110 protein-coding genes, 1 tRNA gene and 2 pseudogenes (1 of these 113 cut by a window edge) are annotated in these 113,443 nt (G+C 60.9%); 42 read left to right on the top strand and 71 right to left on the bottom strand.

The annotated features are described in order from the left end of the window. Positions 1-191: the 3' portion of a ribonuclease HII gene (locus tag FHT79_RS23555; RefSeq protein WP_028756712.1), read on the top strand. Its footprint begins 499 nt before the window's first position; 191 of the gene's 690 nt are visible here — the last part of the coding sequence; the start codon falls outside the window, past its left edge; its stop codon occupies positions 189-191. Between the two features lie 156 nt (positions 192-347). Here the strand turns inward: FHT79_RS23555 and FHT79_RS23550 are convergent, their stop codons facing one another. The 11 genes from FHT79_RS23550 to FHT79_RS23500 form a co-directional block, all read right to left on the bottom strand. Next, positions 348-839 carry a F0F1 ATP synthase subunit B gene (locus FHT79_RS23550; protein WP_028756713.1) on the bottom strand — a complete coding sequence of 164 codons (492 nt, stop codon included), beginning with the start codon at positions 837-839 and terminating at the stop codon, positions 348-350. A 3-nt stretch (positions 840-842) separates the two neighbouring features. Further along, the gene (locus FHT79_RS23545) at positions 843-1,466 is read right to left on the bottom strand and encodes a F0F1 ATP synthase subunit B (RefSeq protein WP_028756714.1); all 624 of its coding nucleotides are present in this window, start codon (positions 1,464-1,466) and stop codon (positions 843-845) included. Between the two features lie 77 nt (positions 1,467-1,543). Continuing rightward, positions 1,544-1,771, bottom strand: a complete 228-nt coding sequence (locus tag FHT79_RS23540) for a F0F1 ATP synthase subunit C (protein ID WP_003545854.1) — start codon at positions 1,769-1,771, stop codon at positions 1,544-1,546. 67 nt (positions 1,772-1,838) lie between these two features. Continuing rightward, on the bottom strand, positions 1,839-2,591 hold the full coding sequence (locus tag FHT79_RS23535; RefSeq protein WP_018245007.1) for a F0F1 ATP synthase subunit A: 753 nt from the start codon (positions 2,589-2,591) through the stop codon (positions 1,839-1,841). Positions 2,592-2,653: 62 nt separating this feature from the next. Then, the gene (locus FHT79_RS23530; protein WP_028756715.1) at positions 2,654-2,992 is read right to left on the bottom strand and encodes an AtpZ/AtpI family protein; all 339 of its coding nucleotides are present in this window, start codon (positions 2,990-2,992) and stop codon (positions 2,654-2,656) included. Between the two features lie 271 nt (positions 2,993-3,263). Further along, a complete protein-coding gene (locus FHT79_RS23525; RefSeq protein ID WP_183904232.1) occupies positions 3,264-4,475 on the bottom strand; it encodes a cell wall hydrolase in 1,212 nt (403 codons plus the stop codon). A 238-nt stretch (positions 4,476-4,713) separates the two neighbouring features. Then, the gene (locus FHT79_RS23520) at positions 4,714-6,612 is read right to left on the bottom strand and encodes a potassium transporter Kup (RefSeq protein ID WP_047613836.1); all 1,899 of its coding nucleotides are present in this window, start codon (positions 6,610-6,612) and stop codon (positions 4,714-4,716) included. A gap of 18 nt (positions 6,613-6,630) precedes the next feature. Then, on the bottom strand, positions 6,631-7,608 hold the full coding sequence (locus tag FHT79_RS23515) for a magnesium transporter CorA family protein (RefSeq protein ID WP_028756718.1): 978 nt from the start codon (positions 7,606-7,608) through the stop codon (positions 6,631-6,633). 454 nt (positions 7,609-8,062) lie between these two features. Then, positions 8,063-9,223, bottom strand: a complete 1,161-nt coding sequence (locus FHT79_RS23510) for an Mrp/NBP35 family ATP-binding protein (RefSeq protein ID WP_183904231.1) — start codon at positions 9,221-9,223, stop codon at positions 8,063-8,065. 639 nt (positions 9,224-9,862) lie between these two features. Further along, positions 9,863-10,597, bottom strand: coding sequence for a LuxR family transcriptional regulator (locus FHT79_RS23505; protein WP_047613834.1), 735 nt, complete (start codon positions 10,595-10,597; stop codon positions 9,863-9,865). 261 nt (positions 10,598-10,858) lie between these two features. Beyond that, positions 10,859-11,656: an IclR family transcriptional regulator gene (locus tag FHT79_RS23500; protein WP_097595290.1), complete on the bottom strand. Its 798-nt coding sequence runs from the start codon at positions 11,654-11,656 to the stop codon at positions 10,859-10,861. A 120-nt stretch (positions 11,657-11,776) separates the two neighbouring features. On the opposite strand from FHT79_RS23500, the gene FHT79_RS23495 reads away from it, so the two are divergent. The 5 genes from FHT79_RS23495 to FHT79_RS23475 all read left to right on the top strand — a co-directional run bounded on the left by FHT79_RS23495 (position 11,777) and on the right by FHT79_RS23475 (position 15,838). Next, complete coding sequence (locus FHT79_RS23495) at positions 11,777-12,544, top strand: SDR family oxidoreductase (RefSeq protein ID WP_179867802.1); 768 nt, start codon at positions 11,777-11,779, stop codon at positions 12,542-12,544. Then, positions 12,544-13,458 carry a 2-dehydro-3-deoxygalactonokinase gene (locus tag FHT79_RS23490; protein WP_097542863.1) on the top strand — a complete coding sequence of 305 codons (915 nt, stop codon included), beginning with the start codon at positions 12,544-12,546 and terminating at the stop codon, positions 13,456-13,458. The genes FHT79_RS23495 and FHT79_RS23490 overlap by 1 nt, the downstream gene beginning before the upstream one ends. A 13-nt stretch (positions 13,459-13,471) precedes the next feature. Further along, positions 13,472-14,113 carry a 2-dehydro-3-deoxy-6-phosphogalactonate aldolase gene (locus tag FHT79_RS23485; RefSeq protein ID WP_028757735.1) on the top strand — a complete coding sequence of 214 codons (642 nt, stop codon included), beginning with the start codon at positions 13,472-13,474 and terminating at the stop codon, positions 14,111-14,113. Continuing rightward, positions 14,110-14,997 (top strand): SMP-30/gluconolactonase/LRE family protein, encoded by an 888-nt coding sequence (locus tag FHT79_RS23480; protein WP_097542864.1) that lies wholly within the window; start codon positions 14,110-14,112, stop codon positions 14,995-14,997. Before FHT79_RS23485 ends, FHT79_RS23480 begins: the two co-directional genes overlap by 4 nt. A gap of 223 nt (positions 14,998-15,220) precedes the next feature. Then, positions 15,221-15,838 carry a PRC-barrel domain-containing protein gene (locus FHT79_RS23475; RefSeq protein WP_063476423.1) on the top strand — a complete coding sequence of 206 codons (618 nt, stop codon included), beginning with the start codon at positions 15,221-15,223 and terminating at the stop codon, positions 15,836-15,838. A gap of 68 nt (positions 15,839-15,906) precedes the next feature. Here the strand turns inward: FHT79_RS23475 and FHT79_RS23470 are convergent, their stop codons facing one another. Together FHT79_RS23470 and FHT79_RS23465 are read right to left on the bottom strand one after the other, a co-directional pair. Continuing rightward, positions 15,907-17,271, bottom strand: coding sequence for an EAL domain-containing protein (locus FHT79_RS23470; protein WP_210304827.1), 1,365 nt, complete (start codon positions 17,269-17,271; stop codon positions 15,907-15,909). Positions 17,272-17,398: 127 nt separating this feature from the next. Further along, positions 17,399-19,120 (bottom strand): response regulator, encoded by a 1,722-nt coding sequence (locus tag FHT79_RS23465; protein ID WP_047613824.1) that lies wholly within the window; start codon positions 19,118-19,120, stop codon positions 17,399-17,401. A 290-nt stretch (positions 19,121-19,410) separates the two neighbouring features. Between FHT79_RS23465 and mutL the strand changes: the two genes are divergently transcribed. Beyond that, positions 19,411-21,213, top strand: coding sequence for a DNA mismatch repair endonuclease MutL (gene mutL / locus FHT79_RS23460; RefSeq protein WP_183904230.1), 1,803 nt, complete (start codon positions 19,411-19,413; stop codon positions 21,211-21,213). Positions 21,214-21,385: 172 nt separating this feature from the next. Then, complete coding sequence (locus FHT79_RS23455; protein WP_003545832.1) at positions 21,386-21,616, top strand: DUF2093 domain-containing protein; 231 nt, start codon at positions 21,386-21,388, stop codon at positions 21,614-21,616. A gap of 13 nt (positions 21,617-21,629) precedes the next feature. Here the strand turns inward: FHT79_RS23455 and lpxK are convergent, their stop codons facing one another. The 6 genes from lpxK to FHT79_RS23425 form a co-directional block, all read right to left on the bottom strand. Further along, positions 21,630-22,706 (bottom strand): tetraacyldisaccharide 4'-kinase, encoded by a 1,077-nt coding sequence (lpxK, locus tag FHT79_RS23450; protein WP_097542868.1) that lies wholly within the window; start codon positions 22,704-22,706, stop codon positions 21,630-21,632. Positions 22,707-22,887: 181 nt separating this feature from the next. Continuing rightward, complete coding sequence (locus tag FHT79_RS23445) at positions 22,888-23,610, bottom strand: HAD family hydrolase (protein WP_183904229.1); 723 nt, start codon at positions 23,608-23,610, stop codon at positions 22,888-22,890. A gap of 9 nt (positions 23,611-23,619) precedes the next feature. Further along, the gene (gene waaA, locus FHT79_RS23440; RefSeq protein WP_047613814.1) at positions 23,620-24,939 is read right to left on the bottom strand and encodes a lipid IV(A) 3-deoxy-D-manno-octulosonic acid transferase; all 1,320 of its coding nucleotides are present in this window, start codon (positions 24,937-24,939) and stop codon (positions 23,620-23,622) included. A gap of 236 nt (positions 24,940-25,175) precedes the next feature. Next, positions 25,176-25,424, bottom strand: coding sequence for a DUF4170 domain-containing protein (locus FHT79_RS23435; protein WP_047613812.1), 249 nt, complete (start codon positions 25,422-25,424; stop codon positions 25,176-25,178). Between the two features lie 62 nt (positions 25,425-25,486). Next, positions 25,487-26,296 carry a 3'(2'),5'-bisphosphate nucleotidase CysQ gene (locus tag FHT79_RS23430; RefSeq protein ID WP_183904228.1) on the bottom strand — a complete coding sequence of 270 codons (810 nt, stop codon included), beginning with the start codon at positions 26,294-26,296 and terminating at the stop codon, positions 25,487-25,489. Positions 26,297-26,372: 76 nt separating this feature from the next. Continuing rightward, entirely contained in the window at positions 26,373-27,719 is a 1,347-nt protein-coding gene (locus tag FHT79_RS23425) for a TldD/PmbA family protein (protein ID WP_183904227.1), read from the bottom strand. A 119-nt stretch (positions 27,720-27,838) separates the two neighbouring features. Between FHT79_RS23425 and FHT79_RS23420 the strand changes: the two genes are divergently transcribed. The 3 genes from FHT79_RS23420 to FHT79_RS23410 all read left to right on the top strand — a co-directional run bounded on the left by FHT79_RS23420 (position 27,839) and on the right by FHT79_RS23410 (position 30,628). After that, on the top strand, positions 27,839-29,653 hold the full coding sequence (locus FHT79_RS23420; RefSeq protein WP_097542870.1) for a monovalent cation:proton antiporter-2 (CPA2) family protein: 1,815 nt from the start codon (positions 27,839-27,841) through the stop codon (positions 29,651-29,653). A gap of 120 nt (positions 29,654-29,773) precedes the next feature. Then, positions 29,774-30,145 (top strand): VOC family protein, encoded by a 372-nt coding sequence (locus tag FHT79_RS23415; protein ID WP_097595298.1) that lies wholly within the window; start codon positions 29,774-29,776, stop codon positions 30,143-30,145. A 3-nt stretch (positions 30,146-30,148) separates the two neighbouring features. Beyond that, the gene (locus FHT79_RS23410) at positions 30,149-30,628 is read left to right on the top strand and encodes an EVE domain-containing protein (protein WP_047613804.1); all 480 of its coding nucleotides are present in this window, start codon (positions 30,149-30,151) and stop codon (positions 30,626-30,628) included. Here FHT79_RS23410 and FHT79_RS23405 read toward each other — a convergent pair. The 3 genes from FHT79_RS23405 to FHT79_RS23395 are packed head-to-tail and all read right to left on the bottom strand — an operon-like array spanning position 30,617 to position 34,092. Next, positions 30,617-31,498, bottom strand: a complete 882-nt coding sequence (locus FHT79_RS23405) for a patatin-like phospholipase family protein (RefSeq protein WP_047613802.1) — start codon at positions 31,496-31,498, stop codon at positions 30,617-30,619. The genes FHT79_RS23410 and FHT79_RS23405 overlap by 12 nt on opposite strands. 13 nt (positions 31,499-31,511) lie before the next feature. After that, on the bottom strand, positions 31,512-32,072 hold the full coding sequence (gene rsmD / locus FHT79_RS23400) for a 16S rRNA (guanine(966)-N(2))-methyltransferase RsmD (RefSeq protein WP_047613800.1): 561 nt from the start codon (positions 32,070-32,072) through the stop codon (positions 31,512-31,514). After that, positions 32,053-34,092 (bottom strand): pseudouridine synthase, encoded by a 2,040-nt coding sequence (locus tag FHT79_RS23395; RefSeq protein WP_183904226.1) that lies wholly within the window; start codon positions 34,090-34,092, stop codon positions 32,053-32,055. Before FHT79_RS23395 ends, rsmD begins: the two co-directional genes overlap by 20 nt. Positions 34,093-34,182: 90 nt before the next feature. Here FHT79_RS23395 and FHT79_RS23390 point away from each other — a divergent pair, with 90 nt between their 5' ends. Then, complete coding sequence (locus FHT79_RS23390; RefSeq protein ID WP_097595301.1) at positions 34,183-34,620, top strand: nucleoside deaminase; 438 nt, start codon at positions 34,183-34,185, stop codon at positions 34,618-34,620. 49 nt (positions 34,621-34,669) lie between these two features. Here the strand turns inward: FHT79_RS23390 and FHT79_RS23385 are convergent, their stop codons facing one another. Next, positions 34,670-35,299, bottom strand: coding sequence for a hypothetical protein (locus FHT79_RS23385; protein ID WP_183904225.1), 630 nt, complete (start codon positions 35,297-35,299; stop codon positions 34,670-34,672). A 129-nt stretch (positions 35,300-35,428) separates the two neighbouring features. Beyond that, positions 35,429-38,320: an isoleucine--tRNA ligase gene (gene ileS, locus FHT79_RS23380; RefSeq protein ID WP_183904224.1), complete on the bottom strand. Its 2,892-nt coding sequence runs from the start codon at positions 38,318-38,320 to the stop codon at positions 35,429-35,431. A gap of 249 nt (positions 38,321-38,569) precedes the next feature. Between ileS and FHT79_RS23375 the strand changes: the two genes are divergently transcribed. Both FHT79_RS23375 and FHT79_RS23370 read left to right on the top strand, forming a co-directional pair. Further along, complete coding sequence (locus FHT79_RS23375) at positions 38,570-39,025, top strand: antitoxin Xre/MbcA/ParS toxin-binding domain-containing protein (RefSeq protein WP_245433284.1); 456 nt, start codon at positions 38,570-38,572, stop codon at positions 39,023-39,025. A gap of 3 nt (positions 39,026-39,028) precedes the next feature. Then, complete coding sequence (locus tag FHT79_RS23370) at positions 39,029-39,463, top strand: RES family NAD+ phosphorylase (RefSeq protein WP_047615331.1); 435 nt, start codon at positions 39,029-39,031, stop codon at positions 39,461-39,463. On the opposite strand, the gene FHT79_RS23365 is transcribed toward FHT79_RS23370, so the two are convergent. Continuing rightward, on the bottom strand, positions 39,452-40,444 hold the full coding sequence (locus FHT79_RS23365; RefSeq protein WP_047615543.1) for a bifunctional riboflavin kinase/FAD synthetase: 993 nt from the start codon (positions 40,442-40,444) through the stop codon (positions 39,452-39,454). The genes FHT79_RS23370 and FHT79_RS23365 overlap by 12 nt on opposite strands. A 14-nt stretch (positions 40,445-40,458) precedes the next feature. Continuing rightward, the gene (locus FHT79_RS23360; protein WP_047615329.1) at positions 40,459-41,307 is read right to left on the bottom strand and encodes a TIGR01459 family HAD-type hydrolase; all 849 of its coding nucleotides are present in this window, start codon (positions 41,305-41,307) and stop codon (positions 40,459-40,461) included. Between FHT79_RS23360 and FHT79_RS23355 the strand changes: the two genes are divergently transcribed. From FHT79_RS23355 to FHT79_RS23340, 5 genes are all read left to right on the top strand, one after another. Further along, entirely contained in the window at positions 41,300-41,608 is a 309-nt protein-coding gene (locus FHT79_RS23355; protein ID WP_183904223.1) for a hypothetical protein, read from the top strand. The two genes, FHT79_RS23360 and FHT79_RS23355, sit on opposite strands and share 8 nt — an antisense overlap. A 95-nt stretch (positions 41,609-41,703) precedes the next feature. Continuing rightward, positions 41,704-42,000: a co-chaperone GroES gene (groES, locus tag FHT79_RS23350; protein WP_004675403.1), complete on the top strand. Its 297-nt coding sequence runs from the start codon at positions 41,704-41,706 to the stop codon at positions 41,998-42,000. Between the two features lie 72 nt (positions 42,001-42,072). Beyond that, a complete protein-coding gene (gene groL, locus FHT79_RS23345; protein WP_008529514.1) occupies positions 42,073-43,710 on the top strand; it encodes a chaperonin GroEL in 1,638 nt (545 codons plus the stop codon). Between the two features lie 530 nt (positions 43,711-44,240). Further along, a complete protein-coding gene (locus FHT79_RS32220) occupies positions 44,241-44,468 on the top strand; it encodes a hypothetical protein (protein ID WP_246714044.1) in 228 nt (75 codons plus the stop codon). Beyond that, on the top strand, positions 44,469-44,837 hold the full coding sequence (locus tag FHT79_RS23340; RefSeq protein WP_246714043.1) for a hypothetical protein: 369 nt from the start codon (positions 44,469-44,471) through the stop codon (positions 44,835-44,837). Between the two features lie 66 nt (positions 44,838-44,903). On the opposite strand, the gene FHT79_RS23335 is transcribed toward FHT79_RS23340, so the two are convergent. Next, positions 44,904-45,614, bottom strand: coding sequence for a glutathione binding-like protein (locus FHT79_RS23335; protein WP_047614411.1), 711 nt, complete (start codon positions 45,612-45,614; stop codon positions 44,904-44,906). A gap of 211 nt (positions 45,615-45,825) precedes the next feature. On the opposite strand from FHT79_RS23335, the gene FHT79_RS23330 reads away from it, so the two are divergent. Then, the gene (locus FHT79_RS23330) at positions 45,826-46,263 is read left to right on the top strand and encodes a DoxX family protein (RefSeq protein ID WP_047613788.1); all 438 of its coding nucleotides are present in this window, start codon (positions 45,826-45,828) and stop codon (positions 46,261-46,263) included. 81 nt (positions 46,264-46,344) lie between these two features. Here the strand turns inward: FHT79_RS23330 and hisG are convergent, their stop codons facing one another. Genes hisG through hisS form a run of 3 tightly spaced genes read right to left on the bottom strand, consistent with a single transcriptional unit; the run spans position 46,345 to position 49,727 of the window. After that, positions 46,345-47,040, bottom strand: coding sequence for an ATP phosphoribosyltransferase (gene hisG, locus FHT79_RS23325; protein WP_047613787.1), 696 nt, complete (start codon positions 47,038-47,040; stop codon positions 46,345-46,347). Further along, a complete protein-coding gene (locus tag FHT79_RS23320; RefSeq protein ID WP_047613786.1) occupies positions 47,037-48,158 on the bottom strand; it encodes an ATP phosphoribosyltransferase regulatory subunit in 1,122 nt (373 codons plus the stop codon). The genes hisG and FHT79_RS23320 overlap by 4 nt, the downstream gene beginning before the upstream one ends. A 45-nt stretch (positions 48,159-48,203) precedes the next feature. Beyond that, positions 48,204-49,727 (bottom strand): histidine--tRNA ligase, encoded by a 1,524-nt coding sequence (hisS, locus tag FHT79_RS23315; protein WP_183904222.1) that lies wholly within the window; start codon positions 49,725-49,727, stop codon positions 48,204-48,206. A 129-nt stretch (positions 49,728-49,856) separates the two neighbouring features. On the opposite strand from hisS, the gene FHT79_RS23310 reads away from it, so the two are divergent. The 3 genes from FHT79_RS23310 (at position 49,857) to FHT79_RS23300 (ending at position 51,476) form a co-directional block, all read left to right on the top strand. After that, positions 49,857-50,618: a hypothetical protein gene (locus FHT79_RS23310; protein ID WP_179867800.1), complete on the top strand. Its 762-nt coding sequence runs from the start codon at positions 49,857-49,859 to the stop codon at positions 50,616-50,618. Between the two features lie 57 nt (positions 50,619-50,675). Then, positions 50,676-51,041, top strand: a complete 366-nt coding sequence (locus tag FHT79_RS23305; protein WP_183904221.1) for a hypothetical protein — start codon at positions 50,676-50,678, stop codon at positions 51,039-51,041. Positions 51,042-51,116: 75 nt separating this feature from the next. Continuing rightward, a complete protein-coding gene (locus FHT79_RS23300) occupies positions 51,117-51,476 on the top strand; it encodes a DUF305 domain-containing protein (protein ID WP_047613783.1) in 360 nt (119 codons plus the stop codon). A gap of 65 nt (positions 51,477-51,541) precedes the next feature. Here FHT79_RS23300 and FHT79_RS23295 read toward each other — a convergent pair whose 3' ends face one another. Continuing rightward, positions 51,542-52,591: an aldo/keto reductase gene (locus tag FHT79_RS23295; RefSeq protein WP_097542932.1), complete on the bottom strand. Its 1,050-nt coding sequence runs from the start codon at positions 52,589-52,591 to the stop codon at positions 51,542-51,544. Between the two features lie 236 nt (positions 52,592-52,827). Here FHT79_RS23295 and FHT79_RS23290 point away from each other — a divergent pair, with 236 nt between their 5' ends. Further along, positions 52,828-53,532, top strand: a complete 705-nt coding sequence (locus FHT79_RS23290; protein WP_047613781.1) for an HAD family hydrolase — start codon at positions 52,828-52,830, stop codon at positions 53,530-53,532. 4 nt (positions 53,533-53,536) lie between these two features. On the opposite strand, the gene FHT79_RS23285 is transcribed toward FHT79_RS23290, so the two are convergent. Then, complete coding sequence (locus FHT79_RS23285) at positions 53,537-54,040, bottom strand: hypothetical protein (RefSeq protein WP_047615319.1); 504 nt, start codon at positions 54,038-54,040, stop codon at positions 53,537-53,539. Continuing rightward, on the bottom strand, positions 54,037-54,666 hold the full coding sequence (locus FHT79_RS23280) for a DNA-3-methyladenine glycosylase I (protein ID WP_183904220.1): 630 nt from the start codon (positions 54,664-54,666) through the stop codon (positions 54,037-54,039). Before FHT79_RS23280 ends, FHT79_RS23285 begins: the two co-directional genes overlap by 4 nt. 248 nt (positions 54,667-54,914) lie before the next feature. Between FHT79_RS23280 and FHT79_RS23275 the strand changes: the two genes are divergently transcribed. From FHT79_RS23275 to FHT79_RS23265, 3 genes are all read left to right on the top strand, one after another. Continuing rightward, positions 54,915-55,664, top strand: a complete 750-nt coding sequence (locus FHT79_RS23275) for a L,D-transpeptidase (RefSeq protein WP_183904219.1) — start codon at positions 54,915-54,917, stop codon at positions 55,662-55,664. A 136-nt stretch (positions 55,665-55,800) separates the two neighbouring features. Then, on the top strand, positions 55,801-56,493 hold the full coding sequence (locus tag FHT79_RS23270) for a L,D-transpeptidase (protein WP_047613777.1): 693 nt from the start codon (positions 55,801-55,803) through the stop codon (positions 56,491-56,493). A 123-nt stretch (positions 56,494-56,616) separates the two neighbouring features. Further along, complete coding sequence (locus FHT79_RS23265; protein ID WP_047613776.1) at positions 56,617-57,291, top strand: outer membrane beta-barrel protein; 675 nt, start codon at positions 56,617-56,619, stop codon at positions 57,289-57,291. A gap of 142 nt (positions 57,292-57,433) precedes the next feature. Here FHT79_RS23265 and FHT79_RS23260 read toward each other — a convergent pair whose 3' ends face one another. The 4 genes from FHT79_RS23260 to FHT79_RS23245 all read right to left on the bottom strand — a co-directional run bounded on the left by FHT79_RS23260 (position 57,434) and on the right by FHT79_RS23245 (position 61,981). After that, a complete protein-coding gene (locus FHT79_RS23260; RefSeq protein WP_047613775.1) occupies positions 57,434-57,874 on the bottom strand; it encodes a hypothetical protein in 441 nt (146 codons plus the stop codon). 107 nt (positions 57,875-57,981) lie between these two features. Beyond that, positions 57,982-59,292: a glycolate oxidase subunit GlcF gene (gene glcF, locus FHT79_RS23255; RefSeq protein WP_183904218.1), complete on the bottom strand. Its 1,311-nt coding sequence runs from the start codon at positions 59,290-59,292 to the stop codon at positions 57,982-57,984. A gap of 53 nt (positions 59,293-59,345) precedes the next feature. Next, complete coding sequence (gene glcE, locus FHT79_RS23250; RefSeq protein WP_183904217.1) at positions 59,346-60,545, bottom strand: glycolate oxidase subunit GlcE; 1,200 nt, start codon at positions 60,543-60,545, stop codon at positions 59,346-59,348. Beyond that, positions 60,542-61,981, bottom strand: coding sequence for an FAD-linked oxidase C-terminal domain-containing protein (locus FHT79_RS23245; protein ID WP_183904216.1), 1,440 nt, complete (start codon positions 61,979-61,981; stop codon positions 60,542-60,544). The genes glcE and FHT79_RS23245 overlap by 4 nt, the downstream gene beginning before the upstream one ends. Before the next feature lie 161 nt (positions 61,982-62,142). Between FHT79_RS23245 and FHT79_RS23240 the strand changes: the two genes are divergently transcribed. Next, positions 62,143-63,039: a LysR family transcriptional regulator gene (locus tag FHT79_RS23240; RefSeq protein ID WP_183904215.1), complete on the top strand. Its 897-nt coding sequence runs from the start codon at positions 62,143-62,145 to the stop codon at positions 63,037-63,039. 13 nt (positions 63,040-63,052) lie between these two features. Here FHT79_RS23240 and FHT79_RS23235 read toward each other — a convergent pair whose 3' ends face one another. Further along, on the bottom strand, positions 63,053-63,904 hold the full coding sequence (locus FHT79_RS23235) for a LysR family transcriptional regulator (RefSeq protein ID WP_097630504.1): 852 nt from the start codon (positions 63,902-63,904) through the stop codon (positions 63,053-63,055). 142 nt (positions 63,905-64,046) lie between these two features. Here FHT79_RS23235 and FHT79_RS23230 point away from each other — a divergent pair, with 142 nt between their 5' ends. Further along, entirely contained in the window at positions 64,047-65,042 is a 996-nt protein-coding gene (locus FHT79_RS23230; protein WP_047614409.1) for a zinc-dependent alcohol dehydrogenase family protein, read from the top strand. 14 nt (positions 65,043-65,056) lie between these two features. On the opposite strand, the gene FHT79_RS23225 is transcribed toward FHT79_RS23230, so the two are convergent. Together FHT79_RS23225 and FHT79_RS23220 are read right to left on the bottom strand one after the other, a co-directional pair. Continuing rightward, positions 65,057-66,214: an adenosylhomocysteinase gene (locus tag FHT79_RS23225; RefSeq protein WP_183904214.1), complete on the bottom strand. Its 1,158-nt coding sequence runs from the start codon at positions 66,212-66,214 to the stop codon at positions 65,057-65,059. A gap of 97 nt (positions 66,215-66,311) precedes the next feature. Continuing rightward, on the bottom strand, positions 66,312-67,190 hold the full coding sequence (locus FHT79_RS23220) for a LysR substrate-binding domain-containing protein (protein ID WP_097542886.1): 879 nt from the start codon (positions 67,188-67,190) through the stop codon (positions 66,312-66,314). A 264-nt stretch (positions 67,191-67,454) separates the two neighbouring features. Between FHT79_RS23220 and FHT79_RS23215 the strand changes: the two genes are divergently transcribed. The 4 genes from FHT79_RS23215 to FHT79_RS23200 all read left to right on the top strand — a co-directional run bounded on the left by FHT79_RS23215 (position 67,455) and on the right by FHT79_RS23200 (position 71,836). Continuing rightward, positions 67,455-68,003 (top strand): NUDIX hydrolase, encoded by a 549-nt coding sequence (locus FHT79_RS23215; RefSeq protein WP_047613768.1) that lies wholly within the window; start codon positions 67,455-67,457, stop codon positions 68,001-68,003. A 62-nt stretch (positions 68,004-68,065) separates the two neighbouring features. Then, entirely contained in the window at positions 68,066-69,562 is a 1,497-nt protein-coding gene (locus FHT79_RS23210; protein WP_183904213.1) for an inorganic phosphate transporter, read from the top strand. Between the two features lie 16 nt (positions 69,563-69,578). Next, positions 69,579-70,316, top strand: coding sequence for a 16S rRNA (uracil(1498)-N(3))-methyltransferase (locus tag FHT79_RS23205; protein WP_097542889.1), 738 nt, complete (start codon positions 69,579-69,581; stop codon positions 70,314-70,316). A gap of 146 nt (positions 70,317-70,462) precedes the next feature. Next, a complete protein-coding gene (locus tag FHT79_RS23200) occupies positions 70,463-71,836 on the top strand; it encodes a glutamate--cysteine ligase (RefSeq protein ID WP_168332580.1) in 1,374 nt (457 codons plus the stop codon). Between the two features lie 31 nt (positions 71,837-71,867). Here the strand turns inward: FHT79_RS23200 and FHT79_RS23195 are convergent, their stop codons facing one another. Then, complete coding sequence (locus FHT79_RS23195; protein WP_183904212.1) at positions 71,868-72,752, bottom strand: hypothetical protein; 885 nt, start codon at positions 72,750-72,752, stop codon at positions 71,868-71,870. 243 nt (positions 72,753-72,995) lie between these two features. Here FHT79_RS23195 and FHT79_RS23190 point away from each other — a divergent pair, with 243 nt between their 5' ends. After that, a complete protein-coding gene (locus FHT79_RS23190) occupies positions 72,996-73,847 on the top strand; it encodes a DUF937 domain-containing protein (RefSeq protein ID WP_183904211.1) in 852 nt (283 codons plus the stop codon). 90 nt (positions 73,848-73,937) lie between these two features. On the opposite strand, the gene FHT79_RS23185 is transcribed toward FHT79_RS23190, so the two are convergent. Continuing rightward, positions 73,938-74,237: a DUF1127 domain-containing protein gene (locus FHT79_RS23185; RefSeq protein WP_097542893.1), complete on the bottom strand. Its 300-nt coding sequence runs from the start codon at positions 74,235-74,237 to the stop codon at positions 73,938-73,940. Between the two features lie 255 nt (positions 74,238-74,492). On the opposite strand from FHT79_RS23185, the gene FHT79_RS23180 reads away from it, so the two are divergent. Next, entirely contained in the window at positions 74,493-75,449 is a 957-nt protein-coding gene (locus FHT79_RS23180; protein ID WP_003588350.1) for a LysR substrate-binding domain-containing protein, read from the top strand. Positions 75,450-75,455: 6 nt separating this feature from the next. Here the strand turns inward: FHT79_RS23180 and FHT79_RS23175 are convergent, their stop codons facing one another. The 3 genes from FHT79_RS23175 to FHT79_RS23165 all read right to left on the bottom strand — a co-directional run bounded on the left by FHT79_RS23175 (position 75,456) and on the right by FHT79_RS23165 (position 77,590). Then, on the bottom strand, positions 75,456-76,097 hold the full coding sequence (locus tag FHT79_RS23175; protein WP_097542933.1) for a TetR/AcrR family transcriptional regulator: 642 nt from the start codon (positions 76,095-76,097) through the stop codon (positions 75,456-75,458). 202 nt (positions 76,098-76,299) lie between these two features. Next, complete coding sequence (locus FHT79_RS23170; protein WP_097542894.1) at positions 76,300-76,716, bottom strand: MAPEG family protein; 417 nt, start codon at positions 76,714-76,716, stop codon at positions 76,300-76,302. Positions 76,717-76,834: 118 nt separating this feature from the next. Next, a complete protein-coding gene (locus FHT79_RS23165; protein WP_183904210.1) occupies positions 76,835-77,590 on the bottom strand; it encodes an SDR family oxidoreductase in 756 nt (251 codons plus the stop codon). Between the two features lie 92 nt (positions 77,591-77,682). Here FHT79_RS23165 and FHT79_RS23160 point away from each other — a divergent pair, with 92 nt between their 5' ends. Next, positions 77,683-78,600, top strand: a complete 918-nt coding sequence (locus FHT79_RS23160; protein ID WP_047615299.1) for a LysR family transcriptional regulator — start codon at positions 77,683-77,685, stop codon at positions 78,598-78,600. An 8-nt stretch (positions 78,601-78,608) separates the two neighbouring features. On the opposite strand, the gene FHT79_RS23155 is transcribed toward FHT79_RS23160, so the two are convergent. The 3 genes from FHT79_RS23155 to FHT79_RS23145 all read right to left on the bottom strand — a co-directional run bounded on the left by FHT79_RS23155 (position 78,609) and on the right by FHT79_RS23145 (position 81,921). After that, a complete protein-coding gene (locus FHT79_RS23155) occupies positions 78,609-79,163 on the bottom strand; it encodes a hypothetical protein (RefSeq protein ID WP_047615297.1) in 555 nt (184 codons plus the stop codon). Positions 79,164-79,165: 2 nt separating this feature from the next. Then, complete coding sequence (gene guaB / locus FHT79_RS23150) at positions 79,166-80,650, bottom strand: IMP dehydrogenase (protein WP_047613763.1); 1,485 nt, start codon at positions 80,648-80,650, stop codon at positions 79,166-79,168. A gap of 278 nt (positions 80,651-80,928) precedes the next feature. Then, a complete protein-coding gene (locus tag FHT79_RS23145; protein WP_028759081.1) occupies positions 80,929-81,921 on the bottom strand; it encodes an MBL fold metallo-hydrolase in 993 nt (330 codons plus the stop codon). A 251-nt stretch (positions 81,922-82,172) separates the two neighbouring features. Between FHT79_RS23145 and FHT79_RS23140 the strand changes: the two genes are divergently transcribed. Continuing rightward, positions 82,173-83,597 carry a DHA2 family efflux MFS transporter permease subunit gene (locus tag FHT79_RS23140; RefSeq protein WP_028759082.1) on the top strand — a complete coding sequence of 475 codons (1,425 nt, stop codon included), beginning with the start codon at positions 82,173-82,175 and terminating at the stop codon, positions 83,595-83,597. Between the two features lie 110 nt (positions 83,598-83,707). Here FHT79_RS23140 and FHT79_RS23135 read toward each other — a convergent pair whose 3' ends face one another. Genes FHT79_RS23135 through FHT79_RS23125 form a run of 3 tightly spaced genes read right to left on the bottom strand, consistent with a single transcriptional unit; the run spans position 83,708 to position 86,438 of the window. Beyond that, complete coding sequence (locus FHT79_RS23135) at positions 83,708-84,091, bottom strand: VOC family protein (RefSeq protein ID WP_028759083.1); 384 nt, start codon at positions 84,089-84,091, stop codon at positions 83,708-83,710. Positions 84,092-84,147: 56 nt separating this feature from the next. Next, a complete protein-coding gene (locus FHT79_RS23130; protein ID WP_132574215.1) occupies positions 84,148-84,867 on the bottom strand; it encodes an RlmE family RNA methyltransferase in 720 nt (239 codons plus the stop codon). A gap of 8 nt (positions 84,868-84,875) precedes the next feature. Further along, positions 84,876-86,438 carry a Ppx/GppA phosphatase family protein gene (locus tag FHT79_RS23125; RefSeq protein ID WP_183904209.1) on the bottom strand — a complete coding sequence of 521 codons (1,563 nt, stop codon included), beginning with the start codon at positions 86,436-86,438 and terminating at the stop codon, positions 84,876-84,878. A 244-nt stretch (positions 86,439-86,682) separates the two neighbouring features. Here FHT79_RS23125 and FHT79_RS23120 point away from each other — a divergent pair. The 3 genes from FHT79_RS23120 (at position 86,683) to pseC (ending at position 89,121) form a co-directional block, all read left to right on the top strand. Continuing rightward, positions 86,683-86,756, top strand: a tRNA-Gln gene (locus tag FHT79_RS23120). A 200-nt stretch (positions 86,757-86,956) separates the two neighbouring features. Further along, a complete protein-coding gene (pseB, locus tag FHT79_RS23115) occupies positions 86,957-87,955 on the top strand; it encodes a UDP-N-acetylglucosamine 4,6-dehydratase (inverting) (protein ID WP_183904208.1) in 999 nt (332 codons plus the stop codon). Next, on the top strand, positions 87,952-89,121 hold the full coding sequence (gene pseC / locus FHT79_RS23110; RefSeq protein ID WP_183904207.1) for a UDP-4-amino-4,6-dideoxy-N-acetyl-beta-L-altrosamine transaminase: 1,170 nt from the start codon (positions 87,952-87,954) through the stop codon (positions 89,119-89,121). Before pseB ends, pseC begins: the two co-directional genes overlap by 4 nt. Before the next feature lie 32 nt (positions 89,122-89,153). On the opposite strand, the gene pseG is transcribed toward pseC, so the two are convergent. The 8 genes from pseG to FHT79_RS23070 are packed head-to-tail and all read right to left on the bottom strand — an operon-like array spanning position 89,154 to position 98,849. Then, the gene (gene pseG, locus FHT79_RS23105; RefSeq protein ID WP_183904206.1) at positions 89,154-90,311 is read right to left on the bottom strand and encodes a UDP-2,4-diacetamido-2,4,6-trideoxy-beta-L-altropyranose hydrolase; all 1,158 of its coding nucleotides are present in this window, start codon (positions 90,309-90,311) and stop codon (positions 89,154-89,156) included. Between the two features lie 8 nt (positions 90,312-90,319). After that, positions 90,320-92,671 carry a hypothetical protein gene (locus FHT79_RS23100; RefSeq protein WP_183904205.1) on the bottom strand — a complete coding sequence of 784 codons (2,352 nt, stop codon included), beginning with the start codon at positions 92,669-92,671 and terminating at the stop codon, positions 90,320-90,322. After that, positions 92,668-93,090 (bottom strand): GtrA family protein, encoded by a 423-nt coding sequence (locus FHT79_RS23095; protein ID WP_245458324.1) that lies wholly within the window; start codon positions 93,088-93,090, stop codon positions 92,668-92,670. The genes FHT79_RS23100 and FHT79_RS23095 overlap by 4 nt, the downstream gene beginning before the upstream one ends. Continuing rightward, positions 93,087-94,367 carry an NAD(P)/FAD-dependent oxidoreductase gene (locus tag FHT79_RS23090; protein ID WP_183904204.1) on the bottom strand — a complete coding sequence of 427 codons (1,281 nt, stop codon included), beginning with the start codon at positions 94,365-94,367 and terminating at the stop codon, positions 93,087-93,089. The genes FHT79_RS23095 and FHT79_RS23090 overlap by 4 nt, the downstream gene beginning before the upstream one ends. A gap of 10 nt (positions 94,368-94,377) precedes the next feature. Beyond that, positions 94,378-95,310, bottom strand: a complete 933-nt coding sequence (locus FHT79_RS23085) for an NAD-dependent epimerase/dehydratase family protein (protein WP_183904203.1) — start codon at positions 95,308-95,310, stop codon at positions 94,378-94,380. Then, positions 95,310-96,047, bottom strand: a complete 738-nt coding sequence (locus FHT79_RS23080) for an SDR family NAD(P)-dependent oxidoreductase (RefSeq protein WP_210304387.1) — start codon at positions 96,045-96,047, stop codon at positions 95,310-95,312. The genes FHT79_RS23085 and FHT79_RS23080 overlap by 1 nt, the downstream gene beginning before the upstream one ends. A 10-nt stretch (positions 96,048-96,057) precedes the next feature. Next, positions 96,058-97,392 (bottom strand): FAD-binding oxidoreductase, encoded by a 1,335-nt coding sequence (locus FHT79_RS23075; RefSeq protein ID WP_183904201.1) that lies wholly within the window; start codon positions 97,390-97,392, stop codon positions 96,058-96,060. Further along, positions 97,389-98,849: a UbiA family prenyltransferase gene (locus FHT79_RS23070; protein WP_183904200.1), complete on the bottom strand. Its 1,461-nt coding sequence runs from the start codon at positions 98,847-98,849 to the stop codon at positions 97,389-97,391. Before FHT79_RS23070 ends, FHT79_RS23075 begins: the two co-directional genes overlap by 4 nt. Positions 98,850-98,965: 116 nt before the next feature. Between FHT79_RS23070 and FHT79_RS23065 the strand changes: the two are divergent. Continuing rightward, a pseudogene (locus tag FHT79_RS23065) lies at positions 98,966-99,273 on the top strand (IS5/IS1182 family transposase); the annotation flags it as partial. 26 nt (positions 99,274-99,299) lie between these two features. Here FHT79_RS23065 and FHT79_RS23060 read toward each other — a convergent pair. From FHT79_RS23060 to FHT79_RS23050, 3 genes are all read right to left on the bottom strand, one after another. Beyond that, on the bottom strand, positions 99,300-100,052 hold the full coding sequence (locus tag FHT79_RS23060) for an ABC transporter ATP-binding protein (RefSeq protein ID WP_047613705.1): 753 nt from the start codon (positions 100,050-100,052) through the stop codon (positions 99,300-99,302). 3 nt (positions 100,053-100,055) lie between these two features. Then, a complete protein-coding gene (locus FHT79_RS23055) occupies positions 100,056-100,877 on the bottom strand; it encodes an ABC transporter permease (protein ID WP_183904199.1) in 822 nt (273 codons plus the stop codon). Positions 100,878-100,960: 83 nt separating this feature from the next. Continuing rightward, positions 100,961-103,720 carry a glycosyltransferase gene (locus tag FHT79_RS23050; protein ID WP_183904198.1) on the bottom strand — a complete coding sequence of 920 codons (2,760 nt, stop codon included), beginning with the start codon at positions 103,718-103,720 and terminating at the stop codon, positions 100,961-100,963. A gap of 215 nt (positions 103,721-103,935) precedes the next feature. Here FHT79_RS23050 and FHT79_RS32215 point away from each other — a divergent pair. Beyond that, positions 103,936-104,106, top strand: a pseudogene (locus tag FHT79_RS32215) (IS3 family transposase); the annotation flags it as partial. A gap of 7 nt (positions 104,107-104,113) precedes the next feature. Here the strand turns inward: FHT79_RS32215 and FHT79_RS23045 are convergent. The 9 genes from FHT79_RS23045 to FHT79_RS23005 form a co-directional block, all read right to left on the bottom strand. Further along, the gene (locus FHT79_RS23045) at positions 104,114-105,484 is read right to left on the bottom strand and encodes a DUF4910 domain-containing protein (protein ID WP_210304385.1); all 1,371 of its coding nucleotides are present in this window, start codon (positions 105,482-105,484) and stop codon (positions 104,114-104,116) included. 62 nt (positions 105,485-105,546) lie between these two features. Then, complete coding sequence (locus tag FHT79_RS23040; RefSeq protein ID WP_183904197.1) at positions 105,547-107,112, bottom strand: hypothetical protein; 1,566 nt, start codon at positions 107,110-107,112, stop codon at positions 105,547-105,549. 270 nt (positions 107,113-107,382) lie between these two features. Further along, positions 107,383-108,075: a class I SAM-dependent methyltransferase gene (locus tag FHT79_RS23035; protein ID WP_183904196.1), complete on the bottom strand. Its 693-nt coding sequence runs from the start codon at positions 108,073-108,075 to the stop codon at positions 107,383-107,385. 79 nt (positions 108,076-108,154) lie between these two features. Further along, positions 108,155-108,940, bottom strand: coding sequence for an AAC(3) family N-acetyltransferase (locus FHT79_RS23030; protein ID WP_183904195.1), 786 nt, complete (start codon positions 108,938-108,940; stop codon positions 108,155-108,157). Further along, positions 108,937-109,194: a phosphopantetheine-binding protein gene (locus FHT79_RS23025; RefSeq protein WP_047613696.1), complete on the bottom strand. Its 258-nt coding sequence runs from the start codon at positions 109,192-109,194 to the stop codon at positions 108,937-108,939. Before FHT79_RS23025 ends, FHT79_RS23030 begins: the two co-directional genes overlap by 4 nt. A gap of 14 nt (positions 109,195-109,208) precedes the next feature. Next, entirely contained in the window at positions 109,209-109,847 is a 639-nt protein-coding gene (locus tag FHT79_RS23020; RefSeq protein ID WP_280952049.1) for a cyclase family protein, read from the bottom strand. Positions 109,848-109,861: 14 nt separating this feature from the next. Continuing rightward, positions 109,862-110,644, bottom strand: coding sequence for a hypothetical protein (locus FHT79_RS23015; protein WP_183904194.1), 783 nt, complete (start codon positions 110,642-110,644; stop codon positions 109,862-109,864). Position 110,645: 1 nt separating this feature from the next. After that, positions 110,646-112,073, bottom strand: coding sequence for a fatty acid--CoA ligase family protein (locus FHT79_RS23010; protein ID WP_183904193.1), 1,428 nt, complete (start codon positions 112,071-112,073; stop codon positions 110,646-110,648). Positions 112,074-112,080: 7 nt separating this feature from the next. After that, complete coding sequence (locus FHT79_RS23005) at positions 112,081-113,118, bottom strand: 4-hydroxy-2-oxovalerate aldolase (RefSeq protein WP_183904192.1); 1,038 nt, start codon at positions 113,116-113,118, stop codon at positions 112,081-112,083. Positions 113,119-113,443 lie beyond the last annotated feature (325 nt).

Raw genomic sequence — 113,443 nt, 5'->3', positions numbered from 1 at the left:
GCGACCGGATGATGGCACGGGCACATCATGTGTTTCCAGATTACGGCTTTGCCGCGCATGTGGGCTACGGCACCGCACAGCACCGCGCCGGCATCGAAAAACACGGCCCCTGCTCCCTGCACCGGATGAGCTTCCGGCCGTTGCGCAAGGTGGAGGATGGTCCCGAGATGGATCAGCTTATTTCCGAGTAAGAACGGAGAGGTCGCGGCATGGTCCCTTCGCCCCGTTTACGGGGGTCCGAAGGATGGGTCGAGACCAGCGGCTCGCCCCCCGCACGAGGCCGAGTCATCAACAAAAGAAAAGGCCGGGACATGCCCGGCCTTCGCTCTCAATCTTTTCGATACAGCTCAGTTGAGCCGCGTCTTGACCTGGCTCACGGCATTGCCGAAGAGCTCGGACTGAACCTTGGCATCGGCCTGCTTGGCAAGCACGGTTTCGGCGGCCGCGATTGCGAGATCGACGGCAGCGGAACGCACCGCCTTCATCGCCTCGGCCTCGGCCTGCTTGATCTTCTGCTCGGAAAGCGCCGTGCGGTTGGCGACGAATTCTTCCGTCTTCTTCTTCGCCTCAGTGGTCAGCATTTCGGCTTCGCGCTCAGCGGCGGCAACGATGTGGGCCGCCTCGGCTTCCGCTTCCTTGCGCTTGCGCTGGTATTCGGCGAGCAGGTGCTGGGCCTCTTCGCGCAGACGCTTGGCTTCGGCCAATTCGTTGCGGATCTGGTCGGCGCGGTCGTCGAGCGACCGTGCCATCATGCCCGGAACCTTCAGGTAAACGACCAGCGCCAGGAAGAGGACGAGGCCGACAAAGGCGAAGAAAGTCGCGTCAAAGGCAAATTCCATCGATCAAGCCTCCTTCTTGGCAGCTGCGACGGCAGCAGCGACATCGGCCTTGGCGACGGTGCCGCCGATCAGCTGATCGACCACGGCAGCCGCGGTTTCCTCGGCAATGGTGCCGACGTCGGCGAAGGCCTTGGCCTTGATCTCGCCAATACGAACTTCGGCAGCCTTGATCTTTTCCGACAGGCTCGCCTCGACAGCGCGGCGATCCTCTTCGGCTTTGGCCTTGGCGGCGTCGCGTGCGGCAGAGCCGATCGCGTTGGACTTGGCGCGCGCAGCGGCCAGTTCACCTTCATAGGTCCGGACGGCGGCGTCGGCTTCCGCCTTCAGGCGGCCTGCTTCTTCCAGATCCTGGGAAATGCGCGTGTGACGCTGATCGAGGATGGCCCCGATGCGCGGCGCGATGACCTTTTGCATGAGCAAATAGAAGACGCCGAACGTGATCACCAGCCAGAGCAGCTGGGATGCGAAGGTCGTCGAATCGAAAGGCGGGAAAGGGCCGCGGGCGTGTTCGCCTTCGGCAACACCAGTCTCGGTATGGACCTCGCCTGCGGCCGGAGCGGCATGCGCATCCGTACCCGTCGCTGCCGCCGGTGCTTCCTCAGCGTAAGCCGGGGTCACAAAAAACATGCTCACCTCCAGGTGGACTGCAAATGCAAAGGATCACGGCTTGCGGTCGCAGGCCGTGATCCATCTATTCGCCGATATCAGACGGCGAAGAGGAGGAGGAGAGCGACGAGCAGCGAGAAGATGCCCAGAGCTTCCGTAACGGCGAAGCCGAATACCAGACGGCCGAACTGGCTGTCAGCGGCAGACGGATTGCGCAGTGCGCCGGAGAGGTAGCTGCCGAAGATATTGCCGAGGCCGAGAGCCGTACCGGCCATACCAAAGCAAGCCAGGCCTGCACCGATGTACTTTGCTGCTTCCGCTTCCATGTTGAACTCCTTTGAAATGGTTGTTGCGGCGAATGACTGACGCCCTTTGACGTCGATGTCGTTATCCTTAGTGCCCGCCCGGATGGATTGCGTCGTTGAGGTACATGCAAGTCAGCACCGCAAAGACGTAGGCCTGGAGGAAGGCGACGAGGAACTCGAGACCGGTCAGGGCGACGGTCATGATGAGGGGAAGAACGGCTCCGCCGACACCGACAGCACCGAGGGCTCCAAGCGAGGCGACGAAGCCTGCGAACACCTTCAGCGTGATGTGACCGGCGAGCATGTTCGCAAAAAGACGAACAGAGAGTGAAATCGGACGGGACAGGAACGAAATGATTTCGATCGTGACAACAAGCGGCAGCAGAACGCCCGGCACGCCCGACGGCACGAAGACATTCAGGAAGTGGAAGCCGTGCTTATAGAAGCCGTAGACGAGAACCGTGCCGATAACCAGGAGCGCGAGCGCGAAGGTGACGATGATCTGGCTGGTGACCGTGAAGAAATACGGGAACATGCCGAGCAGGTTCGCCGTCAGGACGAAGGTGAAGAGCGAAAAGACCAGCGGGAAGAACTTCATTCCCTGCTTGCCCGCGCCTTCCTTCAGCATGTTGGCGATGAACTCATAGGACATTTCCGCGACCGACTGCGAACGACCCGGCACGATGGCGCGGTTCGAGGTCGCGAAATAGAGGAAGCCTACGGCAACGGCAGCAGAAGCGGCCATGAAGAGCGATGCATTGGTGAACGAAAAATCAATTCCGCCGATTTCGATCGGCACAATCTTCTGGATCAGGAACTGATGAGTCGGATCGTTAGACACCGCTTGTTCTCTCTCTTTGGCCCGCAGAACGCGGGGTCATTGCACTGGACCGGAACCGGTCCTTATTTCTTGTCGCCCTTGTCGTCCAGGGGATGGGCCACCACCCCCGCAGAACGCAGCACGTTCAGAACGCCGGCACAAAATCCGAGAAGCAGAAGAACAATCAAACCCCAAGGCGCCGTGCCAACAAAACGGTCGAGGAGATAGCCAAGCAGAGCACCGACGACGATTGCGGAAATGAACTCGCTGGAAAGCTTCATCGCCTGGGCATAACCTTTGCGGCTTACCTCGGCGCGGGCTTCCCTAGCCTCGTCTTCTCCCGTCTCGACGCCCTTGGTCGCGAGTTTCGCTCCCAATTGCGCACGGCGCTTTTCAAGACTTTCCTCGCGGTCGTCCGCCATGGATCTCTCCTCGTCTGCCCGTCGCCCGCACTCCCGCTACCCCGGTCATTCGGACCCCGGACACGAAGGTTGAGACCCTTCCGGCCCGTTCTGAAGTCGCGCGCAACATAGTTTTAGGGATTGGTATAGTCAAGGCGTAGACAGCTTCTGTCCAGCGAGAAAATAAATTCGTCAAATCAAATAGATAGGCCAATTTAAGGCCGATCGCTTAAATTCGATGGAAAGAATCCGCTTTAAAGCCCCGCAAATCGCCTTGCCCAGGCGATTTATCTCAGCTCCAGCCGCCTCCATAGGTGCGATAGAAGACGTGAAGACCGATGCGACCGACCTTTTCCATGGTCCTTGCCCATTTCGGCCTGACATAGACGGCATGGTAGTGCGTCGCCGAGCCCACCTGCGGCAGCCAGATCTTGCCTGCCGTCACCGCCATCGCCACATCGCGGGCGACTCGCCAATGATATTCCGAGTTCACCCTGTCCTTGATGGCGTCGCAGGCGAAGGAAAACTGGCAGCGGTTGCGCCAATCCTCGTTCTGATAGACGACGCCGCAGATGGTCTTGGGATAGGAAGGATTGCGGACGCGGTTGAGGATGACCTGGGCGACGGCCGCCTGGCCCTTCACCGATTCCCCCCGCGCCTCGAAATAGATGCCGGAGGCAAGGCATTGCTGTTCGCGGGCGGAAAAGACGCTCGGCGCCAGCACGCTTGCGGCCCAGGCATGATCGCGCGGGCCAATCTCCGGAACGAAGCGGCCGCTATCCTTCTCGGTCAGGATGGAATCGAACGGCGACTGGCGGGAATAGTCGGGTGCAGGCGGTGCATAGGCGGTGGCGAGCACATCGGCCTTGTTGCTGGTGACGAGGCTTGCGAGCATTGCCGGCACGCCATTGTCGGTCACGACAGGCTGCTTCTTATAGAAAGAAGTGGCGATCTCGATTTCCTTGCCCTGGATCTTCGGCTTGACGAAGGCAGACCTGTCCTTGAGGTCGAAGCTCGGGGTGAAGAGCATCCTGGTGCGCTCGAGAATGGAGCCGGCGGAAAAGTCCTTCGGCGGCTGCATCTTCTCGACGGCGACGACGCGGCCTTTCTTGGTGGAGCGGTTGACACGATCCTCGTCCGGCGTGTCCTCGTGGCCCTTATTTTCGGCGGTAAAGGCGACCTTGCGGCCATCGGGCAGCACCATGCCGGCACCGGCGGAAATCGAACCGGTCACCATCGGCTCGGCGAAAGCGAGTTCGGCCTGGTGGATGGAGCCGGCCGGCGAATTGGTCAGCACCATGCGCCAGTTCTCGCCTTGATGATCGAGGCCGGCCAGCATGGCGGCGAGATCGGCATGGGATGCGACGCTCGGAAAAATCAGCCAGCCGGCAAGACCGAAGATGACCGGAGACACCCAGTTCTCGGGAAAAAGACGCAGCTTGCTACGGGAAGGGCTCTTTCGACGCAACACGAACTCCGGGCATGGAACGCGGGAACATTCCAATAAAAATCCCGCATTAACCTTGACGTCCGGTTAACGGACCGTGCCGGAATGTGACTGTGAGCACGTTTGGATGTTCTAATGTGTTGGAAAAGTCCCCTCCCCACAGGGGCGGGGGACTAGCCGACCACGATCGCTTTGCCCGCGATCATCCCATCGTTTGCCGAGCTCGAGTTTTGGGAGACGCGGAGCAACAGGTTAAGGCCCTCACCCTCGTGGGGCGGGGTCTTTGCCCCCCGTGTCAAATAATGACGTGCGAGCCCAGCTCCACCACGCGGTTGGCCGGCAGGCGGAAGTAGTCCGAGGGGTTGGCGGCGGCATTGGCGAGCGCGATGTAGAGCCGGTCCTGCCAGTAGGGCATGCCCGACTTGGCGTCCGGCACCAGCTTGCGGCGGCCGAGATAGAAGGAGGTCGACATGATGTCGAACTTCAGTCCGGTCTTGCGCAGCGTCGCCAGGGCCTGCGAGACGTTCTGCGATTCCATGAAGCCGAAGAGCAGTTCGACGCGGGAGAAGCGCGGAGAAATCTGCTCGACCTTATAGCGGTCCTGGCTCGGCACACGCGGCTTGTTGACGGTGCGGATCGTCAGGATGACGTTGCGGTCGTGGAGCACATGATTGTGCTTGAGATTGTGCAGCAGGGCGGCGGGGGCTGATTCCGGATCGCTGGTCAGGAAGATCGCGGTGCCCGGCACCTGGGCCGGCGAATGTTCGCTCTTGCGCTCGATCGAGCTGACGAAGGAGGCAAGCGGGATATCGGTGTGGCGGGTCTTTTCCATCAGGATCGCGGTGCCGCGTCGCCAGGTCCACATGACGACGGTAAAGGCGGTGGCGATCATGATCGGGATGTAGCCGCCGTCATGGATCTTCAAGAGGTTGGCGCCGAGGAAGATCAATTCGAGCACGACCAGCGGCGCGAGCGCGATCACCGCAACCGGCAGCGACCAGTTCCAGCGAGCGCGGACGAATTCGAAGGCCATGATCGAGGTCACGACCATGGCGCCGGTAACGGAGATGCCGTAGGCGGTCGCCAGCGCGTCCGACGTCTTGAAACTCAGGACCAGGAAGATGACGCCGATGAACAGCACGGCATTGACCGAAGGCACGAAGATCTGCCCGGTATTGGTTTCCGAGGTGAAGAGAATTTCCATGCGCGGCAGAAAGCCGAGGTTGATGCCCTGGCGCACCATCGAGAAAGCGCCTGTGATGACCGCCTGGCTGGCGATGATCGTCGCGGCGGTCGCCAGGATGACGACCGGCAACAGCGCCCATTTCGGGTACATCAGGTAGAAGGGATCGGACATCGTCGCCGGATTGCCGAGAACGAGCGCCCCCTGCCCGAGATAATTCAGCGTCAGCGCCGGGAAGACCAGCAGGAACCAGGCCCACTGGATCGGGCGGCGGCCGAAATGGCCGAGATCGGCATAGAGCGCCTCGGCGCCTGTCACCGTCAGGAAGACGGCGCCGAGCACGACGACGCCGTAGAAGCCCTCATGCAGCAGGAAGCTGACGGCATAATAGGGATTGAAGGCGGCAAGGATGCCGTAATCGTCCGAGATATGGGAAATGCCGGCGGCAGCCATGACGAGGAACCAGACGGCGGTGATCGGCCCGAAGAACCTGGCAACGGCGCCGGTGCCGCGCGATTGCACGACGAAGAGCAGCGCCAGGATCACCACCGAGATCGGCACGATATATTCCGCAAGGCTGGGGGTGACGAGCTTCAGGCCCTCGACGGCCGACAGCACGGACAGAGCCGGCGTGATCATCGCATCGCCGAGGAAGAGGGCAGCCCCCATCAGGCCGAGCAGCATCAGGATGGCGGTATGGCCGTTGGCGGTCTTCATCAGAAGGGCGAGCAGCGACAGCGTGCCGCCCTCGCCGTCATTGTCGGCGCGCAGCAGGAAGAGCACATATTTGATGGTGACGATGATCGTCAGCGCCCAGATCATCAGCGAAATCAGGCTGATGACCTCGAAACGGGTGACGCCGTCATGGGCCACCGGCTTCAGCGCCTCACGAAAGGCATAGAGCGGACTGGTGCCGATATCGCCGTAGACGACGCCGACGGAACCCAGCGCCAGATAGAACAGCTTTCGCGGCGTCATATGGGATTCGTTCGGATGGCTCTCTTCGGACATGAAGTTGCAACAGGCTCCTCAGAGCCAGCCTTTCCAGCGGAAAAAGAAAAAGGGGATGACGGCTGAGATCACCATCAGGGCCAGCGAATAGGGATAACCCGCGACCCAGGTCAGCTCCGGCATGACCTGAAAATTCATGCCATAGATGGAGGCGACCAATGTCGGCGGCAAGAACACCACCGAGGCAATCGAGAAAATCTTGATGATCGAGTTCTGCTCGATGTTGATCAGCCCGAGCGAGGCGTCGAGCAGGAAAGTGATGTTGGCGGCGACGAAGGAAGCATGCTCCGATAGCGACTGGATATCGCGCGAAACGGTGCGGCAGAGCTCCTTTGTCTCGCGATCCTGCTGGATTGCCGGGATCGTGTGAAAGAAGGTGAGCAGGCGGGACAGCGAACCGAGGCTGTCGCGCACCTTGCTGATCATCCGGTGATGGCCGGCGATATCCCTGAGCTTCTCCTCGAGATAGTTCGAAGGTTTGCGCACCTTCCTTGCCCGATCACCGAAGACATGCATCGACAGGATGTCGATGCGCGAGACGGAGATCTCGAGGATCTCGGCGGTGCGGTCGACGATCGTCTCCAGCAGCTTGGCGAGAAGGGCAGCGCCACTGCGCCAGTTTTCCGGCAGCCGGTGAAGGGCGGCAATGAACAGCGCAAAGGATTTGGGATGGGCATAACGGATGGTGACCAGGCGGTTTCCGGCCAGGATGAAGGCGACATCGGTCAGCGTCGGCGCGTCGGTATCAGCTTTCCAGAGCAGCGAAGCGGTCATGAAGACGGCGTCGTTTTCGACATAGAGCCGGGCGGAAGGCTCGATATCCTTGAGATCGTCGCGGGTCGGGACCTCGATGCCGAGAATCTTCTCGACATAGAGCTCCTCGTCGCGGGTCGGCTCGATCATGTCGATCCACACGACATCCTCGGGAAAGGATGCGGCATGCGACAGATCGCGGATCTCGACCGACCTGCAATTGGAACAGTAAGCGGTGATCACCGGCAGCCTCTCCGATGCTCACGGCGCTTCGCGGCCAATGCACTTTTCATCGAAAGCCTTTCCATGCGATCGCCAGCGCGGCAGCGCGACGGTCGCTTGTCCTCGGTCGAAGCGGAAGCGGATCAAGAAAGTTCATACGACTCCGGCTGCATCCGACCTCAAAGGCCGGCATGCGCATTGTGCTCCACCGCATCGCAGTTACCAATCCTTCGATCGACAAGACAACTCCGAACTCGCAGGCGGGCCACATCCTTCGGAATGAAGACGGCCGTCATTGAGCATCTGCAGCAAACGCCATCATGGCGCCGCGGCATATGAAGCAAAGCCATGAAATAATCAAGACATCTTCCGTGAAGCGCGGCTTTTCACCACGTTTCACCCACAATTTGGGGTATTCGCGACGGTGATTCGGCACCCGAAAGCGCATCGCATCGAATTTAAATCATGCAATGCATTATTCGAAGACGATCGCCGGCGCCGGGCGCTGCGGCTGGCCGCCGAGCTGCTCCCAGACCTTGGCGGCGATGCCGCGATAGATGCCGGCGACGACGCCGTTCGGCTCGGAGGCGACGAGCGGCGTGCCGGCGTCGGAGGTCTCGCGGATGTTCATCGTCAACGGCACTTCACCGAGGAAGGGCACGCCGATGCGTTCGGCCTCCTTGCGGGCGCCGCCATGGCCGAAGATGTCGTAGCGGGTGCCGGTGTCCGGGGCGATGAAATAGCTCATGTTCTCGACGATGCCGAGCACCGGCACTTCGACCTTGCGGAACATGTTGAGGCCCTTGCGGGCATCGATCAGCGCGAGATCCTGCGGCGTCGAGACGATGACGGCGCCGGCAAGCGGCACCTGCTGGGCCATGGTCAGCTGCGCGTCGCCGGTGCCGGGCGGCATGTCGACGACGAGCACGTCGAGCTCACCCCAGGCGACTTCACGCAGCATCTGCAGCAGCGCCGACTGGACCATCGGCCCGCGCCAGATCATCGCCGTCTCCTCGTCGACGAGGAAGCCCATCGACATGACCTTGAGGCCATAATTCTCCATCGGATTGATGATGCGGCCGTCGATCTGTGTCGGGCGGCCGGAAATCTTCAAGAGCCGCGGCATCGAGGGACCATAGATATCGGCATCGAGAATGCCGACGCGAAGGCCGTTGGCCAGCAGCCCGAGCGCCAGGTTGACGGCGGTGGTCGACTTGCCGACCCCACCCTTGCCCGAGGCGACGGCGATGATGGCGCCGATGCCCGGCACACCGATCTTGCCGGCGCGCGGCGGCTGTTGCGGCGCATGCGCATGGTGATCGTGGCCGGCATGACCGTGCGGCGGGTTGGGCGCAGGGCGGGCAGCGGGAGCAGCAGTGGCGGCCTTCTTGTCCGCGGTCAGGGCGACGAGGGCGCCCTTGACGCCGGGCATTTCCTTGACGACGCGCTCGGCGGCGAGCCGCATCGGCTCCAGCTCCTGGGCGCGATCGGCCGGAACGGTGATGGAGAAATAAACCTTGCCGTCGGAGATGAAGACGTCGGAGACCATGCCGAGCTCGACAATATCGTGCTCGAGATCCGGTCCGCGCACGGTCTTCAGCGTTTCGAGAACCTGTTCCTTGGTGACGTCGGTCATTCCACCCTCATTGCTGCTTCTTGCAGACGGCAGCGCCGCACGTCTTTCAAGACGCGCAAGGAACGCTGTCGCACTTTGAATTGCATGATGTCAGCCTAAATCCATGCCGATTTAAGGCTGACATCATGCAGTAGAGATAGTGGAGACGGAGGCCTTCGCCAAACAAAATCATCGGGAGGACAATCGATGGCCGGCGCGCCCAAAGGGGCCGGAGAATTGTCAATCCGTTGCGGCCATCAAGTCCGCCGGGCTTTCGCCCTGATGGCCGCAACGGTCTCCCCGAGAACCGGCGCAATGCGGGGCGAACTAGAGCAAGCCGGAAAAAAGGCCAGCAAAAAATGCCGAAGACAGGCCAGGTCACCAGCAGCTGCGAAAGAAGCGGTGCCAAAACGCAACAACCGCCGCCGACACCGAAGGGCCGGGAGAAAGCGGCATCGGCGTCGGGCAGCGGTGTGTCGGCCGCGCCATTTCCTGGCGCTGGCTCAGTCCCCTCTGGACCTTTGACAAAAGAGAAGCAGAAAGCGTGCCAGATCCAAAATCGGCGAAAAGCAGCGCCAAAGCGCCTGCGGCAGGCGCTCAACGGGATAGATATGCCTAAGCGCTGGGCGGCTGCGAAAGCACGTGGTTGTTTTTTGCAACTTATTTGATCAGGCCGATGCGCAGCGCCTTGGCGACCGCCTGGGTGCGATTAACAGTGTCGAGCTTCTTGGTGGCGCGGTTGAGGTAGTGATTGACCGTGTGCTCGGACAGCGTGAGGATTTCGGCGATTTCGGCGCTGGTCTTGCCGGCCGCCGTCCAGTTGAGGCAATCGATCTCGCGGTCGGTCAGCGTGTCGGTGATGCGCGTATCGAGGTTGCGGATCTCGGCGAGCCTGTCGAAGACATGGATGGCGATATAGCAGAGTTCGCGCATCTCGGCCGGGCTGAAGGGTTCGCGGTCGCCGGCGAAAGAGACGGCGCCGCGCAGGCCGGAGGGCTCATGCGTCGGAAAATAGGCGCCGCGCATCATCTTGAAACGCTCGAACAGGGAGACGACGAGGATGGACTTGCCGTCGTCCCGCGACCAGTTCTGGCGCGACATGTCGTAGAAGAAGGGTCGCGCCGATGTTCTCAAGCGCCTCAGAACCGGGCTGTTCACCATCAGGCCTTCCTGGTCGTAAAGCGCCAGAAGCTCGGCCGGCCAACTGGTGATGACCGTGCTGCCCTGAAGATCGAAGGAAGTGACGGGCGGCAGGTTGAGAACCATGAAGGCCCGGCTGCGATAGGCTTCGGTCACACGCTTCATGAAACGGAAAATATCGAACTGGGTCTTCAGTCCGGCTATTTCCTGAACATGATCGTCTTCTTCCGGGGATGCTTGCGACAAGGGTGCCATCACATTTCTTCATCTTCGGCACAGCGGCCGGCAAACCGTTTGCGAAACCTGCCCGCCATGGGTGTTTCGATTGCATAGGGAATGATGATCGCTTGGGATCACATGGGATCGGCTTTGGCGTTTAGCGTTCGGCCGTTGAATGGTTGTAGATTTCGCTGACCGTTCTAGTTGTGGTGATTCGCCAGCAAATCTCAATATCGCACTCACCATAAGCATGCTCTGCAATCGCGTCCAGCGGCGGGCGGACTGCGATTTTTTCCGTCAGCGGCGCGGCCCCAGACGGACGCGCATGCCTTCCATGATCCTCCCAGCTGCCAGCTGAACCGGAACGGCCCATTGGCGCAGAAGTTCCATCGACAGGCGATAGGCCGGGCCGGTGATCGAAACGCCCCCAATAAAAGTCCGATCCTCCGACCAGACGGGTGCGGCAACGCAACGGATGCCGGCCTCGTGCTCCTCACGGTCGAAGGCAAAGCCCTGATCGGCAATTTCGCGGATTTCTTCCAGCAGCGTTTCGGCCGAGACATGGGTCGAGGCGGTAAAGCTGGTGAAGCTCAGGCCGGCGACGAGATCGCCGAGGCTCTCGGCCGGGAGCAGCGACAGGGCCGCCTTGCCGACGCCGGTGCAATAACAGGGCGAGGCATTGCCGATCTGCGAATACATGCGCACCGGCTGCCGGCCTTCGACCTTGTCGAGATAGATGATCGACTGGCCTCTCAGAACGCCGAGATGCACCGTCTCGCCGGTCGCCTGCTGCAGATCGGCGAGGTGCGGCTCGGCAATCAGGCGAAATTCGTTGCGCGCCCAGCTGCGCGCGGCGAAATCGAGCAGGCGCAGGCCCGGCGCATAACGGCCGTCGCCATCGAGTTCGAGCAGGCCTTCCTCCACCAGGTGACTCAGTTGGCGATGCAGCGTGCCGCGCGGCTGGCCGGCAAGAGCCAGGATATCGGTGAAACGCAGCGGCGCATCGGCATGGGTGACGAGATCGAGCAGAACCATCAGTTTGCCGAGCGTGCCGGTTTCGCGTGACTGTGCTGGCCCGTCGCCGTTTGAATTCATCGCCTCACTCACCCTTGACAGAAAGGCCAGTGTAATTCGATAATTCCATATAGTCAAATTAAGTTCCAGATAATGGAACAATGATAAAATTGGGAGGCGCCGCTGACGATGACAGTGACCATGATGCCAACAGCACAATTTCCCGAGTTCAAGGACCGAGCCGTGCTCGTGACCGGCGGCGGATCGGGCATCGGCGCTGCGATCGTCGAAGGTTTCGCGCGCCAGGGCGCCAAGGTGTCGTTCATCGATATCGCCGAGACCGCAGGCCGCGAGCTCGCCGAAAGGCTGTCGCGCGAGACGGCGCATCCGGTTTCCTTTCACCATGCCGACCTGCGCGATATCGAGGCGATCCGGAGCACGGTCGATACCGTCATTGCGCGGTCCGGACCGATCCGCGTGCTGGTCAACAATGCCGCCTGGGACGACCGCCATGAATTCGACGCGGTGACCGAGGTCTATTGGGACAACAACCAGGCAGTGAACCTCAGGCATGTGTTCTTTACCTCGCAGGCAGTCGTGCCGTCGATGCGGACGGCCGGCGGCGGGGCGATCATCAATATGTCGTCGATCGCCTTCAAGCTGAACATGGGCGGCTTTCCCGCCTATGCGGCGGCGAAGGCTGCGGTCGTCGGGCTGACGAAGAGCATGGCGGGCAGGCTCGGGCCGGAGAATATCCGCGTCAACTGCATCCTGCCCGGCATGGTCGTCACCGAGCGGCAGATGCAGCTCTGGCTCACCGAGGAGAGCATTGCGAGTTCGGTCGAGGACCAGTGCCTGAAAGTCGCACTCAAGCCCGATGCGATCGTCGGCCCCTGCCTGTTTCTTGCATCCGACTGCGCGGCGGCGATGACCGCCCAGTCCCTGATTGTCGATGGAGGCGTTCTGTAATGGCAAATCCCGCTTATGTCGCGGTGGACTGGGGCACCAGCAGCTTCCGGCTCTGGCTGATCGACCGGGACGGCACCGTCCTTGCCGAACGCCGCAGCGGCGAAGGGATGACGAGCGCCGCAAAGACCGGCTTTTCCACCGTGCTTGCCAGCCATCTCGCTGCCATCGAAGCGCCGGAAAACCTGCCGGTGATCGTCTGCGGCATGGCCGGCGCCAGGCAAGGTTGGGTCGAGGCCGGTTATATCGACGTGCCGACGCCGCTCGCCGCGATCCTCACCGGGGCGGTCTCCGTGCCCGGCGAAAGCCGCGACATCCGCATCCTGCCGGGCCTTGCCCAGCGGGATATCGCCACACCCGACGTCATGCGCGGCGAGGAAACCCAGCTGCTCGGCGCGCTCGGCCGCGCAAGCTCCGGAGCGCAGGCGGTCTGCATGCCCGGCACGCATTCGAAATGGGTGCATGTGACGGACGGCAAAGTTACCGGCTTTTCGACCTTCATGACCGGCGAGCTTTTCGACGTCATCAGCAAACACACGATCCTGTCGCATGCGGTTGCGGGGGCGGAAGAGCAGCCGGCGGATGCGGCGGCCTTCGAGGCGGCGGTCTCGGCGGCTTTCGCGCGCCCGGCCCTTGCCTCCAATCTGCTGTTCACGGCCCGCTCGGGCCAGCTCCTGCACGGCATTTCAGCCGCTGCCGCGCAAGCCCGGCTTTCCGGCACGCTGATCGGCCTCGAAATCGCCGGGGCACTGCAGGATGCGGCCAACTCAGACATCACCCTCGTTGCCTCCGGGCGCCTGCAGGCGCTCTATGAACAGGCTTTCAAAACCCTCTCCCTTGCCTTCACCGCCATCGACGCCGACGCCGCCGTGCGCCGCGGGCTTTCGGCTGCCGCCGAAGCCATCTGGCCGAATTGAGAAAGCTGACACAATGACCCGTATCCCCTTCCCCGACATGAAGCGTCCGCTGATCGCCATCCTTCGCGGAATCAGGCCTGAAGAGACCGAAAGCGTCGTCGGCGCCTTGATCGAAAACGGCCTGACGGCGATCGAGATCCCACTCAACTCGCCCGAACCGTTCAAATCCATCGAGATCGCCGCGAAGATGGCGCCGGCAGACGTGCTGATCGGCGCCGGCACTGTGCTGACGGTCGAGGCGGTCGACAGCCTGCATGCTGCCGGCGGCAAACTGCTCGTCACGCCGAATGTCGAGCCTGAGGTAATCATCCGGGCGCGCGGATACGGCATGGTGACGATGCCGGGTGTCTTTACCCCGACCGAGGCGCTGGCGGCAGCACGCGCCGGCGCCACCGGTCTCAAATTCTTTCCGGCAAGCGTGCTTGGTCCTTCCGGCATCACGGCGATCCGGGCCATCCTGCCGCCGGAACTCACGATTGCCGCCGTCGGCGGCGTATCGGACAAGAACTTCGGCGATTATACCAAGGCCGGCATCTTCGCCTTCGGCCTCGGCACCAGCATCTACAAACCCGGAATGACCGCGTCAGAGGTTGCCGAGCGCGCCAAGGCGACCATTTACGCCTATGATGCAGCCATTGGGAGCGTGAGCGTATGACCGATATTTATGAGTTCGAGGGCAAAACCCTTTGCAACACCAATTCCGTCCTCGGCGAAGGCCCGACCTATGATCCGGACAGCAATACCGTCTGGTGGTTCAACATCCTGGGCAAGGAACTGCATGAGCTCAATCTTTCGACAGGCGCGAAAAAGGTGCATCCGCTGCCTGTGATGGCGAGCGTACTTGCCCGCATCGACGCCGGACGGCAGCTGATCGCGACGGAGGAAGGGCTTTTCGTGCGCGACGTGGCCAGCGGCAACCTCACCTTCTACGCCGCGCTCGAAAACGACAGGCCGGAAAACCGTTCGAACGACGGCCGCACCCATCCTTCCGGTGCACTCTGGATCGGCACGATGAGCAAGCGGGCGGAAAACCAGGCCGGCGCCATCTATCATGTCGCCAGCGGCAAGGTGACGAAGATCTTCAACGGCATCAGCATCCCGAATTCGATCTGCTTCTCGCCGGACGGCACGGTCGGCTATTATACGGATTCCCGCATCAACCGGCTGATGCGGGTCATGGTCGATCCGCAGACCGGCCTGCCCTCGGGCGAACCGATCGTGCTCGTCGACAGCATGAACGAGCCCGGCGACATCGACGGCTCGGTGGTCGATGCCGATGGTTATATCTGGAATGCACGCTGGGGTGCGGGGGTCGTCGACCGCTACAATCCCGATGGCCTGCGCATCTCCCGCTACAAGGTTCCTGCCGTCCAGCCCTCCTGCCCCGCCTTCATCGGCGTCAATGCCGACCGGCTGGCGGTCACCACCGCCTGGGAAGGGCTGGATGAAAATGCCCGTTCGGCCCAGCCGAGCGCCGGCGCGCTTCTGGAACTCGGCATCGAGGTCAAAGGCGCGTTCGATCCCGTCTATGTGATCTAAATCCGGCTTTGCCAACGACCCTCAAGGGCGCCCTCGGACCGGGGCGCTCTTTCTCGTTTCTGCAGCGGTTTTTCGATAAATGTTCCGTGAGAATCGAGAAATTTTCCGTGTTTTCAACCGGAACCAATCGGCCCACCAGTCATTTTCCCTTCGAACCGGCGCGGCAATCACACAGATATTGCCGGGTCAGCGATCACTCTAGGGAACTGAAGGTAGGTTCGAAATGACACGCAAACTCTTGACGACCGTTGCCGCTGGCGCGCTGTTTGCCACGGCTTTCGCACCGGCGGCATTCTCACAGACGGCCCCGCAGCCGGCGGATCCCGCCGCTCCGACCCAAGCGGCGCCTGCCGATCCGGCAGCCCCGAAGCCGCCGATCACTCCTGACGTCACCAAGCCCGCAGGCGATGCCGCACAGGCTCCCGCCCCGGCCGCGACGACAGACACGGCTCAGGCCGGCTATATCACCGAACAGGCTCCGGATCAGATCAGCGCCAATACCTATATCGGCCAGTCGGTCTATAACGGCAACAATGAAAGTATCGGCAGCGTCAACGACCTGATCATGAAGAAGGATGGCGGCTTGGTTGCCGCGATCGTCGGCGTCGGCGGCTTCCTCGGTATCGGCGAAAAGAACGTCGCCGTGCCGATGGACAAGATCACCGTCGCCCAGAACACCCAGGACGGCAGCGTCAAGCTGACGACAAGCGAAACGGCTGAATCGCTGAAGGCCGCACCTGAGTTCAAGACGCTGGCCATGCAGTCGGCTGAAAAGGCACCGGCCACCGGTACCGCCCTGCCGACCGACGCCACGTCGACAGGCTCGACCACGGCCAAGTAGACCGGGGTCAACTAAACCACGCGCGGTAGTATAGCGTAGGCGATGGCGCTCCTAGGGGCGCCATCGCTTTATGCGCTGACCCGCTCCGCCATGGTCGGATCGTAATAGTTCTCGTGCAGGAAGCGCAGCGTGGCGATCCCGTCGGCCGGACGGCCGAAGTGATAGCCCTGGCCCATGCCGCAGCCGAGCGTGCGCAACTTTACCGCCTCGGCATAATCCTCGATGCCTTCCGCCACGACCTCCAGCTCCAGACCCTCGCACATGGTCAAGATCGCCTTGATGATATGTTCGGAGGCGCGATCGGAATTGATGCGTGAGACGAACGCCCGGTCGATCTTGATCTTGTCGAAGATGAAGTCGCGCAGGCGCCCGAGGCTCGACTGGCCGGTGCCGAAATCGTCGAGAGAGATGCGCACGCCGGCGGCGCGCATATCGGCGATGATGCGGTGGGCGGTATCGGCCGAGCTCATCACCGCGGTCTCAGTGATCTCCAGCTCCAGGCGATGGGGATCGAAGCCGACGCGGCCGAGGATCGACAGGATGCTGCCGCTGGTGCCCGGATCCATCAGCTGGGCCGAGGAGAGATTGAACGACAGGAAGAGGTCGCGTGGCCAGGAAAGGGCGGCTTCGGCGGCTTTGCGCAGCAGTGCTTCCGACAGCGCGTCGATGAAGCCGCGCTCTTCGGCGAGCGGCACGAAGACGCCGGGCGGGACAAAGCCGAGATCGGGATCGTTCCAGCGGGCGAGCGCCTCGAAACCGACGACCTGGTTGTTGGACAGCGAGACGATCGGCTGGAAATGCACATCGATCGCATCGGAGATGATGGCGTTTCTGAGCGCCTGCTCCAGCTGCGTCGCGCGCTTCATCTCCTGGGCGATCTCGCGCGAGTAGACGGTGATCTGGCCGCGACCGCGGCGCTTGGAACGGTAGAGGGCGGTTTCGGCGCTCTTCAGCAGTTCATCGCAATCCTCTCCGGCGAAGGGATAGATGGAGAAGCCGAGGGAAGCGGAGAGACGGACGTTGCGGTCACCGAGGTCATAGGGAGCCGACAGAACTTCGCGGATCATCTGACCGAATTTCTCGGCACTCGCCCGCTCGAAAATCAGCGGCAGCACGAAAGCGAATTCGTCACCATCATGACGGGTGACCAATGCACCATCGGGAATACAGGCCTTGAGGCGGTGGGCGACCTGGCAAAGGATTTCATCGCCGGCTGCCGAGCCGAAGAGATCGTTGATCGGTTTGAAACTGTCGAGATTGGCGATGCCGATGGTGAAGGGGGCCGGGTCGCTGGCACGCTCGGAAGAGATCTGCAAGACCTTGTCGCGCATGCGATTGCGGTTTCCCAATCCGGTCAGCGGATCAGTATAGGCCATCGCCTGAAGCTCGTTCTGACCGACGGTCAAGAAGGCTATGTCCGCCGATTTTATCATCCAAACCCGAGCTTTCCTCCGGAGCCATGCAAAGAATGACCGGCATGTCTTAACAATTCGATAGTAAATCAACGGCTTCTGCCGCCTGAACCGCCCCAAAATTTAGGGAATTGACGGGTCTCTCCGCCTAGCCTCGCGCCCGCACGGCCTCATCCATCAGGTACTTCTGAAATACGGTCTCCAGCATGTCGGGGCTGACGGGTTTCATGATGACGTCGTCCATGCCTGATTTGACGCATTCGGCGCGGTCGCGCTCGAAGGCCTGGGTGAGCACGCCGATGATCGGGGTGCGGGCTCCGCCGCCGGTTTCCTCCATCTGCCGGATGAGACGCGCTGCCTCGAAGCCGTTGAAGCCCGGCAGGGAAATATCCATCAGCACGATCTGCGGCCGGTGTTCGGCCCACATGCGCACGACCTCGTCGCCGGTCGCCGCGATCATGTGGCTGTAGCCCAGGCCCTCGAGGATCTGCGAAAAAACGATCTGGTTGATATCATTATCCTCGGCGACGAGAACCTGCAGGCCGACCACGTCGTCGGAGATGCTGATTTCCCAATCCGTATCCGAACCGGCAGCACTGCGGCTGTTGCGATTGAAATGGCGGGCGATCTGGAAGGTGAGCTCGTTGGCGATCTGGAAACCGTCCATGACCAGCGACGGGATGCCGTATTGCTCGGCGAGTTCGAGGCAGCGCATGCCCATCTGATTGTCGATGATCAGGAGATCGAGCGAGATGCCGGAGGAGGTGGCGATTTCCAGGAAGCGCTCCTCTTCGTCCTCGCCGCGGACCGAGCAGGATTCGAAGCCGTATTTCGAAAGGGTCCGCAGCGCAGCGGTCTCGGCGGCGAGGTCGGCCGTAACGACGAGGACCTTGCGGCCGGAGAAATTCTCCGGAACGATCGCTTCCATTGCCGCCGGTTCGCGGCGCTCGACGGCGCTCGGCACCGGCACATAGGCCCGGCGATAGCTTTGATTGCTTGACGTGGTGATCGCCGAGGCCCGGCCGAACTCGTCGAGATCGGCGCCGTCGCGCGGCAGGTCCTGGGTGGTCGACACCAGGAAATAGCGGCCGGGCTTGCCGATACGGTGCTTGCGGCTGACGATGTCGCGCTCGATGCCGTCGCGGGAGATCTGTCGTTGGCGCGAGACCGACATTTCGCCGGTCTCCAGCACATGACGATCGCTTTCCTCAAAGCGCTTGGCGATCTCCGGTGAGAAGAGATCGCCACTCTTGCGCCCGAGCACCTCGTCGGCGGTCGTCTGATATTTTTCGCAGAAGGCGAGATTGACGGCGACATAGGTGAGATTGCGGTCCTTGACGAAGAGCGGGAACGGCAGATTGTCGAGAATGTCCTCGGTCAGCTGTACGCGCTCCAGATCCGAACGCCATTGCTCCTCACGCTTCTTGTCCTCGGAAATGTCGGAGATGATGGTAACGCCGTAACCGCCCGGCAGCCTGCGCTTGACGAAGCGGACCCAGCTGTCGGCGCCATGGCGCTCGACGGATTCGAAGCGCTCGCGCCAATGCGAGGCGATTTTCTGCGACAGCCAATCCTCGCGGCTCAGCGAGCCGCCCTGCTTCGCAGCATATTGCTGACGAATGCCGGTGTCATACATTGCGCCGAGAAAATCGCGAAGCCGGGTGCCCGGCTTCAGCATCTCCGGCGGTAGCGGGAAGAACTCCAGCGTCTGGCGGCTTGCAAAGATCAGATGATCGTTTTTGTCGTAGATGATGAAAGCTGCGGAAAGGCTGTCGCACACCACATCGAAAAGCGCCGTCTGCAGATCGGCCTCGACGGAGGTCCCATCGATTTCTGATGATGTGTCCGCCTTTTCGAAGCCGGCACTCATGCTATTGCGTCCCACATCTGTTCGATTTCGCAGCTTCCGGAGGTATATGAATAGAAATGCCATTTTTATGTTAAAACCGGCTTAACATTACAGCGCCGCGCGTCTTTTCCAGCCGCGCATAGGACGCTGTAACACTTTGAACTGCTGCATGATTTCATCCTTAAATCGGTTCCGATTTGAGGATGAAATCATGCAGCGGCGACCCGGATCTTGAGGGAGGCCCCGATCACGCCTAGGGAAAGCTTGCGCCAACCCCTTCCCTCCAGCCCGCGAATCCCCGAAAATAACCCATGGCCATCAGACAGCTCTCCGAAACGCTCATCAACCAGATTGCCGCCGGCGAAGTCATCGAACGGCCGGCGAGCGCTGCCAAGGAACTGATCGAAAACGCGCTCGACGCGGGCGCGACCCGCATCGAGATCGCCACATCAGGCGGCGGCAAGGCGCTGCTGCGCGTCAGCGACAACGGCTCGGGCATGGACGCGGCCGATCTGGAACTGGCGGTCAGGCGCCACTGCACCTCGAAGATATCGGAGACGCTCGAGGACATCCGCACACTCGGCTTCCGCGGCGAGGCGCTGCCCTCGATCGGCTCTGTCGCCAGGCTTAGCATCGCCAGCCGCAGGCGCGACAGCGCCGGCGGCCACGAGATCGCTGTCGTCGGCGGCAAAATCGCGCATATCAGGCCGGCCGCCGCCAATCCCGGCACGATCGTCGAAGTGCGCGACCTGTTCTTCGCCACACCGGCCCGGCTCAAATTCCTGAAGACGGAGAAGGCCGAGGCCGGCGCCATCACCGAGATCGTCAAGCGCATGGCGATCGCCTTTCCCGCCGTACGCTTCGTGCTGTCGGGCTCGGACCGCACGACGCTGGAATTTCCGGCGACCGGCGACGATCACCTGGCGCGCATGGCGCAGGTGCTCGGCAAGGAATTCCGCGACAACGCCATTGCGCTCGACGCCGTGCGCGAGGAGATCTCGCTCACCGGTTTTGCCGGCGTGCCGACCTTCAATCGCGGCAATTCCGCCCATCAGTACGCCTTCGTCAATGGTCGGCCGGTGCAGGATAAGCTGATCCTCTCGGCGATCCGCGGCGCCTATGCAGAGACGATCCCTTCCGGACGCCATCCGGTGGCGGTGCTGTCGATCACGCTCGATCCCGCTCTCGTCGACGTCAACGTGCATCCGGCAAAATCCGACGTGCGGTTCCGCGACCCGGGCCTGGTGCGCGGCCTGATCGTCGGCGCCATCCGTGAGGCCTTGGCCCGCGACGGCAGTCGGGCGGCAACGACCGGGGCGAGCGACATGCTGCGCTCCTTCCGCCCCGGCTTCCAGCCGCAGGCGCAGCGGCCGCAGGCGCCATGGTCGGCTGAGACCTCGCCCTTCCGGCCTTATCAGCCGGCAACGGGTCTCAGCGAACGGCCGCAGGCGTCCTTCGACGGGCTGTCGATGCCGACGGCGCGGGCCGAGTCGCAGTTTTCGCCGCAGCCGGCCGCCCCCGAAGCAACCGCGCGCTATCCGCTCGGCGCGGCGCGGGCGCAGATCCACGCAAATTACATCGTCGCCCAGACCGAGGACGGGCTGGTGATCGTTGACCAGCATGCCGCGCACGAGCGGCTGGTCTTCGAGGCGATGCGCAAGGCGCTGCATTCGAAGCGGCTCGCTTCGCAGGTGCTGCTCATCCCCGAGATCATCGACATTCCCGAAGAGGATTGCGACCGGCTGATGCAGCATGCGGCGGAGCTTTCCGAACTCGGCCTGGCGATCGAGCGTTTCGGCCCCGGGGCGATCGCCGTGCGCGAGACGCCGGCGATGCTCGGCGAGGTCGATGCGCATGGCCTGATCCGCCAGCTTGCCGATGAGATTGCCGAATGGGATACGGCGTCGGGCCTGTCGGCCAAGCTCGAATATGTGGCGGCGACCATGGCCTGCCACGGATCGGTGCGCTCCGGACGGCGGCTGCGGCCGGAGGAAATGAACGCGCTGCTGCGGGAAATGGAAGTGACGCCCGGCTCCGGCCAGTGCAATCACGGCCGGCCGACCTATATCGAATTGAAGCTCAGCGATATCGAGCGGCTTTTCGGCAGAAGCTAAAAAAGCTGGAAAAGCAGCCCTTTCGAGAGTATGGCAGACTAAAGCGTGTCGCGAATCTTTCAGATTCGCTTGCCACGCTTCGGATCTTTGGTGTTCCGCATGTCGTGATCGCAAAACCGCGGCACACTTTTGTGCGACATGCTCTAATGACAGACTGCAGGGAACGGAGCGCATGAATTTGTTCGAAGGGCACGGAAACCGCGAGGCGAAGATCCGGTATCTCGATGGCGATTTCCAGATTCTCTCGCCCGGCTCCTATGTCGTCTGCGCGATGACGGGGAAACAGATCCCGCTCGACGAGTTGCGCTACTGGAGCGTCGCCCGGCAGGAGCCCTATGCCGACGTGATCTCGGCCATCGATGCCGACAAACGCGCCGGCGTGCTGCCGAACCAACGGCGTTAAGCCCTCTATCACTTTAAAACTGCGGCTCAGCTTTTCCTGGATTGCCCTGGCTGGCAGGCTTCATTTCCCGCAGGCGCCGCTCGCGACAGGCAATGATCGCCCGGTCGATGATGAGACTGGGCGCGAGGTGATCGTCGAACACCATGTCGACCTCTATCACCCGGCTCTTTTCGGCGAGCCGGGCTGCCTTGCCAGGATGGCCGGAGAGGCGGACGAAATCCTTGGAGGTGGTGACGATCAGAAGGCCCTGGTGCTCGGCGGTCGTCAGGATGTCGTCGATCTCTTCCTCGGTCAGGTGCTCGTGGTCGCCGAAGGATTTGGCGACCGTGATTTCGGCGCCGCGTGATTCCACTGTGCGGAAGAATTTCGAAGGATCGGCGATGCCGGCGAAGGCGAGCACCTTCGTGCCGGCGAGCGTATTGTCGCCCCGCACTTTCAGCGATGCGGTGAAATAGGGCTTTGCCGCCCGCGCCGCCATGCGGACGATCCTGTCGGCCGCATTGCCTCCGCCGACCTTCAGCAGCGCCGTCGCATGACGCAGCTGCTGGCGGATCGGCGCTCGCACAGGGCCGCCCGGCACGATATGGCCGTTGCCGAGGCCGCGGGTCGCATCGATGACGAGCAGGGCATAGTCGATCGCCAGCCGGGCACTCTGGAACCCGTCATCCATGATGATGAGATCGGCGCCCTCCGCCACCAGGCGCGCAGCACCCTCGACACGCCTTCGGGAAATCACCGTCAGCGCCTCCTGGGCAAGCAGCAACGGCTCGTCGCCGACGGCAACCGCCCGGTGATGATCGGGATCGACGACGGTGGTCACATCGAGCGAACCGCCGTAACCCCTGCTGAGAAAACCGGGCTTCAGCCCCTTCGCCTTGGCGGCACGGGCGATCGTCAGCGCCGTCGGCGTCTTGCCGGCGCCGCCGACGGTGAAATTGCCGACGCAGATGACCGGAACTGGAACAGAGGCGCGGCGCGCATGGGCCATGCGGTGGCCGGCGATGCGGCCATAGACAAAAGAAAGCGGCAGCAGCAGCCAGGCTCGCCAATCGGCTTTCCTCCACCAGAACGGCGGCGCTTCGGATATCATCTTGCCGTCCCGCTCCCCTGCCGGCCTTGTTCTCACGCCATTCCTGGGAAGTCGCTACGCGCTCTTCCCGGCAAAACCGCTGTGCACTTTTGCTGGAATTGCTCCAGCCGCAACCGGTCCCCTGCTTTTCGATCGGCTGGATTGAGAAGCCAAAACCTGAAAAAATGCAAGCCCTTACCGGTCAGGCCGGCTGCAGGTCCGGCAAAAGCGTCTCGATGGCGGTGATATCGTCGAGCACGTGATGGGCGGCGGCGGCAAGCGAATCCCGCGAACCGGTGCCGGTCAGCACCGCGATCCTCAGCCCCGTCCCGGCATTCAGGCCCATGTGCAGATCGTGATTGTTGTCGCCGACCATGGCGACCTCTTCAGGCGAAAGACCGGTCGCGGCGCAGAAGCCGAGCACCATGCCCGGTTCCGGCTTGACGCCGAAACCGCTGTCATAGCCGGCGATGTAGTCGATATAGCCGGCAAAACCGAAGCGCTCCGCCGTCTGGCGGATTGACCGCTCATTGTCGCTGGAGGCGACGCCGAGCTTGAAGCCGCGCCGATGCAGCCGGGAAAAGAAGCCGGCAAGGTCGGTTACCGGCACGGAAAATTCGGCGGCGCTGGAAAAGAGCGCGTCGAGGCGCACCGTCAGTTCGCCGACATCGACCATCGAGCCGGCGGCCACGAGGCCCTCGGCGATCTGGCAGGTATTGCCGGCGGCAAGCAGGCTGTCGGGAACGATATGACCGGTCACCGGATCCATGCCGCAGGCGGCAAGCAGCCGGTCGGCGAGAAGCGGATCCCCTTCCGCGGCGATGCGAGCCAGCTCGCGGTTTACCGGCAGCCAGCTCTCGTCATAGTCGAGCAGCGTGCCGTCCTTGTCGAAAAGAATGCCTTTGATGGGGGCGGCTGCCGACATCTTCGTTCCTCAGAGCTGGGCCACGGCCTTGGGCAGCAGCCGCGCCTTGACCGTCAACGGGTTGATGTAGGGCTCCAGCCCCTTCACTGTCGCCGTCAGCGCACCGCGCATCTCGTGCACGGCGGTGATGCCGGCCTCGATCATATTGCGGCGGGCTTCGTCGTTGATCAGCAGGTAGTGCACGCCCTTGGCCAGCATTTCGGTATCGCGCACCATGCGGGCGCTGCCGCTGCGGGCAAGCTTCTGATAGGCATCGCGGAAGTTCTGCACATGGCCGCCGGAAAGAATGGCGCAGCCGAGCATGGCAGGCTCCAGCGGATTCTGGCCGCCTTCGGCAAAGAGCGAGCGGCCGACGAAAGCGATTTCCGTCAGTCGCAAATAGAGGCCCATTTCGCCGATCGTATCGCCGAGGAAGATATCGACATCGGCGGACAAGACATCGTCGCGGGTGCGGCGGGCGACCTTCAGCCCCTGCTTGACCAGAGCCGCCTCGATCTCGTCGCTGCGCTCGGGATGACGCGGCACGATGATCGTCAATTGATGATCACGCTCCTTGAGCGCCCGATGAACGATGGCGGCGGCATTCTCCTCGCCGTCGAAGGTCGAGATCGCCGCCCAGGTCTTGCGGTCGCCGATCTGCTTCTTATAGCGGGCCAGGACGGCGCTGTCATAAGGCGGTGCGTCGGTATCGACCTTCAGATTGCCCGAGGTGATGACCGGGACAGCGCCGAGATCGCGAAAACGTTCGGCATCGACATCTGACTGGGCAATGACGAGGGCAAGATTCTCGAACAAGGCTTCGGCGATCGCCGGGCGGCGGCGCCAGCGGGCAAAGGAGCGATCCGACATGCGGGCATTGATCAGGATCTGCGGAATGCGGCGGCGGCCAAGCTCCAGCACTGTTGCCGGCCAGATCTCGGATTCGGCGATGATGGCGCAGTCGGGCTGCCAATAATCGAGGAAGCGGCTGACGGAGGGTTTCAGGTCGAGCGGCACATATTGATGGATCGCCTCCTGGCCGAGGCGCTCGGCGGCGAGCTTGGCGGAGGTGATGGTGCCGGTCGTCAGGATGACATGGATATCGCGGCGGCGGATTTCACGGATCAGCGGGATGACGGCATTGGTTTCCCCGACGCTTGCGGCATGGAACCAGACGAGCGGACCCTGCGGCCGGTTGGCGCTCGGATAACCGAAGCGCTCCAGGCGGCGCGCCCGGTCTTCCTTACCCTTGGCGGTGCGGTAGGTGATATAGAGGCCGACGACCGGAGAGGCCACGGTTCCCGCCAGACGGTATGCGCTCAGACCGAACCGCGCCATCCGGGAGCTCATTGCGCCAGCCTCCGATCAAAACCGATCGACATCACACCCATTCCCTAATTATCGTTGCGGCCGCAATGGCCGATCAATTTGTTCAGAATGCGTCAAACAATCCGGATCGACCAATCCGGATCGACGGCGCCCGATGCACGAAAGCCCGCTCGACGAGCGGCCGCGCCGGCGGCACATCCCGAGGTGCCCGGCCGAAGCTCCTGGCCGATGTCCCTGACTCAGCTTCGTGGCCGAGGTCAGTTGCCCTTGGCCTTTTCCTGCGGATCGAGCAAACGATGCATGTGGACGATGAAGTAGCGCATATGCGCATTGTCGACCGTCTGCTGCGCCTTCGACTTCCAGGCCGTCAGCGCCGTGGCATAATCCGGGAAAATGCCGACGATATCGAGACCCTTCAGATCACGGAACTGGACGTCATCGAGGCTTTCCAGTTCGCCGCCAAAAACGAGATGCAAAAGCTGCTTCTTGTCACCGGATTCAGTCATTTTTTCTTCTCTTTCTGCCTATTCTCCTCCGCCATCCCATCTGCGGGATTTTGACGGAAACGTCAACTGTCTCGTCGTCCTGCAAAGGCCGCGAGGAATTCGCCGAGGCGGGGCGTCGGACCCGCACAGAGGACCTTGTGGGTGACTTCGACGCTGTTGTAGACGACCGCCCGGCCTTCGAGATCGACGAGACCGCCGCCGGCGCAGGCGAGGATCAGATCGGCGGCGGCAAGGTCCCAATCATGTGAATTGGCCTTGACGAAGGTGCCTTCGAGACGACCGTCGGCCACCATGGCAATGCGATAGGCCAGCGAGGGGATGTATTTCTCGCGCGTCACCCGCTCCTGGAACTCCCGCGGCAAGGTCTTCAGCAAGTCTTCGCCGATCGCAAGACGGCTCATTTCCTCCGGGCCGGCGACAGAGACGGTGAAGGGCACGCCGTTCTTCAGCGCCACGCCGCCCTCGACCGCCTCATAGAGCTCTTCGAGCGCCGGGGCATAGAGCACGCCGGCGACCGGCCGGCCGCGATGAACCACCGCGACGCTGACGCACCAGACCTTCTGGCCGCCGAGGAAGGCGCGCGTGCCGTCGATCGGATCGATGATGAACAAGGTCTCGCGTGAGAGACGGTCGGCATCGTCGTCGGTTTCCTCAGACAGCCAGCCATAATCCGGCCGGGCCTTGCGCAGAATGGTCTCGAGCGTCTTGTTGGCGGCGAAATCGGCGGCGCTGACGGGCGAGCGGTCGTCATTCTTCCACCAGACTTCCGGAGACTGGTTGAAGAAGCCGAAAGCGACGGCACCCGCCTCCTTCGCAGCATCGACGATCAGCGTGAGATCGCTCTGCCAGCGGGCTTTCTCCATGTCGCTCATCAGATCAATCCGTTTCTGAACTATCATTGGAGCATGATGTCGTCCGAAAACCGCGCACAGTTTTCGGCATCATGCTCTAGCGCCCTGCAAGCGTCATGCCTTCGATGGCAAAGGTGGGGGCCGCGACGCCGAACTTGCGATCGATGTCGTTTGCCGGCGTCAGGCGCATGAACATGTCCTTGAGGTTCGAGGCGATCGTCACCTCGGAAACCGGGAAAGTCAGTTCGCCGTTCTCGATCCAGAAGCCGGTGGCGCCGCGGCTGTATTCGCCGGTGATCATGTTGACACCGTGGCCGATCAATTCGGTGACATAAAAGCCGTTGCCGACGCTGCGGATCAGCTCCTCCGGGGAGATGTCGCCGGGTTCCAAGGCAAGGTTGCTGGAGGAAGGCGAGACTGATGTGCCGCCGCGCACGCCGCGGCCGTTGGTCGTAAGACCCAATTCACGCGCCGTGGAGGTCGAGAGGAACCAGTGTTTCAACACGCCGTCCTCGATCATGACAAGCCGCTCGCCGGACACGCCCTCGCCGTCGAAGGGCCGCGAGGAAGGCCCCCGCACGATCAAGGGATCGTCGGTGATCGACAGGCCTGACTTCAACACCTGCTGACCCATCCTGTCGCGCAGGAAGCTCGATTTGCGGGCGACGGCAGCACCATTGATCGCACCGGCGATATGGCCGACGAAGCCGCGGGCGACACGCGGGTCGAAGATGACGGTGACGTCCTTGCCGGTCGGCACCTGACGCGGATTGATCCGCTTGATCACCCGCTCGCCGGCCCGACGGCCGATTTCGGCGGGATCGTCGAGCTCGGCGTAATAAAGGCGGCTGTCGTAATCATAGTCGCGCTCCATGCCAGTGCCTTCGCCGGCGATGACGCTGACGGAATGGCCGAAACGCGAGGCCATGTAACTGCCCTCGAAACCGTGCGAAGTGGCAAGAACGAGGCCGCCCATGCCGGCCGACGCACCGGCGCCGGAGGAATTGGTGACGCCCTTGACCGCAAGGGCTGCGGCTTCGGCGGCAAGAGCCGCCTCGCGCAGCATCTCGGAGGAGACCTCGGTGGTGTCGAGCAATTGCAGGTGGGGATAGGATTTCGACAGGCTCGCCTCATCGGCCAGGCAGGCGAAGGGATCTTCCGGCGAAACCTTGGCCATGGCGACGGCGCGCTCGGCCAGCGCCTGGAGATCGAAGCCCGGATTGGCCGAAACGCTGGCGACGCGCTTGCCGATGAAGACGCGCAGGGAAAAATCGTCGCTTTCGGAAGATTCCGTGCCCTCGACCTTGCCGAGGCGGACGCTCACCGATTGCGAGCGCGACCGGACGACGACGGCGTCGGCGGCATCGGCCCCTGCCTTCCTTGCCAGATCGATCAGTTGACTTGCGCGGGAAAGAAGTGTCGAGGAATCAATTTCAGAGGACATGATTTGGCCTTTCCTTCGGCTTCCATTTATTGTGCACTCTCCCAAGCATCAAGGCCGCCGCCACCGATTCTTTATCGGGGCTGCTTGCTCGCTTCCCGCCGTTGAAAGAAATTGCCAGCATGTCAGCGCCCAATGCCCTTTTTTCCGAAACGATCCTGCTGCTCGGCGGAGCCGTGGTCGCCGCGCCGATCTTCAAGAAGCTGGGGCTCGGCACGGTGCTCGGCTATCTCGCCGCCGGCATCGTCATCGGCCCTGTCTTCCACGGGATCACCGATGGCGAACAAATCCTCGCCGTCGCCGAGCTCGGCGTCGTCTTCCTGCTTTTCATCATCGGACTGGAGCTGAAACCCTCGCGCCTCTGGCAGATGCGGCGTGACATTTTCGGCCTCGGCACGGCGCAGGTGGTGGTGAGCGGGCTGGCGCTGACCGCGCTGGCGTGGCTTTCAGGCGTTCTCGACTGGCGCGGCAGCATCGTTGCCGGATTTGGCCTGGCGCTGTCTTCGACGGCCTTTGCCATGCAGATCCTCGAAGGCGACGGCGACGTCAATACGCGATACGGGCAGCGTTCCTTCTCGATGCTTCTGTTCCAGGATCTGGCGATCGTGCCGCTCTTGGCGCTGATCACCATTCTCGACGGCGGTGGCAAAGGCAGCAACGCGCCGCTCCTGGATTTCACCGTCGCCGTCGGCGCGGTCGCGGCGATGGTCGTTGCGGGGCGCTACCTGCTGACGCCGCTCTTTCAGATCATCGCCCGGACCGGCGCGCGCGAGGCGATGATCGCCGCGGCCCTCTTCGTCGTCATGGGATCGGCGAGCCTGATGCAGCTTGCCGGACTTTCGATGGCGATGGGCGCCTTCCTCTCCGGCGTGATGCTGGCCGAATCCTCCTACCGGCACGAGCTGGAGGCGGATATCGAGCCGTTCCGCGGCGTGCTGCTCGCCATCTTCTTCATCGCCGTCGGCCTGTCGCTGCAGCTCGACGTTCTCTTCGACAACGGGCTCTTCGTCATCGTCGCCGTGCCGATCGTCATGGCGGTCAAGGCGATCATCATCTACGGGCTCTGCCGGGTCTCGGGCTCGCCGCACGACGATGCGATCCGCATCGCCTTCCTGCTGCCGCAGGGCGGCGAATTCGGTTTCGTGCTGTTCACCGCCGCGGGTACGACCGGACTGATGTCGACCAGCACGGCATCGCTGCTGGTCGCGATCGTGACGCTGTCGATGGCGCTGACGCCGATCGGGGCGGCGCTTTCGAAACGGCTGCTCAACGGCGACGAACGGGAGGAGCTGGACGAGGATTTCGAGGGCGCGGGCGCCGACGTGCTGATGGTCGGCTTCTCGCGTTTCGGCCAGATCGCCGCCCAGATCCTGCTTGCCGGCGGGCGCAGCGTCACCGTCATCGAATTTTCGGCCGACCGCATCCGCCAGGCCTCCTCCTTCGGCTTCCGCATCTATTTCGGCGACGGCACCCGCAAGGACGTGCTGCGCTCGGCCGGCATCGACCGGGCAAAGATCGTGCTCGTCTGCACCCAGAAGAAGGAAGTCACCGACAAGGTGGTCGAGCTGGTGCAGGCGGATTATCCGCACACAAGGCTCTATGTGCGCTCCTACGACCGCATCCATTCCATCGAACTGCGCAACAAGGGCGTCGACTACGAGCTGCGTGAAACGCTGGAATCCGGCCTGCTCTTCGGGCGGCGGACGCTGGAGGCGCTCGGCGTTTCCGAGGTCGACGCCTACGAAATCGGCGAGGATATCCGCAAGCGCGACGAGGCCCGCCTGGCGCTGCAGGTTTCCGAAGGGCTGCAGGCCGGGCGCGACATGCTGTTTTCCCACCCGGTCCGTCCCGAACCGCTGGTCAAGCCGAAGCGCGCCGTCGATCCCTTCGAGGACGATCTGCTGGCGGGCACCGCGGATGCGACGGCGGACGCATAAATCCACTCCGGGACGTGCGAAGCTTGAGCGGATTGAACGGCGGCAGAGGCGAATGCTACTGCCAGAATCTGTCAGCATGTCTCTGTAGACGATCCTCCTGACCCAACCAGGAGGCCACCAATGATCGACAGCAACAGCATTCTACTTTTCGTAGCCGACGTGCCAAAAAGCGCCGGCTTTTATGGCCAACTGCTCGGGCAGGATCCAGTTGAGTTCAGCCCGACCTTCGCCATGTTCATCCTGCCTTCGGGTCTGGCCCTGGGACTCTGGGGCAGAGCGGGCGTGAAGCCGGCGCCGGCTGCCGCGGGCGGCGGCTGCGACGTCGGTTTCAAGGTCGCGACAGCTGATAAGGTCGATACGCTTCACGCCGAATGGCAAGTCAAGGGCGCGACCATCCTGTTGCCGCCGACCAACCTGGATTTCGGCCGCACCTTTGTTGCAGCCGACCCCGACGGGCATCGCCTGCGCGTCTACAACGTTGCGGAGGACTGAAACATGTCCCGCAGCTGGATCGCTGTCGCATCAGCAAATCATGTCCGCATCGGGCGCGAAGCCGGGTTCATGCAGGTCTGTCATGGCAAGGCCGCACCGCTTAAGCGAAGCGCGCCTGGCGACCGGGTGATCTATTATTCGCCGACCGAAACATTTGGCTGCAAGGATCGCCTGCAGGCGTTCACGGCAATTGGCGTGGTCGAGGAGACGGCGGCATATCAGGTGGACGTTGACCCCGGTTTCCGCCCCTGGAGGCGCGATGTCGCCTGGTGGCGGGCCGTGGAAACGCCGATCCGGCCGTTGCTCGGCCGGCTGTCTTTCACAAGCGACCGGGGAGGCTGGGGCTATCGATTGCGCTTTGGTCTCTTCGAAATCGACAATGACGATGCCGAACTCATAGCCGAAGCGATGCTCACTGAACCGCGCATGGATGTCGCCCGGAAACAAGCAACGGTTCCCGTGCAGTGCACTTTAGCGCTTTAGCCGCGCTTCGATCTCGCGGTCGAGGGCGAACTTGAGGTCGTCCTTGACGCCGACGGACATGGCGAGGACTTCGCGGGCCTTGAGGAAATCCATGACGCCGGTGCGGCCGACCGTCGGGCGCAGGAAGATATGCGGCGCGCGGAGCTTCAGTTTCAGCGTGATCGCCGTCTGCATCATCAGCTGGCCGGAACCGAAGATGCTTTCCATGCGGTTCGGAATATGGGTGCCATCGCCTTCCGGCGCGCCGACGACATCGATGCCGATGACGATGTCGGCAAGATCCATCAGGCATTCATAGGGCACGGGATTGCTGATGCCGCCGTCGATCATCACGCGGTCGCGCAGGCGCACCGGCATGAAGACGGCGGGAATGGCGGAAGAGGCGGCGAGCGCCGGGAACAGCTCGCCCTGTTCGATGATCACCTCGCACTGCCCGTAATAATCGGTGGTGATCACCTTCATCGGCACCAGCAGGTTCTCGAAACGGGCCGGCAGCTCGGATGGCAGGAAGGCCTTGAGGATCCGCTCCAGATTGAACTGGCCGATGCGGACGCCCTTGGCCACCGCATCGCGCACCGTCGCCGGCCTCAGGCCCCAGATGCGGGCGATGACGGCCGTCTTGTTGCCGACGGTCGCCAGCGCATGTTCGCGGATTTCAGCGCCGGACATGCCGGCCGCCATGCCGGCGCCCATGATCGCGCCCATCGAGGAACCCGATATCGCCACCGGGCGGATACCGAGTTCATCCAGCGTCTCGATGATGTGGATATGGGAAAGCCCGCGCGCGCCGCCGCCGCCGAAGGCAACCGCAACCGTCGGCAAATCGCTGATCGCAGGCAGTTTGGGACTGATGATCTCTGCCTGCTGCACGCCCCGCCCCCGCTTATTGCGGCTGATATCGGAAGAAATGCACCCTCGTATCGCCAAAGATGCGGTTTTCGAGGAAAACATAGGAAGGGTGGACGGAAACGACAATATCGGCGCGTTCTTCGAGCACCGCAATCGCGCCCGGCCGCAGCCAACCGCCCTCGGCCGCCGCCGCCATCGCCTTTTCGCCGAGCCCCTTGCCGTAGGGCGGGTCGGCAAAGAGCATGTCGAAGGGCTCGAGATTGCCGACGCTGCCGAGATCGGTCGCATCCCGGCGCAGGATGCGGGTGCGGCCGTGCAGGCCGAGCGCATCGATGTTCTCCCAGAGCAACGCCCGGCCCTCGACGCTGTTTTCGACGAAGAGCGCGTGGCGACAGCCGCGCGAAACGGCTTCGAGGCCGACAGCGCCGGTTCCGGCAAAAAGGTCGAGGATCCGGGTGCCGTCGACACATTCCGGATAGGCATGGCTCAATATATTGAACAGGCTCTCGCGCGTCCGGTCGGCAGTCGGCCGGATATCGTTGGATTTTGGCACGGCGAGAGGCCGTCCGCGAAACTCACCGCCGACGATCCGCACCGCGCGTCATTCCCTTTCCTCTCGCACCACCTTTGGACGGCCCGCCCGCAGGCCTGTCGCCGCCCGGCCTGTCACTGCTCGACTTGGCGCCTTTCGGCTTGCCGGAAAAATTCTTGGCCCCGCCGGGCTTGCCGGCAAAACCCTTGCCGCGCGGCTTGTCACCCGAAGGCCTGTCGCTTGAAGGCCTGGCACTCGACGGCTTGTCGCCAAACGATCTTTCACCGCGCGGACGCTCCGAGCGGCCCTCGCCGGTAAAGCTTCTGGCTGCCCGCGGACGTTCGTCACCATCCGCACGCGGCTTGCGATCCCCACGCGGCTTGTCGCCGAAGGGACGATCGCCACGCGAGGGACGGTCACCGAAGGGCCGCTCGCCGCGCGGACGCTCCGAACGGGCCTCCCCGGTGGAGGCTCTGGCAGCCCGAGGACGCTCGTCACCATCGGCACGCGGCCTGCGGTCCCCACGCGGTTTGTCGCCGAAGGGTCGATCGCCACGCGAGGGACGGTCACCGAAAGGCTGGTCGCCGCGCGGACGCTCCGAGCGGCCTTCGCCGGCGGAGCTTCTGGTGCGCGGACGTTCGTCACCCGCTTCGCGCGGGCGACGGTCGCCGCGCGCCGGGCGGTCGCCAAAACCGCGATCTTCACGGGCGGGGCGGTCCCCGAAGGAACGCTTGCGGCCGGAACCTTCAGCCTCATCCTTGCGGCGGGGCTGCTCGCTCGAGCGAATCCATTCGCCATCCTCTTCGCGCACACGGTTCACCTGCGTGCGCGGGCGATCCTCGGTACGGTCGAACGCGTTCTTTGCCGGCGCCTGCTCGCCGCGCTTGCGCGCCGTTTGTGCATTCTTGGCGGCTTTCGCGGCGGCCTTTTCGCCGAGCGGCCGGGCGCCCGGCGCCATCCAGACATTGGCGCTGCGGCGCTGGCCGAGCGGCTGGGGACGCTTCGGCTTGTCGTCGTCCCTGCGGCCGCTGTCGCGGCGATCGTCATCTCTGCGCCCACCGCCGTGGCGGTCGTCGCGCTTGGTGTCGAGGCGGCTCAGCGCCCGTTCGCGCTTGTCCTCGTCGCGGCGCGGTCGCTCGCGCTTTTCCGGCACTGCAGGCTCTGCCTCTTCCTCGGCAGCGACAGCTGGCGCATTGTAGATCGGCGCGTCGAAATTCGCCTTGGCTTCTTCGATGAGGCGCGGGCCGAGCTGGTCGCGCAGCGTGCGGCCGCGCACTTCGACGACATGGCCTTCCGGCAAGTCGCCGAGCTGGAACGGGCCATAGGAAATACGGATCAGGCGGTTGACGTCGAGGCCGAGCGCGCCGAGCACGTTCTTGATTTCGCGGTTTTTGCCTTCACGAAGGCCCATGGTGATCCAGACGTTCGAGCCCTGGGTGCGGTCGAGCGTCGCCTCGATCGAGCCATAGAGCACACCGTCGACGGCGATGCCGTCCTTCAGCTTGTCGAGCGCGTCCTGATCGATCTCGCCATGGGCGCGGACGCGGTAGCGCCGCAACCAGCCGGTCGCCGGCAGTTCCAGCGCGCGGGCAAGACCGCCGTCATTGGTCAGCAAGAGCAGGCCTTCGGTATTGATGTCGAGACGGCCGATCGACATGACGCGCGGCAATTCTTCCGGCAGGTTGTCGAAGACGGTCGGCCGGCCTTCCGGATCGGCATTGGTGGTCACGAGGCCAGCCGGCTTATGATAGAGCCAGAGCCTGGTGCGCTCGATGCCGCGGATCGGCACGCCGTCGACCTCGATGCGGTCGGCGAGCGTGACGTTGACGACGGGGGTTTCGAGAACCCTGCCGTTCAGCGTTACCCGGCCTTCCATGATCATGCGTTCGATGTCGCGGCGGGAGGCGACGCCGGCGCGCGCCATCACCTTGGAAATGCGTTCGGCCTTGGCCTCGCCATCGGCCTCGGCGGCGATCGCAGCCTTTGCCGGCTTACCACCGCCCGGCTTGGCGCCGGTCTTCGGCTCGGTGTCCCGTGAAAACGGCTTTGCGCCCGGGCGTTTTGGCTTGTCTTTGGGTGTCATTTGTTGTTTGCCTGCCTTTTGGGCCTGTCTATCAGGTCACGCATCTGCGGTTAAGTGGAAATTCGTGCGATCGTGAAGACAAATCGTTTCATGGAGATGGCGCTTGAAGAAGCGCGCGCCGCCGGAGAACGCGGCGAGGTACCGATCGGCGCCGTCGTCGTTGTCGACGACATTGCCGTGTCACGCTCGGGAAACCGCACGCGCGAGCTCAATGACGTGACCGCGCATGCCGAAATCGCCGCAATCCGGCTCGCCTGCGACGCGCTTGGGCAGGAACGTCTTGTCGGCGCCGATCTCTATGTGACGCTCGAGCCTTGCACCATGTGCGCGGCAGCCATCTCGTTTGCGCGTATCCGCAGGCTCTATTACGGCGCCGAGGATCCGAAGGGCGGCGCCGTCGACAATGGCGTGCGATTCTATGCGCAGCCGACCTGCCACCACGCCCCGGAGGTCTATTCCGGCTTCAACGAGGTGCAATCGGCCGAGATCTTGCGGAGATTCTTTTCGCAACGGAGAGAGGCGCCGTAATCAGCGGCGTCTGTGCGCGGCGCCGTCATTCCTGTCGGCGCCGAAAAAGCTATTGCAGGAGGTTCCACCACTGCTTGCCGGTGTTGGCGACCGCTGCATCCTTCTTGCGCTTCTTCTGCTTCTTGAGCTCTGGCTCGCCGAGATCATCGAGCTTTGCCGGATCGTCGACAGTGCGGTAACCGGGCGGCGGATCGGATATATAGCGGCGCTGATCGACATAGGAGCCCTTCTGCAGGGCGCGGGCTTCACGATAGGCCTTGGTCTGGGCTTCCGTCGTGCGCCGGCCGCCTTCGATCGCCGAGCTGGCGAGAGGCGAGCGGTAATTCGGATTGTCCGAGTTCGCGTCGGCCTCGGAAACGAGGCGGGCGCGGGTCTCCTCCGGCGATTCAAGCCATTGCGGATTGTCCTTGTTGGCGACCGTCGGCTGCGGCGCAACCAGGTTTTCCTTCTGCGCCTCGGCCGGCAGCACCAGCGTCGGACGCGGCGTGTACTTGACGCCCTTGTTCTTCGGGTCCGGTCCGGTCAACGACACGGACTGGCCGAGATCGTCGGTCAGCTGTTCCATGGCGGTCTTGTCGGTGCCGTAGGTCGGGCTGCTGGCGCAACCGGACACCATCGAGCTTCCCGCCATGACGACAGACAGGCAGGCGCCCATACGGAACCAATGCGATGTTAACATGAAAACCCTTCCACCCCGGTGCAATCGTCGCCCAACCGGACAACCGTCCCCCTGACGCAAAAATCCGGCCATTTTCAGGCAGCTTTTACCGGATGAACCGCGAAAGCGCAATTCACCCGGTAATATTCTTCACGCGAGCGCGGCGAGTTCGCGAAGGGCGGCGGCGTCGCGGGCCGAGACATCGGGATATTCAGGATCGGAACCGACATCCCGGGTGATGCGCCAGGAGCGGGCGCATTTTTCACCCTCGGCCAGCTTCGGCACGACGCTGACCTCAGGCACCTCGGCAAGGCGGAAGGCATCCGCCGGGCCTTCGCCGGTCTTGATCTCGATCGCCGAGGTGATGCAGACTTCGGTGAAGTCCTGACCTTCGAGCGCCTTCAGCAGGTCCGGATCGGCGATGTGGACGACGGGAGCCGCTTCCAGCGAGGAGCCGATGTGCTTGTCCTTGCGCTCGATTTCCAGCGCGCCGGTCACAACCGAACGCACCGCGCGGATCTTCTTCCACTTCTCGGCCAGGGCATCGTTGCGCCATTCCTTGGCGACCGGGGCAAACTGCTCCAGATGCACTGACACGGCGGACGGGTTGCGCGACAGCCAGGCCTCCTCGGTGGTGAAGGGCAGCATCGGAGCGAGCCAGGTCACCATGCAATCGAAGATCTGCCGGATGACATGCAGGCTGGCGCGCCGGCGCAGGCTCGACGGCGCGTCGCAATAAAGCGCATCCTTGCGGACATCGAAATAGAAGGCCGAAAGCTCGACATTGGCGAAATCGATCAGCGCCCGGGCGATCTTCTTGAAGTCGAAGCTGTCATAGTTCTCGCGCACCAGCTCGTCGAGTTCGGCAAGCCGATGCAGCATCAGCTGCTCCAGCTCCGGCAGATCGGCGAGCGCGATCTCCTCGCCCTTGTCGTGGGCGAGCGTGCCGAGCATCCAGCGGATGGTGTTGCGCAGCTTGCGATAGGCGTCGACATTGGTCTGGATGATCGTCTTGCCGACGCGCAGGTCGTCGGCATAATCCGAGGTCATCACCCAGAGGCGCAGGATATCGGCGCCGGCATCCTTCATCACTTCCTGGGGTGCGGTGACGTTGCCCTTCGACTTCGACATCTTCTCGCCCTTCTCGTCCATGGTGAAACCATGGGTGAGGACGGCGTTGTAAGGCGCACGGCCGCGGGTGGCGGCCGATTCCAAGAGCGACGAATGGAACCAGCCACGATGCTGGTCGGAACCTTCGAGATAAAGGTCGGCCGGCCACTTCAGGTCCGGGCGGTCCTCGAGCGTGAAGGTGTGCGTCGAGCCGGAATCGAACCAGACGTCGAGGATATCCATGACCTGCTTCCAGCGGGAATGGTCGTGGTCATTGCCGAGGAAGCGTTCCTTGGCGCCTTCGGCAAACCAGGCGTCGGCGCCTTCATGTTCGAAGGCTTCGAGGATGCGGGCGTTGACGGCGTCATCGACCAGGACCTCGCCATGCTCGTCGGCAAAGACGGCGATCGGCACGCCCCAGGCGCGCTGACGCGAGAGCACCCAGTCCGGGCGACCTTCGATCATGGCGCGCAGGCGGTTCTGGCCGGCGGCGGGCACGAAACGGGTGTCGTCGATCGCGCTCAGCGCGCGCGACCGCAGCGTCGTGCCGTCGGCAAGGGTCTTGTCCATATAGACGAACCATTGCGGCGTGTTGCGGAAGATCACCGGCTTCTTCGAACGCCAGGAATGCGGATACTGGTGCTTCAGCCGGCCGCGGGCAAAGAGCGCGCCGCGGGCGATCAGCTCCTTGATGACGCGGTCATTGGCATCGCCCTTCTTGCCGTTGTCGTCGATGACGCGGGCGCCTTCGAAGCCGGGGGCATCCGATGTGTAGAAGCCGCCATCGTCGACCGGGAACGGGATCTTGGTCTCGATGCCGCGCGCCTCGAGCGTGCGGACAGCCGACATCCAGGCATCGAAGTCCTCGCGGCCGTGGCTGGGTGCGGTGTGCACGAAGCCGGTGCCGGCATCGTCGGTGACGTGATCGCCATCGAGTAGCGGCACATGGAATTCATAGCCGCCGTCGAGACCCTTGAAGGGATGGGCGCAGGTCATCGCTGCGAAGTCGGCCGCAGAGACATCGCTCAAGCGCTTGTACTGCAACTTGGCCTTGGCGAAGGATTCCTCGGCCAGCTTATCGGCAAAGATCAGCCTTTCGCCGGGACGCGGACCAAAGTCGTTCTCGGCCGCCGTCACTTCGTAAAGGCCATAAGAGACGCGCGCGGAAAAGGAGACCGCGCGGTTGCCGGGGATCGTCCAGGGCGTGGTCGTCCAGATGACCACGAACGCGTCCTTGAGCGCGGCCGGGCCTTCGACGATCGGGAATTTCACCCAGATCGTGTCGCTCTCATAATCCTGGTATTCGACCTCGGCCTCGGCCAGCGCCGTGCGCTCGACGACCGACCACATGATCGGCTTGGAACCGCGATAGAGCTGGCCGCTCGCGGCGATCTTCAGAAGCTCGCCGGCGATGCGCGATTCCGCGTGGAAGTTCATCGTCGTATAGGGATTGTCGAAGTCGCCCTCGATGCCGAGACGCTTGAACTCTTCCGCCTGGACCTTGATCCAGCCGGTGGCGAACTCACGGCATTCCCGGCGGAATTCGTTGACCGGGACCTCGTCCTTGTTCTTGCCCTTCTCGCGGTACTTCTCCTCGATCTTCCATTCGATCGGCAGGCCGTGGCAATCCCAGCCAGGCACGTAATTGGCGTCGTAGCCGCGCATCTGGAATGAGCGGTTGATGACGTCCTTGAGGATCTTGTTCAGCGCGTGGCCGATATGGATGTTGCCATTGGCATAGGGCGGGCCGTCGTGAAGGACGAACTTCTCGCGGCCGGCGGCAGAAGCGCGCAGCTTCTTGTAGAGACCCATCTCCTGCCAGCGCTTGACGAGTTCGGGCTCCTTCTGCGGCAGGCCGGCGCGCATGGGGAAATCGGTCTCGGGCAAATAGAGGGTCTTCGAATAGTCGATCTTTTCGGCTGTGTCGGTCATGTCTGACAATCGTTTTCTGGCAGCCCAGGAAGGGCGCAACGGGCGTGAAATTGCTGGTGACGGCAGCGCTCGTATCCAAGCGCCAAAAACCCGGACCTTCCGGCCGCTTAGCGCGCGCGGAAGGCCGGGCCGATAATTCGCATCGTCATCGCCAGCCGAAATTTCATCATCGCGCCGGTTCATAGGCGTTTTTGCCGGGAAAAGGAAGAGGCCGGCTGCCACAACGGAAGCAATTGAAGACTGAGCCAAATGCGCATATATATAGGGGCAATTGGCAAGAAGGTGTTCACGGTAATGCTCAGTTCTCTTCAGACGTCCGATCCGATGACCATACGCGAGCGCCTCGAGATCGCTTCGCACGGCTCCGTCCAGGTTTATGACGGAGCGATGGCATTGAAATTGACAGAGTTCGGCTTTTCCGTGGAGGAAATATATCGTTTCGTCGCACCGCGCCGAACTCTGGCGAGACGTAATGCGAACGGCGAGCCGCTGACGGTCGAGGAAAACGACGGCGCCTTACGTATCGTGCGGATCGCGGACATGGCTAAGCGCATTTTCGGCGACAGAGCCATCGCGTTCGATTGGCTGCGCAAGCCCAATCGCGGCATGGACGGCATCACGCCAATCGATCTCCTGGAATCGGAAACCGGCGCGCGCCTCGTCGAGCAGGCCCTGCAGCAGATCGACCACGGGATTTACGTCTAGGCGATGATCTTATGGCGTATCTCGAATTATGCCGATCTTTCCGGACGCGGCGGGCTGCTTGCACCGGGACGATGGCATCATCAGGGAATTCCCGTCGTCTATTGCTGCGATCACCCGTCGACTGCGCTCCTCGAAATTCTGGTACAGGTCGATCTGCATCAAATTCCGAGAGATTTTCAGCTCCTGAAAATCCGTTGCCCGGACGACATTGAAGCCTTCGATATCGGGATCGACCCTGCTGCGGTCAATCAGACCAGCCTGACGCGCGACCGTGGCAGCAAATTGCTGGAAGACAATGATTTCTGTCTGCTGCGCGTCCCATCGGCAATCATGCCGGAGGCCGCGAATATTCTCATCAATCCGCGTCATCCGGACGCGTCGCGGCTGACAATCGAAAAAACGATCCGCTATCCTTTCGACAGCCGGCTATTGCGCTGAGGAAAAGCACAATTTCCCATCAAGCGCACCGAGCGGCCTGACGCCCGATAGCAGCGCCCTCGCCTCCTCCTCGTCGCGTTTGATCTGGGCGACGAGCGGATCGAGGCCGTCGAATTTCAGTTCGGGTCTCAGATAGCCGAAGAAGGAGACGGAGCAGAGCTGACCGTAGAGATCGCCGCTGAAATCGAAAAGATAGGTTTCGAGCAGCGGTGCGCCGTTTTCCGTCACCGTCGGGCGGCGACCGTAGCTGGCGACGGCATCGTGGAGCGTGCCGTCTTCGAGGCGGAAGCGCACGGCATAGATGCCGGCGGCAAGATCGACCTCCGGCGGCAGGCGCATATTGGCTGTGGGAAAACCGAGCTGCCGGCCGAGCTTTTCGCCGTCGATCACTTCGGCTTCGACCGTATAACGGTAACCGAGCATGCCGGCGACTTCGCTGACATTGCCCTCCTTCAGCAGCGCGCGGATATGGCTCGACGAGACGACATCGGCGTTTTCATCGCGAAAAGCATCGATCAGGGTGACGCCGAAGCCGTAGGTATGGCCGGCATTCATCAGGAAGGCGGGACCGCCCTCGCGGCCGCGGCCGAAATGGAAATCGAAGCCGGTGACGACTTCGGAGGCGCCGAGCCAATCTTTCAGGATCGAATGGATGAAATCATCGGCCGAGCGCTGCGAGAATTCGTAGTCGAAGGGATATTCGATGACGGCGCTGAACCCCAGCGTTTCCAGGATGCGGGCCTTCAGCGGCGCCGGCGTCAGGCGGAAGACCGGCGTCTGCGGCCGGAAGACCGTGCGCGGATGCGGCTCGAAGGTCAGCACCAAAGCGGGGATACCGCGGGCCTTGGAGATTTCGAGCGCGCGGTTCAGCACCGATTGGTGGCCGCGATGCACGCCGTCGAAATTGCCGATGGCAATGACGCCGCCCTTCAGATGGGCAGGCAAGGGTTCGCGGGTTTCATTGCGGTGGAAGACGGTCATCGGCTGGCTTCTCTTCATGCAAGGCGGGGCATCCACCACTTCGGCGCGGCATTTTCCCGTTCGAGATAGGCGTGGAGGATCGCTTCGTCGGTCTCGCCGTTCAGGGTGTATTCCTTGGCGTGGATACCGCCGCTGATGTAGAGAAGGTCGAGGCCGTAATTCAAGGCGCCGCGCACATCGGTCGGCATGCCGTCGCCGATTGCCAGCACGCGCTCGACCGGGAAATCGCCGCGAAGCTCGCGAGCAGCGGCCATCGTCGCCTCGTAGATCGGCTGGTGCGGCTTGCCGGCGATGCGGGTGCTGCCGCCCAGCTGCTCGTAGTAGGCGGCCATGGCGCCGGCGCAGGGGATCATGCGATGGCCGCGCTCGACGATGAGGTCGGGATTGGCGCAGATCATCGGCACGTCGCGGGCTTTGAAGTCGAGAAGCATGTCGGTGTAATCCTCCGGCTTTTCCGTCTCGTCGTCGAAAAAGCCGGTGCAGACCAGCGATTGCGCTTCGCCAGCCGGCCGGCGCTCGACGCCAATGCCTTCGAGAAGCGCCTTGTCGCGCTCGGGGCCGAGCAGGAAGACCGTCTTCGGCCCTTCGGAGATCAGCCGGCGCGTGACGTCGCCCGAGGTAACGATCCGGTCATAGGCGCTGTCGGGAACGCCGATCTGGCGCAGCTGCTCGACCACCTGCCAGGAAAGGCGCGGCGAATTGGTGATGAGGACGACGGCGGCGCCGCTTGCGCGGGCCGCTTCAAGGGCGGCAGCCGCCTTCGGAAACGGATCGACGCCATTATGAACGACGCCCCAGACATCGCAGAGCACCACATCATAGTGACCTGTTATGTTAGAGAAGTTTTCTATCCGCTTGGCCATTCCGATTTCCCGATTTGCTTTAGTCACGGTGACATTGCAAAGGCGCAAGGCGATGGCAAGGCATTTTCTTCGCTGCCGGGCCAATGCGAAGATCCTGACCGGCAATCCGATGGCGCGGATGGGCAAAAGGTTTTGCCGACCCCATCCCGAAGCGGCAGATCGTCAAGGGCAGACGGACTTCGCCAAAGCCCGGTCGCGCCATGGTTTCGCCTGCAATCTCCGACTATTCTCCGGTCTCTTCACAATTCCGGCACAAAAATTCGTGATTGCTCTCATTGACTCCTTTCGGAGCCATCCCTAAATGCTCGTCGCTAGCACTCACCGCAAGGGAGTGCTAACACCTATCCATGTGGGCCGCTCCGGTCCGCGAATGTCATTCGATCGAGGGATTAGACAATGGCAAGCACCAATTTCCGTCCGCTTCACGACCGCGTCGTCGTTCGTCGCGTCGAGTCCGAAGAAAAGACCAAGGGCGGCATCATCATTCCCGATACCGCCAAGGAAAAGCCGCAGGAAGGCGAAATCGTCGCCGTCGGTTCCGGCGCTCGTGACGAGTCCGGCAAGGTCGTTGCACTCGACGTCAAGGCTGGCGACCGCGTTCTGTTCGGCAAGTGGTCCGGCACCGAAGTCAAGATCAACGGCGAAGACCTTCTGATCATGAAGGAAGCCGACATCATGGGCATCATCGGCTGATCGGCCGACCTGCTTTCCCGAAATGGCTGACGGGCCTTTTGCCCGAACAACTCGAATTCAGGAGTCACTAACATGGCAGCTAAAGAAATCAAGTTTGGCCGCACCGCGCGCGAAAAGATGCTGCGCGGCGTCGACATTCTCGCCGATGCAGTCAAGGTCACGCTCGGCCCGAAGGGTCGTAACGTCATCATCGACAAGTCCTTCGGCGCACCGCGCATCACCAAGGACGGCGTTTCCGTCGCCAAGGAAATCGAACTCGAAGACAAGTTCGAAAACATGGGCGCCCAGATGGTCCGCGAAGTTGCTTCGAAGACCAACGACATCGCCGGCGACGGCACCACGACTGCAACCGTTCTTGCCCAGGCGATCGTTCGCGAAGGCGCCAAGGCCGTTGCTGCCGGCATGAACCCGATGGACCTGAAGCGCGGCATCGATCTCGCCGTCGCCGAAGTCGTCAAGGATCTCCAGGCCAAGGCCAAGAAGATCAACACCTCGGAAGAAGTCGCCCAGGTCGGCACGATCTCCGCCAATGGCGAACGTCAGGTCGGTCTCGACATTGCCGAAGCCATGCAGAAGGTCGGCAACGAAGGCGTCATCACGGTTGAAGAAGCCAAGACCGCCGAAACCGAACTCGAAGTCGTCGAAGGCATGCAGTTCGACCGCGGCTACCTCAGCCCCTACTTCGTGACCAACCCGGAAAAGATGATCGCCGACCTCGAAGACGTCTTCATTCTCCTCCATGAGAAGAAGCTGTCGAACCTGCAGTCGATGCTGCCGGTTCTCGAAGCCGTCGTCCAGACCGGCAAGCCGCTCCTGATCATCGCTGAAGACGTCGAAGGCGAAGCTCTTGCAACGCTCGTCGTCAACAAGCTGCGGGGCGGCCTCAAGATCGCTGCCGTCAAGGCGCCCGGCTTCGGCGACCGCCGCAAGGCCATGCTCGAAGACATCGCTATCCTGACCGGCGGCACCGTCATCTCCGAAGACCTCGGCATCAAGCTCGAATCCGTCACGCTCGACATGCTCGGCCGTGCCAAGAAGGTTTCGATCTCCAAGGAAAACACCACGATCGTCGACGGTTCGGGCGCCAAGTCCGACATCGAAGGCCGTGTTGCCCAGATCAAGGCCCAGATCGAAGAAACCACCTCCGACTACGACCGCGAGAAGCTGCAGGAACGTCTTGCCAAGCTGGCCGGCGGTGTTGCCGTTATCCGCGTCGGCGGCTCGACGGAAGTCGAAGTGAAGGAAAAGAAGGACCGCATCGACGACGCTCTGAACGCGACGCGCGCTGCCGTTCAGGAAGGCATCGTACCGGGCGGCGGCGTTGCCCTGCTGCGCTCTTCCGTCAAGATCACCTCCAAGGGTATCAACGACGACCAGGAAGCCGGCATCAACATCGTTCGTCGCGCTCTGCAGGCTCCGGCTCGCCAGATCGCTGAAAACGCTGGCGACGAAGCTTCGATCGTCATCGGCAAGATCCTCGACAAGGATCAGGACAACTGGGGTTACAACGCCCAGACCGGCGAATATGGCGACATGATCGGCATGGGCATCATCGACCCGGTCAAGGTCGTTCGCACGGCCCTGCAGGATGCAGCTTCCGTTGCATCGCTGCTGATCACCACCGAAGCCATGATCGCCGAGCTGCCGAAGAAGGACGCTCCGGCTATGCCGGGCGGCATGGGCGGCATGGGCGGTATGGACATGATGTGATAGGCGAAAGCCTGCACTGACACCATTCCGGCATCCGGAACAGGAAGGGCGGCCCTCGGGTCGCCCTTTTCTTTTGTCTCGATAGCACCGCCGATGTCTTTTCAACCGCTTCCGATTTCAGGAATGATGCAGCGGCGATTCGACCACGTGGCACGCCCGATTCAGCTGATCAACCCATCTAACCAGCCGTCTATTGCCCGCCCCCGGGCCGAAGCTTGTGTGAAGCTTGCGCTGCTGCGCCTCTGCAGTATGCCAACATCGGCGCGGGGTCGCAGGGTTGCCGTGCCGTTTCCGGCCTCCGCATCAGGTGAAAACGCTTCCAATGCCCTCAAAGATGATCCTCCACCGCCGATTCTCCTGAAATGTCCCGGAAGCGCGGCCTCACGAGAAATGATCCCGATCCGAATACCCCTTAAAAAGCCGTTGCCGTTTGTCCAAAAGCTCCTATAAATCCGCGCTGCAATTAAAGTGCGCCCGGCGATAATTTTTCGCTAATAGACGAGGTCGGAGCGCGAAACGGCGATACGCGAATGTTCGGCTTCAACGGCTCCGCTTCCGGAGCCCCTGAACGCCATGGCGATTGCCGGATGGGCGGACATCATGTCCGCAGCGACATGATCCTGTTTCTTTGTGTTTGCCGAGCGTGCGGCGGAGAAGCCGCATGCGAACGGGAGAACGCCTTGTTTAAGATCGCCAAAGCCAATGCAGCCCTGCCCCTGATGCCCGGCTCGCTTGAGGACGCCAATCGCAATCACTAGATGCTGGCGCAGTTTTCCATCTCCGAAAGCTGGATCGGAGATTTGTCGAGCGGCATGCTCCGCCTCGGCGAATGGAGCGGCATGCTACACGGCCTCTCCGCACAGGAATGCGGGCTGTTAAGCCTGATCCGCTGCTACGATACCAAAGACCGCAGCCACATATTGGAGCTGTTCGAACAGGCGGCGACGCTCAACTCCTCCTTCTGTTTTTCGACGACGATCATCATGCCGAATGGCTTCCGCCAGCCGCTGTTCTGCATGGGCGAGTCGAACGGGCTCGAAGAGAAATACAGCGGCGGCATGTCCGGCGTCTTCATCTTCCCGCGCTTCAAGCTTGAAGGCGCAAGGCAGATCACAAGCCGCCGATAAAAGCCGCCAGCGCAAAGAAAAGGCGCTCTCAAGGGCGGCCTTCGGCATTTCCGGTCGGCCTCTCCGTTATTCCGGCTTGACGGGTATGTTGAGGCCCTTCGCACTTGCCGGACGGGCGATGCAGCGCTCCAGCCAATCCGAGACTGCGGGGAATTTCGCATATTCCAGAACCTCGCGGCCGCCATAGAAGATATCGGCGCCGCGAACCCAGGTGAAGGTGGTGATGTCGGCGATCGTATAGAGATCGCCCATGATCCACTGGCGGCCCTTCAGCCGGTCTTCGAGCACGCCGAGCAGACGTTTGGACTCGTCGCGATAACGCTCCACCGGGTAGGAATTGTTGGCGACCTTGTCGGCGGCGAATTTGTAGAAATGCCCGAACTGGCCGAACATCGGACCGATGCCCGCCATCTGGAAAAACACCCATTGGATGGTTTCGTAGCGGCCCGCGGCGTCGGCAGGGATGAGCTTGCCGGTCTTTTCCGCGAGATAAAGCAGGATGGCGCCGGATTCGAAAAGGCCGATCGGCTTCCCGTCCGGGCCATTCGGATCGATGATCGCCGGGATGCGGCCGTTCGGGTTGAGAGATTCGAATTCCGGCGACTTCTGCTCGTTGGCGGCGAAGGAAACATAATGCGGCTCGTAGGCAAGACCGAGTTCTTCGAGGGCGACGGAAACCTTCACCCCGTTCGGCGTCTGCAGCGAATAGAGCTGGATGATGTCGGGATTTTTCGCCGGCCAGCGCGTCGTGATCGGAAATGCGGAAAGATCTGCCATCGGAATCTCCATGTTGGGCGCCGACCATAAAAGACCGGGCTCGGTAAAGGCAAGCAGCGGCGACCAGGAGATCGTTCCATATTGTTGAACGATCTGTCCGCTTCCGTTTATCTTTCCACAACGAAGGAAAAGAGCGACATAGAAGCATCCGAGGTCCAACCGGTGCCGGGGCACCAAGATCTCCAGAGCCAATCAAACGGAGACAACGTCCATGTCAAACAACGTCATCATCCTGATCGCCCGTATCCTTCTTTCCTTCATGTTCATCTTCGCCGGCTTCGGCAAGCTGACCGATCCGGCATCGACCGCCGGCATGATCGCCGGCGCCGGCCTGCCGGCTTCCACCGCGCTCACCTATCTCGCCGGCCTGTTCGAGCTTGCAACCGGCCTTGCCGTGCTCGTCGGCTTCCAGGTCCGCATCGTCGGCTGGCTGCTTGCCGTCTTCTGCGTCTTTACCGGCTTCGTCTTCCACTTCTCGCCGATCAACGTTCCTGATTTCCCGGCCGCCGCTAACGCCTGGCTGAGCGGCCTGAACTTCGTCAACTTCATGAAGAACATCACGCTCGCCGGCGCCTATATCATGCTCGCCACCAATGGCGCAGGCGCCTACTCGCTCGACGCCCGCCGCGGCGCCTACGCAACGGCCTGACACCAGCAGACATCCTCCCAGAAACAGAAAACCCGCCGTCATCCGACGGCGGGTTTTTCTTGTGCCGTTATGTAGCCGAGATCAGAGGGCGGCGCGCACCGCATCGATGATCGCCTGCACCGCCGGTTCGTCGGCATGGCTCTCCTTGCGGGCGCGCACGAGACAGGCCTGCGAATGCAGGATGACGCCGTCCTGGAGCACCTTCAGGTGGTTGGCGCGCAATGTCGAGCCGGTGGAGGTGATATCGACGATGATGTCAGCCGAGCCTGCGGCGGGAGCGCCCTCGGTGGCCCCCAGGCTTTCGACGATGCGATAAAGCTGGATGCCGTGCTGGCTCGAAAAGAACTGCTGGGTCAGCCGCCAGTATTTGGTGGCGATAGCAAGCCGCCTGGAGTGGCGGGCGCGGAAATCGGCGGCGACATCGACGAGATCGGCCATGGTGTCGACATCCAACCAGATCTCCGGCACGGCGACGACGACATCGGCATGGCCGAAACCGAGCCGGGCGCAGAATTCGACGCGCTTGTCGATCTCGGCAAAACCCTCCCGCATCAGATCCTCGCCGGTGACGCCGAAATCGACGCTGCCGTTGCCGATTTCGCGAGAGATTTCGGAAGCCGACAGGAAGGCGACTTCCACATCGTCCCAGCCTTCGACGCGGCCGCGATAGGAGCGGTCGTTACCAACAGCCGAGATCGGCATGCCGGCACGTTCGAAGATCGCCGAAGCGTCGTCCTTCATCCGGCCCTTGGAAGGAAGCGCAATGGTGATGGTCATGCGGCTGCCCTTTCGGTTTCGATACGGTCGAGCCAGAAGGAGAAGCCGACGGCAGGAATGCGGTCCGTGGCGCCGAGGAAGGTCAGCAGCCGATCGAAGCGACCGCCGCCGGCGAGCACCGCGCTCGAGCCTTCCACCGTCACCTCGAAGACGAGGCCGGTGTAATAGTCGAGCGGCCGTCCGAAGGCGGCGCGGTAGTCGAGGCAGGAAAGATCGACGCCGGCATTGGCAAGGGCTGCGACCCGGCCATTGAAGCGGGCGAGCGCGTTGCCGAGTTTCAGGCCAGCAGCATCGGCGAAACCGGCAAGGGCCGCGGACGCGTTGATGAGCGGCACGTCGAGCGACAGGAACTCTTCCAGCACCTGGAAGGCCGCATCGTCGAGGCGGGTTTCGGAGAGGATCAGCTTTTCCTTGAGGCGCCGGGCGATCTCCAGGGGCGAGCGGCTGGCATTCGTCGAATAGCCGGTCTTCTGCATCTCCCGCTCGAGATGGACGACCAGCGCCTGCTCGTCGCCGGATGCGACCAGCCTGGCAATATCGTCGTCCAGGCCGGTGACGAATTGCGGGCTGACGAGGCTGGCCAGCAGCGCTTCCAGCTGCGTCATGTTGCCGAAGGCATGGATCAGGCGCTTCTGCCAGCCGAGCGGCAGGCCGAGCGCCTGGACGACGGCCTCGAACACTGCCTGGTCGCCCAATGTCACCGACAGTCGCCGGCCCGGCAGCAGGCGAGCGAGGATGCCGGTGGCATCGCCGATGGCGCGGGCGTCGGCGTTTGACAGGTCGATATCGCCGAGATCCTCGATGCCGGCCTGGTAGAATTCATTGGCGCCGTCACGGCGCTGGCGGAAAACCTCCCCGAGATAGGCATAACGCTTCGGCGTACCGGTCGCCGTCTCGATGTGGCGCAGACAGACGGGAATGGTGAATTCGGGACGCAGGCAAAGGCTGGCGCCGGTTTCACTCTCCGTCATGAAGATGCGGCGGCGCAGGTCCTCACCGGCGATGTCCAGGAAAGGTTCGGCCGGCTGAATGACAGGCGTATCGATGCGCTCGGCGTTGCGCGCGGTAAATTCGGCCAGCAGGTCGTTGGAGAATTCGGGGAGGTTGATCAGGGGCATGCCGAGCTCCAAATAGTAGGCGAAGGGCGTGCCTGAAGGTACGCCTCAGACATTCGATGCTGCCCTCTTCCGATCCTCAGCCTGCGCAGCAAGGATTTCCTTCACCTTGGCCACAAGGTCGGCTTCCGGCACCGTCTCCTGCGCCACGCGTGCTTCGCGCCAGCTGGCATTGTCTTCGATCTCGCCGGAAAGCCGCTTGCCTTCGATCAGATCCTTGATCTGCACGACGCCTTCGGCGCGCTCGTCGCCGCCCTGGATGATGGCGACAGGGCAGCCGCGGCGATCGGCGTATTTCAGCTGGTTGCCGAATTTCTTCCAGTTGCCCTGGAACATCTCGGCGCGGATGCCGGCGGCGCGCAGTTGCTGCGTCATTTTCTGATAACGGCCCATCGCCTCGACATCGCCGTCCATGACGGTGACCAGCACCGGCTCGATCACCTCGCTGGCGCCGAGCTTGCCGAGGTTCTTCAGCGCCGTCATCAGGCGAGAGACGCCGATCGAAAAGCCCGTCGCCGGAACCGGCTGGCCCATGAAACGAGAGACGAGACCGTCATAACGGCCGCCGCCGCCGACCGAACCGAAGACGACCTTCTCGCCCTTTTCATTGGTGACGTCGAAGCTGAGTTCGGCCTCATAGACCGGGCCGGTATAATATTCGAGACCGCGCACGACCGAGGGATCGATCTTGATCCGGTCGGCTTGATAGCCGGCGCTGGTGACGAGCGCTGCGATGAAATTCAGCTCCTCGACGCCTTCGCCACCCCTCGAGGTTCCCGCAACGAGCTCGGCGAGGCGTTGAGCGCTTTCGGCATAATCCTTGATGCCGACGAAAAACAGCACCTTGTCGATCTGCTCCTGATCAAGCCCGGCGCCCTTGGTGAAATCGCCGGATTCATCCTTGCGGCCGGGGCCGAGCAGCAATGCCACGCCTTCCGGGCCGAACTTGTCGAGCTTGTCGATGGCACGCAGCACGTTGAGCCGCTGGCCGGCCTTGTCGTCGCCGCCGAGGCCGATCGCCTCGAGCACGCCGTCCAAGACCTTGCGGTTGTTGACGCGGATGACATAGTCACCGCGCTTGATCCCGAGGGCCTCAAGCGTGTCGGCCATCATCATGCACATTTCGGCATCGGCCTGAACACCCGGCGCGCCGACCGTATCGGCATCGAACTGCATGAACTGGCGGAAGCGGCCGGGGCCCGGCTTCTCGTTGCGGAAGACGTAACCGGCGCGATAGGTGCGGTAGGGAAGCTGGATCTCGTTGAAATTCTCGGCGACATGACGGGCGAGCGGCGCCGTCAGGTCGTAACGCAGCGACATCCATTGCTCGTCGTCATCCTGCAGGGAGAAGACACCCTCGTTCGGCCGGTCGCTGTCGGGCAGAAACTTGCCGAGCGCATCGGTATATTCGAACAGCGGCGTTTCGAGCGGATCGAAACCATAATGCTCATAGACTTCCCGGATCTTTGCCGTCATCTCGTTGACGGCGCGGATATCGGTGGCCGTGCGGTCGACGAAGCCGCGCGGCAGGCGGGCCTTGAGCTTTTGCGGTTTCTTCTGCTTGTCGTTCATTTCCGGGAATTCCGCTGACTGTGACAGTGGCGGTTTCCTAACCGATCGGGCGGGGAGCGGCAAGGGCGAAGGGTCTTGATGCCGCAGGGAGTATCGATTGAACCGGAGGCATCCATCAGAAATGCGGATATGCTCATGATCGCTGAAGCGCTTCTCTATGCCGCGACCTTGCCGCTGACCGGCAAGCCGCATCGAAAGTTCATCCGCTATTCCGTCAATCTGTGGTCGCGGGCCGGGCGCTGTGCGGCGGATTGGGCCGAACATGAGGAAAAGAGCCGGACTGCGATCCGCGCGGCTGCGGCCGGTCTCAGGCAGAAGCGGACCGCCGTCGTGCTCGGTTCCGGTCTGTTGCGGGACGTGCCGATCGAGGAACTGGCGCGCGATTTCGATACCGTCGTGCTGGTCGATCTCGTTCACCTCGCATCGGTGCGCCTGTGGCTGTCGGCCAAGGGCTATCGCAATGTCCGACTGATCGAGCGCGACCTCTCCGGCTATGACGACCTTGCCGCCGGCCGGCAGCCCGAACCGCTCGGCTTCCTCAGGAGCGTGCCCTATCTCGATCTGGTGGTTTCGGCCAACCTCTTGTCGCAGATCGGTCGCGGTGTGAAACGGCGCTCGGAGGCCGAGGCCGGGCGAATGCCCGAAGACACGGTGGAAAGGCTGATCGCGGCGCATCTGACCGGGCTTTCGGGCCTCCCCTGCCGCGGCTGCCTGGTGACCGACATCGCCTATGCCGTCATCGACCGCAACGGCAGGACGCATGAGGAGGCCGACCTGCTGCATGGCGTATTGCCGCCGCCGGCAAAAGCTACCTGGACATGGCCGGTGGCGCCGCTCGGCGAAGAGAGCAAGGATTACCGGATCGAGCACAAGGTCATTGCCAGCTGGTGATCAGGATGTGATCGCCGGTCGGCTTGGCTTGCATCAGTCATTCGCCTATAAAACAGCATGCGCATGCTCGCCCTCATCGTGATGTTTCTCGGCTGGCTGGTCTACAGCGCCATGTCCGCATGGGCAGGCTGTCCGACCTGCGCATCGATGAATGCACCGGTTGCCGTCGAAGCCGGCATGCATCACGAAATGCACGGCATGGCTATGTCCGAGGCGGCGGGCAAGACTGAACCCTCGAAAGGCCCCTGCGCCGGCGGCAATTCCGCGCATATGCCGCTTTGCGCCGCCTGCCTGCTGTTGCCACCGGCGGTGACGGTCATGGCCAGCGGTAAGTCCATTTTCGGTTATCCCGACCCCGCGCTTGCCCGCGCCCTCGACGACGACAAACCGACACCACAGTCGCCGCCTCCGCGATTGTCCTGACACCATAGCAATCCATGCCAATCGGGTGGCTCAGCCGCCCGGCAAACCTATTGTCAGACAGAGGAAGGAACTCTCATGTCTTTGAAAATCATCGCCCTCACCGCCATGCTCGCCATCATTGCCGCTCCCGTCCTTGCCGAAGACAAACCGATGGATATGAGCAAGCCGATGGGCAATCACGATGCGGCAAGCCACGCCTTCAGCGAGGCCAATGCCAAGATGCACAAGGATATGATGATCGAGTATAGCGGCGATGCCGATGCGGATTTCGTCCGCGGCATGATCCCGCACCATCAGGGCGCGATCGATATGGCCAGGATCGAGCTTCAATATGGAAAAGATCCCGATATCCGAAAGCTCGCCGAAGCCGTCATCAAGGCACAGGAAGCCGAGATCGCTGAGATGACCGCCTGGCTCAAGGCCCACGGCAAATAATCGATCGTGGATGAAAAGGGGAACGCCGGGATGTCAGGCGTTCCCCAAGACTTATGTTGGCGAGGTCAGTCCTTCGGCTCGAAATCGGCCGGGCGGCGGCCGGCGCCCTGTCGGGCCAGCATCCAGCCGGGATATTCGGGCGCAAGCGCGCTCACCTCGTCGAGCTTCTTCATATCGTCTTCATCGAGCTTCAGCTTGACGGCGGCAAGGTTCTGGTCGAGCTGGTCGACACGCTTGGCGCCGATGATGACTGTGGTGACGAAGGGCTTGGCGAGGATATAGGCGAGCGCCACGGTGGCGACGCCGACGCCGTGCTTTTCGGCGACTTCGCGCATGACGGCGACGCAGGCCCAGGCCTTGTCCTTGTCAACAGGCGGGAAATCGAAACTGGCGCGGCGGCCCTCGCCGTTGCCGGGCGCGCCGGGACCATACTTGCCGGAGAGCAGTCCGCCGGCGAGCGGTGACCAGACCATCAGGCCGAGCTTCTCCTCCTGCATCATCGGCACGATGTCGCGTTCGAGATCACGGCCGGCGATGGAATAATAGGCCTGCACGGTTTCGAAACGGGCAAAACCGCGGCGTTCGGACAGGCCGAGCGCCTTGGAGATGCGCCAGGCCTGCCAGTTGGAGACGCCGATGTAGCGCACCAGGCCGCGGGAGACGAGATCGTCGAAGGCGCGTAGCGTCTCATCGATCGGCGTCACCGTATCGGTCGCGTGGATCTGATAGAGGTCGATGTGATCGGTCTGCAGGCGCTCGAGGCTCGCCTCGACGGAATCCATGATGTGGCCGCGCGAGGCGCCGCGGTCGTTCGGCTTGTCGCCCATCACACCATAGACCTTGGTGGCGATGACGACGTCCTTGCGTGGGATGTCGAGGTTCTTCAGCGCCTGGCCGAGCAGCCTTTCGGACTCGCCGGCCGAATAGACATCGGCCGTGTCGATGAAATTGACGCCCGAAGCAAGCGAGCGTTCGACGATCCGGTCGGCGGCATTCTGGTCGACATCGGCGATGGCGCCCCACATGCTGCCTTGCTTGGCTTCACCGAAGGTCATGGTGCCCAAGCAGATTTCCGAGACGAAAAGTCCCGTATTTCCGAGCTGGTTGTAACGCATGGTGGAAAAATTCCTTTGTGTCTGCCGCAAGAGGGCTTGCGAACCGCTGAACTTCATTTTTTGATTATTGGCCTGCGCGCGACAGGCACAGCCGTGGCTGGCTGCAGGGTGAGGCAAAGTGCATTTAGTGCGGCAGCGGCGCTTTTCAACGCTGCGCCCAACCGTACCCAAGATGACGCCCTTGTCTCGACACAGGCAGCCGATAGATTGCCGGCCATATTTTAAGAGGTGCGCATATGACGACGCGACCACTGACGACGATCGGCTTCGATGCCGACGATACACTCTGGCAAAACGAACAATATTACCGACTGACGGAAGCGCATTTCACCAGGCTTCTTGCCGATTTCGCCGAAGGACCGAAGATTTCCGAGCGGCTGCTGGAGGCCGAGAAACGCAATCTTCGCCATTACGGCTTCGGCATCAAGGGTTTCACGCTGTCGATGATCGAGACGGCGATCGAGATCACCGAGGGCAAGGTTCCCTCGGGCGTGATCGCCAAGATCCTCGATATCGGCCGCGAGCTCCTCTCCCATCCCGTCGAAACCATGCCGCATGTGCGCGACACGCTGGAGGGGCTTGCCGGCAAATACCTGCTTGTCATGATCACCAAGGGCGATCTCTTCGATCAGGAACGCAAGCTTGCCCAATCCGGGCTCGGCGATTTCTTCGATGCCGTCGAGATCGTCTCCGACAAGACCGCCGTCACCTATCGGCGCATCTTCGCCAAGGTCGGCGACGGGCCGGAGCGGGCGATGATGGTCGGCAATTCGCTGAAATCGGACATCGTGCCGGCAATCGCCGCCGGCAGCTATGGCGTCTTCGTGCCGCACGAACTCACCTGGGTGCTGGAACATGTCGATGAACCGAAAGAAGCGCCGCGTTTCCGCAAGATCGGCCATCTCGGGGAATTGCGCGAACTGATCGACCGGCTCGGCTAGAGCCTCATTGCTTGGCAGGCGCCTTCGGAAACAGCGACGGGCGTTCGGGCTCGGCCGGCGGTTGCGGCGGTTGTGGGGCGGCCGCCAAGGGCTCGATCAAGATGCTGAACGGAGCGCCGAGGCCGCGGCGCGGCGAGACCTTGGAATAATAGGGACGCAGCAGCCAGGTGGCGTCTTCCTTGACCGTCGTCTCGAAGCTCATGCCATCCTCGTCGGTGCCGAAGAAGGCCTCGTCATCCGGCTTCGACAGGTCGAAGATCGCCAGGAAGGCAAATTTGCTCTTGGTGGAAAAACTGACCTTCACGTGCTGGCCGGTGCGCACCGGCAGCGTATAGACATGGCTATTGCCGAACTTCGTCCAGCCCTTCAGCTGCATGGTGACGGCCGGGAATTGCAGCTTCTCCAGCTTCTCGCCGGGATCGAGCTGCGGTGTCTGCGCCATGGCGGAGACCGGCAGGAAAAACAGGGCAGCGGCTGTTATCAATATTCTCACGGACAGATCTTTCATGGACGGACCAGGGCGCAGCGCATCGCCTCGACCTCGGGCCGGCAGAAGCAGCCTTCCAGATGATCGTTGACGAGACCCATCGCCTGCATGAAAGCATAAACTGTGGTCGGGCCGACAAAGGTCCAGCCGCGTTTCTTCAGATCCTTCGAAATGATGACCGATGTCGGCGTCGTCGGGTTGGCGACGATATGCTCGCGGTCGACCACAACAGGCCGCTCGTTATGGCCCGGCTCGTAGCGCCAGAAATAACGGGCGAGCGAGCCGAACTCGTCCCTGAGGGCGATCGCGCGCTTGGCATTGTTGATGGTCGAGACGATCTTGCCGCGATGGCGGATGATGCCGGCATCGCCAAGGCAGCGAGCGACATCCTCGTCGCCGAAGAGAGCGACCTTGTCGAAATCGAAGCCTGAAAAGGCGGCGCGGAAATTCTCGCGCTTGCGCAGGATCGTCAGCCAGGAAAGGCCGGACTGGAAGCCTTCGAGGCAGATCTTCTCGAAGAGGCGGATGTCGTCGGTGACGGGGCGGCCCCACTCCTCGTCATGATAGCGGAGGTAGTCGGGCAGATTGGCGTGCCAGTGGCAGCGGCTCCTGCCGTCCTCGCCGATGATGATGCCTGTCGCGCTCATGATCCTTCATCCTGCGGGGGTCGCTTCGTTCACCGTGCATGATTCCGGCTTTACCATTTGCAAACCGTCTTTCCAAACCGAACGGTAACCCTGACGAAAAGTTTATCCGGTCGGTCGGCTTTTCATGAATCGATCTTTACCATTCGCTGGCGGATAGGGTGGCAGCGTCTTTGCGGGCGGAACATGTCCGCCCGGGCGGAGAAGTAGTCCCGCCAGCCATTTTCGGTCATTTGTAGAGAGTTCGTCCGATGATGAAACAGCTTATTCTTGCCGCAGCCCTCTTCGGCATTGTCTCCACGGCCGCCCTTGCAGACGACCGCTACGCCACCCGTCCGCCGGTCGTGCTCAGCCCGGATCTGACGGCGCCCTGGATCAACCAGCTCGGCGGCGGCGCGGTTCGACCCGTCGTCTATCAGCGGCCGGTCATCCGGCAGCCGCAGCGCGGAATCTTCCAGCGCCGCGCGCTGCGCCAGGCGCCGCAGGCCGCACCGCAGACCGTTTCGGCGATCAATCCCGGCATCCCGTCGATCCGCCGTCCGATCGAGCCGCAATTCCTGCCGCAGATGGTCGATTACGATACCACGGAAAAGCCCGGCACGATCGTCATCGATACCAACAACCGCTTCCTCTATCTGGTGATGGAAGGCGGCAAGGCAAGGCGCTACGGCGTCGGCGTCGGCAAGCCCGGCTTCGAATGGGCCGGCGCCCACAAGATCACCCGCAAAACGGAATGGCCGGACTGGACGCCGCCTTCCGAAATGATCAGCCGCGAAGCCGCCAAGGGCCATTACCTGCCGGCGCGCATGGACGGCGGCCCGGAAAACCCGCTCGGCGCCCGCGCCATGTATCTCGGCTCGACGCTTTACCGCATCCACGGCACCAACGCGCCCTGGTCGATCGGCAGCGCCGTCTCCTCGGGCTGCATCCGCCTGCGCAACGAAGACGTCGTCGATCTCTATGACCGCGTCAACGTCGGAACCCGCGTCATCGTCATGTAACGACCGGGCAAATACCTGGGGAGCCGTAGAGAATAGCCGGCTCCCTTCTCCAAAAGAGCTTTATCCGGCCACGCCGATCTTGAATCGGTCAGAAGTTCATGTAGCTTCGAGCGAATTTGCTTGAGGGGAATCGATCATGATCAAATTGATGCCGGGTCTGGCTGCCGCCGGACTTGTCCTGTCCTTGATGTCCACATCCGCCTTTGCTGCACCCGCCGGCTCCGCGCCGGACAATACACGAGCCCCGGCGCAGATCGTGCGCGTGGCGCAGATGCCGAAATACGTGAAGCCGCAGTTCAAGCGCAAGAAAGTGCGCCTGGTGACGACGGAAGCGGCCGGCACCGTCATCATCGATACCAACAACAAATATCTCTATCTCGTCGAAGGCAACAACCGCGCCACCCGCTACGGCATCGGCGTCGGCCGCGACGGCTTCGGCTGGTCGGGGATCGTCAAGATCGGCCGCAAGGCCGAATGGCCGAGTTGGACGCCGCCGGCCGAGATGCGCCGCCGCGAAGCCGCCAAGGGCCACATCATCCCTGCTTTCCAGGAAGGCGGCGAGGACAATCCGCTCGGCGCCCGCGCCATGTATCTCTACCAGGGCGGCCGCGACACGATCTTCCGCATCCACGGCACCAACCAGCCCTGGACGATCGGCCTCAACATGTCTTCCGGCTGCATCCGGATGATGAACGAGGATGTGACGCACCTCTACGACCGCGCGCCTGTCGGCACCAAGGTGATCGTCATCGGCCCCGGCAACCGGCAGGGCAAGGTGGCTTTCGAGGACCGAGGCATCGACGTGCTGCGCACGATGTTTGGCGGCTGAGCAACACTGACGAAAAAAACGAAAGGCGCATTTCGACGCGCCTTTTGTTTTGCTTAGACTTTGCGGCCGAAAGCTGGCACACATGCCTAAGAGTCGACATATTTGCAATATCGGGGCTATTCAATGACATATGCGCTGCGTTCCTCCGCTTCGCTACTTGCGGGCATCGCGTTTTTGACAATCTGTTCAGCAGTTTCCGCCTCGGCGGAAGATCTGCAATTCTCTGTCTATGGCGGTTATCAGACCGCACCGCACAGCGGCGTCGATCTCTCCGACGGCACGCATTTCACCGCCGGCTGGGAAGGCAAGTCCTTCGGCAGCCCGCCTTATTACGGCGGCCGCGTCACCTGGTGGCTCGAGAACTTCAACAAGCCGAACTGGGGTATTTCGCTCGATTATACCCATGACAAGGTCTATGCCGACGACGATACGCTGGCCAAGACCGGCTGGTCGCACTTCGAATTCACCGACGGCCTGAACTTGCTTACGGTGAACGGTCTCTACCGCTTCCAGGATCCGACCCGCCGCTGGACGCCCTATCTCGGCGCCGGTATCGGCGTGAACATTCCGCATGTCGAAGTGATTCGCCCCGAGGGCAAGACCTGGGCCTATGAATTCGGCGGCGTGACGCTGCAGGCCCAGGCCGGCGTCGACTTCAAGGTGACCGAGCGCTGGTCGACCTTCGTCGAATACAAGGGCACCTATTCGCGCATCGACGTGCCGATCGACAACGGCGTGGACCTGAAGACCAACATCTTCACGAATGCCGTCAACGTCGGCGTTTCATTCCACTGGTAAGAACAAATTTCGGCTGCGACGTGAGAGCGGTTCAGCGCATAAAAGCGCAAAACCGCTCTAACCTTTTATCGTTATGCAATTCCCAGGCAAAACCGCCTTGCGCTTTGCCTGGGAAAACCGCTTCGTACTTCCTGAAATTGCTCTATTTCGTGCCGCAGCTGACCTTGCCCTGGACGGCATAGGGCTTTTCACCGCCTGCGATCGTCAGGGAATAGGTGCCGCTGAAATTTGCCGACGGCTTGCCGCGTTCGCCGGCAACCACGACGAGATCCAGCGTTGCTCCGCCGGTGTCGTCATCACCACCGTCGAGAACCTCCAGGAGCAGTTCGCCGTCACGCGACCAGTGATTGGTCAGATGCTGCGATTCGAAAACACGTTTTCCGAATACCGTCGATTGCGCCTGGTCCTTGACAACAAGTGCACCGCGGAAATGGTTGAGCTTGTGGCCGGCATCGCTTTCGAAACCGCTTTCGAGCGTGAAACGCGCTTCCTTGTCGTCGGCGGAACAGAACAAACGACTGTCGGCATGGGCGGCGCCTGCCGCTCCGAGCAGTCCCGCAAGCACGATCATTCCCCGCCACATCGCCCAACCTCCCGAGACCGGCCCGACGGGCCTGCTGCATATGCAGCAATTTAAAGTGCTACAGCGTCCTTTGCGCATCTGAAAAGACGCGCGGCGCTGTAGTAGCTTCAGCCTAGCGGTAAACCTGTTAATTTTTCCGGCACAGCGCCGCCATAAGCCCAATCGAGCAGTTCGACCGTATGCAGGATCGGCATGCCGGTGCCGGTGGCGATCTGGGTGATGCAGCCGATATTGCCGGTGGCAATGATATCGGCCTTGGTGGCCTCGATGTTTTTGACCTTGCGTGCCTTCAGCGCAGCCGAGATCTCCGGTTGCATGATGTTATAGGTGCCGGCAGAGCCGCAGCAGAGATGACCTTCCGCCGGATCGCGCACCGTAAAGCCCGCCGCTTTCAGCAATTGCTTCGGCGCGAGCGTGATGCGCTGGCCGTGCTGCATGGAACAGGCGGAATGATAGGCGACCGTGATGCCCTTCGGCATGTGGGCCGGCAGCTCGAGGGTGGCGAGATATTCGGTGATATCCTTGGCGAGCGCCGAGACCCTGGCCGCCTTTGCGGCATAGGCGGGATCGAGGCGCAGCATGTGGCCGTAATCCTTGATCGTCGTGCCGCAGCCCGAGGCGGTGATGATGATCGCGTCGAGGCCCTGCCCATCGATCTCGCGTGTCCAGACATCGACATTGGCGCGCGCGCTCGCAAGCGCCTGTTCGGCGCGGCCCATGTGATGGACCAGCGAGCCGCAGCAGACCTCGCCCTCCGGCAGTACGACCTCGACGCCGAGCCGCGTCAGCAGCCGGATCGCCGCCGCGTTGATGCCGGGATCGAGCACCGGCTGGGCGCAGCCGGAAAGGATCGCCACCCGGCCGCGCCGTTCCGTCTCGGGCAGATAACTGCCGGGTTTTGCGAAGGCTGAAGCTGCAGGCACGCGGCGCGGCGCAAGCGCCAGCATGGCGGCGAAAGGTTTCAGTGCGCCACCCCGCATCAGGCCGGCGAAGGGCCGGCCGAGACGGGCGAGATTGAGCGCCAGGCGGAAACGGCCGGGATAGGGCAGCACGGCGGCAAGGATGGCGCGCGTCAGCCGGTTCATCAACGGGCGCTTATAGGTCTTTTCGATATGGGCGCGGGCGTGATCGACCAGGTGCATGTAATCGACGCCGGAGGGGCAGGTGGTGACGCAGGCAAGGCAGGAGAGACAGCGGTCGATATGGGTGACGACCTCGGCATCGGCGGGGCGGCCGTTTTCCAGCATGTCCTTGATCAGGTAGATGCGGCCGCGCGGGCTGTCGAGCTCGTTGCCGAGCGTCACATAGGTGGGACAGGTGGCGGTACAGAAACCGCAATGTACACATTTGCGCAGAATCTGCTCGGATTCGGCGACAGCGGGATCGAGCAGCTGGCTCGGGGTGAAGTTGGTTTGCATTTAGAGGGACCTCCGCTTTTGGAGGATATCGGGGGTTGTGCTCATCTTCTCCCTCACCCCATCTTCCCCGGATTGAATATGCCGGCCGGATCGAATTTCTCCTTCACCCGCCGTGACAGCATCGCCACCGCCTCAGGCTCGGGGTGGAAAGCCGCGGTGACTGCCCTCGCCTCGGCCGATGCGCGGATCAGCGTCGCATGGCCACCACCGAGCGCCTTGATGAAGCGGCGGACCAGCTCGGCTTCAGGACCGGCCTCCATGCGCATCCAGACAAGACCGCCCTGCCAGTCATAGAAAGCGTCGACGCCGGCCTCGAGGCGCAGCGCCGCGACCAGCTGATGGCCGGTGCCGGGGGCGACCGAGACGCGCCAGACCGGCCGCGCGGTGCCGTCGGCATAGGGCAGCACGTCGCGGATTTCTTGCCAGAGCCTGCGGCTGTCGGGCTGCTCCAGCCTGGTGACCGTGGCGAAGGCCGACATTGTCGCGACAAGCTTTTCAATGCGCACGTCGACCGAACCGGCCAAGCCTTCGATGCGCAGCACCGTCGCCTCACCCTCCGGCAATGTGCCGGCGAGGAATTTCCACGTCACCGTCAGCGGCAGGTGGGCGGCACTGGAGATTTCGACCGGCAGCGCCATTGCCGCGGCCATGGCCTTTGCCGCTTCGGCGTCGTTGAGGCCCGACAGAACCACCGTCTGTTCCGTCTTCGGGCGCGGCGGCACGCGGAAAGTAACTTCGGTGAGGAAAGCCAGCGTGCCATGCGAGCCGGCCACCAGCTTGACGAGATCGAGGCCGGTGACATTCTTCATCACCCGGCCGCCGGCCTTGATGATCTCGCCCTTGCCATTGACGAAGCGCACACCGAGCAGGCTGTCGCGGGCGGCACCGGCGATGAGCCGGCGCGGGCCGGAGACATTGGCGGCAAACACGCCGCCGATGGTCGGCTCGCCGGACGTCCCCATCACAGGGCGATGATCCATCGGCTCGAAGGCGAGCATCTGGCCGCTCTCAGACAGCGCCGCCTCGACCTCGGCGAGCGGCGTGCCCGCTCGAACGGTCATGACCATTTCGCCGGGATTATAGGCGACGATGCCGGAAAGCCCGGTCGAGCGCAGCCGGCCTTCGGCGACAACGGCATTGCCGAAGCCCGAGCGGCTATCGCCGCCGCAAATCGCGAGCGGCTGGCCGCTTTCCGCGTGGGCGCGGACGATTGCCGTCGCCTCTTCCTCACTCGTCGGCATCAGATCGATCATGCGGCGGGGCGCCCTTCGAGCGGAAAGACCTTCGACGGGTTGAGGAGCCAGCCGGGATCGAAGGCGGCGCGCGCCGCCATCTGCTGGGCGAGATCGGCCTCGGAATATTGGTGGCGCATCAGGTCGCGCTTCTCGATGCCGACGCCATGTTCGCCGGTCAGGCAGCCGCCGGCATCGACGCAGAGCTTCAGGATGTCGTTGCCGGCGGCTTCCGCGCGAGCGGCATCCTCGGGATCGTTGGCGTTGAAGAGGATCAGCGGGTGCATATTGCCGTCGCCGGCGTGGAAGACATTGGCGACACGCAGGCCATAGTGATCGACGATTTCGGCGGTCCGCTTCAGCACATGGGAAAGCTGGCTGAGCGGCACCGTGCCGTCCATGCAGATGTAGTCGGCGATGCGGCCGGTGGCGCCGAAGGCGGATTTGCGGCCCTTCCAGATCAATGCCGCCTCGGTCGCCGACTGGCATTCGCGCACGGTCTTCACCGCGTGCCGGCGGGCGATCTCGACGATGTCCTTCAGCGTGGCGTCCATCTCCGCTTCCGACCCTTCGACCTCGACGATCAAAAGCGCGCCGACATCGAGGGGATAACCGGCATGGGCGAAGGCCTCGCAGATCTCGATTGCCGGCTTGTCCATGAATTCGATCGCAACCGGGACGATGCCGGCGGCGATGACATCGGCAACGCAGGAGCCGGCGGCCTCCGAGCTTTCGAAACCGAAGAGCACCGGGCGGGCGCCTTCCGGCTTGGCGATCAGCCGCACCGTCGCCTCGGTGACGATGCCGAGCTGGCCTTCGTGGCCGCAGACGAGGCCGAGCAGATCATACCCCGCCGCATCCAGCGCCTTGCCGCCGAGTTCGATCACCGTGCCGTCGACCAGCACCATCCTGACGCCGAGCAGGTTGTTGGTGGTGACGCCATATTTCAGGCAGTGGGCGCCGCCGGAATTCATGCCGATATTGCCGCCGATGGTGCAGGCAAGCTGTGAACTTGGATCGGGCGCATAGAAAAAGCCGTCCGCGGAGACGGATTCGGAGATGTTGAGATTGGTGACGCCGGCCTGAACCACGGCGACGCGGTTCGGCAGATCGATTTCGAGGATGCTGTTCATCTTCGACAGGCCGAGCACAACCGCATCCTCCTGCGGAATGGCGCCGCCGGAAAGCGAGGTGCCGGCGCCGCGCGGCACGACCGGAATGCCGTATCGGTGGCAATAGCGCATGACGGCCGAAACCTCGGCTGTCGTGCGCGGCAGGGCGACGGCGAGCGGCAGACGGCGGTAGGAGACGAAGGCGTCGGTCTCGAACGGCACCAGCTCGCGCGCCTCATGCACCAGGCATTCCGGCGGCAGGAGATCGGTCAGATCGGCGACGATCTGGGCTCTGCGCGCCAGGACATCGGCGCGGGGGCTGAGAAACGAAATGGCGTCGGACATGGCGTTCTCCCTGGCCCTGACGACGGGGAAATGACAGCGGGAAGTGGGTAGCGGAACCGGCCGCGAACCTCCCTGCCGCCGATTGACCGGCTTAGCACTTTCCCGAAAGCGGCGCAAATGCTAAGCACTTATGCCAAAAGGGGAAAAAGTCGCAAAACCTTATGACCAATCTGGGTGATCTCGAAATCTTTGCCAAGGTCGTTTCGACAGGCAGCATGTCTCTCGCCGGGCGCGCGCTCGGCTTTTCCCCGGCCGTCGTCTCCAAGCGGATCAAGCGGCTGGAGGACCGGCTCGGCACCCGGCTTTTGCAACGCACGACTCGGCAGATCTCGCTGACGGAAGCCGGACAGGGTTTCTACGACCGCGTCCTCGGCATTCTCGCCGGGCTTGAGGAAGCGGAATTCTATATCTCCGGCCGCTCGGCGCAGATGCACGGCACGCTGAAGATCTCGGCGCCGACCTCCTTCGGGCGCATGCATATCGCGCCGCATCTGAAGGGTTTCATGGAGGCGCATCCGGAGCTTGCGATCAATCTGGTGCTGACGGACGAATTCAGCGACATCGTCGGCGGCGGCTTCGATCTGGCGATCCGCATCGCCGAACTCACCGATTCGAGCCTCGTCGCCCGAAGGCTGGCGCCGGTGCGCCGGCTGCTCTGCGCCTCGCCGGATTACCTGGCGGCGCATGGCGCACCTCGGCATATCGACGAACTGAAACACCACCGCTGCCTGCCGGCGCACAATAACGACACCTGGCGGCTGAACGGACCGGACGGAGCGCTGAGTCTCAGGCCGGAAGGCATGCTGATCACCAATTCCAGCGAGGTGATCCGCGAGGCTGTCATCGCCGGTCTCGGAATCGCCCTGCGCTCCACCTGGGATATCGGCGAAGAGCTCAAGGCCGGCCGGCTGGTGCAGGTGCTGCCGGCCTATGAAGGCTCGCACAATGTCGCGCTGTCGGTCGTCTATCCCAGCCGGCAGTTCCTGCCAGCCAAGGTGCGGCTGTTCATCGATTATCTGGCAGAGCTTTATGGCCCCGTCCCCTATTGGGAGCGCTGATGGCAGTGCCGGTTCAGCGCGCCAGCCTCTCGATGACGAGGTCCAGCAGGGCGCGCAGCCGCGCCAGCCGCTTCATGTCGCGGTGATAGCCGACCCAGGTGTTGCGGCCGGGTGGCGGTTCACCGAGATCGACCAGTTCGACGACCGCAAGGGAATCGCCGAGCGGCCGCGGCAGAACGGCGAGCCCGGCACCGTTGGCACAGAGCGCTGCCTGCACGTCGCGGCTGTTGCTCCGCATGACGGTATCGGCCCGCGGCAACAGGCGCTGCAGCCAGCCGACATCCGGCATGTCGCTGAAAGCCTCGTCCATGGTGATGAGGCGGGCGCCCGTGCCATCGCCAGCTTCGGGGTGCGGTGCGCCGCGTCTGATGTAAAGGCCGTATTCGATATGGATGAGCTTGCGCGATATGACCTCCGCCTCCGTGAAAGGCCGGATGCGGAAGACGAGGTCGGCTTCGCGTCGCGACAGGTTGAGAAGCCGGCTGTCGGTCAGCAATTCGATCTCTACCTTTGGATGGACTTGCGAGAATTCCGCCAGTACCGGCGAAAGCACATGCGCGCCGAACCAATCGGATGAGGACAGCCTGAGAAAGCCATCGAGCTGACGACTGCCACCGGCGAGGACGCGCTCCATGGCGAGCGCCTCCTCTTCGATGCGTTCAGCGCCGGCGAACACGGCGGTGCCCTCGTCAGTCAGCACGAAGCCATCCGTCGTGCGCTGAAAAAGCGTCTGGCCGAGCGAGGCTTCAAGAGCACGCAGCCGCCTGCCCATCGTCGGCTGCGTCAGCCCGAGGCTGCGGGCTGCTGCCCCCAGCGTGCCGAACCGCGCGATCGCCAGAAACAGCTTGAGGTCGCTCCATTCCATCGCCCGCATCCGTCAAACAAAAATGCATGGATTTCAGTCATTATCTTTCATTTTCATTCGCGCTTCAATGCACCATCTTCTTCCAGCACAAGCCATTGCCGACGCCCCAGCAGACGCCGCGCTGCGAACGAAGGAGAGTTCCATGCCTGTCCAATCAACGATGAAAGCACTGCTGGCGGAGACGCCGAATTCGCCGCTGCGGATCGCCGATATCGCAAAATCGTCCCCCGGCGAGGGCCAGGTTCTGGTGCGCATCAAGGCAAGTGGCGTCAACCCGCTCGACCTCAAGATCCGGGCCGGTAATGCGGTCCATGCCCGCCATCCGCTTCCCGCCATACTCGGCATCGATATGGCCGGCATCGTCGAAGAGATCGGAACTGGCGTCAGTGGTTTCCGCCGCGGCGACGCGGTCTACGGCATGACCGGCGGGGTCGGCGGCATTCAGGGATCGCTTGCCGAATTTGCAGCCATCGACGCCGCGCTGCTGGCGCCAAAGCCACAGAATCTGTCGATGCGCGAGGCAGCCGCCCTGCCGTTGATCTCGATCACCGCCTGGGAAGGGCTTGTCGACCGCGCCGGGGTCAAGGCCGGCCAGAAGGTTCTCGTACTCGGCGGCGGCGGTGTCGGCCATATCGTGGCGCAGATCGCCAAGGCTGCCGGAACCGAGGTCTATGTGGTCGACGGCGCTTCGAAAGCGGATTATCTCGCCGGCCTTGGCGCAACACCGATCGATCGTGACGTGGAAACGGTGGAAACCTATGTCGCAAGACACACCGGCGGCAAGGGTTTCGATCTGGTCTACGATACGGTCGGCGGCCAGGGGCTCGATACGGCATTCCGTGCCGTCAGCCGGTTCGGCCATGTCGTGAGCTGTCTTGGCTGGGGAAGCCACGCGCTGGCGCCGCTCTCCTTCAAGGCCGCCACCTATTCCGGCGTCTTCACGCTGCTGCCGCTTCTGACCGGCGAGGGACGCGCCCATCACGGTCAGATCATGCGGGAGATGACGAAGCTTGTCGAAGCCGGCAAGGTGATGCCCAAGCTCGACAGGCACCGCTTCACCCTTGCCGATGCCGATGAGGCGCATCGGCTGATCGAAAGCCGGCAGGCGGATGGAAAGCTCGTCGTCGAGATCGACTAACCTCGACGAGAGAATTAGCGCGCCAGATCGAGATAGGCGTTCGCCACCATCGCGTCGATATCGCGGGGTACGGGGACGACGCAGGATTGGGGACCGGCCTCGCCCCGGGCGATGCGTTCCAGGCAGCGGGCCTGGAGGGTGAAGCCGAGATCCATCGACTCGACCGTATTGCCGAGCGGCCGCGGACCGGCGAGATTGGCCATGTGACCGCCGCCGAGTACATGGAAGGAACGGCCGTCGGCGAGATGGAAGGTCTCGATATGGTCGGCCTCGTAGCGATCGATGCCGGTGACATCGGGATGGCGGCGAAGGGCCTCGACATCGATCTCATGCGGGAAATGGCCGCCATTCATCAGGATCGCGCCGTCCTTGACAAGCGGCAGGTCGGCTGCCGTGACGATGCCGGCAAAACCGGTGACGGTGACGATGATATCGGCCGAGCGGATCGCCTGGTCGCGTAGCGGCGTGACGAAACCGTCGAGATGGGCTTCGAGCGTCGTCACCGGATCGATGTCGACGACGCTGACGGTTGAAAAGGCATTGCGGAAACAGGCGGCCGTGCCCTTGCCGCAGGCGCCGTAGCCGAAGACGGTCACGCGTTTGCCGTTGGTGGAGCGGTTGGTGAAGCGCAGGTAGCTTTCGAACAGGCTCTGGCCGACGGCATGCCTGTTTTCGGCGAACTGCTTGATCGGGCTGTCGTTGATGACGAGGATCGGCATCTCCAGCCGCTCGCGCAGCGGCAGCAGACGGGTGCGCCCCGAAGTGGTCTCCTCGGTGCCGCCCAGGAGATTGGCATAGGGCTTTTCCGACGCGATGGCGAAGAGATCGCCGCCATTGTCGAGCAGCAGATCCGGCTTCTCGGCGATGACCGCTTCGAGGCTCTGATGATGGGCAGCGGGATCGGTCGTCTGCGTGGCAAAGACGGTGATTCCTTGTGAACGCAGGAACTCGACCGTCGACGGCTGGGTACTGTTGAGATTGCCGGTGCAGACGAGACGCGCGCCACCGGCGCGCAGCGTCATCAACAGCGCCACCGTCTTCGGCTCGAGATGGATGCCGGTACCGATCGATAGACCCTCGAAAGGACGCGTCCGCTCGAATTCGGCCGCCGTCGCCGTGAGCAGCCGGCAGCTGCCGCCGATCCAATCGATACGGGTTGCGGTCTTTTCCATCATCTCTTTCCTATTTGCGCCTTGGTGCTGTTTTAGCGGAGCAACAGGGCTGCGAATATGGAAGTAATTCTGGCGAAGGGGCAGAAAATCTGCCCTTTCAGGCCGACGTCCCGCAACGAAGCAGCCAGCCGGACAAAGCCACAAAGGCCGGCCGTTTCGCATCCGGCGTGCGGCAGCAGAGGCTGTAGCCCGACGGGCGGGATATGAAGCCGTAGGGCGCCACGAGATGCCGGCGTTCGAGATCGTCTTCGATCGAAGCACGCGGCGCAAGCGCGATGCCAAGCCCGGAGCGGGCAGCCCCCAGCGCCAGCAGCAGATCCTCGAATTCCTGGACGCGGGAAAAGACGACCGGCGGCGTGCCGCTTTCGGCGAACCATTCGTCCCAGAGCTTCGGAACGCTGCGGCTGGCGAGCATCGTCAGTGCACCCATCGCTGCAGGGTCCTTGGATAGTGTCGCGGCGAGCGAAGGTGTGGAGACCGGGCCGAACTCGTCCTCCATGAATCGCAGAGCGGTGATCCCCGGGGCCGGCCGGTATTCACCGCCCATGATCACAGCGTCCAACTCCGGGTGCATCTGCAGCGGTTCGACCACGGTCATCGGCACGATCTCGACCGCCGTATCGCCGAGACTTGCCTGCATATCCGCGACGCGCGGCATCAGCCACCAGACCGCGAAGGCGGAGGGCACGCCGAGCCGAATGCGATTCTGCTCGGCGTCTTCGAGCTCCAAAACGGCGCGCTGCAGAATGTCGAAAGCCACGCCCGCTGCGGCGGCGAAAGCGCTCGCCTGCACCGTCGGAACCAGCCGGCGGCCGTCACGCGTGAAGAGCTTGCGGCCGAGGTGATTCTCCAACGTGGCAATCTGCTGACGCACGGCGCCACGCACCACATTCAGCTCTTCGGCAGCTTTCAGAATGCTGCCGTGACGGCAGACGGCCTCGAAGGCGCGGACGGCGTTGAGAGGGGGTAGACGCATGATTACCACATTCGAAAATCATAGTGCATCACTTGATCTTGCCATTGAACGAAAGGCAAGATCACGCCATATTGTACAGCTGTGCAATGTGACGCATTCGAGACAGGGCGTGACGGATTCTCCGAACCTGTCCTACCTCGATTTTCCCTATGAACGACGATCAAATGGCGTTTCGAATCGTCATGCCATTTTGGATTGCGTAAGCTTTCCGTGATATACGTATATGAGTGATTCCTAACGACGACTGTGAAGGTGACCCGACAATTGACTCTTTTCGCCCGACTGGCTTCCGATGTGCAACTGATGTTCCGGCGCCCGCCGCGACAGCAATATGGTGCGCTCTGCTACCGGGTTAAGAAGAAGAGCGGCGAGGTCGAGGTGCTGTTGATGACGAGTCGCGACACCGGCCGCTGGGTCATTCCCAAGGGTTGGCCGATGACGCGCAAATGCGCCCATGAGGTCGCGATGCAGGAGGCCTTCGAGGAAGCCGGCGTGCGCGGCGTGGTCGAGCCGGAGACGCTTGGCGCCTATACCTATCCCAAAGTGCTGCGCGATGGGGTGCAGGTGGTCTGCAAGGTGCAGGTCTATGCGCTCGAAGTCACCAATATGATGAAGAACTTCAAGGAAAAAGGCGAGCGCCGCATCGAATGGGTGTCGTTCGACGAGGCGGCCGGGCGGGTGCGCGAACCGGAGCTCCGTCACCTCTTCCTTGCTTTCAAGAAAAAGATGACCGACAGGCTTTCGGCCAACGCGGCGACGCAAATTTCAACGGACAACGAAATTCCGGCGGCCAAGCAAATTCCGGCGGAATGATTCCTGCCATCTTGCACTGCTAGAAAAGCAGCGTAGAAGCAGATTCATTCTCAGGAACAAGAATGCCGCCACGTCCCGCAGTCCTCACGAAACGCACGCTCGACAAGGACCTCGACAAGATCACCCATGCCGAGGACGTGGCGAAGCATGTTTTGCGGCGGCTGGTGGCGCCCGGTCTCGGACTGATCTTTCTCGGTCTGGCCATGCTTTTTGCCGGCGTCTATGTGTTCGACCGGCCGGGAGCGATGCTGGTGGTGGCGGCGGCGGCGCTTGCCGGCTACATGGCGATGAACATCGGCGCCAATGATGTGACCAACAATGTCGGTGCCGCGGTCGGCGCGCGCGCCATGACGATGGGCCAGGCCCTGGTCATCGCGGCGATTTTTGAAATCCTTGGCGCCACCATCGCCGGCGGCGAGGTCGTCAAGACAATTTCCTCGAACTTGGTCGACGCCGTCCAGGTGCCGCCGGCAATACTCGGCTGGATCATGATGGCGGCACTGATGGCGGCGGCCCTCTGGATCAATCTCGCGACCTGGATGAATGCGCCGGTTTCCACCACCCATGCGATCGTCGGAGCAGTGATCGGAGCCGGCATCTCAGCCGTCGGGCCGGAGCCGGTGAACTGGCGGGTGCTGCTGGAAATCACTTCGAGCTGGATCACCTCGCCGCTGATCGGGGGGCTGATCGCAGCCGGGCTGCTTTATCTCGTCAAGACGCTGATCATCTATCGCGACGATAAGATCGCGGCGGCCAAGCGCTGGGTGCCGGTGCTGGTGGCGGCAATGGCCGGCGGCTTCATGGCCTATATGGTGCTGCAACTGTCGCCAGCCGGCAAATTTCAATCCTTCACCATCATCTTCATCGGAATTGCCACCGGGCTGCTAAGCTGGCTTGCCGCCCGGCCGCTCGTTCTCGCCCAGGCGCGGGATCTTGAAAACCGCAACAGTTCGCTGCGGGTGCTGTTCCGCCTGCCGCTGATCGGCTCTGCGGCGCTGCTGTCCTTCGCGCATGGCGCCAACGACGTTTCGAATGCGGTCGGGCCGCTGTCGGCGATCGTCCATTCGGTCGGCGTCGGCGGCGACGCCATCGGCCATCCGCCGCTCTGGGTGATGCTGATCGGCGCCTTTGGCATCTCGGTCGGCCTGCTGCTCTTCGGGCCGCGCCTCATCCGCCTCGTCGGCGAGGAGATCACCAAGCTCAATCCGATGCGGGCCTATTGCGTCGCGCTGTCGACCGCCTTTACCGTCATCGTCGCCTCCTGGCTCGGTCTGCCGGTCAGCACCACGCATATCGCCGTCGGCTCGGTCTTCGGCGTCGGATTCTTCCGCGAATGGTACACGCGTCATTCGAAGCGCCGCATCGCCTATATCAGGCGCAAGGCCGAGAGCTTTGATATCGACGAGCCGGAGGAGCCGAACATTCACGAGACGCGGCGGCGCTATCTCGTGCGACGTTCGCATTTCATGACGATCGTCGCTGCCTGGATCGTCACCGTGCCGGTTTCGGGGGCGCTTGCGGCAATGATTTATTGGGCTATGTTCGCGCTCTTCGTGTGAAACCCCGAGTTTTCGAATGCGCGCCAATTTCCGTATGCAACGGCTTTTCGTCGACGCGCCGCTTTCCCGCGGCGCCGTCCTCGAGGCAAATACCGACCAGTTCAACTATCTCGCCAATGTGCTGAGGATGGAGGAAGGGGCGGAGATCCTGCTCTTCAACGGCCGCGACGGCGAGTGGAAGGCGAGCCTCACTTTTCCTACGCGCAAACGCATCGTCTTGACGGCAACCGAAGAGACCCGGCCGCAGCCGCAGCCTTGCGACCTGCATTATCTGTTTGCGCCGCTCAAGGTCGGCCGCATGGATTATCTCGTGCAGAAGGCTGTGGAAATGGGAGCCGGCCTGCTGCAGCCGGTCATGACCCAGCACGTCCAGGGCAAGATCACCAATCTCGACAAGCTGCGCGCCAATGTCGTCGAGGCGGCGGAACAATGCGGCATTCTCGGCATCCCCGATGTGACCGAGCCGGTGAGGCTTCTCGACCTGCTCGACCGCTGGCCGAGCGAGCGCCGCATCATCTATTGCGACGAGGGCGACGCCGGGCAGAACCCGCTGCCGGTGCTGTCGGCGATCCGCGAAAAGCATCTTGCTCTGCTCGTCGGGCCGGAAGGCGGCTTTTCGGAAGAGGAACGGGCGCGGCTTCGAAGCCTCGATTTCGTCACCGCCATTCCGCTCGGACCGCGCATCCTCAGGGCCGATACGGCGGCCGTTGCGGCGCTGGCGGTGGTCCAGGCGGCGATCGGCGACTGGAATTAGGTCGAAAACGGGTTGACATGGAAATCGCTGCTATTTTTTTGATGCGTCGTTGAAACAATTTCACTTGCAACATGGGTGGCTTGGGTCCTAATCACCCTTCCAACTGCCCGGCCCCCTGGGCGCCTTTTTGAATACAGGTATCCCGCATGGCCCGCGACACTACCGACCAGACACCGCTCTCTTCGGTCCAGGATCTGACCGATTACATTGCCGCCGGCAACAAGCCGCGGGAGCGCTTCCGGATCGGCACCGAACACGAGAAGTTCGCCTTCTTCCGCGCCGACAACAGTCCGGTTCCCTATTTCGGCGATGCCAGCATTTCGGCCCTTTTGACCGGCTTGCAGAAGAAAAGCGGCTGGGAGCCGATCACCGACGGCGGCAACATCATCGGCCTTGCCGAGCAGAACGGCATGGGCGCGATCTCGATCGAGCCCGGCGGCCAGTTCGAACTCTCCGGCGCACCACTGGAGACGATCCACGAGACCTGCAAGGAATCGAACCAGCATCTGGCGACGCTGCGCGAAATCGCCGAGCCGATGGGCATCCGCTTCCTCGGCATCGGCGGCAGTCCGAAATGGACCTATGCGGAAACCCCGCAAATGCCGAAATCACGCTACGAGATCATGACCCGCTATATGCCGAAGGTCGGCACCCAGGGTCTCGACATGATGTACCGCACCTGCACGATCCAGGTGAATCTCGATTTCTCCTCGGAAGCCGACATGCGCAAGAAGATGCGCGTCTCGATGAAGCTGCAGTCGCTGGCGACCGCCCTCTTCGCATCTTCGCCCTTCACCGAAGGCAAGCCGAACGGGCTGCTTTCCTGGCGCGGCGATATCTGGCGCGATGTCGATAACCAACGCGCCGGCCTGCTCGACTTCACCTTCCGCGACGATTTCGGCTTCCGCGATTATGCCGAATGGGCGCTCGACGCGCCGATGTATTTCATCGTCCGCGACGGCCACTATCACGACTGTACCCATGTCACCTTCCGCCAGTTCATGAACGGCGCGTTGAAGGGCGAAGTCGCCGATCCGGCGCCGACGATGGGGGACTGGACGAACCATCTTTCGACACTCTTCCCCGACGTGCGGCTGAAGCGTTTCCTGGAAATGCGCGGCGCCGACGGCGGCCCCTGGCGGCGCATCTGTGCGCTGCCGGCCTTCTGGGTCGGCCTGCTCTACGACGATACGGCCCTCGAGGCCGCCGACGAACTGACGAAGGATTGGAGCTTTGCCGAGATCAGCGCCCTGCGCAATGCCGTTCCCGCCGAAGGCTTGAAGGCGCAATTCCGCGGCCATCCGCTCTTCGACATGGCGCGCGAGGTGGTCGGCATTTCAAAGGCCGGCCTCAAGGCGCGCGGCAAGCTCAACGGCGAAGGCCAGGACGAGACCATCTTCCTTGCGCCGCTCGACGAAGTGCTCGCCAAGAAAGCAACGCTCGCCGAGGATCTGCTGTCGCTCTATCACGGCCGCTGGAACGGTTCCGTGGAACCCGTCTTCGAGGACTATCAGTACTGAGGCGAGACTGTTTCAAGGAATTCAAGTTGGTTCACGGCGCCTTCGCGCGCTTCCTGGCTTCACGCGATCGTGCCGTACGGCGAGCCGGTCTCAGTTCCTCAATGGTCGGCAGCCACCACTCGGCGTCCTCAACCGGAGGAACTTTCGCCGGCCAGGTGCGGACGAGTTCTTCGAGTGTGGGAACCCGCCAATGTCCCCAGACGCGATCTTCGGTTACGCCGGGATAGAAGTCCGCAATGACGTCCGGCTCGACCAGTTCGCCTGAGATGTCAGTAAAGACGACGATTCCATAGGCAGTGGCCACCGGACGCTCGATCGGCGGCAAGTCATCGCTCTGAAGCGGGTAACGATGACGCTTGCGTTCCGCGGAGCGGCGCTTGCTGCGTATATCCTGTTCGGTTCCCTTGCGCTCCTCGGCGCGACGCCGTCTCTCCGCCGGTTCGTTTCTGCGCGCCGCAGTCTCGATATCAGGCCACCGTCGTCGGAGTTCCTCATAGGACCGGAAGGGAACGTGCCATATTCTGAGATCACCGTCCCACCGTGAAAACGGCACCTCGCGCAGTTTGTCGACAACAGTTTTCGAATAGGGTGTGCGAATTCGGAAACCTGCCTTGCCGAATTCGAGGTAGGGACTGTCGATCGGATCGAAGACGAAGGCGTCGCGTCCCTTCGCATCGGCGTGGGCGTCGGCTTCGGCCTCCATCTCGGCAAGCCACCGTCCGATGCGGCGGGACGCCGTCCGGCCGGGAACAAACCAAGCCTTGCGGGCATCGCTCCAGCGGGCACGGGGAAAGCGTCTTCGGAATTGCTCGACGGTCATCCTGTCATAGGGAAAGGAAATATCCGCGCCGGGCTTTTCACCGTCTTCACCGGGCGGCGCCTCGTCGTGACCAGCGGGGGATTTCGTCTCGGCCATGGAAGGAAAACGCCGGCGCGCAGGGATCGGTTTCCGGTGAGGATAGCATAGATGCTGGTTAAGGCGTGACAGCCTGCCGTCGTTGTGGCCGCTTTCGCTCGTGAGCTCGGTTCGCTGGGGCCTCGGCCGGGTAACACCGGCCAAATTCTTCCCTAAGTTCTTATGGCAAAAAGCCGTTTGCGCATGAGCATTTCAGGTTATAGTGGCGTTACAACGCGTCACGACTCGGGGAAAGGGACCTCCATGCTGCCACTCTTCGACATGATGATGCAGGCGCAGAATGGCGCGGCGATGGAAGCGATCGCCCGGCAGTTCAACCTCGCGCAGGAACAGGCGACGAAGGCGATGGCGGCGCTGATGCCGGCCTTTTCCGCCGGGCTGAAGCGCAGCACCAGCAATCCTTACGATTTCGTCGGGCTGATGCAGGCGGTCTCCTCCGGCAACTATGGGCGCTATTTCGAGGATATGAGCCGGGCCTTCACACCGGAGGGCATTTCAGACGGCAACAACATCCTTGCCCAGCTTTTCGGCTCGAAGGAGGTTTCGCGCGCAGTCGCCGCCCAGGCCGCACAGATGACCGGCATCGGCCAGGATATCTACAAGCGGATGCTGCCCGTGCTGGCCGATACGCTGATGGGCGGGCTCTTCAAGCAGACGACCGGACAGATGGCCTCGCCGGTCAACCCCTTCTTCAACACGGCGATGGGCGAGACCATCCAGAAATGGCTTGAGAGTACCGGCTTCGCGCCGAAACCGGCCCCGGAGCCCAGCATCTTCGACAATCCGTTCACGCAGGCGATGCAGCAGATGTTTTCGGTGCCGAAGCCTGCGCCGACGCAGACGCCCAACCCCTTCCTCGACAATCCCTTCGCCAAGGCCTTCCAGGAGATGATGGGCGGGCTCGGCCAGCAGCCGGCGGCCCCGACCAAGGCCAAGACACCGGAGGCGCCCAAGGAAGAGGCGAAGGTCAATGCCGACAGCTATACCCAGATGCTGAACGCCATGTTCGACAGTGGACTGGAAGTGCAGAAGAGCTACCAGAAGAACCTGGAAGCGATCTTCGAAACCTACCGGCCGAAACCCTCCTCCGAATAAAAAAACCCGGAGATGGCTTGGGAAAGCCTATCACCGGGTCAAGCGGCAGGGCTATTGGCTATCACCCTGCGGGGAAACTCGACGCTCCTACTATTCGTAGGAGCGCAAAAGAGACGACAGGCGCCAGCGATTGCGCGCCGAACGCGTCAGATGTTCCGACGGGTCCTCGAAAAAGGTCGACGCCAGGAACGCGGAGGTCAGATCGGACCGGGTAAGGCCGATATCCCTCAGCTGCGTGTCGTTCAGATCATGCAGCGCGTTGATCTCCATGCGATTGCGGAACACGCGAAAGAGAGAGGCCAACGGTGCGAGGCCTGCCGCCAGACGCTGGAAAAACGTCGGGGTCGGCTTGCCGCAGTCGAGTTCGAGTGTCCGGTCTGTCATGCGCATTGAACTCTCCTTTCTGTACAGTGCCGCACGTCTTTAGACGCATAAAGGGCGCTGTAACGTTTTAGATCGGCGCGCAACGCAACCCACCCCTCCCGCGAGGTCATGCGGGAAGGAGCAAGCTGAATTCCGCTTAGACAGGCAGGGTGTCTGTCCTTCACTTTGCTTTGATTTGCATCCCGAAGATGCCAAAGACCTATTGATCAGTCCAACGAATGTTTCTAATGATTATCATCAGCTATCTTTATGGGTGAAACCATGTCCGCACCTCTTGATCTCGACCAACTGCAGACTTTCATCGCCATCGTCGATTCCGGCAGCTTCACCAAGGCGGCCGACAGGGTCTACAAGACCCAATCGGCCGTCTCCATGCAGATGCGCCGCCTCGAAGAGCGCATCGGCAAGCAGCTGTTCATCAAGGATGGGCGCGGCAACCGGCTGACGGTCGAGGGTGAGAAGCTGCTCAACTATGCCCGGCGCATCATTCGCCTCAACAATGAGGCGATCGCCGCCTTCGACGACAACAGGCTGGAGGGGACGCTGCGGATCGGCACGCCGGACGATTATGCCGACCGCTACATGCCCGAAATCATCGGCCGCTTCGCCAAGACGCATCCGAATGTCGAACTCTACATCGTCTGCGAGCCTTCGGTGGATCTCGCCGAGCGCATGCACAAAGGCGAGCTCGACATCGCCCTCGTCACCCACAATCCGCGCGAGCGCATGTCCGATGTGGTGAGAACCGAGCCGCTCTGCTGGGTGGGCTCGGCCAACCATCCGATCCGCGACGACGCGCCGGTGCCGCTTGCCGTCGGCCGGCGCGACTGCCAGTGGCGCCAGCTCGCCTGCTCGGCGCTCGATGCTGTGGGACGCGAGCACCAGATCCTGTTCACCAGTTGGTCCTGCACCGTGGTTGCCGCTGCCGTGCTTGCCGGCATGGCGGTTTCGGTCATGCCGGAATCGGCATTGCGAACAGGCATGAAGGTACTGAGCCAGGCCGACGGTTTTCCGGCGCTGCCGCCGGTGCAGATCGGCATCATGAAGCGGCCGGGCGTTTCGCTCTCGCTGATGAACGCGATCACGGCGCATATCACCGCCTGCCTCGACAACATCACCCCTGCCGTCGTCGACGATACCCTCGAGGCCGATGTCAAATCCGCCCAGGCACGCCTTTATCCGCGGCTGAAGGCCGCCAATATGGTTCCGAGCTGGTAAGCCGACTCAAGCAGCAGCAGGCACGGTCGTGGTGAAAAGGGAGGCGCGGATGACGCGCTTCCATTGGTCGAGCATGCGCCGCGCCAACTCCTTGTCGCTGACGGCGGCAAGCCGGATGACGGCGCCGATCAGGTGGCTGAACAGGTAAGTGCGCGCGTACATATCCTCGTCGCAAAGGTCGGGAGTGAGATCGCGCACGGCGTTATGGAAGATACCGGCGACACGGCCGCTATGCTCGATGTTCAGCTGCAGCAGATCCTGATCGGTCTCCGTGCCCATCCAGACGCCGAGATAGACGGGATCGTCATGGTAGAAATCGTAATACCAGTCGATGATGGCGCAAACGCGGTCGAGCGCCTGGTCGAGCGACCTGACGTCGGCAAACATCGCCGCCGTCTTCGCCTGGATCGCCGAAGCGTGCTGGTCGAACAGGGCTTTGACGATCGCCGCCTTCTCGGGAAAATACTGGTAAACCGAACCGATCGGCACTTTGGCGGCGACGGCGAGTTCCGTCATCCGCATGGCGCTGACGCCCTTTTCGGCAATGATCCTGGCGGCCGCGGCAAGGATGAGATCCAGCCTCTGGATGCTGCGTTCCTGCTTCGGCTTCCTACGCAAGCCGATCCGATCCATGCTTTCCGCGCCCATGTCGTTCCCATATTTATTGTTCGCGGCGGAAGGCATGACATGCAGGGTGTTCATCGGCGGTAAATGGAAATGCTCGCATTTTAACGGTTGAGAAAAGCCCGTGACGATCACGATTCCAGGATGTGATTTTACCCATCGCAACCGGTACCGATACGGTGTCAGCCGCGTGACCGGTCAGTGACGGACGAGGCGCACGCGCTCCTCAGCTCATCGCCATCCATGCGGCGAGCCATACCCACATGGCGGCGAGTATGATGTAACCTGCGGCGAAGATCGGGCTGCGATAGCGCATATCGTTGCTGGTGACGTGAATGGCGGCATGGGCGTAGCGCAGGGCGACGAAGGCCCAGGCGAGGACGACAGAGATGAGATTGTCGGCCTCGGTGATATAGAGAAGAATTGAGCAGGCGTAGAACAGCACGGGCAGTTCGAACTGATTGGCGAGGCAGTTCTTGACGATGAGGCTTTCGGCCGGCTCGCCGCGATTTTCGCGATAATCCGATTTGGCGATGCTGCCGGCGCGGACCATTTTCGCGCGCCGCATGCCGAGCAGCGCATAAAGACCGTAGACCAGGGCCACATGGGCGAGGAGTGGCCAGAAGATTTGATAGCCGGTCATATGTGGCCGTTTCCTTTCCGCTTCTGCTTCCGCTTTCAACGCGAGCATTAGTCGAAAGACGAGCGGGATACCAGCGTCGGCGGCCCGCCATCCAACATTGGCGGGCCGCCGGATTTCGTCACACCTGCGCGGCGCCGCCGTCGGCGAAGAGTTCGATACCGGTGACGAAGCTCGAATCGTCGGAAGCGAGGAAGAGTGCGGCGGCGGCGATCTCTTCGGCGCGGCCGACGCGCCCCATTGGCACCTGGGTTGCGAGATAATCGAGCAAGCCCTGCTGTTGCGCCTCATCTTTACCGGCGAGTTCGACGAGACCAGTTGTCTTTGTAGGACCGGGGCTCAGCGTATTGATACGAATGCCGCGATCCTTGAGATCAAGGATCCAGTTGCGAGCAAAGCTTCGTAACGCGGCCTTCGAGGCGGCGTAAACGCTGAAGGCCGGAGTGCCGGTCGAGCCCGCCGTCGATCCCGTCAGGATAACCGATGAGCCCGAACCGAGCAGCGGCAAAGCCTTCTGCACGGTGAAAAGAACACCTTTCACATTTCTGTCGAACGTGTCGTCATACTGCTCTTCGGTAATTTCGCCGAGCGGCAGCATCGAACCACCGCCGGCATTGACGAACAGCACATCTATCCGGCCGGCTTCGGCTTTCACGCGTTCATAGAGCCGATCAAGGTCTGCAAGCTCTGCCGAGTCCGCCTGGATGCCGACAACCTTACCCCCTATTTCCGTAACCGCCGCGTCGAGCACGTCCTTGCGCCGGCCGGTCACGAAAAGCTGGGCGCCTTCGGCGGCGAAACGCTTGGCAGTGGCAAGGCCAATGCCCGATGTCGCGCCGGTAATCACTGCGATCTTTCCACTCAATCTCTGTGTCATTGTCGTCTCCTGTTGTTCGACCGAGACTGAGATATGGACGCGAGAAACGTTTCGAAATAGAAAGAAATGAAAGCTATCGTTACAGGAATGAAATGACGAACTTTCCGGATTTCGAAGGCCTGGCCATGTTCGCCAAGGTGGCCGAAGAGCGTTCTTTCGCTCGCGCCGCTAGGACGCTCGGTGTATCGGTGCCTACCGTTTCGCGGGCCGTGAGCCGGCTGGAGGAGAGACTTGGCGCACGGCTTTTCAACCGCACCTCGCGGCAACTGGCGCTGACCGATTTCGGCTTGCGATTGGTCGACAGTGCCTCGCGGCTCTATGCGGAGGCAGAGGCTGCGGAAAATGCAGCGCGCGAGCTGTCCAGCCGACCGCGAGGGCTTATCCGGCTTGCCGCGCCGATGGCCTTCGGCACACGCTGGCTGGCGCCGATCCTGCCCGATTTTTTCGACCTCTATCCCGATATTTCTATCGACCTGCATATGAGCGACGCCGTCGTCGACCTGGTGGGAGACGGATTCGATGCTGCCCTGAGAATTGCCGTTCTGCCGGATTCCTCATTGGTCGCCCGGAGGCTGGCAGCGGTGGCTCCCTTCATTCTCGCTGCACCTGCGTACCTCGATCGATACGGCACGCCGCGACATCCGCGCGAGCTTAAGGCCGATCATTGTCTAGGATACGCCTATCGGCCGCGCCAGGACGTCTGGCGCTTTCGCAATAAGGCAGGCGAAGAGGAAGTTGTCGTGCCGGCCGGTCCCTTGCGCTCCACCAATTCGCAAGCCTTGATTCCAATGGCGTTGCACGGACTTGGGGTTGTAGAGCTGCCGGAATTCATGGCGCACGAATATCTCGCCGATGGCAGGTTGAAAGCGATCCTACCCGACTGGACGCTGCCGAGCGGAGCGCTCTATTTCGTCACGCCCTCTGCCCGAGCTCGACCTGCGAAGGTGGAGGTGCTCTCGGATTTCATGGTGGCGCGGCTTGCAAATCCGACGTGGCGGTGGACAGGCTGATGGCACCCTCAATCTTCACGCGGCGCAAGCCAGCGGCCGATGGCAAGCCGGACAATGAGGATGAAGCAGATGGCGAGGCTTGCGAATTTCAGCCGCGTCATCCACGGCAGCAGCTGCGTTGCAAGCGTTGAGGGCGCACCATTACCGAAGGCGATGAGGCTCGAGATGTTCTCGCCGTAATCGGCGATGCCGTAGATGAACGGCAGCAGATAGATCGCCCTGCCGACAAGCGGATGCACCGATCGGCCAAACCACGCACCGGCAGGACCGAGCTTGAGGAAGGCGAGGAACAGCAGTGCCGTCAGCAGTGCCGGAAAGACCAGCTCCGGCCCGAAATACATAGCGCGCAGCAACCTGGTCGCCGTCTCGTTCTCATCGAGCAGCTTTTGCATGTGGAAGACCGCCGACTCATCGTAACCGGCGAAATAGGTATCGAGCACCGCCTGCCCGGTTTCGTGCTTGAACGGAACGACGAAACCGAAGGTCGTCCAGGCGAGCACGGCAAGGCAGAGGGCTGCGAGCAGCGCGACGATCCAGAGAGGAATCCCGCTGCCCGCCTTCATGATCAGAGGCCGGCGCCCGGATAATTCGGGCTCTCGCGGGTGATCGTCACGTCATGGGCATGGCTTTCGCGAAGACCGGCACCGGAGATGCGCACGAACGTGGCCCGCTCCTGGAAGTCCTTGAGGTCCTTGCCGCCGACATAACCCATGGCCGCCTTGAGGCCGCCGGCGAGCTGGTGGATGACGCCCGAGACCGGCCCCTTGTAAGGCACCTGGCCCTCAATGCCCTCCGGCACGAGCTTCAGCGTGTCGCGCACCTCGGCCTGGAAGTAGCGGTCGGCCGAGCCGCGAGCCATGGCGCCGACGGAGCCCATGCCGCGATAGGCCTTGAAGGAGCGTCCCTGGTAGAGATAGACCTCGCCCGGGCTCTCATCGGTGCCGGCCAGCAGCGAGCCGATCATGACGGCGGAAGCGCCGGCGGCGATCGCCTTGGCCAGATCGCCGGAGAACTTGATGCCGCCATCGGCGATGACGGGCACGTCCTGATCATTCGCGGCCTGCACCGCCGACATGATGGCGGCGAGCTGCGGCACGCCGACGCCGGCGACGATGCGCGTCGTGCAGATCGAACCCGGACCGATACCGACCTTGACCGCATCCGCTCCGGCATCGATCAGCGCCCTGGTGCCGTCATAGGTGGCGACGTTGCCGGCCATGATGCGCACCGAGTTGGAAAGCTTCTTGACCCGGGTGACGGCATCGAGGACGCGTTGCGAATGACCATGGGCGGTGTCGACGACCAGAAGATCGACGCCGGCCTCGATCAGCCGTTCGGCGCGCTCGAAGCCGTCATCGCCGACGCTGATGGCGGCCGCAGCCCGAAGTCTGCCCTGCGCATCCTTGGAAGCGTTCGGGTTCAACTGCGACTTCTCGATATCCTTGACGGTGATGAGGCCGACGCAGCGGCCTTCGGCATCGACCACCAGGAGCTTCTCGATGCGATGCGAATGCAGCAGGCGCTTGGCCTCCTGCTGATCGACGTTTTCCTTGACGGTGACCAGTTTGTCCTTGGTCATCAGTTCATGGATCTTCTGTTCCTGATCGGTAGCGAAGCGGACGTCGCGGTTGGTCAGGATGCCGACGAGGCGGCCGGACTTCTCCACGACGGGGATGCCGGAAATGCTGTAGGATTTCATCAGCCCGAGTGCATCGGCAAGCGTGGCATCGGGGCCGATCGTCACCGGATTGACGACCATGCCGCTTTCAAACTTCTTCACTTGCCGGACTTGCTCGGCCTGCTCGATCGGCGTCAGGTTGCGGTGAATGACGCCGAGGCCGCCGGCCTGGGCCATGGCGATCGCCAGGCGGCTCTCGGTGACCGTATCCATGGCGGATGAGATGATCGGGATGTTGAGTTCGAAATCCCGAGCGATGCGCGTGGAGATATTCGTCTGGCCGGGCATGACCTCGGAATGTCCCGGCTGCAGCAGGACGTCGTCAAAGGTAAGCGCGTCCGCGCCGGTTGCCGTTTCTATGATGCGTGCCATGGCCAAATTCCTTCATTTAAGAAAAATGCAACCCGGCCCGGAAACGAATCGTCCGCCCCGGCGGTGTGCATGAGTTGCTTGGAAGTTGGCGAGGGCTGGTAACACGTCTATGACAGGAAGGAAATAGCAAAAAGCCCGGCGCGTCCGCCGGGCTCGTCATGGGTGCCATGCGTCCAAAGCGCATCGCGATCTTTCAGATTCGCCGCTCGCGCTTCAGATCCTTCTTTTTACGCATTCCCGGGAAAGTCGCTGCGCGTTTTTGCTGGAATTGCTCCAGATCAGATGTCGAACTGGTAGGTCTTCGGCACGAAGCGATAACCGCCATCCTGCCTCTCGACGAAGCCGACCGCCGGGAACGGCATGTGGTAGCCGAGGAAGGCGATCTTGTCGGTCGCGATCATCTCGAAAACCTTGCGGCGCGTGGCCGCCGCCTGCGCCTTGTCCATGTCGAAGCGCACCTCCCAATCCGGCCGCAGCAGCGACAGGATATAGTGATTGGCCGTATCGCCGGTCAGCATCAGGCGCTTGCCCTCGGATTCGACGTGGAACACCATATGCCCCGGCGAGTGGCCGGCCGCCAGCATCGCCGTCATGCCGGGCGCGACGCTATCGCCGTCGTTGATGAAGGTGGTCTTTTCGGCGAGCGGTGCGACATTGGCGAGCACCGCCTTGTGACTGCCTTCGGCCGGCGTGCCCTCGCGTGCCTTGTCCGACCAGAAATCATATTCCGCCTGGCCGACGACATAGCGGGCATTCTTGAAGGCAGCCGTGCCGCTTTCCATCAGGCCGCCGATATGATCGCCGTGCAGATGGGTCAGCGCCACCAGCGTGACGTCGTCGGCCGAATAGCCTGCCGCTTTCAGGCCTTCGGTCAGTTGGCCGGCGCCGCGAGCGCGGCCGGCAACGCCGAAGCCGGTATCGACGAGGATGACATCCGAACCGGTATCGATGAGAGCCGGCGTGTAGAAGCTCATGAACCTGTCGGCCGGCAGGAAGTTTGCGGTCAGCAACGCCTGGACCGTTTCGGGGTTCTGATTGGTGCCGAAGGTTTCATAGGGCTTTTCGACGATGCTGGTGCCGTCACGGACGACGGTGAACTTATAGGAACCGAGCTTGAATTGATTGATCTCGGGCAAAAGCGTTCCATCCATATGATTGCTTTCTCCAGTTGCGGCCGCTTCGGCCCTCTCTTTAAAAATTGCCGGCGCCGCGAGCATGCCAAGGCCTGCGGCAAAAAGGGTGCGCCGCTTTATTCCCGATGAAATTGCCATATGTCCATCCTCTTATGACGTGCGATGCGTCGCCGCACGGCCCGCAGTGTCGATCCCGGCCGGATTTCTTGCTCCGGCCAAGTAGACATATGTCAATCTTGACTGCCGACGTTGATGCGCAAGTCGTCTCACGCAGACGTGAAGCAAACGTCTCGTGGACCCGGATTTGGGGATTGGCACGGCTGGGAACTGGGACTAAACAGCACTGGCCTTCCCAGCTCCAATCCGCTGCCCCATCAAGGCTCCCGCCTATGAACCGCATCGTCCCGCTGATCCTCGCCGTCGCCCTCTTCATGGAACAGATGGATTCGACTGTCATTGCGACGGCGCTGCCGGCGATCGCTAGTGATTTGCATGTCGGGCCGATCACGCTGAAGCTGGCGCTGACCTCCTACATGGTGGCGCTTGCCGTGTTCATCCCGGTGAGCGGCTGGATGGCTGACCGGTTCGGCGCCAAGAAGATCTTCCGGCTTGCCATATCAGTCTTCGTCATCGGCTCGATCTTCTGCGCCATCTCCTCCAACCTCGTCGAATTCGTTTTCGCCCGCTTCCTGCAGGGCATGGGCGGCGCGATGATGACCCCGGTCGGTCGCCTGGTGCTGGTGCGCACGACGAAGCGCAGCGATCTGGTCTCGGCCATGGCGCTGCTGACCATCCCGGCGCTCGTCGGCCCGCTCACCGGACCACCGCTCGGCGGCTTCATCACCACCTATTTCAGCTGGCACTGGATCTTCCTGATCAACGTGCCGGTCGGCATCATCGGCATCTGGCTGGCGACGATCTTCCTGCCGGAAGTGGAGGCGACGGCGCCGCCGAAGCTCGATTTCACCGGTTTCGTGCTCACCTCGCTTTCGGCCGCGGGCGTCGTCTTCGGCCTGTCGGTGGTCAGCCTGCCGGCCCTGCCCCCCGTCATCGGCGTCACCGCCACTCTGATCGGCCTTGCTTGCGGCTTTCTCTATGTGCGCCACGCCAAGCGCCATCCGGCCCCGATCCTCAACCTCAACCTGTTCAAGAACCCGACCTTCCGGGCCTCCACCTTGGGCGGCACGCTGTTTCGCATCTGCGTCGGCGCCATGCCCTTCCTGACGCCGCTGATGCTGCAGCTCGGATTCGGGCTGACGCCGTTCCAATCCGGCCTCATCACCTTTGCGGGAGCCATCGGGGCGATCACCACCAAATTCATGGCGAAGCGCGTCTTCGCCGCCGCCGGCTTCCGCACGACGCTGCTTGCCGCCGCCATGGTGACGACGCTGGTGACTGTCGTCACCGGCCTGTTCACGCCGTCGACACCGCACCTCGTCATCATCGGCGTGCTGCTGCTCGGCGGCTTCTCCCGCTCCTTCATGTTCACCGGCGTCAATGCGCTCGCCTTTGCCGACATCAATGATGCCGAAGCCAGCCAGGCGACCTCGATGAGCTCGGTGATGCAGCAGATCAGCCTGGCGCTCGGCGTCGCGGTCGCCGCCGCGATCCTGGAGAGCTCGATCTATATCAGCGGCGAGGAATTGCAGGTCGCCGACTTCCACCTCGCCTTCTACATCATCGCCGGGCTGACTATTATTGCGACCATTCCCTTCATCCGGATGGACCGCAATGCCGGCGCGCTCGTTTCCGGACACCGCTCGAAGGCGATGGCGGCAGCAACCGTTGAGGCCGAGCAGCACGCGGTGAAATAAGGCAGCCTAAAGCGTGTCGCGATCATTCGGATTCGCTTGCCACGCTTTAGATCTTTGGTTTTTCGCATGTCTATAGCGCAAAACCGCTGCACACTTTTGCGCGACATGCTCTATTCGGGACTTTCGCAGACGGCACAGAGCTTGTTGCCGTCGAGATCGCGCACATAGGCGGCATAGAAATGGGCATGGTAGGAGCGCAGGCCCGGCCCGCCCTCATCGACGGCGCCCGCGGCTATCGCCGCCGCATGGAAGGCATCGACATCCGCCCGGCGCTCGGCCGCAAAGGCCACCATGACGCCATTGCCCGACGTCGCCCGACGGCGATTGAAGGGCGTCACCACCCAGAAGCGGCAGCGCGTATCGCCATCGGCGGCATAGCCGATTTCCTCCTCCGAATCGCGCTGGCGGCGATAGCCGAGCACGGGCAGCACGGCATCATAAAAATGCCCTGCGCGATAAAGGTCGTTGGTTCCGAGCGTGACGTAAAGAAGCATGGGGATCAGCGGTTCCAATCTTAGGGCCGCATCATCGGACAGGACCGGCCCCAAGATCAAGCTTGCTCTGCTTCACCTTCCGCCTTGCGCCCCTTGAAGCCCTTGGCGAGCAGGAACATCTCGACCGATTCGGCGCGCGACGAGTTCGGCTTGACATGCACGACCTGGCGGAAGTTCTGCTTCAGCATGGCGAGCAGATCACGCTCGGTGCCGCCCTGGAAGGTCTTGGTCAGGAAGTGCCCGCCTTCCTGAAGCACCTCGACGGCGAAATGGGCCGCCACTTCGCAGAGATGCATGGTGCGCAGATGATCGGTGCGGTGATGGCCGGTGGTGGGTGCGGCCATGTCCGATATGACGAGATCGGGCGTGCCGCCGACCGCCTCCAGCAGCTTTTCCGGTGCAGTGGGATCGAGAAAGTCGAGTTGCAGGATCTTCACGCCGGGCAGCTGGGTCATTTCGAGGAAATCGATCGCGGCCACGCGGATATCCTCATCCGTCGAGCCGGTGACCTTGGCGGCGATCTGCGACCAACTGCCCGGTGCAGCGCCGAGATCGATGATGCGCCTGGCGCCGCGCAGGATATGGTGTTTCTCGTCGATCTCCAGCAGCTTGAAGGCGGCACGGGCGCGATAACCTTCGAGCTGGGCGCGCTGCACATAGGGATCGTTGATATGGCGCTCCAGCCATTGGCGCGAGGAGGCCTTCATCTTCTTGTTCTTGACGCGCTGGCCGAGCTTGCGGCCGGTGCGGTTTCCCGCGATCGGTGCCTTGGTCATGCCTTCCTCTATCTCGCTCTCTGGCCGCGTCGGTTGCGGTGGCGCCGCCACACGCCATCATCGGCCATCATGTCTGTCAGCAGGCCTTCCCTCAAGCCGCGATCGGCAACGCGCATGCGCGGGCTCGGCCAGCGGCGGCGGATCGCCTCGAGGATGGCGCAGCCGGCCAGCACCAGATCGGCCCGATCCGGCCCGATGCAGGGATTGGCGGCGCGGCTTTCGAAATCCCAGGAGAGAAGCTTTGCCTGCATGGCGGACACCTCGTCATCGGACAGCCAGATGCCATCGACCTTGCGCCGGTCATAACGCGGCAGGTCGAGATGGACGCCGGCAAGCGTCGTCACCGTGCCCGATGTGCCGATCAGGTGGAAGTCGCCGGTCTGGGCGACCTCGATCTCCGGGCAATCGAAGCCTCCGAGCATGCCTTCGACTTCGCGCACCATGCCCTCGAAAGCCTCCGGCGTGACGTCGTGCCCGCCATGGCGCTCCGACAGCGTCACCACGCCGACCGGCAGCGAGGTCCAGTGGGTGATGTGGTTGGCGAGGCGGCTGAAGCGATTGTCGCCGATGCGGATGACGGCGATCTCCGACGAACCGCCGCCGATATCGAACAGCACGACAGAGCGCGTTTCGCGACCGACCAGCGAGGAGCAGCCGGAGACGGCAAGCCGCGCTTCGGTTTCGCGATCGATGATCTCGAGCGTCAGGCCGGTTTCGGCAACGACCCGGCTGAGGAATTCCTCGCCATTGACCGCCTGGCGGCAGGCTTCGGTGGCGATCAGCCGCATGCGGCGGATCTCCCGGTTCCTGAGCTTGGAGGCGCAGATCCGCAGCGCCTCGATCGCCCGCTCCATCGCCTCATCCGAGAGACGGCCGCTTGCCGCAAGGCCTTCGCCGAGGCGCACGATGCGGGAAAAGGCGTCGACGACGCGGAACTGACCCGGGCGGGTCGGCTGGGCAATGAGCAGACGGCAATTGTTGGTGCCGAGATCGAGAGCGGCGTAGAGCTCCTCCGGCCAGGCGTGGTCGCCGGCCTGGCGATCCCCCTGAAAACCGGGATTGATTTGGCCATCCTGACGGCCCTTGCGATTGGCGGCCGCGCCGTTCTGCGTTTCGCGCGGAACGGATATGCGCGCCTCTTCCACGCGGCTTTCCTGTTGCGGAGCACTGGAAGGCTTTGCCGATGTCAGCGGCCGGCCCTGCAGACCGCGCTTGCCACGATGCTTGCGGCGGTTGCGCCGGCTCGGCGCCGAATCGCCATCGGAGCGGGCAGCATGCTCTGCCGCTGCGGCCTGTTCCATCACAGGAGGTTGAGGTGAACCGTTCTGCGCAACACCATGGCCGCCACGACGGCGGCGCTTGCGCTTGCGGGCCGGATTGCCGGCTGCATCTTCCATCGGGCGCGCAGGCTGTCCGGCACCGCCGGAAGGCTCATGCGAAGCGGGATGAGCAGCGTTGCGGGATTGCCCGCCACGTTTGCCCTTGCGGCGCCTGGACTTCTTGCCGTCCTTGCGCCCTGCCGCCGACGCCCCGTCAAATTGCGGCTTGGCGCCGCCTTCGGGGTCTTCCACGTTCTTTTTCCATCGCGCCGCGCAAGTCCCTGAGGTATGCAGCAGGCGCTCATTCGATTTTTGCGTTGCCGCAAGAATATCAGCGCCCGCCGAATTCGCCAAATTCTTTTTTGGACAGGGGATTTGCGGCTGGTTTCACGTCCTCCGCACGGCACCGAATTTTTTCAAAACGGGTATTTGCAATCCGCCCGCTTTTGGTTATAAGCGCCGCACAGCAGCCAAGCCATGCTTCGGCGGCAACTGCTGGGGAATAGTTCAATGGTAGAACGACGGACTCTGACTCCGTTAATCTTGGTTCGAGTCCAGGTTCCCCAGCCAAAATTTTCCGAGGACGAATTCATAGGCCGACGATAGCTCCGCAGGTGATTTGCGGTGAGCAAACGATCAACGCCTGTTTGCCTGGACTGGCAGCTTCATCGGCACTCAAGTCGGACTGTATCGACGTCGCAAACCCTTGCTTGGCCGAGAACGCGTCGTTAGAAGATTTACGATTAATGATGTTGAAGAGAACGTGAATTATGCTGACAGGTCAATCGATCCTCATCACCGGCGGCACCGGGTCATTCGGCCATGCATTTCTTCCAATGACACTTGAACGTTATAACCCGCGCCGCATCATCGTGTATTCACGCGATGAAATGAAGCAGTGGGAAATGGCCAAGAAATACAGTGCCGACAAGCGAGTACGCTTCTTCATTGGTGATGTGAGAGACCGAGAGCGTCTGTACAGGGCGCTCGACGGGGTCGATTACGTCGTTCATGCCGCGGCAACGAAGATAGTGCCGACAGCGGAATACAATCCCTTTGAGTGCATCAAGACCAACATCAACGGCGCCATGAACGTCATCGACGCCTGCATAGACCGCGGAGTAAAACGCGTCGTTGCACTCTCGACCGATAAAGCCAGCAGCCCGATCAACCTGTACGGAGCAACCAAACTCGCTTCCGACAAGCTTTTTGTCGCGGGCAACTCATATTCGGGCGGCAATCGCACACGCTTTGCGGTGGTTCGCTATGGAAACGTCATGGGATCGCGCGGCTCGGTCATTCCGTTTTTCCTCTCCATCAAAGACAAGGGTGTGCTGCCCATCACCGACTGGCGCATGACCCGGTTCATGATCACGCTTGAACAAGGTGTGGAACTGGTCTGGCACGCTTTCGACGACATGGAAGGCGGCGAGATCTACGTCAAAAAAATCCCTTCCATGAAGATGGTGGATCTCGCCGCCGCCGTTGCACCGGAAGCTCAGATCGAAATTGTCGGTATCCGCCCAGGCGAGAAACTTCATGAGCAGATGATTGGCGAAGAAGACTCCTTCTACACCTACGAATATAACGATCATTTCAAGATACTGCCGGCCATCAATAATTGGGGCACCAGTGCCGAGCGCATAAAGGACGGGGTGAAAGTCGCGGAAGGCTTCAGCTATACCAGCGACAACAATAAGGAATGGCTGAGCGTTGCATCTCTCCAGACCTGGATCGAAGAAAATCGTCTCAAGATCGGAATGATATGAGTTCCTCCATTCCCTATGGCAGACAGGATATCAACGATGCGGATATCGACGCAGTCGTCGCCGTTCTGAGATCTGACTTTCTGACGCAAGGCCCTGTCGTGCCTCGTTTCGAGCAGGCCGTCGCATCCTATTGCGGTGCACTCCATGCTGTTGCGGTGAACAGCGCGACCTCGGCGCTCCACATTGCCTGCCTCGCTCTCGGACTTGGTCCCGGTGACTTGCTTTGGACAAGCCCGATCACCTTCGTGGCATCCGCCAATTGCGCTCTCTACTGTGGCGCTGATGTCGACTTCGTCGATATCGACAAGGACAGCTACAATCTTTCGCCGGCAGCGCTCGAGCAAAAATTGTTGGAAGCAGAGCGGGCGGGACGGCTGCCGAAGGTGGTCGTCGCAGTCCATCTGACCGGGCAGCCCTGTGACCTTGCGGCGATCCATGCTTTGGCGCTTCGTTTTGGCTTTGCTGTTATCGAGGACGCATCGCATGCGATTGGAGGTCGCTATCTCAACGAGCCTATCGGCAACTGCCGCTATAGCGACATTACGATATTCAGCTTTCATCCCGTGAAAATCATCACCTCGGCAGAGGGCGGAATGGCCGTTACCAACGACCCCGAACTCGCCCACAAGATGCGCCTGCTGCGTAGCCACGGCATCACCCGCGAACCCGACAGGATGACGCAACAGCCGGACGGGCCATGGTACTATCAGCAGATAGATCTCGGCTATAATTACCGCATGACCGAGTTGCAGGGCGCGCTGGGATTAAGCCAGATGGATCGTCTGGACAGCTACGTCTCCAAGCGCCATCAATTGGCGAGACGTTATGACGACGCGTTCAGCGACTTGCCTGTGATCACGCCCTGGCAGCATCCTGACGGATACTCCGCGCTGCATCTTTACGTCATTCGTGTCAAATCGGGAGAGATCGGGAAGAGTCACAAGGACATTTTCGATGCGATGCTGAAGCAAGGCATCAATGTCAACCTCCATTATATCCCGGTGCATCTGCAGCCGTATTATCAACGTTTGGGCTTTCAACGTAACACCTACCCGGAGGCTGAATCCTATTATTCAGAGGCCATAACCCTTCCGATGTACCCAACGATGACTGATGCGCAGCAGGAGCAGGTCATCGTGGCGTTGCGGGAAGCCGTTACCGCATAAGGCTGTCGATCATCCCGATCAGGGACGGCGGATTACCTGGCAGGCGGCACGCCTGCCATCTCGGACGCCACCTTCACTGCCCCCAAACCATCAATTCCTACCGCAAAGACGCGCTCCACCATTGCCTCGAGGCCATCGCCGATGAGAGCCGATAGGGCTTTCGGCAAGCTTTCGGCAAGGGATTCGGGACCGTTCGGATCCAGCGCGATAACAGCCTTTCGCGATGAAAGCGCGTGAGCGCTTTGCCTTTGATTATCCGCCAGTATGACAGTGAGGCTGGGCAAGCCGAGACAGCAGCGCTCCCACGCGCTGCCGCCGGCGGCGCCTATCGCGAGATCGCTATCTGCCATCAGCAGCGCCATATCGGTCACGTCAACACGGACCTTTGCCGGCCAGGGCATCGACCGCGCCAAATTGCGCACACCTCTCAGCCATTGCGATTGAGAACTCATAACGACCGTAATCTGGCACGATGGAGATAGCGGAGATCTCTTCAACGCCTCCAGAATGTCCGATGTCACGTTGTTCCTGTCCACTCCGCCCATGGTGATAAGAAGCTGCTGCAGTTGCGGCGTTCTCCGGCGGGCCAGGCTGTAGTGTCGTAACTCAGCAAATTCCGGACGCAGCAGCGCATAGCCCGGACCCAACAGAAGTCTGCAATTGGCAGGTACTTTGCCGGCATACTTCTGCTCACCGGTTCCGAGGTTTTGATCCAACAACAAGTCGCAGTCGTGGACGCGATCGCCGAGATCATCGATCACCATCAGGCGATCGCAGAACGGGCGAAGCCTTTTTTCCCACCGGAAATCGATTGCGTAATGGTCGACGACGATCCAGGACCATTGCCCGCTTCTGCTCAGCAGCAGGCATTGATCTGCATCGGTTTCCTGAGCGACGCCCAGCCAGCCGGCGTGAGACAAGACAGGTTCGCCATCGGTAACATTTTCAGAGCCGCCATCCAACCTGACCAGGATATGCCCGGCATCCTCAATCAGCCTTCCAAGGCTTTCGAGCATGAACCTCGCGGCAAAAACGCAGCGGTAGCCGTGGGCCTTCAGAGTGTTCGCCAAGGTCAGGCACCGCATCACGTGGCCTGCTCCGATGTCAGCGGACGCGTCAGCACGAAAGAGAATTTTCTGCGTCATTTCACAGATGAAATCCCGATCTTGCGCGCCCGGATCTTGCATCATCGACTACCCTATTCTTCAGCGACTGAGCTCCAGTAACTCCAATCCCAGGCACATCCGGCCTTGCACTCGGTTTCAAGCGTGATCTCGTGAACATCAGCCGGTACGGCGAAACTCTCTGTCTGCTCGCCGCGATCCGCCTCTACAGCGGCTGGATCGAGACATCTTTGTGCTAGGGCCTGTTTTCCATTTCTGGCGAAGAAACATACGCCATCCGTGTGACCGCCATCTTGCCAGCCGCCAGGCCGTATGCCGAACGAGAGCGATAGCTTTGATGAGGGCGTCACCGGTAGACGCAGTACAGCCGGCGCATGGGCCAGCAGTCCCTCGGGCACCCGAGAAACAGTCGCCCCATTCAGCGCATTCGCGCGTAAAAGCGGGAGAATTTTTTCATCGCGCAGCAGGGCGTTTTCGATGATCGGTCCGCCGGAAGCCTTTCTGAGGACATCCTTGTCGAGCTCGGTAAAAGTCACCGTAATCGCCGATTGATAGAAAAGACCATGCCGGACCCCCGACTTGATTTTGACCGACTGCGCGTGCCTGAGATCCGGGTAATCCGAGTGCCCGGAAGAAACCTTCAAGTATGCGACAGGGTCGACAACCAGCGGTGAAACAAGAAAACCATCGCCTGCCATCCCGGGTATCAGCCGGTAGACGCCGGTCGATCCATCGGAATAATTGACGGATATCTCAGACATCGGCGGTCGGTAGATCAGCTCCGCCAGGCGCCCGAGAAGGGTCGGCCGCATGTCGACTGCGATCATGATCGGGTTGTCTGTTTTCGGCAGCTGAACGTCCTGGCCGAGTTCCGTCTGAACTTCGATATCCTGCTTTTTCACGCCCGATACCGCGGTCGGACGCTTCCGCAATATGATCTGCCGATCGGTTTCGATAAAAGGCTCATATCTGGCAAAAAATAGCGGCCACAGCGCTCCCTCGGCGGAAGCCGGATGCCGCCCGTCGATCGAGCCTGGGGCCATGATCAGGTATTCCGGTGCTTCAGGGCCGTCATAAAAGGCTCGAACGCGCTCAATCAGTTCTGGCGTGTAGGAGGTATATTCCTGCACAGTCGGACGAGGACGGTAGTCGAGGCCATTCCCGATGACATCCGATTGCTCTGACTGGATGATATCAACGGAACCGTTCAACGCCGGCAGCGGCGTTTTTTGGCGAATGGCAGCCAGAGAGGCGGCATTCTCGCCTTTAAGCTTATCAAGCCAAACGGTTGGCTGAAACAGAAACTCGCGTCCTCGAACCAAGCCTTCGGATATCTGTTGCGGCAGTGTCCGAATATTTTCTGAAGGCAACATCTTATAGGCGACATAAAGGGCGGCATAGCTCGGCATAATGCAGACGCAGGCCATCGGGATCAGGAGCTTTTTCCATCGCGTCCCTACGTAGGATGCTGAAAATCCGACCGCCGTAATCACCATCGCCAACGCGCTCCAGGAGATAAGCGTATGGAGATCATGGCGAACAAGCCCAGCCTTGAAGGCAATGAAAAGAAAGCCGGCAATGACGAGAGGTCGGGCGATGAGGATGTCGTAAGGTATGCTGCCAGCCCGCGATGCGGCATCACGAAGAAGGACCACGATGAACACCGCCGCGATTGCGAGCCAGATCGCAAGATCCGCCACGAAGACGGACAGGCTCATTGCGCTGGAATAGCCCCCGGAAACCTGCAGGCTCGCGACCAGGAACGCAGGCAACTGCGCCAGAGGCTGGCCGGAGATAAACAGGCCCGTGTAGAGCCCGGCCACCATCACCAGAAAATGCAGCGGAACTCGTCGGCGACGCACCGCCACGACGTCAAGCAGCAGCATGGCCAGTATGGACACCGGGAATGTGGAAAACTTGGCGAGCGCGAGTATGCCCGATAGATACGCGCCTGCAATCGTTACCGGCAGCCCCCGTTTCGAGTCATTCTCGAACCCGTATAGCGCGCCCAGAAGCGGCACGAGCAGCAGCAGGGTGTCCTTGGAAATCATGCAGATAGACACCAGGACCCAACCTGAAATCATGCTGAGGACGTTGCCGGATGCGGAAAAAAGCAGGCCTAGCGCAAGAGCCACGAAGGCGACGATGCCAAGGGATATAATCGCCACGGCGAAGGCGGTTATGGGCTCGAACTGCTGGGTATAGAGGCTGGATAGAGGGCCACCGGTAAAGACGAGATCTGTGCCGAACAACAGGTGATGTTCGACACCGTAAGCCAGAGCCGCCTGCCACGAAGGGTCAAGGCCTGACCGCACCGGATGAAGGGCGAGCGGCTGAAACTTGAGATAAAGACTGACGAACAGAAGCAGAAAACCGACTGCAGCGATCCACCATGTTTTTCCCGGTGCAGACGTCTTCAACATCACCGATGGCTCCCGAACGTAAAGTATTTATGGAGAAAGTAACTTGTTGCTATCGGGCTCAGGACGCCGATGACGTGAGCGACTGTTTCCGCATGGAAATTAAACCCGACAAGCGGAACGACGAAGTGGACAAGTCCGACGCTCACAAGCCAGACCTGCGCGAATGCCACGAAATTGACAAGGCCGAACCGAATATATTCATGGCCGACATGCCGCCCCGACTTCTCGAAGACGAATATCTTCATCAGCACATAGGCTGTCGACATGCCGATCAGGTATGCCAGCACGATGGCCGGCGTGTAGTCCATAATCGTCGACAGCGCGATCCGTGAAAGAATGTTGGCCGCCGCCGCGATCCCGCCTGATACTGCAAATCGGACGAACGGCATCGAGAAAAGGCTGACGACCCCGTCCCTTATCAAGTCAATGCCTCCGCCATATTCCGGCCGTAGCGGACACTTTCAGCAATCCCGCGATCCTCGGGATAGTAATAACAGGTGTCGGCAATCTGCAGGCCGGCGATCGGCGTCTGGATCGGCGGCAGCTTGTCGAGGAAGTTTGGTTCGCAGACAGGCTGCGCGTGTTTCAGCCGCCCGACCTTGGCCTCTATGAGATCGTCCCGGGTGATCGCTGGATTGACCTTGCGCAGATAGCCAAAGGCCTCCTCAACGAACTGGCTATCGCTCCATTGCCACTTCGCCTGGCTGGTCGGCATATAATAGGGAACATAGACGATCGTGCTCTCGACCGGCCGTAAGTTGGAAAACTCGATCAGTCCCGGAATCTCGATGCTTTCATCGACGATATTGATCCAGAAGTTTCGGCTGACGGATTTCTTCAGTTTGAACAGCAGGCAGACGACGCCGATGTTTCGGATGGCGTCGTATTTCGCTTTCGACGCTTCCGGCAGAGACGGGACAAGCGTGGAGATATAAGGTGTCGGCACAGTCGAAATGACGGCGTCCGCGGGGAAGAATTTTCCCGCCGCCGTCACTCCCGTCGTCCTGCCTGCCTCGGTCTCGATACGCTCCACGGGCATCCCGAGATGCAGACGGCCGCCTTGCGTCGTGTAGGCGGAAACAAGGGCGTCCACGAGCGTCTGGCTGCCGCCTTCGATGTAACCCAGTTCCTCCTGAAAGAGGGAACGCCGCGAATTGCCAATGCGCCGGACCCGCGTGGCAATCCAGGATGCGGATACGTCGTTTGCGAGCTCATAGAACTTCAGTTCCATGAGGCGCTTCCAGAGCGTGTTGTACACTTCCCGCCCCGAACCGCCTTCCAGCCACTCTCGGGCGGTCTTGCTTTCGATAGAAGCGAAGCTCTTCGCCTTCGTGGTCAGGAACATCTGCAGACCGGTGCGAATCTTGGCAATGAGGCTGAGATGCGGGAATTTCAACAGACTGATCGGATCCCCCCAGGAATGGATCTGTCCCTTCATGTAGTAGCCCATCGATGTCGGCCGCCAGCGCATGCGATCGCCGATACCGAGTTCCTTCATTAAGGCAAACGTCGGTTCATCCGATTTGCATACGAAGTGGTAGAACCGCTCGATCGACACGCCGCCGAAATCGAAATGCGCCGCCATCCCACCCGCGACGCTATCCGCCTCGATGAGATCAACGTCGTGACCTAAACTCACAGCTCTGTGCGCTGCCGCCAGTCCCATGGCGCCAGCGCCTATAACCACAACCCGGCTCATGTCACGTCTCCTAAAACTCCAATACGATGCTGCTGTAAACCGGATCCAGGTAGCTTTGGCGGATCGCTTCGCGCAGCGGCGTCGGTGAAACATCGAACAATCCCGGCCAATCGATGACCGGAAACGTCTCAGGGATGACGAGAGCCTCAAGCTGACTGGTCGTAAAGGGAGGCTTGCTGCTGAACTTGCCGTAGACGAACAGCAACAGCCAGAACAGCCGGTAGGGCACCCTGATGATGCGTGCTCTCGGCTTCACGGTGTCATGAATCATTCGAATCACGTCGCCGTAGTAGATCTGCTCCAGCCCCGATATGTCGAAGCTCCCGACCGGCTTGTTGCGCAGCGACGAAATGATAATGGCTGCGAAATCGCCGACATACAGCGGTTGGCGGATGAATTTTCCGTCGCCGGGGATAGGAAAGACAGGCACGCGGTCCATGAAGCGGCGAAGCCAGCCCAGATGCTTCCGATCGAACCACCCGAACATCAATGTCGGCCGCAACACAACATGCGGGATATCGGTTACAGTGTCGATCAAACGTTCCTGCGCAGTCTTGGAGCTTGTATAGAAGTCCTCGGCCTTGGAATGCACCACGGATGACGAGATGTGCACGAAATACGGGACGCCGTGCTTGCGCATAGCTGCGACGATCTGCTCGGTGGCCACGACGTTGTTGTCGATAAATTCCTGCTCGTCGAGGCCGCCGATCTGCGCCTGGTTCAACAGAACGGCAGATGCGTCGGCAAGAGCGTCCTTCCATGGACCGTCCACCGCAAGATCGGCTTCGATCACCTCGATTTCGGGATGAAGCCGGCGAAGCAACGCGGTATTGCTCGGATGTTTGTCGATACCCACGATCTGCAGGCCGGGCTCGCTCTTCAATCGAGCAATGACGTTCTGACCGACCAGACCGGCTGCTCCGGTAATGACTATCTTCGACATCAAATTTCCATCCGGTTGAAAATGGCGCTCGGAAGGTTCCGAATGATCAACATGATGTAGCGCCAGAAGCCCGGAGCATACGCCACCGGGCCGCCTCGATACGCACGCGCATGAACGATTGCCGCGACTTGTTCCGGCTTGGCCCAGAGCGCACCCTTGCGGTTCATGCCCTCGGTCATCGGTGTCATCGTCGGACCGGGTTTGATGAGCACAGCCCGCGGCCCCTTATCGGCAAAACGATGCGCTATGCCGACAACCAGCGCCTCCAGACCAGCTTTCGACGCCCCGTAGATGAAGTTGGCTCGGCGGCCCCTGTCGCCTGCAACCGAACCGATGACGGCGAGCGTGCCGCGGCCCTGCTTCTCGATAATGTTGGCCGTCGCAAGGCACCACGCGGCAGCCGAGTTGAAATTGACCCGCAGGATCGTTTCCGCCTCAGTCAAATCGCGCTCGGCCTCGCCCTGATTGCCGAGGATGCCATAGGCCAGGAGAACGTGATCGACGCCGCCAAGCTGCCTTACGAATGCGCCCAGCCGCTTCTCGACGTCAGCCGGGTCACCGAGATCGCTGATGGCAACTTCGGCGGTCTCCGCGCCACGCATCTTCAGATCCGCTGCAGCTTGCGCCAGACGATTTTCGTCCCGCCCGACCAGCAGCAGGCTTGCGCCTTCTGCTGCATAAAGCCTCGCGGCCGCAGAGGCGATCGCCGAGGTGGCCCCTAAAATGATAACCCGCAATGGAGCCCCCTTACTCTTGCGATACACGCTTCCAGAAATGCGAACTGAACCCGCTATCTACGTATTTGGCGAAGTCCTGCCAAGCCGGATAACCGGCCTTGAACATTCGTGCCGGCATACGGCCATCCTTGGCAGGGTAGAGCCGACCGCCCGCTTCCAGCACGATATCATCGAGCCGAGCCATCAGCCTCGAGGTGGTCTCGCCATGATTTGGAAAATCCAGCGCCAATGTCGTTCCCGGTCGCGGGAAAGACAGCATTCCGGGCGAGGAAATCGCGCCGAATGTCTTGAGAACGGCTAGAAACGACCCCTGCCCGCTGGCGGAGATGGTCTTTAGCATTTCTTTCGTAGCGTCTTTCTCGACGGCCGGCGGTACCACCGACTGAAACTGATACATTCCCTTGCTGCCATACATCCGGTTCCAACGCCCGATGGAATCGAGCGGATAGAAGAACTGATATATCGGTATGTTCTGCTTCCCGGCCTTTCGCTTGCCGTTCCAGAAATACAGCGAATTGAAAGCGCTGATCGAATAACGGTTCATGCAGAGGCTGGGAAGGCTGAGCGGCATCGTGAACTTGGTGTTCCCGCGGCCCGGCAGGCGAGAGCCGGTCTTTGCGTGGTTGCCACGCGTGAAAATTCCGCGACCCAGGGATGCGCCTTTTGCGAGGCAATCGATCCAGGAGACCGTGTAGTCGAACGCGTTGTCGCTCTCGGCTGCCAGAGAGAAGAACATGTCGAGATTGTCAAAGGGAATGTTTTCGGCATCCATGACCGCGCTCTCGATCGGCAGGACTTCCAGTTCAACCCAGGTTATTGCACCGGTCAGCCCCAGGCCGCCGATCGTCGCAGAAAACAGCTGGGGATCGCTTTCGAGCGTTAGCTCAAGTTCCTCGCCGTTGGAGCGCATCAACCCGATCCTGCGGACCCAGCGTCCGATGGTGCCGTTGATATGATGGTTCTTGCCGTGAACATCGTTTGCGACGGCGCCGCCCATCGTCACGAAACGCGTGCCGGGTGTCACAGGTAGAAAGAATCCCTGGCGGACGATGACCCCGAGCAAGGCGTCGAACGACAAGCCTGCTTCCACCCGAACAAGGCGGCGCTCTCGATCAAAGTCAATGATCCGGTCGAGACCGGTCATATCAATCAATCCGCCTTCGGGATTGAGGCCACTGTCACCATAGGAGCGGCGCAGGCCCGTCGCCAAAAGCGTTCGCCCTTCCTGGCGGCCGGACAGCACGATGCGGGCAAGCTGGTCTCGCCAGGCAGGAAAAGCTGCATGGTGTTTCGCCTGCAGCACATTACCCCACGAACGGACATCGGCCGGCTCGAATCTGGTCATAGTGCGGCCAGGAACAAGATCGCCACCACGACGCCGAGACCAGCGCTGATACGGTCTCGAATGGCAAAGCTGACCGGGTCGTCGTTCATCTTCCCCCGGTGTGCCAGAAGCCAGATTCTGCCAAGCCAAATCGACAGCATGATAGGAATTCCACCCAGGAAATGCGGAGAGGAATAGGCTTTGCCAGGCAACATTTCCTGCAAGACGAAGATCATCAGGACGACGAGCGACGCCAGAGCGGTGCCGATACCGAGCGAAAGCGTCAAAGGCGCGTCCTCGATTTCGTACCCGCGACTCTTGAGACTCAGGGACCCGCTGGTCGCTGCCCGCACAATTTCCGTATGACGTTTTGCCACGGCCAGCGAAAAGAACAGGAACACGGCAAAGGTTAGCAGCCATGCCGGCTTCGAACTCTCGAGCAAGACCGTCCCCATGATGAGGCGTGTCGTGAAAAGTATGCCGATAATAAGGGTGTCGAGCAGAGGAACCCGCTTCAATCCCAGCGAATACGCTCCCGTTATCACCAGATACGCAAGGAGGGCGAGCGTGAATTGCGGGGACAGCAAGGCCGCGAAAAAGAAACCGCCTACCAGCAGCCCACCCGCAAGCATGAAACCGGCCCGGATGGACAGTTTGCCGCTGGCCAAGGCCCTGTAGCGTTTCGACCAATGCTGGCGATCCGTATTGAGGTCGGCAATGTCGTTGAGCAAATAGGTGGCAGAGGTGACCGCCAGGAGACAGGCGAATGCTGAGACGGTTTGCAGAATGAGTAAGAGGTTGGTCCATTCATGGGCCAGAATCAGTGGAACAAAGAGCAGAACGTTCTTGGTCCAATGATGAACGCGGATGGCCTTCAAGAACTCCCTGAACTTCAGTGACGGCGAATGAAATTCGGCGATCACCGGCAGGTTGCGCCGCTTGAGCTCCCGCGCCACACTTTGACTGACGCCGGCGGGCACGACGCCCTTTGACGCCTGCCAGACAGGCAGGTCCGCCGCATGGTCACCGACATAGATGAAGCCGTCAGGAAAGCGACCTTCGAGATACAGCGCCTTGGCCTTGCCTTTCAGATTTGAGCTTGAAGAACCGACGGCCGAGGCGAATATGCCGACTCTTTTTGCGACCGCGTCTACCACGGATTGATTCGCGGCCGAGCAAAGATGGAGTTCATGCCCCTCTTCTGCCTTGCTGCGCAACCATTCGACGAGATCCTCCCGAAGCGGTAACACCTCGTGGGTCAAGTCGACTTCTTTCGCGAGCGCAGCCTTCAGTGCATGGCGGCCGTTCACAAGCTGTCTCAGCGCGTGAAACAGAACCAGCGGTTTACGGAAAAGCGCAACCGCAGCGGACTCATGCAAGGTGTCCGACAGGATCAGCGTACCATCCAGATCCACAATGATAGGCAATTTCGGTTCTGGGTTCAGACAACCGTCAAACAACTGATTTGAAGTCTCCATGACCACCTAAGTCTATTTTTCTGCCGACCATTCGCTATACGGAATCCCAAGACCCAATATCAACAATGATTCTGGCCTGGGATCTGTCACGGGGGTCCAATAACACACCAATCGGGTTGTGGCGATCTGCAGCGCCCAACCGAAGCGAATTGTTCGGCGACATGGAACAGCATGTTTCGTCGCTAAAGCCAGTGGAGCCAAAAGGGTGTCTGGTGGCATTTCCATGAGGCGATATCGGACGACAGTGATTTCGAATAGCTGATCGTCGATAGCACCATCATTCGCGCCCACCAGCACGCTTCCGACGAGAAAAAGGGCTAAAGATCAGGCCCTTGGCCGTTCTCACGACGGCTTGACCACCAAAATCCAGATGGCCGCACGTGGCCTTGGATGTCCTGTTGGTCTCGTACTGACCGCCGGCCAGATCATCGAGTAACTCGCTGGTTGCACCTATCCGAGCGACTTGGTGTAAGCTGCAAGGACATCGTCGATAGGGCCACGCATCCGCATGCGACCGTGCTCCATCCAGAGGCCCTCCTTACACCATGCCCGTAACAGATCGTTCGAGTGAGACGCCATCACCAGAATTCCGGCGTTGGAAATGAAGGTGCGCATCCGTTCCTGCGCCTGGGCAAGGAATGCCGCGTCGCCTGCGCCGATACCCTCATCGATAAGCAGTATCTCCGGCTTGATCGATGTCGAGATCGCGAAGGCAAGCCTTGTCGACATGCCGGCGCTGTAAGTGCGAAGCGGCATATCGAGAAATTCGCCCAGCCCCGTCAAAGCACCGATCTCTTCTGCGCGGGCCTCGATCTCCTTGCGGCTGTATCCGAGATACATTCCCCGCAGAATGATGTTTTCCCAGCCACTTGACTCGGCATCCATACCGAAGCCGATGTCGAACATTGATGCGACTTCGCCGTCGATCTCCGCCGTTCCGATCGACGGTTCGTAAATGCCGGCCATCACCCGCAGGATTGTCGATTTGCCTGCGCCGTTGTGGCCGAGCAGGCCAAGGCGCGTGCCATGTTCGATATCCAAAGTCAGACCTTCGATCGCCCGAATGACGACCGAGCCAGTGCCTTCACGGGGCTTTATCTGTCCGCCTGTGGCTGAAGCGAGAATACTGTTCTTCAAAGAACGATGGCTGGCGCCGTAGATCGGAATGTCGACCACGACATCCTTCAGAGAAATTTTAGCCAAGGATCAGCTCCAATAGACGACGCGTGCGCGGTAACGGGCGAAAAAGACCGTAGCGATCACGCCAAGGGCAATCGTAATGCCAACACTCGCCGTCCAGTTGAGTAGAGTGCCCGTTTTTCCGAGCAACGGATCCCGGATGATTTCGATAAAATGATAGAAGGGATTTGCGGTCAGGACCCATGCGCGGCTTGGCATCTGGTCGGCACTCCAGATGATTGGAGTCATGAAGAAAACGATTTGCATAACGCTTCCAATGATCATCGGCACGTCGCGAAACCGCGCGCATAGCGGACCGAGTATCATCGATATAAAAAATCCACTTAAGACAACAAGAAAGAGCGCCGGAAAGAACAGAAGGACATTCCAGCCCGGATTCATCAGAAATACAATAGCGATAATTATATATATTAGAAAGTTATGCACAAAAACAAGAAGCTGACTCCAGATGAACTGAAAGATAAACATGCTGACCGGCATCTTGATCTGCCGCATGGCTCCACCGGCAACGGCGAATATCCTGCATGCCCCGATGATAATTCCGTTTATCAGGCCCCAGACGATGAGACCTATCGCAAGCCTGGGCAGGTAATTCGCGACATCGATCTTCAATATCTGGGAATAAAGCACACCGAGACCAAGAACCATCATTCCCATGGAAAGTGTGAGCCACAACGGACCTATGATGGAGCGGCTGTATTGCGACTTTATCTCTCGCCAGCCCAGGTAAAGCCATAGTTCACGCTGGTCGAACCCACCACGGATATCATCCAGCGCACGCATGGTATTGCTTTTAGCTCGCGTCGCCATCGTGCTCTTCTCGATCATGCTGTTCCATCGTTGTCTCCTGGCGCAGGCGCCGTGAACGCTCGATGGCAATCGTAAACTTCAATTTTTTGTCCATCTGGATGTCAGGACGCCGAGGTGGGATCAATATCGTTTCGCGGAGGCCATGCAAGTGAAAAATCTTCGTATTCCAACGTCAGATTAGGGTTGTAAGCCGGATCCGCCATCAACACCTTCTCCCAGCGCCGGAGCATGAAAAGCACCTCGGATTGGAAGCGCTCTTTCTTTTCGGCAGTATCTTCTACCCCGCGCGTTGCCGACTCGTGATGGCGCAGTTCAGCGTAGGGCGTCCAGACATTCCGGAAGCCCGCCTCTCGGAGCTTCAGGCAGAAATCGACATCATTAAACGCGACCTTGAGATTTTCCGCGTCCAGGCCGCCGACCAGTTCGTATGTGGATTTTTTAACGACAAGACATGCCGCCGTTACCGCGCTCAGTGTTTGCGTGAGCTCGCCCCGCGAGAAATAGCCATGTTCGCCGCGTCTCAACATCTTGTGGGCATGACCGGCCACCCCGCCGATACCGAGAATGATGCCGCCATGTTGCAGCCGGTCATCCGGATACCACAGCCGCGCGCCGACCGCTCCGACCTTCGGCTGCATGGCGATCGCCACCATTTCGCTCAGCCAATCCGGAGAGACGACCTCGATATCGTTATTGATGAGGCCCACATATTCGCCGTCGACAAGACTGACGGCCTTGTTGTTGATTGCGGAATAATTGAAAGCCTGTCCATCGCGAACGACTTTCACCCGCTCGTGCAACCGAATTTCGTCGAAATAGCGAAGCGTCGCATGGTCGTCCGAATTGTTATCGACGATCAGGATCTCAAAATTGGGATAGGTGGTCTTCTCGAGAATGGAGCTGACACACTGACGCAGAAGCCGCAATCCGTTTCGCGTTGGAATGATCAGGCTTACCTTCGGAGGATTGGGCGGCAAATCGTACCGCGCCCTGTACATTCCAGTCGGCAATATTTCGATGTGACCAGCCAGCCCCGTCCGATGCAGATGTTCGTTCAGGGCGGTTTGACCGGCGATGGCGGCATAATTTTTGTTGCCGCCGCTTTGCGCCGTGCTGCCGGAATGGCTTCGCCAGTGGTACAGCACCCGCGGGATATGGCAGATCTGCCCCGGCAGCAGGCGCTCAGAGAAGCGCAGCACCAGATCGTAATCCTGCGCGCCTTCAAAGCCCTTCCGAAAGCCGCCGATAGCCCGCACATGATCCATCCGGTACGCGCCAAGATGGCAAACCATGTTGTGCGACCGCAACAGATCTGGGTTCCAGTCCGGCTTGAAGTAGGGATCATAACGCCGGCCGTTTTCGATCTTGTCCTCGTCGGAATAGATCAACGCAACGTCTGGCTCACGGCTGATGGCACGACCGACATAATACAGCGCATCTTCCGTAAGAAGATCGTCCTGATCGAGAAGAACCATCCAGCTGCCGGACGCGAGTTTCAATGCGGAATTGGAGGCCTCGGATATATGCCCGTTCGTAGCGCGATAAACAACCTTTATGCGCGGATCAGCAGCGGCGAATTTTTCAAGAAGGGGGCGTACATGCTCGGACGTCGACCGATCGTCCGCGATGCACAACTCCCAGGACGGATAGAGCTGCGCCTGCACAGACGCGATCGCTTCCTTCAGCCAATCGACCTCAGGGTTGTAGACCGGCATGACCACCGAAATCAGCGGCGGTTTTTCCCACGACGCAATTTCGGACCGAATTTTTTCGCGTCCCACCTCATCGAGGCCGGAATATCGCTTAAGCCAGCTCTCATAGTCGTTGCCGGAAAGCGGGTTGCCTCCATGACGCAATGCCTTGGCGCGCGCCCATGCTGTTTTGCCGCCTGCCAACCCATCCCGCCTCAGGATGTTCAGCGATCTCTGTGCAAGGCGCGCATAACCGCCATGTCTCTTGGCCAACATCTGCATCATGCTGGCAAGCTGCGGAATACGCGCACCCGCGCGGTTCGCCAACCGGAGCGGAGCCGTCAATTTCCAGCTCGTCGAAGACAGCATCATGTCCATCGCCTGGCGATGTTGTTCGAAGGCATTGGCGATACGGTCGCGATCGGCCGTCAGCAGCTTTGCCTGCTCCCCAATGACTCCCAACTGCTCACGAGCCACATCTATCTGGTGATCAAGAGAATTGACGAGGCCCAGCCTCGAGTAGAGCATGCGGTTGACGGCTTGTTCTTCCGGCGTAAGAGCGCAGAGAGCCTTCAACGCCTCCGGCGCGTTCTTGCCCACGACGAGAACGCCCAGACCATTGCCGTGATGAAACTCGAAGTTCGGATGCGCGGCCGAAATCTCCGCCCAAAACTTCCAGACACCGAAGTCGCCGGTCTCTACTCGCGTATCATGAAACAGGACCACCGCTCTGTCGGATAGCGCGCTTTCCCAACTTTGAAAGTCTTCCAGCACATCCTCATAGCGATGGCGCCCATCGATATGCAGAAGATCGACGGATCCATCGGCGAACTGAGGCCTCGCATCGGCAAAAGTCGATCGCACCATGGTGCCGAAGCCTGGATATTCCTTGAGCAATTCGGCTCGGAGTGAATCGTGCACTTCAGACTCGTAGAGACCGGCATGCTCGTCGCCTTGCCACGTATCTATGGCGTAGATTCTTGTGTCGATCCCACCCGCCTTGGCTGCCTGGCAGAATGAAAGAAAGGAAAAGCCGTTATGTGTCCCGAGTTCGACCACGGTGCGAGGCCGCAGCTCCTGCATCACCCAGAAGGCGAAAGGCGCATGTTCGAGCCAGGCCGATTTTCTGACGTGCTGAGAAGGTTCGAGCGAATTTTTGGATACAAGCATTTAGCTCTCTCTCGGCATTTGGAACACTGCGTTATTGAGTTTAGCTTCTATCGATAATTGCTGTGTTGGAAATAGGGTATTTGACAAAAGGGCTTCCCACAGGATTTTGCCACCGGAATTATCCAGTTCCGGCCTCGTGGCGGACCAACTTCTGGTGGATCGGGTTGACAATGATCCGCTTGCCGAATTTGTCGTGAATATGCCGCGCCAGAGCGGTCGATACGGTCTCTCGCTTCTCTCCGGCGGCAGACGCACACTTCAGCTATCGGGGCGAGGATATGGTTCAGACACTGGAGCGGGTGTGCCGGCAGATCGCTTATCCGGCAGCGATCCGCGTCGAAGATGGTAGCGAATTCATCTCTCGTGACCTTGATCTGTGCGCCTACCTAACCCTTAAGCATTTGACGGCTGGGCAGGAAGCGAGAGGTCCTCGACAAGCCCAACTTCAACCAGTTTCAGGACGATGGGATAGATATCCCAAATCGCCACGCCGATCCTATTCGACACCTCCAAAAGCGATGTTCTGCCGTCGAGCTGAGAGATAACGTTCATCATCAGTCTGACGGTTGCGCCCGAAGTCTTTGTGGAAATGGTGGGATAGAGGCCCCGCTTTCCAAGCTGTGGCTCGCCGAGAACATTGATCTTATAATGACGGTCCTGTTCCACCGCTAAAATTGCGCCCTGAACGGCTCGAATAGCCCCACCAAGGCCAGCCGGTGAAATAAGATCCAGATTGTCGAGCGACGTATGATACTCCGGATAAACGCCGTATTTGGATCGCATAATTGAGGCAACTGGCAAATCGATACCGGGGGCGCAATATTGCCGTTCGTCGCTGCCGCGGTCCCACCAAGAATAGCGCTCAAACTCGCCAGCGACATGCTCTAAGGCATGGAGCACCGCGCGATCTGCCAGCGTATTGCCGTCCCTCGACGGCAGGAAGGAATAGGCGCGGTCATCGCCCACGCAGGTGATGTTGAACCCCGCACGCATTCTTTCTTTCATAACCCCCAAATTGCGACTGAGATAGCAAATAGAGCCAATCGTTTCAGGGATGAATATGACGCGAAATGAATAGGGAAGCCTATCTCGCGAGATTAGCCATTTGACAATCTCGGTTGTAACAACTGGACCAGAAAGTTCATTGTTTGCCATGGAGGGATGACAAATATAGGTGGATAGGAAAATTTCTTCCGCACTATCACCGGCGATGAGAATTTCGCCGTAATTCAGGTTGCCGGGCGCGAGCGTAGAGTCAATCCGAACCCGATATTGTCCAGGTTTCAACGACAAGCGCTGATGATGACTGAGGCAAAATCCCCACCGGCGGGAGTAATAGGACGTAACATAGGGTATTGCATCCGGCTGGTCTGGAAGCGAATAAAGATGCGCTTGCAGATCGTCCAAGGACAATTCGCAGTTTACCGGCTCCGAATATCCCATCAGATGGAGATTGTTGGCCTTGAAATCGACGATACGATTGCCTTCCGGATCTTCGATGTAGGCTTCTCGAACGTCCCATTCATCCGGTACGACCCAGTCAAAGGCCTGGGTGCCCGAAAGAACGGAATGAGTCGTCAACCCAGGCATTTCCCGCGTCAATATCGCAAGCGTTTGCCTCACGCCGGGTCCAGTAATCGACCGGTTGATCGGAAACAGCTCGCAAGCCAGATCGTAGGCAGCTTGGCCCGATTCGTGCGCTGTACCGGAATTCATTGGTTCAGCTATCCTTTCAGGCCAACCACCACGCACGCCATCACGCATTTCTCATTCCCCCAACAAGAACCTGACGTAGTCCTCTGCAGACGTCGCCACGCCAAGAATCCTCAAATGCTTCCACGAGGAAAACTCGTCTCAGTCTCGTACCAACGAAGATGCTGCTCCGCCAACATGTGATAATAGGCCGGATCGGCGCAGGACCTGATTTGCCCGATGACAAAATCGGTATCACCGACTTGCAAATACTCAGCATCGAGGGCGGTATAGTCGACAATAGGAAACTCCCGAACAATCAAGCCGGGGATGCCGCGCCCGATCCCCTCCAAGAGCGCGGTCGAGCCCAGCGAGACGGTTGAGAATATCATGTTTGGGAGATCCAGCTCCTTTGTCGTCTGCTCGGTGAAGCGAAAACGATGGCCGATCGGGAAAAACTGTTCAAGCCAGTCGGCCTCTTCCCAGTAGGCTTTCGGCTTAACAAGAACCTGAAATTTGTCCGGCAACTCGCCGAGCGCTCCGAAAAATTTCCGCAACGCCGCCTTATGCGCACGACAATCCAGCGTCGGCATTCGGTTGAGCCGGTGCGCGCCAGCAAAAACCACTATGTGAACGGGCTCTTCCAGCGCGTAGGAGCGGGCGCTGGAGGCCTCAGAGAGCATGAAACTCGAGTCGATATTTACGATTTCAGAGGTGAGCGCTCTAGACCACATCCGCTTGGCGCTCGCCGTAATAGCAGTCACACTGGCTAATGCATCGTGTTTTTGAAAGGGAACATGGCCAGCATTGGAAGAGTGCGGCCACAAACGGATATCTCCGCCAGCGGCGGCCACGGCGTGGCTTATAAACGCACCTTCTAAAAATAAATGATCGCAGACATGGGCCTCGCGGGCCTTGGAGGCAGCTACGGCTTTATTGGCATTCTCCCACGCCGCCTTCGACAGCCCTCCCACAAATGTCAGAAAGGCATCGGTGAGTTTGGGAGGTGGATTGGAGGGAGCGAAGATTGAAAATGCCTTGCAGGCTGACACAATATCGAACGACACATTGATGGAAGGCGGGTTATCAACTTCGCTCCATAGGTGGATATCGGCTGCCGCTGCCGATGCCGGGTCACGCACGGTCCCGACGAGAGCAGCCCGCCCAATCGTAGAACGCACCTTGTGGGGATCACGCATTCCATCCGGCTCGAAAACCTTTTCGAACGTTGTCGTGGGGATTTTGGCGTCCACGCGCGAGTGCCACCAGGCAGAGTTTGCGACAAAATTCAGTTCACCTTTTCCGCCGGAAAACCGGTTCGACAGCTCTTGAGACCTTGCAAGCAGAAAACTTCTAGCACCGCGCCGCCTTAGTTCCGCGACCAAAATGAAGGGCTCAAGTTCATTGTATGCCCAGTGGTTGAGACACGTTACCTGCCCGCTGTCGATGGGGACAATAATAAGGCTCTCGCCAAACTTCTTATGAAGAAACCGTGCCAGATGACGCATCGGCACGATAACACTGATCTCGGTCCAAACGGCAAAAAACCACGCAGCCTCCAGAGCCGCAGCCTCGGTCGGTGAATTTGGCGCCATTACTCGAGCGAGACGCCGACATATCCTGCCCGATAACGCCAGTGACAGCCGTATACATTCGGAAAGATCAAAGGCGCCAAGAGCGTAGTCGCCGTCGTCGTTCAATGCATCGATAGCTTTCCTATCCAGAACCACAGACCAGTTTAGCGATCGCTCATATAGTTGCGCATCATTTACAATTATAATATCCGAAAAAGACGTATTCTTTAGAAGACGATCAAAGTTTCTACGTCGGAAAAAGTCAGCTATCCTAGCTAAACCGGTTCTCATCTTCCTCAACGGAACAGTGGCCCGGCGTCGCAATTTTTGCAAAAGCCCACGTTGCCAATGGCACCGACTAATCGTCTCCTGGTCGACTTTTCTCATTAGGCTAGATCAAACCTTTCGCTGCGCACAAAAGACGTGCCAATGATAGGGCAATCCAAACCACTCCATGTCGAGATCAGCATGGCAGAAGTTTTCGAATTTCGGCTCAAAAGACTCGACCAGATCGGCACGGTCTTTGATACAGCGCATGATTTCGCCATCGCGCAGGCCGAAATAGTCGTTCGCAATGATTCGATAGCCGGTTGCGTCACTTGCCTTCGAATCTTGAAAAATGAAGTTGGTTTTCTTTGGAAGAGAAGCAACGATCCAGCCTCCGGGTTTTAAGACCCTGGCCATTTCCGCGACGTGAGCACCAAACCGCGGGCCGCTCAATGACATGTAGTAGCAGCTGTTCCATGTCAGGAGACGGTCGAAAAACGAATCCTCGTATGGCAGGGAACCCGCATGACCGGCGCGGATGTCTACTTTCACGTCGTAGGCTTCCATCCGTCTGCGTAGCGTACTGCAAATTGTCTCGCTGACCTCGACTGCGCAGACATTGAAGCCTAGTCCGCTTAGGAATGGCAGATGTCTGCCGTCGCCGCAGCCCATATCCAAAATGGAAAGGTTTGCGTGATCGCGCGGCATCGTCAGCGCAGGAAACTTCCCCTTGAATATCCTTATCACGCCTTCCGCGGGGTAAGCGATCGGACTATCGCCCGAATAAAGCTCACCCCAGGCCTTTTTTGAATCATAGCCCATTCCAACCCCCATTCATATGAATCTCGTGCGACCGACCCGTCGCTGCGGCCTCACGTGCCCAGCATCGACGCCATAATTTTCAAACGACCAGCTTCTCGTGCCGAGCGGTCAATACATAAGGATTCCTCTCGAGCAACTCGCCGAGAAAATCGCGTGCCTTCCGGCATGATTGCGCAACAATCTGTCCGCGTCCAAGCGGCACTATCTTTGACAGGCCGGCGGCGACCGATGCATTGTGATAATGTTCAAATTTTGGAACGGCATTTGGATCGGCAAGTGAGCGGCCAGTGTAGACGATTTTCGCAGCGCGCGGCCTACCATGGTCGATAATCGTTCCCACCATCGGGATATCCGAGCGGTAGGCGACGCCTAATTCGCGTTCCACCCAATGCAGATAGGTAGAGCCGCTATCGAGATTCAGATTGCATATAGTCGCATCGGCCTCGTACAGCCGTGCCCAGATACTGCGGGGACCAAAGCAGATCGGGTCAATATCGCGCGTTAGACTGTCAGCTGAACCACCGAGAGCCACAACAGAAAGCATCGGGTCGGCGGAACGGCGCCCCATTCCATTTGCGATTAGCCAGTTGCCCAGCCCGGAGGTCGTTGAAACGCTCTTCTGAAGATCGAAAATGCCATCCTGTTTGTCGGAGCTGAACGAATAGGTAAAAACAGGCAGAACAAGGGTCCCGTCCGGTCCAAGAACGGACTTAAACGCGGCGAGCATGATATCGATAAGCTCGGACATATTCGCGGCGCCGGCTACCGGGCCGAAAAACGCTATATTGGCATGGCTGAAAACAGTCATTCCTGCGGTCAGCCCCGCAGACCGCAGGGCCTCAATAATATCGCCCTTGGTAATCATGCTGCGCTTTTCAAGCTCTCGACGACCTCGGCCAAACCTCGAATGGTTTGAAGGCGTCGATCCTGAAACGCCTCGGGTGTAAATGTGAAGCCGAATTGCGCCTCCGCTTCGAGTAGTAAATTCATGAGCGCCATGGAATCGAGACGCCCCGAGGTAAAGAGATTTTCACCGAGCTTTGCTTCTTTACCGAGCCCCGAAAAGCTCGGATCGATTTGCTCAACGAAGGCACATGCCCATTCGGTCAGATCCGTCACTGTTGGAACCCCTGCTATTCGACAATGGCAATAGCGCGCACGGGGGCGCCATCGCCTTCTTCAATCTTGAGCGGCAATGCCGATAAGATGAAGTCCTTGGTCGGAATTTGAGACAAATTGACGAGATATTCAAGAATGGCGACTCCTGCTCCCAACAGGATCGTATGATTGGGAGAGTCGCGGTCGCTTCCGCGGCCGTTGCGCGGGTCATCGGGCATAGGTGCGTCGAAGCCCACCAGACGAATGCCGTTTTCGACTATCCACTCGCAGGCCTCCTCGCTCAGATAGGGATGGTCGCTGTAATATTTCAGGCTATCGAGACGCCGTTCCCAATCATAGCGAAACAGAATACGCGATGGGAAATCCCGTCCGATACGTTCAACAAGCATTTCCCGGGTGATTTCGGTCTTGTCAGGAAGATGAGTGAAATCCAGCACCCGAGCCGGGCCATAGTAGATATCGAGGTCGGTATTTTCGATCGTCTCACCCTTGGGCACAAAGTGACGGGGCGCATCGACATGCGTGCCGGTGTGCGTGCCCAAAACGATCTTGCGGGTTTCCCGCCCTTCGACTTCGAAACGTCCCAATTGGGTAATTTCCACAACAGGATGCCAGTGTACGGGAAAAGTCATGATACCCTCCCGCAGAGTCATAGTCAGGTCAATAATCATGTGATCGGCTCCACCAACTCAATAACCGGTCCATGCTCAGACCGGACAAGCATTATTTTCAATGATCTATTGTTCACCGTAAGCGCAAAGGATTCACTATCCCCCCGTAGCGTGGAGGAGCCCCGCGCGACAAGCGCGATGCACGGGCTGCCCGCCGCGTCCAGAGGTGAGCGTAGTATCCAGTTCGGATGATCGCTGTACTCTATGGGCAAGAGCCTGGCCTGCAGGGTTGGAATTGGACTCAACAACGACCACAGGCCGGATGCCGCGTCGGGACGAAATCGCAGCGACGAAAGAAGCTCCTTTGACGCATCAACATTGAGGCTCGGCATAAGACATGCGAAAAGGCCGGATGCTCCGCTCGCACTGAACCAGACGAATATCAGCATCAGCTCTGGATCATAAAAGACTTTAAGCGGAGCATTCAGCATCACCTCTAGTCGCTCCCAGGCCTCCTCGGTCAGCGGTAAGCAGTCAGGGCTAAGGGTTTGCCATCCGGCAAGAGGCTCAGGGGACTGAAAAACCGGAATGAGGTCTGCTGATTGCATTTCCCCTGTGTGCCCATGGTCCAGAAGTTCAATGCTCATCCCGCCCGGAGCGCCAAGTGAGCGGATATGATGCCTTCGCTGGTAACGATCGAGGAGCGCGGACTTGGTCGGGTGGTTTTCGAGATCGGGTTCGTCAAATCGCGTCGTATATCCGAGCATGGCAAGACGCGAGGTGGAACGCTCAATATCCGGGGTATTCAGTGCGATGTGGCTAAGGCCCAGGATAAGCATCTCAAATCGTTTCCCCGGCAAGCATCTCCCGGAGGTCCTTTCGTCGAATCTTTCCCGTTGGCCCTATCGGAAAGGTCGCGACATAGGCGACGCCGTCTATTTGTACCCTACCGCCTTTTTCACGCATCAGCCTCTGGGCTTTGATAAGAATATCTGCCCCTTGCGGCCGCTGTCCCTCCTCCAAGACGAGAATGACTTTCTGACCGAGTATCGCGTCGGCCAGTCCGATCAAGCAGAAAGATCGCTGACCAAAGAGAGGCGCTAGATAAGCTTCTGCCTCAAAAGGATTCACATTGACGCCGCCCCGCAATATCACATCGTCGCTGCGTCCAAGGATCGAAAGGCGGTTGTCGTCATAGCTGGCGATGTCGCTTGTCACGAACGGTTGTTGCGGAGTTCTGACGCTGCCATCTTCGAGGTAGCCCAAGAATGCGTAGGGCGTTGTGATGACAAGGGTTCCAGAATCGCCGGTCGCAATTTCAACGCCCTCCAGAGGGCAACCGACAGTCCCGAAGCACGGCGATTCTGCGTCGTCGACCGAAACATACAGAAGCTCCGAGAGCCCATAGGATTGAAGCGGAGCCAGTCCGTAAGTTGCTTCAAATGTCTCGGCGTCGGACTTGAGCATCGCGCCCGTCCCGACGAAAAGCCTCCGGAATGCTTTGGGAAGCTGCTTGTCTCCACGATCCAACTTTGTCGCCAGCGACAACATGGTCGGAGAGAGCCATAAAGCCGATACTTCGTTTTCCGCCACGACTCGCCAAAATTTAAGGGCAGTCCCTGTCGAAAATGCGGAATCGATTACAACAGCCGCGCCAGCTTGAAGCGGTGCAAGAATGCCATTGAATATTCCTGCCATGTAATACATGGGCATGACATTCAAGAAGCGATCGATATTCGTAATGCTGGTCTGCCTGTTGAAGGCGTCCGCGCAAGCGAGGAAACTCTCGGCGGCATGAACGATTCCCTTGGGTGCGCCGGTCGATCCACTGGTGAATGTGACTGTGAGAGGGGTCCCGGGTCTAACATCCGCTGGCACTTTCTCGACCGCCGGCAAATCATCCAGGCACCAGGACTCGGTGTTGCATACGGTCTTTCCCGTGGCATTCACTGTGAATTTCGCCCCAACCAGGCGGGCCGCCTTCTCGACCTCGGCAGGGCTTGCATCGGCCGGCTGCATGCACAGCGTAATGCCGTGACGCATCGCAGCCAGCAGCAGCAAGGCTGCTTGAAGAGTGTTATCCACTACGGCGACGACACGATCTCCGGGGTGGATACCCATTTGCCCCAACAGCGATGCCAACCGATCCAATATCGGAACGAGTTCTGTCCCCGCGACTTCACGTCGCCGATCGCCAGCAATATCGATGAGGATTGGATATTCCAGCTCGCGAAAGCGCTCGAAATAGCGGTCTATCAGTTTCGACATTGCCGGCTCAGAGATTTTCCTGTTCGCGCCCGTAATACTGGCTGAGAGTAAAGTGATGTTTCGTCGCGCTATGACCCTTCAATTCCAGGGCCTTTTGCTCCACCAGAGCATCGGGCGCATCCGACTGACTCTCCTGGCAGACCGCGATGATCAGGAGACGCGGATCCACGTCATATTTGAGAGCATAGCGTCTAATCACGTGCATATAACTCGAATGAAATCCGGAATAACCGCACACCAGATCGACGCTGTCATGACCCACTTGATTTAAAAGCGGCCGCACATGCTCTTCCGCCGCATCAAGCAGGCGCATGAGATTGAGATTTACCAATTTACCTTCACGATGCATCAGGGCCACGAAATGCTCTGTCATCGTGTTTCCAGTGCAGCGGCCCATTCCCTGTAGCGACGTGTCGACCAATGCGGCGCCGCAGGCTTCGGCTTCCAGCGCATTTGCCACCGCCAAGCCTAAATTGTTGTGGCCGTGGAAGCCGAATGGCAAATCCTTAATCCGCTCACAGTACTGCCGGACGGTTTTTGGAACCATACTGCCTGCGGAATCAACGATATAGACATAGTCTGCTCCCGCAGCAACGACATAGCGCGCAGCCTCTTCGAAGACAATTGGCGGCCTTGAATAGGACTTCATAAAGTTGACGCAGGCGATAATACCGGCTGCCTTGGCTTTTTCGATAAAAGGGACCGCCTTTTTATAGGCATCTATTGAGACGCCAAAACGCAAGAATCCCATTTTAAAATCAATACAGGCATCAAGGTGTTCAAGATCGCATATGCCAGGGATCGCAAACATCCCCCATTTAGCGTCTCTTACCGCTCCAGATGCAGCCGCCATATAGGCCTCATCGGTCTCCCTGGCTTCACCTTGCCCCCTATTAGAGGCATTGAGACCAACACCATGTCCAACTTCGATAAAGTCAACACCTGCTTCATCAAGTTCCAGACATATGTCCGCCGTCTGCTTGCGATCAAAACCGAAATTGATCACATACGAGCCATCACGCAGGGTTGTATCCAGTAATTTCATTGAGGCCTTCTCAGACAGCCGATGCCAGCGGCTTGGACAGCTTTGGAGCCATTACATACGTCCTTAGTATTGACGGGATCAAGCATTTAACAGTGGGGCGTCCCCTTTCTTTGGGTCGTCCGAGCCGAATTCTTGCGGTTATGAGCGCGCTCGGCCAAGCCCGCCGAAGAGCCTTTCATCAGCACAATCGGCATTTGAATAGTCCTCTAACACTCAACAAGGGATGTGTGTGAACCGCACCGGGTTTGCCGGAGGCTCCAACTTCTGAGAAAGTGGAGCCGATATGAGCAAGACAACAAACAAATTTTCACCTGAAGTCCGCGCC

It is taken from the genome of Rhizobium sp. BK212, from assembly GCF_014197475.1.
Lineage (GTDB): Bacteria > Pseudomonadota > Alphaproteobacteria > Rhizobiales > Rhizobiaceae > Rhizobium > Rhizobium anhuiense.
This window is presented reverse-complemented; position numbering and strand designations above follow the sequence as displayed.

Coding starts and splice junctions, on each gene's coding strand:
- FHT79_RS23550 (WP_028756713.1), bottom strand. CDS start 839: ATGGAATTTGCCTTTGACGCGACTTTCTTCGCCTTTGTCGGCCTCGTC.
- FHT79_RS23545 (WP_028756714.1), bottom strand. CDS start 1,466: ATGTTTTTTGTGACCCCGGCTTACGCTGAGGAAGCACCGGCGGCAGCG.
- FHT79_RS23540 (WP_003545854.1), bottom strand. CDS start 1,771: ATGGAAGCGGAAGCAGCAAAGTACATCGGTGCAGGCCTGGCTTGCTTT.
- FHT79_RS23530 (WP_028756715.1), bottom strand. CDS start 2,992: ATGGCGGACGACCGCGAGGAAAGTCTTGAAAAGCGCCGTGCGCAATTG.
- FHT79_RS23520 (WP_047613836.1), bottom strand. CDS start 6,612: ATGTCCGAAGAGAGCCATCCGAACGAATCCCATATGACGCCGCGAAAG.
- FHT79_RS23510 (WP_183904231.1), bottom strand. CDS start 9,223: ATGACCGACGTCACCAAGGAACAGGTTCTCGAAACGCTGAAGACCGTG.
- FHT79_RS23505 (WP_047613834.1), bottom strand. CDS start 10,597: ATGGCACCCTTGTCGCAAGCATCCCCGGAAGAAGACGATCATGTTCAG.
- FHT79_RS23500 (WP_097595290.1), bottom strand. CDS start 11,656: ATGAATTCAAACGGCGACGGGCCAGCACAGTCACGCGAAACCGGCACG.
- FHT79_RS23495 (WP_179867802.1), top strand. CDS start 11,777: ATGATGCCAACAGCACAATTTCCCGAGTTCAAGGACCGAGCCGTGCTC.
- FHT79_RS23490 (WP_097542863.1), top strand. CDS start 12,544: ATGGCAAATCCCGCTTATGTCGCGGTGGACTGGGGCACCAGCAGCTTC.
- FHT79_RS23485 (WP_028757735.1), top strand. CDS start 13,472: ATGACCCGTATCCCCTTCCCCGACATGAAGCGTCCGCTGATCGCCATC.
- FHT79_RS23480 (WP_097542864.1), top strand. CDS start 14,110: ATGACCGATATTTATGAGTTCGAGGGCAAAACCCTTTGCAACACCAAT.
- FHT79_RS23475 (WP_063476423.1), top strand. CDS start 15,221: ATGACACGCAAACTCTTGACGACCGTTGCCGCTGGCGCGCTGTTTGCC.
- FHT79_RS23470 (WP_210304827.1), bottom strand. CDS start 17,271: ATGATAAAATCGGCGGACATAGCCTTCTTGACCGTCGGTCAGAACGAG.
- FHT79_RS23465 (WP_047613824.1), bottom strand. CDS start 19,120: ATGAGTGCCGGCTTCGAAAAGGCGGACACATCATCAGAAATCGATGGG.
- mutL (WP_183904230.1), top strand. CDS start 19,411: ATGGCCATCAGACAGCTCTCCGAAACGCTCATCAACCAGATTGCCGCC.
- FHT79_RS23455 (WP_003545832.1), top strand. CDS start 21,386: ATGAATTTGTTCGAAGGGCACGGAAACCGCGAGGCGAAGATCCGGTAT.
- lpxK (WP_097542868.1), bottom strand. CDS start 22,706: ATGATATCCGAAGCGCCGCCGTTCTGGTGGAGGAAAGCCGATTGGCGA.
- FHT79_RS23445 (WP_183904229.1), bottom strand. CDS start 23,610: ATGTCGGCAGCCGCCCCCATCAAAGGCATTCTTTTCGACAAGGACGGC.
- waaA (WP_047613814.1), bottom strand. CDS start 24,939: ATGAGCTCCCGGATGGCGCGGTTCGGTCTGAGCGCATACCGTCTGGCG.
- FHT79_RS23435 (WP_047613812.1), bottom strand. CDS start 25,424: ATGACTGAATCCGGTGACAAGAAGCAGCTTTTGCATCTCGTTTTTGGC.
- FHT79_RS23430 (WP_183904228.1), bottom strand. CDS start 26,296: ATGAGCGACATGGAGAAAGCCCGCTGGCAGAGCGATCTCACGCTGATC.
- FHT79_RS23425 (WP_183904227.1), bottom strand. CDS start 27,719: ATGTCCTCTGAAATTGATTCCTCGACACTTCTTTCCCGCGCAAGTCAA.
- FHT79_RS23420 (WP_097542870.1), top strand. CDS start 27,839: ATGTCAGCGCCCAATGCCCTTTTTTCCGAAACGATCCTGCTGCTCGGC.
- FHT79_RS23415 (WP_097595298.1), top strand. CDS start 29,774: ATGATCGACAGCAACAGCATTCTACTTTTCGTAGCCGACGTGCCAAAA.
- FHT79_RS23410 (WP_047613804.1), top strand. CDS start 30,149: ATGTCCCGCAGCTGGATCGCTGTCGCATCAGCAAATCATGTCCGCATC.
- FHT79_RS23395 (WP_183904226.1), bottom strand. CDS start 34,092: ATGACACCCAAAGACAAGCCAAAACGCCCGGGCGCAAAGCCGTTTTCA.
- FHT79_RS23390 (WP_097595301.1), top strand. CDS start 34,183: ATGGAGATGGCGCTTGAAGAAGCGCGCGCCGCCGGAGAACGCGGCGAG.
- FHT79_RS23385 (WP_183904225.1), bottom strand. CDS start 35,299: ATGTTAACATCGCATTGGTTCCGTATGGGCGCCTGCCTGTCTGTCGTC.
- ileS (WP_183904224.1), bottom strand. CDS start 38,320: ATGACCGACACAGCCGAAAAGATCGACTATTCGAAGACCCTCTATTTG.
- FHT79_RS23375 (WP_245433284.1), top strand. CDS start 38,570: ATGCGCATATATATAGGGGCAATTGGCAAGAAGGTGTTCACGGTAATG.
- FHT79_RS23370 (WP_047615331.1), top strand. CDS start 39,029: ATGATCTTATGGCGTATCTCGAATTATGCCGATCTTTCCGGACGCGGC.
- FHT79_RS23365 (WP_047615543.1), bottom strand. CDS start 40,444: ATGACCGTCTTCCACCGCAATGAAACCCGCGAACCCTTGCCTGCCCAT.
- FHT79_RS23360 (WP_047615329.1), bottom strand. CDS start 41,307: ATGGCCAAGCGGATAGAAAACTTCTCTAACATAACAGGTCACTATGAT.
- groES (WP_004675403.1), top strand. CDS start 41,704: ATGGCAAGCACCAATTTCCGTCCGCTTCACGACCGCGTCGTCGTTCGT.
- groL (WP_008529514.1), top strand. CDS start 42,073: ATGGCAGCTAAAGAAATCAAGTTTGGCCGCACCGCGCGCGAAAAGATG.
- FHT79_RS32220 (WP_246714044.1), top strand. CDS start 44,241: ATGTTCGGCTTCAACGGCTCCGCTTCCGGAGCCCCTGAACGCCATGGC.
- FHT79_RS23340 (WP_246714043.1), top strand. CDS start 44,469: ATGCTGGCGCAGTTTTCCATCTCCGAAAGCTGGATCGGAGATTTGTCG.
- FHT79_RS23335 (WP_047614411.1), bottom strand. CDS start 45,614: ATGGCAGATCTTTCCGCATTTCCGATCACGACGCGCTGGCCGGCGAAA.
- FHT79_RS23330 (WP_047613788.1), top strand. CDS start 45,826: ATGTCAAACAACGTCATCATCCTGATCGCCCGTATCCTTCTTTCCTTC.
- hisG (WP_047613787.1), bottom strand. CDS start 47,040: ATGACCATCACCATTGCGCTTCCTTCCAAGGGCCGGATGAAGGACGAC.
- FHT79_RS23320 (WP_047613786.1), bottom strand. CDS start 48,158: ATGCCCCTGATCAACCTCCCCGAATTCTCCAACGACCTGCTGGCCGAA.
- hisS (WP_183904222.1), bottom strand. CDS start 49,727: ATGAACGACAAGCAGAAGAAACCGCAAAAGCTCAAGGCCCGCCTGCCG.
- FHT79_RS23310 (WP_179867800.1), top strand. CDS start 49,857: ATGCTCATGATCGCTGAAGCGCTTCTCTATGCCGCGACCTTGCCGCTG.
- FHT79_RS23305 (WP_183904221.1), top strand. CDS start 50,676: ATGCGCATGCTCGCCCTCATCGTGATGTTTCTCGGCTGGCTGGTCTAC.
- FHT79_RS23300 (WP_047613783.1), top strand. CDS start 51,117: ATGTCTTTGAAAATCATCGCCCTCACCGCCATGCTCGCCATCATTGCC.
- FHT79_RS23295 (WP_097542932.1), bottom strand. CDS start 52,591: ATGCGTTACAACCAGCTCGGAAATACGGGACTTTTCGTCTCGGAAATC.
- FHT79_RS23290 (WP_047613781.1), top strand. CDS start 52,828: ATGACGACGCGACCACTGACGACGATCGGCTTCGATGCCGACGATACA.
- FHT79_RS23285 (WP_047615319.1), bottom strand. CDS start 54,040: ATGAAAGATCTGTCCGTGAGAATATTGATAACAGCCGCTGCCCTGTTT.
- FHT79_RS23280 (WP_183904220.1), bottom strand. CDS start 54,666: ATGAGCGCGACAGGCATCATCATCGGCGAGGACGGCAGGAGCCGCTGC.
- FHT79_RS23275 (WP_183904219.1), top strand. CDS start 54,915: ATGATGAAACAGCTTATTCTTGCCGCAGCCCTCTTCGGCATTGTCTCC.
- FHT79_RS23270 (WP_047613777.1), top strand. CDS start 55,801: ATGATCAAATTGATGCCGGGTCTGGCTGCCGCCGGACTTGTCCTGTCC.
- FHT79_RS23265 (WP_047613776.1), top strand. CDS start 56,617: ATGACATATGCGCTGCGTTCCTCCGCTTCGCTACTTGCGGGCATCGCG.
- FHT79_RS23260 (WP_047613775.1), bottom strand. CDS start 57,874: ATGTGGCGGGGAATGATCGTGCTTGCGGGACTGCTCGGAGCGGCAGGC.
- glcF (WP_183904218.1), bottom strand. CDS start 59,292: ATGCAAACCAACTTCACCCCGAGCCAGCTGCTCGATCCCGCTGTCGCC.
- glcE (WP_183904217.1), bottom strand. CDS start 60,545: ATGATCGATCTGATGCCGACGAGTGAGGAAGAGGCGACGGCAATCGTC.
- FHT79_RS23245 (WP_183904216.1), bottom strand. CDS start 61,981: ATGTCCGACGCCATTTCGTTTCTCAGCCCCCGCGCCGATGTCCTGGCG.
- FHT79_RS23240 (WP_183904215.1), top strand. CDS start 62,143: ATGACCAATCTGGGTGATCTCGAAATCTTTGCCAAGGTCGTTTCGACA.
- FHT79_RS23235 (WP_097630504.1), bottom strand. CDS start 63,904: ATGGAATGGAGCGACCTCAAGCTGTTTCTGGCGATCGCGCGGTTCGGC.
- FHT79_RS23230 (WP_047614409.1), top strand. CDS start 64,047: ATGCCTGTCCAATCAACGATGAAAGCACTGCTGGCGGAGACGCCGAAT.
- FHT79_RS23225 (WP_183904214.1), bottom strand. CDS start 66,214: ATGGAAAAGACCGCAACCCGTATCGATTGGATCGGCGGCAGCTGCCGG.
- FHT79_RS23220 (WP_097542886.1), bottom strand. CDS start 67,190: ATGCGTCTACCCCCTCTCAACGCCGTCCGCGCCTTCGAGGCCGTCTGC.
- FHT79_RS23210 (WP_183904213.1), top strand. CDS start 68,066: ATGCCGCCACGTCCCGCAGTCCTCACGAAACGCACGCTCGACAAGGAC.
- FHT79_RS23205 (WP_097542889.1), top strand. CDS start 69,579: ATGCGCGCCAATTTCCGTATGCAACGGCTTTTCGTCGACGCGCCGCTT.
- FHT79_RS23200 (WP_168332580.1), top strand. CDS start 70,463: ATGGCCCGCGACACTACCGACCAGACACCGCTCTCTTCGGTCCAGGAT.
- FHT79_RS23195 (WP_183904212.1), bottom strand. CDS start 72,752: ATGGCCGAGACGAAATCCCCCGCTGGTCACGACGAGGCGCCGCCCGGT.
- FHT79_RS23190 (WP_183904211.1), top strand. CDS start 72,996: ATGCTGCCACTCTTCGACATGATGATGCAGGCGCAGAATGGCGCGGCG.
- FHT79_RS23185 (WP_097542893.1), bottom strand. CDS start 74,237: ATGCGCATGACAGACCGGACACTCGAACTCGACTGCGGCAAGCCGACC.
- FHT79_RS23180 (WP_003588350.1), top strand. CDS start 74,493: ATGTCCGCACCTCTTGATCTCGACCAACTGCAGACTTTCATCGCCATC.
- FHT79_RS23175 (WP_097542933.1), bottom strand. CDS start 76,097: ATGGGCGCGGAAAGCATGGATCGGATCGGCTTGCGTAGGAAGCCGAAG.
- FHT79_RS23170 (WP_097542894.1), bottom strand. CDS start 76,716: ATGACCGGCTATCAAATCTTCTGGCCACTCCTCGCCCATGTGGCCCTG.
- FHT79_RS23165 (WP_183904210.1), bottom strand. CDS start 77,590: ATGACACAGAGATTGAGTGGAAAGATCGCAGTGATTACCGGCGCGACA.
- FHT79_RS23160 (WP_047615299.1), top strand. CDS start 77,683: ATGACGAACTTTCCGGATTTCGAAGGCCTGGCCATGTTCGCCAAGGTG.
- FHT79_RS23155 (WP_047615297.1), bottom strand. CDS start 79,163: ATGAAGGCGGGCAGCGGGATTCCTCTCTGGATCGTCGCGCTGCTCGCA.
- guaB (WP_047613763.1), bottom strand. CDS start 80,650: ATGGCACGCATCATAGAAACGGCAACCGGCGCGGACGCGCTTACCTTT.
- FHT79_RS23145 (WP_028759081.1), bottom strand. CDS start 81,921: ATGGCAATTTCATCGGGAATAAAGCGGCGCACCCTTTTTGCCGCAGGC.
- FHT79_RS23140 (WP_028759082.1), top strand. CDS start 82,173: ATGAACCGCATCGTCCCGCTGATCCTCGCCGTCGCCCTCTTCATGGAA.
- FHT79_RS23135 (WP_028759083.1), bottom strand. CDS start 84,091: ATGCTTCTTTACGTCACGCTCGGAACCAACGACCTTTATCGCGCAGGG.
- FHT79_RS23130 (WP_132574215.1), bottom strand. CDS start 84,867: ATGACCAAGGCACCGATCGCGGGAAACCGCACCGGCCGCAAGCTCGGC.
- pseB (WP_183904208.1), top strand. CDS start 86,957: ATGCTGACAGGTCAATCGATCCTCATCACCGGCGGCACCGGGTCATTC.
- pseC (WP_183904207.1), top strand. CDS start 87,952: ATGAGTTCCTCCATTCCCTATGGCAGACAGGATATCAACGATGCGGAT.
- pseG (WP_183904206.1), bottom strand. CDS start 90,311: ATGATGCAAGATCCGGGCGCGCAAGATCGGGATTTCATCTGTGAAATG.
- FHT79_RS23090 (WP_183904204.1), bottom strand. CDS start 94,367: ATGAGCCGGGTTGTGGTTATAGGCGCTGGCGCCATGGGACTGGCGGCA.
- FHT79_RS23085 (WP_183904203.1), bottom strand. CDS start 95,310: ATGTCGAAGATAGTCATTACCGGAGCAGCCGGTCTGGTCGGTCAGAAC.
- FHT79_RS23075 (WP_183904201.1), bottom strand. CDS start 97,392: ATGACCAGATTCGAGCCGGCCGATGTCCGTTCGTGGGGTAATGTGCTG.
- FHT79_RS23070 (WP_183904200.1), bottom strand. CDS start 98,849: ATGGAGACTTCAAATCAGTTGTTTGACGGTTGTCTGAACCCAGAACCG.
- FHT79_RS23055 (WP_183904199.1), bottom strand. CDS start 100,877: ATGATCGAGAAGAGCACGATGGCGACGCGAGCTAAAAGCAATACCATG.
- FHT79_RS23050 (WP_183904198.1), bottom strand. CDS start 103,720: ATGCTTGTATCCAAAAATTCGCTCGAACCTTCTCAGCACGTCAGAAAA.
- FHT79_RS23045 (WP_210304385.1), bottom strand. CDS start 105,484: ATGCGTGATGGCGTGCGTGGTGGTTGGCCTGAAAGGATAGCTGAACCA.
- FHT79_RS23035 (WP_183904196.1), bottom strand. CDS start 108,075: ATGGGCTATGATTCAAAAAAGGCCTGGGGTGAGCTTTATTCGGGCGAT.
- FHT79_RS23030 (WP_183904195.1), bottom strand. CDS start 108,940: ATGATTACCAAGGGCGATATTATTGAGGCCCTGCGGTCTGCGGGGCTG.
- FHT79_RS23020 (WP_280952049.1), bottom strand. CDS start 109,847: ATGACTCTGCGGGAGGGTATCATGACTTTTCCCGTACACTGGCATCCT.
- FHT79_RS23015 (WP_183904194.1), bottom strand. CDS start 110,644: ATGCTTATCCTGGGCCTTAGCCACATCGCACTGAATACCCCGGATATT.
- FHT79_RS23010 (WP_183904193.1), bottom strand. CDS start 112,073: ATGTCGAAACTGATAGACCGCTATTTCGAGCGCTTTCGCGAGCTGGAA.
- FHT79_RS23005 (WP_183904192.1), bottom strand. CDS start 113,118: ATGAAATTACTGGATACAACCCTGCGTGATGGCTCGTATGTGATCAAT.